Here is a 115343-nt window from a genome sequence, read left to right as displayed (position 1 = left end):
GCACCGCTATGACCCTGCGCCTGTACAACAGCCTCACCCGACGCGTCGAAGCCTTCGAGCCGCAGGATCCCGGCTGCCCGACGATGTACGTGTGCGGGCCCACCGTCTACAACTACGTGCATATCGGCAACGCGCGCGGTCCGGTGGTGTTCGGCGTGCTGGCGGATCTGTTGCGGCGCCGCTACGGCGGGTTGCGCTATGCGCGCAACATCACCGATGTCGACGACAAGATCAACGCGGCCGCGCGCGACCAGGGCGTGCCGATCTCGACGATCACCGACCGCTTCGCCGCCGCCTACCGCGAGGACATGGCCGCGCTGGGCGTCGCCCCGCCCGACCTCGAGCCCGAAGCGACCGCGCATATCCCCGAGATCGTGGCGATGATCGCGCAGCTCATCGACAGCGGGCATGCCTATTGCGCCGAGGGCCATGTGCTGTTCGCGGTCGAGAGCTTCGACGGTTACGGCAGGCTGTCGCGCCGCGATATCGAGGACATGCGCGCCGGCGCCCGTGTCGAGGTCGCGCCGTACAAGCGCGATCCCGGCGACTTCGTGCTGTGGAAGCCGTCCACCGACGACCTGCCCGGCTGGGACTCCCCCTGGGGCCGTGGTCGCCCGGGCTGGCACATCGAGTGCTCGGCGATGGCGGCGGCGCACCTCGGCCGGACCATCGACATCCATGCCGGCGGCGTCGACCTGCAGTTCCCGCACCACGAGAACGAGATCGCGCAGAGCGAGTGCGCCCACGGCGGCGCGCCGTTCGCCCGCTTCTGGCTGCACAACGGCATGCTGACGCTGTCGGGCGCGAAGATGTCGAAGTCGGTCGGCAATATCGAGAAGGTCCGCGACCTGCTTGCACAGCACCCGGCCGAGGCGCTGCGCTACGCGCTGCTGTCGGCGCACTACCGGCAGCCGCTGGACTGGTCGGACGCACTGGTCGAACAGTCGGCGCGCACGCTGGAGCGGCTGTACGCGACGTTGCGCGATCTCGCCGACGTGGAGGCGACGCCGCGCATTCCCGCTGCCATCGAGGCCGCGCTCGACGACGACCTCAACACCCCGCAGGCACTGGCGGAACTCGCCCGCCTCGGCGGCGAGGCACGCAGGGCCGAAGGCGAGGCGCGCGTGGACGCCAAGGCGCAGCTGGTCGGCGCCGGGCTCGCACTCGGCCTGCTGCAGCAGTCGCCGACCGACTGGTTCGGCCGTGGTGCCGCCGGTGACGACGATGCACGCATCCAGGCACTGGTCGACGAGCGCAGCGCCGCCAAGAAGGCGCGCGACTTCGCCCGTGCCGATGCCATCCGCGACCAGCTCGCCGCCGATGGCGTGCAGCTGGAGGACACACCGCAGGGCGTACGCTGGGTGCGCAGACGCGCCTGACCGCCCGCCTTGAACCGCGACGGCTCCCGGCAGCGGACGGCGAACAGGCCGACCGCACGTTCGCCGCGTGGCAATACCGAATCGACGAGCACAACGTGAACGACACCGTTTTCCCCCTCGAAGCAAGCGCCGCAGAGGCCCAGGCCGCGATCCGCGACGAGTTCGCGTTCTTCGGTGACTGGTCGGAGCGCTACCAGTACCTGATCGACCTCGGCCGCAAGCTGCCGCCGTTCCCCGACGAGCTCAAGACCGAGGACAACCGCCTGCTCGGCTGCCAGTCGATGGTCTGGATCGTGCCCTCAGGTGACGCGACGCGGATGGACTTCGCCGCCACCAGCGATTCCGCGATCGTGTCGGGGCTGATCTTCCTCGCCCTGCGCGTCTATGCCGGCCGCAGTGCGCAGGAGATCGTCGCCACCGAGCCCGACTACATCGCCGCGATCGGGCTGGCGAAGCACCTCTCGCCCACCCGCAGCAACGGGCTGGCGGCACTGCTGGCGGAGATCCGCGCCGCCGCGCAACGCGCACTGGCGTGAGCGCACCGGCGCAGGCTGCCGCGGACGACAGCAGCCGCGCCGCACCGCTGCGCAATGCCGGCTTCCGCCGGCTGCTGGCCTACCGCATCTGTTCGATCCTCTCCTACCAGGTGGTCGCGGTCACCGTCGGCTGGCAGGTCTACGAACTCACCCGCAACCCGTGGATGCTGGGCCTGATCGGGCTGGCCGAACTGCTGCCCTATTTCTGCGTGGCGCCGTTCGCCGGCTACCTGGTCGACAACCTGCCGCGTCGCCGGCTGGGCATGGCGGCGGGCCTGGGACTGGCGCTGACCCCGGTGCTGCTGGCTGCTCACGATCGGCGTGATCGATGCCGGCGTGTGGGCAATCTACGCCGCGGTGGTGCTCACCGGCATGGTGCGGGCCTTCCTCGGGCCGGTCTACAACGCCCTGTTTGCACGCGTGCTGCCGCGCGCGCAGTTCGTGCGCGGTGCAAGCCTGGGCAGCATCGTGTTCCAGTCGGCGCTGGTGCTGGGGCCGGCAATCGGCGGCGTGCTGGTGGGGTGGTCGGGCACCGTGTCGGCGTACATGGCCGCGGCGGTGCTGGCGCTGGGCGTGGTCGTCGCGCTTGCCGGCATGCAGGTCACCGAGCCGGCCCCGGTGCTGCAGCGTGCGCCGATCTTTTCCAGCATCGCCGAAGGGGCGCGCTTCGTGTTCGGCCACCAGATCCTGCTGGGTGCGCTGGCGCTGGACATGTTCGCGGTGCTGTTCGGCGGGGCGATCTCGCTGGCGCCGGCCTTCATCCACGACATCCTCGACTACGGCCCCGAAGGGCTGGGCATCCTGCGCGGTGCGCCGGCGCTGGGCGCGGTGGCGGTCGGCGTGTGGCTGGCGCGCAACCCGATCCAGCGCAATGCCGGGCGCATCCTGCTGGTGGCGGTGGCGTGTTTCGGGCTGTGCATCATCGGATTCGGACTGTCGCGGGTCTTCTGGCTGTCGGCGTTCTTCCTGCTGCTGTCGGGTGTCTGCGACGGCGTGTCGGTGGTGATGCGCTCCACGATCCTGCAGTTGGCGACCCCCGACGAGATGCGCGGCCGGGTGTCGTCGATCAACGGGCTGTTCGTGGGTTCGTCGAACGAGCTCGGCGCCTTCTATGCCGGCTCGATGGCGCGTTTGCTGGGGCTGGTGCCCGCGGTGGTGCTGGGTGGCTGCGTGACCATTTCGATCGCGCTCGCCGCGGCATGGCGGGCGCCGCGGCTGCGCCGGCTGGACCTGCGCGACCTGCAGGCCGGACCACTGGAAGCTGAACGCGGCCATTGAGCGCACACACGACACGCCACCGCCACTGCATATCATCCGCGTTCCCACCGCGTGCGCGCCCGGATGCCGACAGTCGCCTCCCCACTGCCACGAACCCGCATGGAACTGGGCCTGGCCCGCGTGGTGCGCCAGTGGCACCGCTGGCGGCCGGCCCCACTGGAAGCCTGCCCGCCACAGCACTTCACCTGCCACGACATTCCCGCCGCCACCGGCGATGGGCCAGCGCCGCCCACGGCTGCGGTCCCGCGCATCGTGTGGACGTACTGGGACGATGCCCGTCCGCCGTCGCTCGTGCGCGCCTGCCTCGAAAGCTGGCTCGAACACGCCGGCCGCTTCGAACTGCGGCTTCTCGACGATGGCAACCTCGGCGACTGGATCGACGCCCTGCCCCCCGGCCTCGAGCGCGACCCGATCCGCCGCTCCGACTGGATCCGCCTCGACCTGCTGCGTCGCCACGGCGGGATCTGGATCGATGCCAGCAGCATCGTCACCCGTCCGCTGGACTGGGTGCTGGAGGAGCAGCACGCGACGGGCGCGGATCTCGTCGGCTACTTCCTGCGCCGCTACACCACGGACGCGCGTTTCCCGGTGGTGGAGAACTGGTGCATGGCGGCTCCGCCCGGCAGCCGCTTCATCGCCGATCTGCATGACGAGTTCACCCACCACGTGCTCGCCGGCAGCAACGAGGACTACATCGACCGGCTTGTTGCCCTCGATCTCTACGGGCGGGTGCGGCAGAACATCGAGATTCCGCACTACCTGAGCATGCATCTCGCGGCACAGGTGGTGATGCAGACGCGTGGCGGCTACCGGATGGCCCTGGGTGCAGCCGAGGACGGGCCGTTCTTCTATCACCACGCCAGCCGCTGGAACCGCAATGCACTGCGCGCACGCCTGCTGCTGCGCAAGGCCGGCGACGCCGTCCCCGCGTTGATCAAGCTGCGCAAGCCGGACCGACGCCGACTCGATACCTACATCGATGCAGGCCTGTCGCTGCCGGGCAGCCTCGCGACGCGCTACCTGCACGCGAGCGACTGAACCCGCCGGATGCCGGAAACGGACAGGCCCCGCGATGCGGGGCCTGTCCGGATCACGCGTGAGGCGCGCGGGTCAGTCGCCCATCTGCTTCTGCAGATGCTCCCAGCGCTCCTGCTCGTCGATCGTGCGCTCGGCAGTCAGACGTGCCTCGAGGCGGTCCAGCCCGATCTCCTCGCCCGAGTCGACGCTGTAGCCGTACTCGCCCGAGTCGACACGCTTGAGCGTGCTGTCGATCTTGCCGATCAGCTTGCGGTAGCGGTCGCGGGTGCGCAGTTCGAGCGAGTTCTCGGTCTCGCGGGTGGCACGCTCGGCCTCGTCGCCGACGTCGCGCACTTCTTCCTTGAGGTTCTCGATGGTCTGTTTGGATTCCTCCACGAGGTCCGCACGCCACTGCATCAGGCGCTGGCGGAAATACTCGAGGTGGAGCGGGTTCATGTATTCCTCCTCGCGGGAGGGGCGATAACCGTTCGGCACGATCGGACGGCCGGTCTCGGGATCGGTTTTGTATTCCACTACCTTGTACTTCGTCCTGGGCGCCGGGGGAGCCGGGCGAGCGGCGACAGCCACTGCGACCTTGCCGGTCCGGCGCGGGTTCGCGGCCGCGTTGGCGGCCTGGGGAGCGCCAGTCGGCGCGGTGTTCCTGTTCGCGCCCTTCGGCGCGGTGGTCCTGGTGGTATCCGGTGCTTCCGCCTTGACCGCTGCGGCCGGGGCCAGCTTGCGGGCGACGTTGGCTGCCTTGGCGATCGGCTTCTTTGCAACCGCGGACTTGCTCGCCACGGCAGGCGTTGCGGCCTTCTTCACCACGGTCCTGCCGGCCGGCACCTTGGCGACCTTCTTCGCAGGTGCCCTGGAAACGGTCCTGGTCGTGGCTTTCTTCGCCGGCGCGGCCTTCTTGGCAGACGCCGCCTTCTTCACTGCAACGGCCTTCTTCGCGACTGCCGCCTTCTTTGCGGCCTTCGCGGGAGCCTTCTTCACCGGGGACCTGGCAGCGGTGGCCTTCTTTGCCGCAGCCTTCTTCGCCGGTGCCTTCACGGCCTTCTTCGCGGGCGCCTTCTTCGCCGCCGCGGTGGCGGACTTTTTCGCGGTTTTCTTCGCTGCCACGTCGCTCCGTCCTTTCGTTCCCTTGGATTGGGAAAGCGGGGTGTTATACCCTGCCCCGGCGGCAGCGGCAACCGAGCACGACCCCCCATCATCACGCCGCATGCATCCAGTGATCGACCGCTTCCTCATCCTCCTGCTGCGCCTGTACAAGCGCCTGTTGAGCCCGCTGCTCGGCCCGCGCTGCCGGTTCGTCCCCAGCTGCTCCGAATACGCGATGACCGCCATCGCGCGCTTCGGCGCGCTCAAGGGCGGATGGCTGGCCGTGCGCCGCCTGTCACGCTGCCATCCCCTGCACCCCGGCGGGCACGACCCCGTGCCGATGCCGCACACGGACTCCACCCAATGACCGACACCCTCATCATCAACGCGCGCCTGGTCAACGAAGGCGCGGTCACCGAGGCCGACCTGCGCATCAGCCACGGGCGCATCGCCGCGATCGCCAGCGGCCTGACGGCACGCAACGGCGAGCACGTGGTCGATGCCGACGGCCGTTGGCTGATGCCGGGGATGATCGACGACCAGGTGCACTTCCGCGAGCCGGGCCTTGAATACAAGGCCGACATCGCCAGCGAATCGGCGGCGGCGGTGGCGGGCGGGCTCACCAGTTTCATGGACATGCCCAACACCAGCCCGCCGACGCTCGACGCCGGCGCGCTGCAGGACAAGTACCTGCGCGCCGCGGGGCGTGCGCATGCCAATTTCGGCTTCTACCTGGGTGCCAGCAACGACAACCTCGACGCGGTGCGCAGCCTCGACCCGGCCACCGCGCCGGGGGTCAAGGTGTTCATGGGCGCGTCCACCGGCAACATGCTGGTCGACAATCCGGAAACGCTCGACGGCATCTTCCGCGAGACCCCGGTGCCGATCATCACCCATTGCGAGGACACGCCGACGATCGATGCGCTGCTGGCGAAGTTCCGCGCGGAGTACGGCGACGACATCCCGGCGGAGTGCCACCCCGACATCCGTTCGCGCGAAGCCTGCATCGCGTCCACCCGGCTGGCGCTCGAGCTTGCGCGCCGCCACGACACCCGCCTGCACGTGCTGCATATCTCGACGGCCGACGAGCTCGCGCTGTTCGAGCGCGGCCCGCTGGTGGATGCCGACGGACGCGTGCGCAAGCGCATCACCGCCGAGACCTGCGTGCACTTCCTGCACTTCGCACGGCCCGACTACGCGCGGCTCGGCCACCAGATCAAGTGCAACCCGGCCATCAAGGATGTCGTCGACCGCGATGCGCTGCGCCGCGCGATCGCCGACGACGTCATCGACGTGCTGGCCACCGACCACGCACCGCACACCTGGGAGGAGAAGCAGCAGACCTACCTGCGCGCGCCATCGGGGCTTCCGCTGGTGCAGTTCGCGCTGTCGGCGGCGCTCGAGCGCGTGCACGAGGGGCACTTCGACATCGCCACCGTGGTGCGCAAGTTCGCGCATGCGCCGGCGCAGCTGTTCGACGTGCGCGAGCGCGGCTTCCTGCGCGAGGGCTACTGGGCGGACCTGGTGATGGTGGAGGACACCCCGTTCCAGGTGCGGCGCGAGCAGGTGCTGTCGAAGTGCGGCTGGTCGCCATTCGAAGGCACCACCTTCCGCAGCCGGGTCGCCTCGACCTGGGTCAACGGCACGCTGGCCTGGGACGGCGAGCGCATCACCGGTGCGCCCGCCGGCCAGCGGCTGGAGTTCGCGCGTTGATGGCGGCATTGCGCCCGCTGGCACGGCGCTGGACCGCTGCGCTCCTGTGCGCCCTGGCGATTGCGCCGTTCGCCGTTGCGGCCGATGACCGCGTGGTGTTTCCCGACCGCGTGCAACAGGGCGCGATGGTGATCGGCAAGGTGCCGCCGGGCAGCGAGGTCACCCATGCCGGACGCACGCTGCGGGTCACCGGCTACGGAAGCGTGGTGTTCGGCGTCGGCCGCGACGAAAGCGGCCCGGTGCAGGTGTCGGTCACCCGCCCCGACGGCAGCCGGCAGCCGGTGGCGATCCAGGTCCTGGCCCGCGACTGGCCACTGCAGCGCGTGGACGGCGTGCCGCCGGCCACCGTCGATCCGCCACCGGCGATCGCCGAACGCATCCGCCGCGAGCAGGCGCAGGTGTCAGCGGCGCGGGTACGCGACGATGCCCGCGCGGATTTCGCCCAGCCCTTCATCCGTCCGGTCGAAGGCCGCATCAGCGGCCGCTTCGGCCGTGCCCGCGTCTACAACGGCAGGCCTGGGTCGCCGCATTCGGGCATGGACATCGCCGCGCCCACCGGCACGCCGATCCGCGCGCCTGCCGCAGGCATCGTCACCTTTGCCGCACCGGACCTCTATCTCACCGGCGGCACGGTGCTGCTCGATCACGGCCACGGGGTCAGCTCGAACTTCCTGCACATGTCGCGCATCGACGTGGCGGTGGGCGATCGCGTCGAGCAGGGTCAGGTGCTTGGCGCGGTCGGCGCCACGGGTCGTGCGACCGGGCCGCACCTGCACTGGGGCATGAGCTGGTTCGACGTGCGCATCGATCCACAGCTGGTGCTCGAACGCGCTCAGTGAGGGCACCCTGGGTATGCGCGGGTCACCCGATGGGTGACCACCAGGCACAGGCGTTGAAGCCACAGGGTCGCGGGGCAGAAGCGCTGCACGCGCCGCCCTGATCGGCTACCGGTCAGCGCGTAAGCGCGGAAATCCGTGCCCGGGCTCTACGGCCCGCTGACCCGCGCCACCGCGTCATGCGCGTGCAGGCTTTCGAAGTGCGACACCGTCGCCTCGAAGCGCGACACGTGCTCGTCGGCGGCAAGCGCGGCAGCGACGCGGCGCGCGGCATCCTCGCAGAACATCAGGTTCTCGGCGTTGAGGCGCGCGAAGGCCTGTTCGTCCTCGCGCTTCACCGCCGTCTGCACCGGCGTGCCGAGTGCGGCTTCCAGGGCATCGACCAGCGCCTCGACCGGCAGGCCGGCATCGAACGACGGCTGCAGCTCGACGCGCACGTCGGCGCGGCTGCGCTGTGCGTGCGGTGTGGCGGCAAGCCCGCGCTCCGACGCCAGCCATTCGCCGACCACCTGGGTCGACAGTGGGCGCGCCGCCGCGAAATCCCCGGTGAAGCGCGCCGCGTTGAGCTGGCGCGACAGCGCCGCCGAGGCCGGACAGGTGCTGGAATACTCGACCGAGAACGCCAGCACCGCACGGAAGCGGCCATCGGCCACCGTGGCTTCCAGCTGCACCGGGTAGCGCTTCCAGCCGGCGTTGTCGCTGGCCAGCGCGCGGCGACGCAGCAGGTGTTCGTAACGGATCACCACGCGCGCCGAGCCCGACAGGCCACGCTGCGAATCGACCAGGTCGTCGAGGATGCGGCGCAGGCCGGACAGTGTCAGGGGCTCCGCGGCAAACGCGTCCTGCAGGCGCAGGTACAGCCGCGACATGTGGATGCCGCGGGTATCCGGGCGCCGCAGGTCGACCGCGACGTCGACCTCCGCAGGCACCTGCATAGCCGCTCCACCCTCCATGGCCGGCAGCTGCAGAGGCAGCGCGATGCGGTCCATCCCCACCCAGTCGAGCGCGCGCGCGGACAGCGCGGCATCGTCGGCGACATCGGGCAGGACGGGGGCAAGGCGCTGGGTCACGGTTCACCGGGGACGACAGGGGGGCCGGCTAGTGTAACGGCGCAGGTCCGGCTGCCCGCGCAACGATGCGTTGTGGCGGGTGCCGCGGGCGATCGCGGCGATAGGCAGCGTCTGCCGTTTCAGCCGCGCGCCGCGCGCCATGCCAGTGGCAATGCCCGCCATGCCGCGAGCGATTGCGGGGCCTTGCCGTCGGCCAGCGCCAGCAGGCGCCGGCGCAGCAGTTCGGCCTGGATGCGGCGTCCGCGGCTGCCGGCACCGCGCCGGCCGGGCCACGCCGAAAGCACGCGCCGCGCCTCGTCGGCGTCGCCATGGCGCAGCGCACGCTCGCCCAGCAGCACCGCGACCAGCTGCGCGGCGTCATCGGCGCCCACCGTCTTCCCGGCAAGCTCGGCCTCTGCCCGGGCCAGCGCCTCGGCGAGCGGAGCCAGCGTCGTGCCGATGTTTTCGGGTGCACCCTCGCGCGTGGCCGGAAGCACGTTCAGCGCGTGTCCCAGCGTCGCCCAGTCGACCGGTTGTGCGCGCAGATGCTGCGCCAGCGGATGCCTGCGCGCGCCGCGTGACCAGCCCAGCAGTTCGTCCTGCCACCACGCCAGCTTGGCCAGCCCCGGCGCCGCCTGGCTGCCGCCCCAGGCGGCATCGGCGAATTCCTGCAGCAGCGCAAGCCAGGCCTCCAGCGCCTCGCGCTCGCCCGGGGAGATGAAGGCGATCGCCACGCCCCATTCCGGCCAGCGCTCCTGGAACTTGCCGATGAAGCTTTCCGGCGGCTCGCGGTTGTCGGTGGTGGCCATGCCCGGGCCCGCCTCAGCCACGCGTGGCGACGCGCGGCCAGCACGCCGGGTCCAGCAGCTCGCCGGGCTGGTCGACCATCACGTCGCCGCCCCAGTTGCGTGGCAGGTCGTCGCCGAGGCGATAGCCCCACAACGCCACGATCGACGGCATCCCGGCGGCGCGCGCGGCCTCGATGTCGCGCTCGTCATCGCCCACGTACACGCAGTCGGCCGGGTCCACGCCCAACGTCTGCGCGGCATGCAGCAGCGGCAGCGGATGCGGCTTGCGTTCGGCCAGCGAATCGCCGCCCACCAGCACCTTGCAGCGGAACTGCCACTCCAGTGCGCGCAGCACTTCGCTGGCGAGGTATTCCGGCTTGTTGGTCACCACGCCCCAGGTCACGCCATCGGCCTCGAGCGCGTCGAGCAGCGCGGGGATGTCGTCGAACGGCCCGCCGTGGCGGCCGAGCTCCTCGCGGTAGATCGACAGGAATTCCGGAACCATGTCCTGGCGTTCGGCAAGATCGGCATCCGGGAATGCGGCAGCGGACATCGCCCGCGCACCCTTGGACACATGCGGGCGCAATTCGCCCAGCGCCATCGGCGGCCGGTTGCGCTGCGCGCGCATGCGGTTGACGGTGGCAAGCATGTCCGGCGCGCTGTCGAGCAGCGTGCCGTCGAGGTCGAACAGCACCGTGCGCGGGAAGCGACCCGGGGCGTTCATGACGTCGCCGCCCTGCGTGCGCAGGCGAGGTAGTTGACCTCCGTCCGCGACACCAGCCGCGCGCGATTGCGCCACGGCTCGTACATCATGCCGCTGACGTCCTCCAGCTCGAGCCCGCAGTCGCGCAGCCAGGCGGCCAGTTCCGACGGACGGATGAAGTCCTCGTAGCGGTGGGTGCCGCGCGGCAGCAGGCGCGCCACGTATTCGGCGCCGACGATGGCCAGCGCAAAGGCTGCCGGCGTGCGGTTGAGGGTGGACACGAACAGCCGGCCACCGGGCCTGAGCAGCGTGGCGCACGCGCCGAGGATCGCGCCCGGATCGGGCACGTGCTCGAGCATCTCCATGCAGGTGACGGCATCGAAGCTGCCCGCTCCGGCCTCGGCGAGGCTTTCCACCGCCTGCTGCCGGTAGTCGATGTCCAGCCCGGACTCGCGCGCGTGCAGCTGCGCGACCCGCACCAGTTCCGGGGCGAGATCGATCGCGGTCACGTGCGCCCCGGCAGCGGCGAGTGCCTCGCTCAGCAGCCCGCCGCCACAACCCACATCCAGTACCCGGGCACCCGCCAGCGGTACGCGCCGGGCGACATACGCCAACCGCACCGGGTTGAGCGCATGCAGCGGCTTCTGCGGGCCGTCCGGGTCCCACCAGCGGCTGGCGAGCGCGGCGAACTTGTCGAGCTCGGACTGGCGGTAATTGCTTGCGGTTGCGGTCATTGCATGCTCCTGCGCTGCGTGTGCCTCAGCGCCCGAGGGCGGCGATGCGGGTGCGCCACTGGCGCGCGTTGGCGACCAGCGCCGCGGCGTCGATATCCACCAGTTCGCGGGAGCGCAGGCGCGCGCGGCCGCCGATCCACACATCGCTGACCTGGTGGCGGCCGGTAGCGTAGACCAGCTGCGAGTGCACGTGATGCAACGGTTGCGTCTCCAGCGCCGAGAGGTCCACGCAGACCAGGTCGGCCTGCTTGCCGGCCTCGATCGACCCGACCAGGTGGTCGAGCCCGATCGCCCGCGCGCCGCCCAGCGTGGCCGCGCGCAGCGCGGTGGCAGCATCGAGCGCGGAGGCGTCCTGCGCGACAGCCTTGGCGAGGATCGCCGCAGTGCGCGTTTCCCCGAACATGTCGAGGTCGTTGTTGCTGGCGCAGCCGTCGGTGCCGATGGCGAGGTTCACCCCGGCGCGCTCGAGCGCGCAGGCCGGGCAGAAACCCGATGCCAGCTTGAGGTTGGATTCCGGGCAATGCACCACGCTGACGCCGCGCTCGCGGCAGAGGTGGATCTCCGCGTCGGTCAGCTGGGTCATGTGCACGGCGATCAGCCGGTCGTTGAACAGGCCCAGGCGATCCAGGCGCGCAATCGGGCGTTGGCCGTGCTCGGCCAGCGACTGTTCCACTTCCTGCGCGGTCTCGTGCAGGTGCAGGTGCACCGGCACGTCGAGCTGGTCGGACAGCATCCGCACGCGTTCGAAGTTGGCGTCGCTCACCGTGTACGGCGCATGCGGCGCGAACGCGGTGCTGATCAGCGGATCATCGCGCCACTGGTCGTGCACCTCGCCGGCGCGCGCGAAGTATTCGTCGTCGCTCTTGGCCCAGGCGGTCGGGAAGTCGATCACCGGCAGGCCGACGCGGGCGCGGAAGCCATGGCGCTTGTAGACCGCCGCCTGCACGTCCGGGAAGAAGTAGTTCTCGTTGACGCAGGTGGTGCCACCGCGAAGCATCTCCGCGATCGCCAGGGTCACCCCGTCGGCGACGAACTCCGGGCCGATCACCGCGGCCTCGATCGGCCAGATGTGGTCCTGCAGCCAGGTCTTGAGCGGCAGGTCGTCGGCCACGCCGCGCAGCAGCGTCATCGGGTTGTGGGTATGGGCGTTGACGAAGCCGGGCATCAGCGCCGCGTCGGGGCGCGAGACCGTCTCCGCCGCCTCGAAGCGGGCACGCGCTTCGTCACGTGGCAGCAGCGCCACGATCGCGCCGTCGCGGACGGCGACCGCGTGGTCCTCGAGCACCACGCCATGCGGTTCCACCGGCACCACCCAGCCGGCTTCGATCAGGAGGTCGACGCGTTCCGGGGGCTGGCTCATTGCGTTCACCGCTTGCGGTCCGGCGGTGTCGCGACGGCGGCACCGATGGACGTGGACGTCGTCAGGCGGGAATCCGGGACCGGGGTCCGTGGATGACCCGCCGTACGGCTGTTTGGAACCCCGCCTCCGCGGGGATGGCTGATCCGCAGCGCGGGCGCTGCGGATCAGTCACTTCACCCGGCTGACGTAGTCGCCGGAGCGGGTGTCGACCTTGATCACCTCGTCCTGGCCGACGAACAGCGGCACGCGCACCACCGCGCCGGTCTCCAGGGTGGCCGGCTTGCCGCCGCCGCCGGAGGTGTCGCCGCGCACGCCGGGGTCGGTCTCGGTGATCTTCAGTTCGACGAAGTTCGGCGGCTGCACCGCGATCGGGGTGCCGTTCCACAGGGTGACCACGCAGTCCTCCTCGCCCTTGAGCCACTTCTCGGCGCCGCCCATGCCGGCCTTGTCGGCCTGCACCTGCTCGAAGTTGTCCGGGTCCATGAAGTGCCAGTACTCGCCGTCGGCGTAGAGATAGCGCATGTCGGTGTCGACGACGTCGGCGGCATCGACCGAGTCGGTGGCCTTCATGGTGACTTCCTGCACGCGGCCGGATTTGATCATCCGGTACTTCACGCGCGTAAAGGCCTGGCCCTTGCCCGGCTTCACGTACTCGGTGTCGGTGATGATCGCGGGCTCATTGTTGACCAGGATCTTCATCCCGTTCTTGACGTCGTTCATGCCGTAGCTGGCCATCTCTGCTCCTGCGGTCCCGCCTGCGCGGGAGATAGAATGTCGGTTTGCGCCCGGTGCCGTTGCGCCGCGCTGAGCCCGACATGATACCTGCAGCCTCCCTTTCCATGCAGCCGCGCCGATGGCAGCTGGCCTGGCGCGACGCGGTCCGCGATCCGCGCGAACTGCTCGGCCTGCTGGGCCTGGACGCGCTGGCCGCGCGCGTGCCGGAGGCCGCCTGCGCGCAGTTCCCGCTGCGCGTGCCGCGCAGCTTCGTCGCGCGCATGCGCCATGGCGATCCCGCCGACCCGCTGCTGCGCCAGGTGTTGCCGCTCGACGACGAGCTGCGCCCGGTGCCGGGATTCGACCTGGATGCCGTCGGTGACGCGGCCGCCCGCGCCGGCCGCGGCCTGATCCGCAAGTACCGCGGCCGGGCGCTGCTGGTGGCGACCGGCAGCTGCGCCGTGCACTGCCGCTACTGCTTCCGCCGCCACTTCCCCTATGCCGAGGAGACCGCGGCTGCCGGCGGCTGGCACGACGCCGTCGCGGCGATCGCGGCCGACTCCGGCATCGACGAGGTGATCCTGTCCGGCGGCGACCCGCTGTCGCTGGCCACCGCCAAACTCGGCGAACTCACCCGCGCGCTGGCGCCGCTGGCGCACGTGAAGCGCCTGCGCATCCACACCCGGCTGCCGATCGTGCTGCCCGAGCGCGTCGACGAGGAACTCGTCGGCTGGATCGCCACCCTGCCCTGGCCGGTGACGGTCGTGGTGCATGCCAACCACGGCAACGAATTCGATGCCGACGTCGATGCCGCGATGTTACGGCTGCGCGCGACGGGCGCGACGCTCCTCAACCAGGCGGTGCTGTTGCGCGGCGTCAACGACTCGCTCGACGCCCTGGCCGCGCTGAGCGAACGCGGCTTCGAGGCCGGCGTGCTGCCCTATTACCTGCACCAGCTCGACCGCGTGGCCGGGGCGGCCCATTTCGAGGTGGACGACGCGCGCGCACTGGCGCTGCATGCCGCCCTGCGCGACCACCTGCCCGGCTACCTCGTGCCGCGGCTGGTGCGCGAAGTGGCGGGTGACGGCTCCAAGCGGCCGCTCTGACCGTCATGCCGATGGACGCCGCAGCCCGGCGCATGGCATAAACCCCGGGCTTCCGGGGAGGGACGCATGGCAAGACAGGACAACGCGCTGCGCCTGGTGATCGTCGACGACAGCGTCGAGGACGCCGAGGCGATCGTCAGCGGTCTGCGCAACGCGGGTATCGCGGTACGGCCCCTGCGGCCGGCGACCCTCGAGGAACTCGACGCCGCACTCGGCGGCCAGCCGATCGATCTGGTGCTCGCCGCGCAGCGGCCCGGCGCGCTGCCGCTGGCCGAGGTCGCCCAGCGGGTGCTGGCCAGCGGCAAGGACATCCCGCTGATGGCGGTGGTCGAGAGCATCGACGAGGTCGGTTTCCTCGCCGCGCTTTCGCTCGGCGCGCGGCGGATCGTGCCGCGCCACAAGCCCGCGGTGCTGCTGTCCCTGGTGAAGAGCGAGTGGGCCGATCTCGAGGCCCGCCGCTCGCTGCGCCGGCTGGAGGCACGCGTGCGGGAGACCGAGCGACGCTGCGATGCGCTGATCGACTCATCGCGCGAACCGATCGCCTACATCCACGAAGGCATGCATATCCGCGCAAATACGGCGTACCTGGAGATGTTCGGGTACGAGGAATTCGAGGACGTCGAGGGCATGTCGCTGCTCGACATGGTCGGCCCGCAGCACGTCGACGACTTCAAGCAACTGCTCAAGAACCTGTCCAAGGGCGAGCCGCCGCCGCCGCACTACGAGCTGCAGGCGCGCGACATCGAGGGCAACGCCTTTCCCGCCACGATGGAGTTCACCCCGGCCCAGTACGAGGGCGAACCCTGCCTGCAGGTGATCTTCCGGCGTGCCGAGGTCGATCCGGAACTCGCCCGCCAGGTCGAGGAGCTGCGCAAGCGTGATCAGGTCACCGGCCTGCTCAACCGCCCGACCTTCCTGCGGTTGCTCGAGGATGCGGTATCGGCATCGGCGGCCGACAACCACCAGCACGGCCTGCTGCTGATCGAACCCGACCATTACCAGCGGCTGCTGCAGGAGATCGGCCTCGACTCCGCCGACGACATGCTGGCCGCGCTGGCCGAACGCGTGCGGGCGGTGATCGGCGACCAGGCGGTGGCGGCGCGCTACGCCGAGCACCGGCTGGCGGTGCTGCTGCGCGATGCCGATCACGCCCGCACGGTGGCGCTTGCGGAGAACATCCTCGCCGCGTTCACCGCCGACATGTTCCAGATCGGCAGCCATTCCAGCGTGGTCACCGCCAGTATCGGCGGCGTGCAGATCGGCGAGAAGATCGCCAGCATCAGCCAGGTGCTGGCCAAAGCCGACGCCGGCGTGGCCTCGTCGCTGGCGGTGGGCGGCAACCGCTACGAGATCTTCGACCCGGCGGCCGCCGACCGCGCGGAAGAGGAACATATGCAGGCGTGGGTCGAGCGCCTGCGCGACGCCCTGGACCGCGACAGCTTCGTGCTGCACTACCAGCCGGTGATCAACCTGCAGGGCGAGACCGGCGCCGTCTACGAGACGCTGCTGCGGCTGGACGCCGGCGACGGCGAGCTGGTGAAGCCGCTGACCTTCCTGCACATCGCCGAGGAACACGGGCTGCTGTGGGAGATCGACCACCACGTGGTCGGCCAGGCGATCGCGCGGATCGGCGAGCGCATGCGCGCCGGCAGGCCGACCACGCTGCTGGTGAAGATCAGCCAGGCCTCGCTGCACGACGACAGCCTGGTGCGCTATATCGGCGAACAGCTCGCCAAGCACGAGGTGCCCGGCGAGTACCTGGTGCTGGAGCTGCCGGAAGCCAAGGTGTTCACCCACCTCAAGGCGACGCGCGACTTCGCCACCGCGATCGGCCGCTACGACTGCCGCCTGGCCCTCGAGCATTTCGGCGTGGGCCTGGATTCCTTCCAGCTGCTCGCCCACCTGCAGCCGCACCTGCTCAAGCTCGACCGCAGCTTCACGGAAGAGCTCCCGCAGAATGCCGACAACCAGCGGCGCATCGGCGAGATCGCTGACAAGGCACGCGAACTCGGCATCCGTACGATCGCCGAATCGGTGCAGGACGCGTCGAGCATGTCGATCCTGTTCTCGGCCGGCATCGATTACGTGCAGGGCATGTTCCTTGCCGAGCCGGGGCCGCACATGAACTACGACTTCGAGTAGCCGCCTCCGCGCCACGAAAAAGCCCGCCATCCGGCGGGCTTTTTTGGTTGTCGATGACGGATCAGAACGCGCGCTGGCGGGCCCCGTCGCTTTCGCCGAGGTCGGCGTTGCGCAGGCTCTGGATGCGCTCCTCCAGCGGCGGGTGGCTCATCAGCAGGCGCTTCAGGCCATGGCCCAGCCCGCCGCTGATGCCGAATGCGGCGATCTGCTTGGGCAGCGTGTTGTGGCCATAGGTCTGCCCCAGCCGTTCCAGCGCGGCAAGCATCTTCTGCCGGCCGGCCAGCTGGGCCCCACCGACGTCGGCGCGGAATTCGCGGCGACGCGAGAACCACATCGCGATCATGCTCGCGAACAGGCCGAAGATCATGTCCAGCACGAACACGATGGCGAAGTAGGCAAGCCCGCCACCGCCGTTGTCGCGGCCGCCATTGAGGTAGCCGTCGACGGCGCGTCCGACCACGCGCGCCAGGAAGATCACGAAGGTATTGAGCACGCCCTGCAGCAGGGCCATCGTGACCATGTCGCCGTTGGCCACATGCGCGACCTCGTGGCCGAGCACGGCCTCGGCCTCGTCGCGGGTCATCGAGCGCAGCAGCCCGGTGGATACCGCCACCAGCGCGTTGTTGCGACTCGCGCCGGTCGCGAAGGCGTTGATTTCCGGCGCGTCGTAGATCGCGACCTCGGGCATGCCGATGCCTGCCTGCTGGGCCTGCCGGCGCACCGTCTCGACGAGCCAGCGCTCGCTCTCGTTGGCCGGCTGGGTGATCACGTGCGCGCCGGTGCTGCGTTTGGCGCTCCACTTCGACAGCGCCAGCGACACGAAGGCGCCACCGAAGCCGAACACGGCCGCGAACATCAGCAGCCCCGCACTGGTGGCGGGATCGATACCGAAGATGGCCATGACGATGCTGACGAGTGCCAGCACGGCAATGTTGGTGGCGAGGAAAAGGGCGATACGGCTGAACATCGGATTCGTTCCAGATAGGGGTTCGCGGACCATCGGCCGCGTTGCTGCCGACATAATGCCAGCCTACCGGAATTCAAGTGGTCCGGTCAGCCCCGGTTGCCCGCACAGCCCATGCCCCCCACTCCGACACCACCACGCGGACGCTTCGCGCCCTCGCCCACCGGCGCTCTGCACGCCGGTTCGCTGCTGGCCGCCCTCGGCAGCTGGCTGTTCGCCCGCCACGTGGGAGGCGAGTGGCATGTGCGCATCGAGGACATCGACCCGCCGCGGGAAGTGGCCGGCGCCGCGGATGCGCAGTTGCGTGCACTCGCCCGCCTCGGCCTGCAACCGGACGGTGCGGTCGTGCGGCAGAGCACGCGCGGTGCGCTCTATGCACAGGCGCTCGAGCGCCTGCTCGACCAGGGCGACGCCTTCGTCTGCCACTGCAGCCGCAGTGCGCTGGCCGCGCATGCCGGCGTCCATCGCCGCTGTGTGGGCGGCGCGCCCAGGCGTGACCCCTCGATCCGGCTGCGTGTTCCCCAAGGCACCCGTGTCGCCTTCGAGGATGCCATCCAGGGCCACGTCGCCGAGGACGTGCATGCGGTCACCGGCGACTTCGTGCTGCGACGCGCCGACGGCTACTGGGCCTACCAGCTGGCCGTGGTGGTCGACGATGCCGCGCAGGGCATGACCGGGATCGTGCGCGGCGCCGACCTGCTGGGATCGACCGCGCGCCAGATGGTCCTGCAGCAGCGCCTGGGCCTGCCGGTACCGCGGTACGCGCACCTGCCGCTGCTGCTGGATGCACGCGGCCACAAGCTCTCCAAGTCGCTGGATGCCCTGCCCTTCGATGGGACCGATCCCGTAGCCGCGCTTGCCGGTGCATGGCTGCTGCTGGGGCAGCAACCACTGGCTGCCACCACCACCGATCCTCGCGACTGGCTGGTGCTGGCCAGCGCCGCGTTCGAGCCCGGACGGATCCCGCGTGGACCGCTCGCCGCATCGCACAACACCGGTGACCGGGACCCACCCTAGAATCGGCGGCGCACCCACGCCCCGTGGCAAGGAGAAGGAAATGACGGCAAGAGTCGCCCTGGTGACCGGGGGAACCGGCGGGATCGGAACCGCCATCTGCAGGCGCCTGCACACGGCGGGATATCGCGTCGCCACCAATTACCGCGACGAAGGCCGCGCCCGCGAGTGGCAGGAGCGCATGCGCGCCGAGGGCTACGCGATCACGCTCGCACAGGGCGATGTGGCATCGGCGGAGCAGTCGGAGGCGATGGTGCGGCAGGTCGAGCGCGATCTCGGGCCGGTCGACATCCTGATCAACAATGCCGGCATCACCCGCGACACCACCTTCCACCGGATGCGCGCCGACCAGTGGCGCGAGGTCATCGACACCAACCTCAATTCGGTCTTCAACGTCACCCGTCCGGTGATCGAGGGCATGCGCGAGCGGCAATGGGGTCGCATCGTGCAGATCAGCTCGATCAACGGCCAGAAGGGCCAGTACGGCCAGGCCAACTACGCCGCCGCCAAGGCCGGCATGCATGGCTTCACCATCTCGCTGGCACAGGAAAATGCGCGCTTCGGCATTACCGTCAACACCGTTTCGCCGGGTTATATCGGCACCGACATGGTGATGGCCGTGCCCGAAGCGGTACGCGAGAAGATCGTCGCGCAGATCCCCACCGGCCGGCTCGGCACGCCGGACGAGATCGCCTACGCGGTGGCGTTCTTCCTGCCCGAGGAAGCCGCATGGATCACCGGCGCCAACCTCTCGGCCAATGGCGGCCAGTACATGGGCTGGTGATCGCGGCGCGCGCGCAACCGCCATCGCGCAGGCGCGTGGTGCGGTTGCGCGGGCCCACGCGCTGGGCCATGCTGCGTGGCAACACGGCCAGGCCACAGGGTCCCATGAGCGACCTCCGCATCATCAAGAAGTATCCGAACCGCCGGCTCTACGACACCGAGATTTCCAGCTACATCACGATCGAGGATGTCCGCCAGCTGATCATCGATGGCGAGAACTTCGAGGTCCGCGATGCCAAGAGCGGCCAGGACCTGACCCGGCAGGTGTTGCTGCAGATCATCTCCGAGCACGAACAGGAAGGTCAGCCGATCCTCTCCACCCAGCTGCTCGGCCAGATCATCCGCTTCTACGGTGACCCGCTGCAGGGGTTCATGGCGACCTACCTGGAACGCTCGATGCAGGTGTTCCTGGACCAGCAGACCCAGTTCCGCCAGCAGGTGAGCGGGCTTCTGGGGCAGACGCCCTGGACGATGATGAACAAGCTCACCGAACGCAATCTGGAAATGTGGCAGGACTTCCAGAAGAACCTGGTCGGGAGTGTCGGCCGCGCGCCCGGCACCGGCCCGGACAAGCCCGACGACAAGCGCGGCCGCTGAGTCGCGGACCGATCCGATACGGCGCGTTGCCGCCGCATCGCGCACAACGAGTTGATTGCATGAGTCCACAACGCGTGGCCGTCGTGACCGGCGGCCTGGGCGGCATCGGTACCGCCATCTGCAGGCATCTGGCGCAGGCCGGTTGCCGTGTCATCGCCGCCGACCTCGATGGCCCGCCCGAGCGCCGGGCCGCCTTCGGAGAGGCGATGCAGGGGCTGGATGCGGAAACGGCCGTGCTCGACGTGTCCGATTTCGACGCCTGCGCGCGCTTCGTCGCCAACGTCGAAGAGCGCCACGGCACGCTCGACATCGTCGTCAACAATGCCGGCATCACCCGCGACGCCACCCTGCGCAAAATGGAGCGCGTGCAGTGGGAGGCGGTGATCGACGTCAACCTGGGCAGCGTGTTCAACCTGTGCCGGCATGCCGTCGACGGCATGGTCACCCGCGGCTTCGGGCGCATCGTCAACCTCGCCTCGGTCAACGGGCAGACCGGCCAGTTCGGCAAGACCAACTACTCGGCCGCCAAGGCCGGCATGCATGGCTTCACGATGGCCCTGGCCCGCGAGGTTGCGCGCAAGGGCGTGACCGTCAATACGGTGTCGCCGGGTTACTGCGCCACCGCGCTGGTCGCCGCGATGCCGGACGCGATCCGCGAGGACATCGTCGACAGGGTGCCCGTGGGCCGGCTCGGCCAGCCCGACGAGATCGCACGCGCGGTGGCGTTCCTCGCCGCGGAGGAATCCGGCTTCATCACCGGCGCCAACCTGCCGGTCAACGGCGGGCTGTTCATGAGCTTCTGAGTCGCGACGCGCGAGCCGGCCGCCCGCGCATCGCCGCTACATCGGCTGTTCGCAGAAGCGTTCCCGGTATTCCAGCGCGCGCGGCATCATCGCCTGCAGGTTCTGGATGCGCGTGCCCGGGTTCGGGTGCGTCGACGAGAACTCCGGCTGTGCCTGCCGGCCCGATGCTTCGCCCATCCGCTCCCACAGCGGCACCGCCTCGCGCGGATCGAAACAGGCGGCGGCCGCCAGCATCAGCCCGACCTCGTCGGCCTCGGTCTCGTGCTTGCGCGCATACGGCAGCAGGTAGCCGTAGCCCATCGCCGCCATCACCATCTGCTGCTGCTGCGGGTCCATGCCGCTCATCGCACCGGCCATCTGCCCGACCTGGCTCAGCCGTTGCTGCGCCATGCGCTGCGCACCGTGGCGCAGCAGCGCGTGGGCGATCTCGTGGCCCATCACCACCGCCATCGCGTCCTCGTTCTGCGCCACCGGCACCAGCCCGGTATAGACCGCCATCTTGCCGCCGGGCAGGCAGAACGCGTTGGCCTGCTCGGACTCGATCACGTTGACCTCCCAGTCGAAGCTCTGCGAGAAGCGCGTCGGCTGCATGCCGTGCTCGGCAGCGAGCGCCGCCTCGACGACATCGACCTTGGCGATCAGGCGGTCGGCGATCGACTGCACCTCCCGGGCGATCGGCAGCGACGGATCCACCGGGCGTTCCTGCTGCAGGATCTGCTGGTAGGCCTCCAGCCCCAGCGCCTTCTCGTCGTCGGCCGACAGGTTGCGGTCGATCAGCACCTTCTGCCCGGTGACCGGGTCCTCGACCTGGTTGGAGAAGTAGTAGAAGACGCCGTACCCGGCGAACAGCAGCAGGATCCACAGGCGCAGGCCCCCGCCGCGGCGGTTGCGGCGTCGCGGGTCCGACTGTCGGGAAAACGGGTCCTGTCGCATCGTGGGTTCTCGTGCTGGCGCGGGGTGCGCGCCGATGTACCACGCCCGGCACGCAAGACGTGGTGAGGATGCCGCGGGGATCAGAGATCGCGGACCACGCGGAAGCCCAGGCGGGCGTTCGTGGTGTCGCGCTGCGCAGGCGTGCGCCATGCCGAACGCGCCTGGCCGGGCGCGCTGGCCCAGGATCCGCCGCGGATGACATGCGTGCGGCAGCCGGGATTCACCCACGGCGTGGCATCAGCCGGTGCGCGGCGGTAGTTGTCGTGCCAGCAGTCGGCGACCCACTCGCTGACATTACCGGCCAGGTCGTGCACTCCCCAGCGGTTGGCCACGAAGCTCGCCACGGGTGCCGGGCCCCAGTAGCCATCGCCATAGCCCGGGAAGGCATTGCTCCACTGCCTGCCCGAGGGCGAGCGGTCATTGCCGCCGGTCAGGTTGCCGACGCCGTCGGGAACCTCGCGGCCGTCGCCCCACGGAAAGGCGGTCCCGGTACCGGCGCGCAATGCGTATTCGAACTCCGCCTCGCTGGGCAGGCGGTAACGGTGGCCGCTCTGTTCCGACAGCCAGTCCGCGTAGGCGGCGGCATCCACCGCACTGGCGTGCAGCACCGGGGTGTTGTCGGCGGCGAGCGCCCCGATGTGGTCGTGGCGCCAGTCGACATTGCTGCGGCGGACGAAATTGCCGCTGCGCTCGTCGTAGACCATCGAAAAGCCGCGCCGCGCCGAACGGGTCTGGTAGCCGGTAGCGTTCACGAACCGCCGGTACTCGCCCACGGTGACCTCGGTGACCGCCATCGCGAAGCCGCGGTCGAAACGGATGTTGCGCTGTGGCCGCTCGGAATCGGTGGAGCCGGGCTCGTTCGCGGGCGCGCCCATGGTGAAGGCGCCATGCGGTATCACCACCATCCGCGGGCCACGGCCGCCACTGCCGAGCGCGTCCGTGAACACCTGTCCCGGGCGGAACAGGCCGTAGTGCACGGCGAGGTCGATGCGTTCGCGCAGGTCCACGGCCGCCGGATCGCCCGGCTCGGCGATGCTCAACAGTTCCGCGAGCCGCGCACGCGCCTGGGCGATGCCGTCCTCACCGGCCAGCGCCGCCACGCCCTGGTCGCGCAGGCGGGCGATGCGCAGGGTGCGCATGCGCGCGATGCGCTCGCGGGCGTCGGGCACGGTGGCGATCTCGGGACGCAGCACCGCGGCGTGCTCCAGCCACTGCCCGGCGCTGTCGAAGTCGCCGCTGGCGGCCGCGTTCTCGGCGCGGCGGATCAGCGCGCTCTCCACCGCTGCGAGGTTCTGCATCGCACGTGGCTGGCCGGGTGCGAGTTCCAGCGCCTCGCGCAACTTCGGCAGCGCGCCATCGCCCGATTCGCCGAGCCGGTCCTGCGCCAGGTCCGCCTCGGCGAGGCGGTTGAGTTCCCACAGATGGTCGGCGCGATCCACCCGCTGCAGATAGGCCTGGGTCTGTTTGTCCTGCGGCCAGACATCGCGCGCGACCGCCGCGACCCGGTGGGCATTGCGCAGGGCGTCGGGGTCGTCGCCGCTCTGCGCCAGCGCTTCGTCCCCGAGGGCGATCAACCGCGCGCGCGCCGCGTTCAGGCCGCGTCGCGCGTCACCGTCCTCCGGGTCGCGTTCGAGCAGCGCGAGGTACAGCGGGATCGCCGCGTCCTCGCCCTCGTAGAGATCTCCGCTGTCGAGCGCCTCGCCGGCACGCTCGCGTGCCTGCGCGACCTCGTCCCCGTCCTCTTCGTCCAGCGCCACCCGCGGGCGCTGCCAGCTCAGCGCCGCGGCGCCCGCCTCCTGGGCGCTGATGGTGACGCTGCCGGTCGCCGCGGCCGGCGACGCGTCCTCCGCCGCCGGCACGTCCGGGTCGCGCGCGCATGCCGCGCACACCAGCAGGACCAGCGGAATTACAAGGATGGGGCGAAGACGCAAGCGGGGCTCCAGATACCTGGCAGGGGTGTACGAACGGCGGACGGTAGGGGGCGCCCGCGGCGCGGTCAATCGCGTGGCGCGCAGCGCGCAGTATCTCCTGCGCATGCCCCGACCTTCGTGGAGACCGGCCCGAGGGCCTACACTGGCGCGATGCCCGAACCCCGAATCCAGTGGATCGCCGATCCACAGACCCTCGCCACCCGCCTTGCCCAGCTGCCCGCCCATGTCGGCCTGGACACCGAGTTCATCCGCGAACGCACCTACTGGCCGCAGCTGGCGCTGGTGCAGCTGGCGATCGACGACGACATCCTGCTGATCGACCCGCTGGTTCCCGGCATGACCGATGTCCTGCGGCCGCTGCTGCTCGATCCCGCGGTGCTCAAGGTGATGCACAGCGCCGGCGAGGACCTGATCGCCTTCAAGCACGCCTGCGACGCCGTGCCGACGCCGCTGTTCGACACCCAGGTTGCCGCGGCGATGGCCGGGATCGCCGCCGGCCTCGGGTACCAGAAGCTGGTGCAGGAGATCACCGGCGAAGTCCTGGCCAAGGGCGAAACGCGTTCGGACTGGATGCGCCGGCCATTGTCGGACTCGCAGCTCGCCTATGCCGCCGATGACGTGCGGCACCTGGCCGCCCTGCACCAGCACCTCGACGACCGCCTCGCCGCGCTCGGCCGCCGCGCGTGGCTCGACGCCGATTGCGCGCGCCAGGTGCGCCTGGCCGACAGCGACGAGACCGAGCGCTGGCCGCATCTGTCGCTACGCGCCGCCCAGCATCTCGATCCCGCCGCCCAGCACCGCCTGTTGCGCCTGCTGCGCTGGCGTGAGCAGTTCGCCCGCGAGCGCGATCGCCCGCGCAGCTGGGTGCTCGACAACGAGCTCGCCACCCTGCTCGCCCGTGACCCGCCAGCCGACGCCGCGGAGCTGCAGCGCGTGCTCGACCGGCACCCGAAGTCGCCGCGCAAGCTGGCGACACAGATCCAGCACGCACTGCAGACCCCGCTGTCCGACGAGTCCGATGCGCCGCCGCCGCGCACCGAGGAGGTCGATCGCAAGGCGCTCAAGCGCCTGCAGGACGCGGTCGCCGCGCGTTCGGCCGAGCTTGGCCTTCCCGACGGGGTACTGGCATCGCGGCGCTGGCTGGAGGCGCTGCTGGAGCGTGGCGAATGGCCGCAGGCGCTCTCGGGCTGGCGTCGCGCCGAGCTCGAGCCGGTACTTGCGCCGCTGCTGGGCGACGTCTTGCCGGCTGCCGGCCGCTCCGTATAATGGCCCGTCGCTGACGTTTCCGTGGGGCCATAGCTCAGCTGGGAGAGCGCGTCGTTCGCAATGACGAGGTCGGGAGTTCGATCCTCCCTGGCTCCACCACATAAACGGAAGGCCCGGTTCGCAGGAACCGGGCCTTCCTGTTTTCAGCGCTCCGTTCCGGATTCGCTCTCCTCGCCCGGCACCGAGGTTTCGGTATCCAGCAGTTCGCGCACGTAGAGCTTCTTGACCAGCACATAGACGAACACCGTCAGTGGCGCGGCCAGCAACAGGCCCGGCAGCCCGTACAGCGCGCCGAACCCGAACAGCGCGAACAGCAGCAGCGCCGGCGGCAGCTCGACCGCACGTTGCTGGATCAGCGGCTGGATGATGTTGCTCTCGATCTGTTGGATGACGATATAGACCACCAGCGTGGCCAGGCCGATCTTCGGGCTCACGGTGAAGCCGAGCAGGATGCCGGGCACCGCGGCCACGATCGGGCCGATGATCGGCACGAAGTCGAGCAGGAAGGCGATCAGCGCCAGTGCGAACGCGGCGGGCACGCCGAGCATCCACAGGGCGATGCCGGTCAGCGCGCCGACCAGCAGCATCGCGACCAGCTGCCCGCCCAGCCACATCTGCAGTGCGCGCCCGCTGGCGTCGAGCGCTTCGGCGGTGGTCAGGCGCACCGAGCGCGGCACCAGTTTCAGCGCGCCCTTGCGGTAGAGCTGCGGCTGCGCAGCCATGTAGATGCCGCCGACCAGCACCAGGAACAGTTCCAGCAGTCCGCTGGTCAGCGACATCGCCATGGCGCCGGCGGTGCCCATCAGGCGGTTGACGTTGCCGCGCAGCGCCTCGATCTGCTCGTGGATGACCGGGCCGAGCCGGGTGGTGTCGACCCAGTCCTGGAAGGATTGCGCCGCGGCGGGCATGGTCTCGACCAGGGTGGCGAGTTCGCTCGCCGCCTGCGCGCCGAACAGCGCCAGCAACGTCGACAGGCCACCGATCAGCAGCACCAGCACGACCGCCAGCGCGACACCGTGCGGCAACGGCACCACGCGCCGCAGCAGCCCGGTCAGCGTCAGCAGCACGGCCGCCAGCACCACGCCGCCGAACACCATCACCAGCACGTGCGAGAGTTTCGCGAGCACGAACGCAAGGCCGACGATGGCCACGAAGATGATCACCTTGCGGGTGTAGTCGAGCAGCTCGGTCGGCATCGGTGCGGTCGGAATCGGGGCACTGCAGGCAGCGGTGCGCTCCAAGTGCCCATATGCGGCGTGCAAACGCCGTGGACGCTGCGGCTTGGGCAATCGGCCCGGGCATGAGAAAATCACCGGTCTGCCCCCGTAGCTCAGCTGGATAGAGCGTCCCCCTCCTAAGGGGAAGGTCGTGCGTTCGAATCGCGCCGGGGGCGCCAGTTGCATCCACTTCGGCATCCTGCCGTCGCGCCGCCCGCCCGGCGCCCGTGTCCCCCATGTTCCGTTTCAGGAGTACTTCATGACCCATTCCGTCCTCAGCGCGCTCGGCCTCGGCGACAGCGAATCCGGCACCTTCCTCGGCGGCGGCGAATGGGCCACGGGCGACGGTGCAGGCACCCTCGAGCCGACCAATCCGACCACCGGTGAGGTGCTGGCACGGGTCAGCGCGACCACGCCCGAGCAGTACGAGGCCATCGTTGCGCGCGCGCAGGAGGCCTTCAAGGTCTGGCGCAGGACGCCGGCCCCGCGTCGTGGCGAGGCCATCCGCCTGTGCGCCGAGGCGCTGCGCACCCACAAGGACGCGCTGGGTTCGCTGGTCGCGCTGGAGATGGGCAAGTCGAAGCCGGAAGGCGATGGCGAAGTGCAGGAGATGATCGACATCGGCGAGTTCGCCGTGGGCCTGTCGCGCCAGCTCTACGGCCTGACCATGCACTCCGAGCGCCCGGGCCACCGCATGTACGAGCAGTGGCATCCGCTGGGCATCGTCGGGATCATCTCGGCGTTCAACTTCCCGGTCGCGGTGTGGGCATGGAATTCGTTCGTCGCCGCGGTCTGCGGTGACATCTCGATCTGGAAGCCCTCGGGCAAGACCCCGCTGTCGGCGATCGCCTCGATGCGCATCTGCAACGAGGCGCTCAAGGCCGGCGGCTTCCCCGACCTGTTCTTCCTGTTCAACGACACCGACAACGCGCTGGCCGAGCGCATGGTCGACGACAGGCGCGTGGCGATGATCAGCTTCACCGGCTCGACGAAGGTCGGCCGCCAGGTCGGCGAGCGCGTCGCGCGTCGCATGGGCCGTTCGCTGCTGGAGCTCGGCGGCAACAACGCGATGATCGTGGAGTCCTCCGCCGACCTGAAGCTGGCGATCCCGGCGATCGTGTTCGGCGCGGTCGGCACCGCCGGCCAGCGCTGCACCAGCACCCGCCGCGTCTTCATCCACGAGTCGATCTACGACGACGTGCTGGAGAAGCTGGTTTCGGCCTATGGCCAGGTGGAAAAGAAGATCGGCGACCCCACAGACCCGGCCAACCTGATGGGCCCGCTCAACAGCCCCGATGCGGTCAAGGCCTACCTCGACGCGATCGGGAAGGCCAGGGCGGCCGGCGGCACCGTCGCCACCGGGGGCAAGGCGCTGACCGAGCGCAAGGGCAACTTCGTGCTGCCGACGATCATTACTGGCCTCGCCAATGACGCCGAGGTGGTGCAGACCGAGACGTTCGCGCCGATCCTCTACGTGATGAAGTATTCGGATCTGGAAGAGGCGATCGAGATGCAGAACGACGTGCCGCAGGGTCTGTCGTCGGCGATCTTCACCACCGACCTGCGCTCGGCCGAGCAGTTCCTGTCGGCCTGGGGCTCGGACTGCGGCATCGCGAACGTCAATATCGGCACCTCGGGCGCGGAGATCGGTGGCGCCTTCGGTGGCGAGAAGGAAACCGGCGGTGGTCGCGAGTCGGGCTCCGACGCCTGGAAGGCCTATATGCGCCGCCAGACCAACACCATCAACTACTCCAACGACCTGCCGCTGGCACAGGGCATCAAGTTCGACCTCTGACCGCATCGCGGCGGCCGTGCGCGGGTGGTGAACCGCCACGCGTGGCCGCCGCGCGCCGAAGTACGATACGGCCACGGCGGCCCCTTCCCGGGCCGCCACACCCCGGGAGCCGGACATGGACGCAACGCCACGCCAGACCAGTGTGCTCGCCGTTCTGAGCCTCGTGTTCGGCATCCTCGGCTGGACGCTGCTGCCCGGCCTCGGCGCGATCGTGGCGGTGGTCACCGGCCATATCGCACGTGCGGAGATCCGCCGCGCGCCGCAGACGCTGGAAGGCGACGGGCTGGCGATCGCCGGCCTGGTGCTGGGATGGCTCGGCATCGTGCTGGGTATCGCGCTGGTGGCGCTGATGCTGGTGCTGTTCGGCGGCCTGGCATGGCTCTCGGCATGGGGCTGATCGTGCGGGATCCGGCCGCGTCGACCACCGCCGCCATCGCCATGTCCACGCGCGCGGAGTGCTGAGCCGCATGTATCCGCTCGGCCGCCGCCTGCTGTTCTCCCTCGACGCCGAACGCGCGCACGGGCTGGGCCTGTCGGCGCTCGACCTGGCGTACAGGACCGGCACCACCGGCCTGCTCGCGCGCAGGGTCAAGCCGTTGCCGACACCGGCCTTCGGGCTGCGCTTTCCGAACCCCGTCGGCCTTGCAGCCGGGCTCGACAAGAACGCCGAGCACATCGACGCGCTGTTCGCGCTGGGCTTCGGCTTCGTCGAGGTGGGCACGGTCACGCCGCGGCCACAGGCGGGCAACCCGAAGCCGCGCATGTTCCGGCTGCCCGGGCACAACGCGGTGATCAACCGGTTGGGCTTCAACAACGACGGCGTCGATGCACTGGTGGCCAACGTCGGCCGTGCGACGCGCAAGGGCGGGCTGCTCGGCATCAATATCGGCAAGAACAGGGACACCCCGAACGAATCCGCGGCCGACGACTACCTGTACTGCATGGAACGGGTGTATCCGCTGGCCGACTACATCACCGTCAACATTTCCTCGCCCAATACCGCTGGCCTGCGCGAGCTGCAGGAGGAGCAGTCGCTGCGGCGGCTGGTGGCGACGCTGCGCGAGGCGCAGGAACGCTTCGGCGCACAGCATGGCCGGCGCGTGCCGATGCTGGTGAAGGTGGCCCCGGACCTCTCGGACGACGACATCGACGCGGCCGCCCGCGTGCTGCGCGAGCTGCAGGTGGACGGCGTGATCGCCACCAACACCACGGTGTCGCGCATCGCCGTGCAGCAGCATGCGCTGGCCCGCGAGACCGGCGGCCTGTCCGGCGAGCCGCTGATGAACAAGGCCACCGCGGTACTGCGGATGCTGCGCACGCGGCTGCCGGAATCGATCCCGCTGGTAGGCGTGGGCGGCATCATGACCGGTGCCGATGCGGTCAAGAAGGTCGCAGCCGGCGCCTCGCTGGTGCAGCTCTATACCGGCCTCGTCTACCGCGGCCCCGCACTCGTGCACGAATGCGCCGCGGCGATCCGCCGGCGCAAGGAAGCACCGAGCATCGGCAACCTGCCCCCGGCCTGAGTACGATGACCCGGGGCTATCGCGTACTGCAGCGCGTGCCGCTGCGCAGTTCCAACACCTTCGGCATCGACGCCTGCGCCCCGCGCCTGGTCGAGGTGGACGAGGCCGATGCCCTGCCCGGCCTGCTGGCCGCAGGCCTGCTCGGCGATGCATCGGCACCGGCGATGGTGCTGGGCGGCGGCAGCAACCTGCTGTTCGCCCGGGACCCCGAGTGCACGCTGTTGCGGCTGTGCGGTGCGCGCATCGACATCATCGACGACCGTGATCCGGCGCATGTCGTGGTCCGCGCCGAGGCTGGCGTCGACTGGCACGCGCTGGTGATGTGGTCGCTGGCACAGGGTCTGGGCGGGCTGGAGAACCTGGCGCTGATTCCGGGCACCGTCGGCGCCGCGCCGATCCAGAACATCGGCGCCTATGGCGTGGAAGTGGGCGAGCGCATCGTCGCGGTGGAGGCATTCGATCGCGATCGCGGCGTTCGGGTACGGCTCGACCACGTTGCCTGTGCGTTCGCCTATCGCGACAGCCGCTTCAAGCGCACGCCGGATCGCGAGATCGTCACCGCGGTGGAATTCGCACTGTCGCGCCACTCGGCGCCGCGGCTGGGCTATGCCGGGCTGGGCGAGGAACTCGCCGCGATGGGGATCGTCATGCCCTCCCCCGCCGATGTCGGCGAAGCGGTGATCCGCCTGCGACGGCGCAAGCTGCCCGACCCCGCACGCATCGGCAATGCCGGCAGTTTCTTCAAGAACCCGCTGGTTCCGACCGCGCAGGCGCAGGCCCTGGTCGCCGAGCACCCGGACCTGCCGCTGTACCCGGCCGGCGACCCGGGCCGCCGCAAGCTCTCGGCCGCGTGGCTGATCGAGGCCTGTGGCTGGAAGGGGCATCGCGATGGCGACGCGGGTGTGGCGGCCGGACATGCGCTGGTGCTGGTCAACCACGGCAGCGCCAGCGGCCGCCAGTTGCTCGACCTCGCCGTGCGCATCCGCGACTCGGTGCACGCGCGCTTCGGGGTGGCCCTGGAACCCGAGCCGCGCATCGTCGGCGCCAGCTGGCCTGCATGAGGTCCCCGGCGCGCGCAGCCATTTCCACCCCGGCACGCGCCGCCCTGCTGATGCTGGGCAGCACCATGCTGTTTGCGCTGATGGTGATCGCGATCCGGCTGGCATCCGAAAGCCTGCACACGTTCGAGATCGCCTTCTTCCGCAACTTCTTCGGCCTGGTGGCGGCGTTGCCGCTGCTGCTGCGCCCCGGACGTGGGCTCGCCTTCCTGCGCACGACACAGCTGCCGCGCTACGTGGTGCGTTGCGTGATCGGGGTGGCCTCGATGTTCTGCGGGTTCTGGGCGATCGGCCACCTGCCGCTGGCGCAGGCGGTGTCGCTGTCGTACTCGACGCCGATCTTCGTCACCATCGCCGCGGTGCTGTTCCTGGGCGAAACCGTGCGCGCGCGGCGCTGGACGGCCGTGGCGCTCGGCTTCGTCGGCGTGCTGGTGATCCTGCGCCCGGGCACCGGGGAGTTCACCCCGGGCATGCTGGTCGCGGTGGCCGCGGCCGTGCTCAGCGGCATCGTCGCCATCCAGATCAAGGAGCTCTCGCGCACCGAGCCGGCCGACCGCATCGTGATCTGGACGACGCTGTTCTGGGTGCCGATGTCGTTCCTGCCCGCGCTGGTGGTGTGGGAGTGGCCGCAGGGCATCGTCTGGCTGTGGGTGATCGCCGCCGGCGTGCTCGGCACCGGCGGCCACATGCTGTGGACGCGCGCGCTCAAGATCGGCGAGGTGTCCGCGTTGACGCCGATCAGCTTCATGCAGCTGCCGGTGGTCGCGCTGTTCGGCTGGCTGCTGTTCGGCCAGACCGTCGACCGCTGGACCGCCATCGGCGCCGGCATCATCCTCGCCGCCAACGCCTACATCGCCCACCGTGAAGCGCGCCTGGCACGCCGCTCCGCCACCACCGCACCGGTCGAGGCTGCGAAGCCGGGTGAGTGATCCGCGGTGGAAAACCGTGCCGGCCGTACCGTTCACCCGCCTGCGCGCAGGTTCAACCGGCAGGTCCACCCTCCTTCAGGCGCATCGCGGCGCGCACTTCGCCACGGCCGTCGCCGATGACCTCCAGCGCTGCCGGTAGCGCTTCGTCGACCAGCGCCAGCGCTTCGTGGCGTGAGCCCGAAAGATCGAGTAGACCGGCATACTTCAGCGCGGTCAGAAGCGAAGAAGGGTGGCGGGCGCCCAACAGCCGCTGCTGGGTCTCGAGGACCTCCCTGGCCATCGGCAATGCAACGTCGAAGCGCTCGATGCGCGCCAGGACTTCCGCCACGCGCCAGCGTGACATCAACGTCTGCGGGTGCTCCGGGCCGAGCACGTTCTCCCGCAGTTCGAGCACCGCTTCGAGTTCAACAGGCGCTTCGTCATAGCGCCCGAGGTCACGGAGGTCCAGGGCCATGTTCGAGCGGGTGGCGAGCGTTTGCGGATGCCGCTCGCCCAGTTTGCGCATCCCCGCCTCGAGCAGCCTGCGGTTGTAGGACATGGCATTCCCGTAGTCACCGACATCCGACGACGATGCCGCGAGATTTCCGAGCGTCCGGAGCGTGTCCTCGTGCTCGGGACCATGCACGCGTTCGCTGATTGCCAGAAGCTCGGTGAATATGCCGCGCGCGACCTCGTGCTCCCCGAGCTTGGAATATGCGATGCCGAGGTTGTTGCGCACCCGGATCGTGGTCGGGTCCTCCTCGCCGCGGGTCATGGCGAGGCGCTCGTACAGGGACGCCTGCATGTCCCTGGCCGCGACAAGGTCGCCCATACCGGCGACGGCCTCGCTCCTGCTGAGTTCGAGCAGTGCACGCAACTCGCTCGCATCGTCGAGGTGACCTGCATTCCGCAACGCGGTCTCCACCACGGCCTTGGCCTCGGCCGGCCGCCCGTCGCGGATCATGCTTCTGGCCAGACCCTGTCGCGCCTCAAGTGTTGCGTCCGCATTCGCACCCAGCAGCCGTTCCCGCTCGGCGAGCACCCCTGACCAGTCATGGGCGGACTGACGGTACATCCCCAGCTCATGCCGCACGTGCGCGATGGAGGCACGCAGGTCCGCTGCAAGCACGGAGTCCGCACCGAAGTCGCGCTCGATCGCGGAGATCGCGCCGCCCAGGATGTTCCCGTCGACGAGTTGCCTGGCAATGTCGGCCCCGTTGAGGTGGGGCAGGACCTGCTGGAAGGCCTCCAGACGATCCTCCGCCCTGTCCTGCACCTGGGCCCGTAATGCATCCACCAGCCCGACACCCAGCCCCTCGATATCGATGCCCTCGAGCATCGACTGCTGGAACTCCGATACGGTTTGCAGCTGATGCGCCCCCTGCTCGGCCAGCGCATGTTGCGTCCGCGCCTGGTCGAGCCCGTAGAGGGAGAGCCCCAGCCCGGTCAGCAGCGCCAGTACGACGACACCGGCGACCGCCAGCCCGCTGCGATTGCGCCGAACGAATTTCCCCCAGCGATAACCGCGCTGGTCCGGGACCGCAAGCAGGGGCCTGCCCGCGAGAAAACGCCTGAGGTCTTCCACCAGCCCGGTGACCGATGCGTACCGCATCGCGGGGTTGCCCGCCGTGGCCCTGGCCACTGCCCAGTCCAGGTCACGTGCAAGCATTGCCCGATAGCCGGCGACGCCGACATCCAGCGCCCGCGCAAGCTCCCGCCTTCCGTCGGGCGACAGGGCCGTCAGCGTCCGCGAAGGCCGGAACGCGTGACCGGTACCCCGGTCCGCGACTTCGCGGCGGGCGGCACGGTTGCCGGGCCGGGGCAGGTGGAGGTGCGGATCCGCGGTGGCACGGCGCAGCTGCAGCCGGACAGCGCCAGCCTCGGCCAGATGGTCAAGCGGATCCAGGACACCCTCGCCGGCTGATCCGGACGTGCCGCACGACAGGCGCCGTCAGGCGGTGGTCGCGACGTCCTTGGCCGCGAACGACGACACCGCCATGTGCAGGCCCGACGACACCCCGTCGAACTGCTGCGATGTCCCGGCCAGGTGCTCGACCAGTGCGGTATTGCGCCTGGTGCCATCCTCCATTCCGGCCAGGGCGCGGTTGACCTGGTCGACGCGCTGGGTCTGTTCGCGGGTGGCGGCGGTGATGTCCGCCATCATGCCGCTGGTCAGCTCGATCATCCTGGCCAGCTCGCGTACGGCCTGACCCGCTTCCATCGCGCGCTCACTGCCGGTGGCGACGGCTTCGTCCGCGGTCTGCAGGCTCCGCCGGATGTCGCGCGCGGATGACGAGCAGCGCTGGGCGAGCGCGCGAACCTCGCCGGCCACCACGGCAAAGCCGCGCCCTGCCTCGCCCGCACGCGCAGCCTCGACCGCTGCATTGAGCGCGAGGATGCTGGTCTGGAAGGCGATCGAGTCGATGACGCCGGCAAGCCCTGCCACCCTGCGACTGCCTGCGGCGATGTCGTCCATCGCCGCCACCACGCGCTCGACCGCCTGCGCGCCGCCCTGCGCGGCCTGCGTCGCGCTTCCGGCAAGTCGCGACGCCTCGTCCGCGTGCCCGGCGGTCTGCGTGATCGCCCCGGCCAGCGCATGCATGTCGGCCGCGGTGCGCTCCAGCACGGTCTGCTGCTGCGCGGTGCGATGCGAAAGGTCGCCACTGCCCGTGGCGATCGCCAGTGCACCCTCCCGCAGCGACTCCGAGAATCCATGCACGCGCGCCAGCAGCGCTTCCAGCGCCGCGGCCTGCTCCACCTCGGCGGTGATGTCGGTGCAGTACTTGACCACCCGGTAGGGCCTGCCCGCCGCGTCGAGGATCGGGTTGTAGCTGGCCTGCAGCCAGAGGTCGCTCCCATCGCGCCGGATGCGCCGGTAACGCCCGGTGTCGGCCTCGCCCGTGGCGAGCCTGCTCCAGAAGCTGCGGTAGGCCTCGGAGGCGCGCTCGGCCGGATCGACGAACATCGAATGGTGGCGGCCGACGATCTCCGCGCCGTCATAGCCCGCCGCGCGCAGGAAGTTCGCATTGGCCGCGCGGATGGTGCCGTCGAGTTCGAACTCGATGACCGCCTGCACCTTGTGCAGCGCGGTGATCTGTCCTTCGTGGTCGGCCGTGCGGTTGCGTTGCGCGGTCACGTCCGTGGCGAACTTGACCACCTTGCGGGGCCTGCCCGCGGAATCGAGGATCGGGTTGTAGCTGGCTTCGATCCAGACATCACGGCCGTCGCGCGCGCGGCGCCGGAACAGCCCGGAACGGAACTCCCCCGCGTTGAGTGCCTCCCAGAACGCGCGGTACTCGGTACCGGCCGCGTGCTGGCGATCCACGAAGATGGCGTGGTGCCGGCCCACGACCTCTTCGGCGGCGTAACCCATCGTCGCCAGGAAATTCGCATTGGCGCGCAGGATGGTGCCGTCGAGCGCGAACTCGATGACAGCCATGGAGCGGTCCAGCGCCTGGTACTGGGCGGCCAGATCGAGCTCGCGGGACCTGCCTGCGGTGATGTCACGCACGAGTTCGATCACCCGCGGCGAACCACCGGCGTCGGCGGGCAACGCGATGAACGTGGACTCCAGCCACAGTTCGCGGCCGTCGATCGCGGCACGGTACGCCTGCCCCGACGCGGTGCCGGCGCGCGCCAGTGCGTCGCAGGGATCACCATCGGGCTGCTGGAAGCCGTGCGATGCGAGCACCTCGCAGCGCTTCCGGCCATGCACGTCAGCACTGTCGCAGCCGAGGAGTGCGCGATAGGCCGGGCTGGTACGCAACACGGTGCCATCGCCGGCCAGTTCGGCCACGGCGTGGCTGTGCTGCATGGCGTCGTAGAGCGTGGTGGCGACAGCCGGAACGTGCCGTCGCGGCAACCGCGACAGAAAAGGGACTGCAGGCATCCAGGGAAATCCGATGGCGTGGCATAGCGGGCCCCGGGGGGCGCCCCGGAGACGGCGCATACCCCGCCGTACCACCGCTATCGGCCGACCTCTCCGCTACTTGAGTGCCGATCCGCGAATCCGCTCACAGCTTCTCTGCACGATGCCGCCGCGGCGGCATGCGGATGCGCCGACTTTCGGCGCTCCGGTATCGCGGGCGGCTGGGCGCACGCGGACGTCCCGAAATGCGGACGCCCGGCGCGGGCCGGGCGTCCTTACACGTCACGGGAAGATCAGGGCGTGACCGTCAACACCACCGGTGCCGCCGCCTTCGGCGTGGCCGGGTCGTTGCTCTGCACGCAGTAGTTGGCGACGTGGCGCCCCGGCGTGAGCCCGCCGGTACTGACACTGATCCGCAGGGTCTGGCTGCGCCCCGGCGCGACGCTGCCGGATGCCGGTGCCGCCGCGCCCATCCACGGCGCACCGCATCCGACCATGCCGCCGATCCGCATCGACAGCCCCGGGAAGGCGCTCACCGGCGACCAGCTGCCGGTGCCGTCCGCTGCGACCACCAGCGCGGCGAAGCTGCCATCGCCTTCCGGCGCCGCGTACCACACCCAGCTGCTGGCGAACGGCGCACGTGCATACACCACCAGCCAGTAGCGGCCGGCAGGCAGCACCACGTCCTGCCCCGCGGCGGCAAGGTCGAGGGCGATGTTCGCCCCGGACAGCGTCACGCCCGCGCCGGTGGGCGCGCTGGTATGGCGCCAGATCGCGGCCTGCGGCGAGGTGGCCGGGTTGCCGGCGGGCAGCCCGTTGGCGTCCGGGAAGATCGCCCAGCCCAGCGCACTGGCGACATTGGGCAGGACCGCACCCCCGACCATGAAGCCCTCGGTCCACAGCGAGGTGATGCGCGTGTCCCCGGCAAGGATGAAGTCGTCGGCGGCGAACTGCGCCGCCGGTGAACCCGCATCCGTCCGCCAGGTGCCGCGATAGCCCGTGGTGAGGGTGCCACGCTGGCGATCGACCAGGGTCAGCGCCGCGGTGCCGGTGTTGGCCACCGAATACTGCAGCGTCGAACCACCGGCGTTGGCAACCGATCCCACCGCCACGCCACTGCGACCTCGCGCGAGGCTGAGCGCCACCGCATCCGGCAGATCGATGACCGGCGCCGGCACCGCGATCGCCACCGGCAGCCGCAACGTCGGCCGCGGCTGTCCGCCGACGGTGGCGTTGACCGGCTCCATCACCACTTCGCCGAAGTGCCAGCTGCCATCGGCCGGCAGGCTGCTGCTGTTGACCAGCACCCGCAGCGTGCGGGTCGCCCCGGCCGCCAGCGTCAGGCTGGCCGGCGTCACCCCGCCCGGCACGCCGTCCAGGCGCACGCGGTAGGTCTGCGTGGAGGCGGTGGGGTTGCGCAGCGTGCGCAGGAAGCTGCAGTTGCGGAAGCACTGTCCGCTGGCGATCGACGGCTGGTTGAGCGAGGACACGTCGCCACCGGTGGCCGGATTGGCGGCGAGGTAGTTCGCCGCGGTCTCGTGCATCACCAGCCCGGCATTGATCGCGCGGTCGACACGGATGCGCCCGCTGCCCTTGCCGAACGGCGTCGCCGGGGTGACCTCGTCCTCCAGATACACGAGCGGTTCGGCGGTCATCGCCAGTGCGGACTTGATCTCCGGCACGCTCCAGCCCGGCCGCGCCTGTCGCACCAGTCCCGCGGCGCCGGCATGGTGCGGCGAAGCCATCGAGGTGCCGTTCATCAGGCCGATCGCGTTCTCGAACCCGGTGATGGTGGTCCCGGCGATGGTGGCGAGGATGCTCACGCCGGGCGCGGTGACGTCGGGCTTCAGCAGGTCGAAGCGGCCGGCAGGCCCGCGCGAACTGAACGCCGCCAGCGCGTCGGCGGTGTTGGGCAGGGGCACCGGCGGAAACGCGATCGCCGCGGTGGCGTCGGCATGCGCGCGCGCGAAGTCACGCAGCGCGATGCCATCGGCCTGGTCGACGCCGAAGGCGCGGATGGTGGTGTCGGGCACCGACGGGATCAGCGCACCGGGGGCGTTGTTGGCGATGAGCACCGCGGTCGCGCCGCCTGCCGCCACCGCGTTGGTCTTCTCGGTGAACGAACAGCCGCCGCGGCGCACCAGCACGATGGCGCCCTGGTAGCTGCCCGCGGGCGCGGCGGTGCAGGCGTCGGTGTCGGTGTCGAAGGTCGGGCTCACCCGCAGCGGCGTGCTGCCCGGGATCGCGGAGGTGTGGGCCACACCGTTGCTGCCTTCGTTGAGCAGCACGGGGGTCAGCGGTTCCGGCACCGGCTGCGGCCCGGTGACCTGCAGGGTCACCGCGAACGCGCCGCGGCCGTGCTGCGCGGCGGCGGTGGACGCCACCCACGGTTCCAGATGCCCCATGGTGTTCGGGCCGGGCCCGCTGTTGCCGGCCGATGCGGCAACGTAGATGCCGGCATCGGTGGCGCCGAGGAACGCCAGCGACACCGCCTCGCTCCACGGCTGCGCGCCGCCGCCGATCGAATAGTTGATGACGTCGACGATGCCGTCGGCCACCGCCTGCTCGATCGCCGCGACCGCCGAAACGTTCGGGCACAGGCCCTGCCCGGTGGCCACGTTGGTGTAGCAGATGTCGAAGGCGACGATGTTGGCGCGCGGCGCGACGCCCGAGATGCGCCGCGGGTTGCCGCGGAAGTCGACATCGCGGCGGTTGCCGGCGGCGGTGGACGCCACGTGGCTGCCGTGGCTGTTGGTATCGCCGAACCCCGGCTCCTCGCGGATGTTGGGCTGGCCGCAGGTGTTGGCCGGCGCCCCGCAGACGAAGTTGTAGCCGCCGATCAGCTTGGCATTGCAGCGTCCCTGGTCGACGCCACCGGGCGCGCAGGTGCCGAGGTAGGTGCCGTCGCCCAGCGGGTTCGCGTGCACGTGGCCGTCGACCGGATCGACGGCGGCGAACGAGGGGCTGCCGAAGTTGATGCCGGAGTCGAGGATGCCGAACACCACCCCTTCGCCCTGGTAGGGCGCGGGCGCGCCGGGATTGGTGCCGCTCCAGACCGGGCCGGCGCCGATGTGCAGCGGGCCGGTGTCGGTATCGAGCACGTACTCGCGGTAGCCCTCGACCAGCATCACCTCGGGCATCGCCTCGACGGCCGCGACCTCGTCGGCCGACAGCGGGATCACCACGCCGTTGACCGCGTACTGCATGCGCTTCTCGGCCGCCACCGCGCGCCCGAGGCGCCGGGCAATCGCGCCTTCAAGTACCTGCTGGCGCTGGCGCAGGTGGGTCACGTAGGAGCGCGCATTCGTGCCACGGGCGTCGATGCGCTGCTTGCCGCGCGTGTCGCGACGCCGTTCCGGCGCGGCGAGGCCGGGGGTACCGCCCTCGTAGGCGGCGAGCGCGGGTTCGCGGAACACCACGATGTGCGGCTGCGGTGCATCCGGCTGGGCACCCGCTCCGCCGCCTCCACCCGTGCGCCCGGCGGCGGTCGCCGCGGTCACGGGGTCTGCGGATGCCGCACCTGCGGCGGTCGTGGCGACGGTGCCCGGCCCACTCCCGGAACCGGATGGAAAGCTGACGATTGCGGCAAAGGCCAGTCCCGAGAACAGGACGGCCAGACCGGTCATGCGGACAGGCGACATGATGGATTTCCCCGATGGCGTTCACGATCGGAACGACGACGGCGCCCGGAAGCGGCCATCGCCCCGTACCCGGCTCGCGTGCGCCACCCCCTGTCCGGCGGCGCGGCCTGTCGCCGGTTATACACCGGCCCGCGGCGATGCGCGCGGATCACCTCTGGGATTGGATCAGCGTGCGGCGGCGCCCCCGCGCATCAGCAGCAGCCAGCTCGCCACCACCCAGATGCTCGCCGCCATCCAGCCGGCAATGATGTCCGAGGGGTAATGCACACCGAGATACACCCGCGACAGCCCCACCATCGGCACGAACACCGCCATCGCCGCCAGCACCGGCCAGCGCCAGCGCGTGGGCCAGCACAGCAGCACCAGCACCAGTGCCAGCGACATCGAGCCCATGGCGTGGCCGCTGGGGAAACTGTAGGTGGTCTCGGGCGCGATCGATTCCCACAACGTCGGGCGCTCGCGCGCGAAGGTCAGCTTGGTGGCGACGTTCAGCAGCCCGGCGCCCCCCAGCGCCACCGCGGCGAACACCGCCGCGCGGAACCGCCGACGCCACAGCAGCACCAGCACCACGACGACGTCGGCCGGCACCACACCCCAGCTGTGGCCGATGGCGGAGAAGAACAGGAACAGCCGGTCGAAGCCGTCGCGCGCCATCGCCTGCGCGAACAGCAGCAACGGCTCGTCGAACGGAATGGCCTCGGCCTCGTGGACCTCGTCGGCGAGTTCGGCGAATACCCACATGGGCAGCAGCACGCCGGAAAACAGCAATGCGAGGGCGAATCCGTGCGTGCGCAGCACCGCGGACGCGGTGTCGCGCAGCCCGCGTCCACGCGCCGGTTCAGGCGATCGCGGGGTGCCGCCCATAACGCCGATCCACGTACTCGTCGATCAGCCCGATGAATTCCCGGGCGATGTTGTCGCCGCGCAGGGTCACGGCCTTCTCGCCATCCACGAACACCGGCGCCGACGGCGCCTCGCCGGTCCCCGGCAGCGAGATGCCGATATTGGCGTGGCGCGATTCGCCCGGGCCGTTGACCACGCAGCCCATCACCGCAAGCGTCATGGTCTCCGCACCCGGATGGGTGATCTTCCACTCCGGCATCTTTCCGCGCACGTGTTCCTGCACCACCTGCGCGAGCTCCTGGAAGAACTCCGACGTGGTGCGGCCACAGCCCGGGCAGGCGGTGACCATCGGCGTGAACGCGCGCAGGCCCATGGTCTGCAGCAGTTCCTGCGCGACCACCACTTCCTGGGTGCGCGACGCGCCCGGCTCGGGCGTCAGCGAAATGCGGATGGTGTCGCCGATGCCTTCCTGCAGCAGCACCGCGAGCGCGGCGCTGGAGCCGACGATGCCCTTGCTGCCGATACCGGCCTCGGTGAGCCCCAGATGCAGAGCGAAGTCCGAGCGGGTGGCGAGATCGCGATAGACCGCGATCAGCTCCTGCACGCCGCTGACCTTGGCCGACAGCACGATGCGCTCGCGCGGCAGCCCCAGTTCCACCGCGCGTTCGGCGGAATCGAGAGCGGAACGGATCAGTGCCTCGCGCAGCACGCGCCCCGCATCCCAGGGCTGCGCGCGGCGCGCGTTCTCGTCCATCAGCTGTGCGGCCAGCACCTGGTCGAGCGAACCCCAGTTGGCGCCGATGCGCACCGCCTTGCCGTGGCGCGCCGCAAGCTCGATCAGCTGCGCGAACTGCAGGTCCTTCTTCTTGCCGAAGCCGACGTTGCCCGGGTTGATGCGGTATTTCGCCAGCGCCTCGGCACAGGCCGGCTCGCGTTCGAGCAGCTGGTGGCCGTTGTAGTGGAAGTCGCCGATGATCGGCACCTCCACGCCCTGCATGGCCAGCCGCTCGACGATGCGCGGCACCGCGGCTGCCGATTCCGGGTTGTTGACGGTGATGCGTACCAGCTCCGAGCCGGCGCGCCAGAGTTCGGCGATCTGCTTCGCGGTGCCGGCGATGTCGGCGGTGTCGGTATTGGTCATCGACTGCACGACGACCGGGGCATCGCCGCCCACGGCAACCTGCCCGATCCGCACCTGGCGGGTCACGCGACGCGGCGCCGGACCGAAGCGATCGGTCACGGGAAGGGACGGCAGGGGCTGGGGTTGCGCGGACATGCGCGCATTTTAGCGGCACCCGCCGTCCGCGGGATGACGGTGCCCGCAACGGTGCGGGCACCGCTGCATGCGCTAGTGGCTGTCGCTTCCGTGGCCACCGCCGTGCGCACCCTGCCCGGTCGCCGAGCGCACGTCGAATTCCACCGGCACGCGGCCGGCACGTTCGAACACCAGCGCCGCGGGCACCCGGCTGCCGATGGCCAACTCCGCCTGCGGTTCCATCAGCATCAGGTGGTAGCCACCCGGCCTCAGCTCGACGTGGGCGCCGGGCGGCAACTCCAGCCCGGCTTCCAGCTGGCGCATGCGCATCATGCCGTCCTCCTCGCGCATCTCGTGGATCTCCACACGGGTGGCCGCATCGGTCTCCACCGCGAGCAGGCGGTCGGCCTCCGGCCCGCCGTTGCGGATGCCGAGATACCCGGCCGCGACCGCCGCGGGGGGCGGCGGCAGGCGGATCCACGGCGCCTGGATGGCGATCCCGGCCTGCGCGGCGTCGGCCGCCAGGGCCTCATCGGCAGCAGTCCCGATCCCGGGCGGCGGCGCGTCGACGGTTGCGGGCGGCGCCGCCTGGTTGCAGGCGGCCAGCGACAGCGCGGCCAGCGCCGGCAGGAATGCATCGCGGATGTTCAATTCAACCTCCAGGGGTTCCGGACCCGCTGGGCAAGCGGCGCAGGCAGGTCGTGACGGAATGGACGCGACAGTATCGCCGCTGCGTCGTTCTGCGTCGCCCCGCGCACCTCGCGCTGCGTGGGGGCCGGTATCCTGTCGCGCATGCATACGCCACCCGTCGCGGACGTCCTCACCCCGAGCCAGCTCAACACCCTCGCCCGCAGCCTGCTGGAGGACACGTTCCCGGCAGTGCTGGTGGAAGGCGAACTCGGCAACGTCTCCCGCCCGGCCTCGGGCCATCTGTACTTCACGCTCAAGGATGCGCGCGCGCAGGTGCGTTGCGCGATGTTCAAGCCCAAGAGCCAGTGGCTGCGCTTCCAGCCCCGCGAGGGCATGCAGGTGCTGGCGCGCGGGCGGCTGACGCTGTACGAGGCGCGCGGCGACTACCAGCTGATCCTCGACAGCCTCGAGGAGGCCGGCGAAGGCGCGCTGCGGCGTGCATTCGACGAGCTCAAGGCGAAGCTGCAGGCCGAAGGCCTGTTCGACGCCGCGCGCAAGCGGCCGCTGCCGGCGTGGATCGGGCGCCTGGGCGTCATCACCTCGCCGGGCGGCGCGGCGGTGCGCGACGTGCTGAGCGTGCTGGGCCGCCGCTTCCCGCTGCTCGAGGTCGAGATCCTGCCGGTGCTGGTACAGGGCAGCGGTGCGGCGCCGCAGATCGTCGAGATGCTGCAGCGTGCCGGCGCCAGCGCACGCTATGACGCCCTGCTGCTGACCCGCGGTGGTGGCTCGCTGGAAGACCTGTGGGCCTTCAACGAGGAACCGGTGGTGCGTGCGGTCGCGGCGTCGCCGGTGCCGGTGGTGGCGGCGATCGGCCACGAGACCGACTCCAGCCTGGCGGAATTCGCCGCCGACTTGCGCGCACCCACGCCGTCGGCCGCCGCCGAACTGCTGGCGCCGGACCGCATCGACCTGGAGGCGCGGCTGCGCGTGTTGCAGCGCCGCCACGCCGGCATGATCGAACACCGCCTGCGCCAGGCCGCGCAACGTGCCGACCGCGCGTTCCTGCGCCTGCACGCGCTGCGCCCGCAGGCACGCATCCAGGCGCTGGCGGCGCGCCGCGACGAGGCGCTGCGGCGGCTGCATACCGCCTGGGCGATCTGCCTGGAACGCCGCCAGGCGCGCGTTCGGCATGCGCAGGCGGACCTGCGCCGGCACCATCCGCAACAGCGCCTGGCCGCGTTGCAGGCACGCCTCGCCGCCACCCGGCCGCGCCTGCAGGCCGCGCTGCCGCGCCGCCTTCGCCACGACCGTGCGCGCCTGCAGGCCCTGGTGCGTGCACTGTCGGCGGTGAGCCCGCTGGCCACCGTCGCCCGCGGCTACGCGATCCTGCAGCACGGCAACGGTCGCGTGGTGCGCGGCGTCGACGATGCACGGCCGGGCGATGCACTGCGCGCACGCGTGGCCGACGGCGAGTTGCAGGTACGCGTGGAGCCCGACGCCAACGCCGATTGATCACCGGCGCCGCGGTCGCCCGCCGATCACGCCGCCGGCGGTACACTGGCCGTGTCCCGTACCGGATCATCTGCATGACCAAGGCATCGGATCTTTTCGTCGCCGCGCTCGAGTCGCATGGCGTCGAGTACGTGTTCGGCATCCCCGGCGAGGAGAACCTCGACCTGCTGGAATCACTGCGCAAGTCCGGTATCCGGCTGGTGCTCACCCGCCACGAGCAGGCCGCGGGCTTCATGGCCGCCACTGTCGGGCGCCTCACCGGCCGCGCCGGCGCGTGCCTGGCGACACTCGGCCCGGGCGCGACCAACCTGGTCACGGCGGCGGCCTACGCACAGCTGGGCGCGATGCCGATGTTCATGGTGACCGGGCAGAAACCCATCCGCAGCAGCAAGCAGGGGCATTTCCAGATCGTCGACGTGGTCGACATGATGCGTCCGCTGACCAAGTACACGCGGCAGATCGTCTCCGCCGACAGCATTCCCGCCCAGGTGCGCGAGGCGCTGCGCTGCGCCGAACAGGAACGCCCCGGCGCGGTGCACCTCGAGCTGCCGCAGGACATTGCAGCCGACGACAGCGATGCGCGGCTGATCCCGGAGAGCCATTCGCGGCGGCCGGTCGCCGAGGAGAAGGCGATCCACCGCGCCGCGGATGCCATCGCCGGCGCGAAGCACCCGTTGCTGATGGTTGGCGCCGGCGCCAACCGCAAGACCACCGCGCGCATGCTGCGGCGTTTCATCGACCGGCTCGGCATCCCGTTCTTCAGCACGCAGATGGGCAAGGGCGTCATCGACGAGACCCACCCGTTGTGGCTGGGCACCGCCGCGCTGTCGGACGGCGACTTCGTGCACCGTGCCATCGATGCCTCCGACTGCATCATCAACATCGGCCACGACGTCATCGAGAAGCCGCCGTTCTTCATGCGCGAAGGCCGGCGCACCGTCATCCATGTCAACCACTCCGGCGCGGTGGTGGACCCGGTCTACTTCCCGCAGGTGGAGGTGGTCGGCGACATCGCCAACAGCGTGTGGCAGCTGGCCGAGGCGATCGAACCACAGCCGCACTGGGACTTCGGCTTCTTCGACCGCGTGCGCGAGGCGCTGCACGCACAGCTGCGCGATCGTGCCGACGACGACCGCTTCCCCATGGCCAGCCAGCGGCTGGTGGCCGAGGTGGCCGCGGCGATGGGGCCCGAGGACATCACCTGCCTCGACAACGGCCTCTACAAGCTGTGGTTCGCCCGGAACTTCCGCTGCCGCACGCCGAATACGCTGCTGCTCGACAACGCACTTGCTTCGATGGGCGCCGGGCTGCCGAGTGCGATTGCCGCAAGGATGGTGCATCCGCAACGGCGCGTGCTGGCGGTGGCCGGCGACGGCGGCTTCATGATGAACTCGCAGGAACTCGAGACCGCGGTGCGGCTCGGCGTGGACCTCACCGTGCTGGTCCTGCGCGACGACGCCTACGGCATGATCCGCTGGAAGCAGGCGCACGAGAAATACCCCGAATACGGCATGGCGCTGGGTAATCCGGATTTCGTGAAGTACGCGGAATCCTATGGTGCCCGTGGTCACCGGCCGGCGTCGGCCGCGGAGTTCGCGCCGATGCTCCGGCAGGCGCTCGATACGCCGGGTGTGGACGTGATCGAGGTCGCCATCGACTACACCGACGACGACCGCATCCTCAACGAGGACATCCCGCGTGAGAGCGCGGCGGTCGCCTGACCGCCACCGATACGGAGGACACCGCATGGCCAGCCCCAGGAAAACCGCCTCGCGTCGCACCACGCGCGGCCTCGCCCGCAGCTACCCGTACTGGCTTGCCGGCGAGGCGGTCGCGGCCAATACCGATCTCGAGGTGCGTGACAAGTACAGCGGCAGGGTGGCCACCCGCGTGGCGTTCGCCGATGCCGAGGCCGTGGACCGTGCGATCGAAGCTGCATCCAACGCGCGCGGCGCGATGGCCGCCTTCGCACCCGACCAGCGCCGTGACGTGCTCGAGCACTGCATGCGCCGTTTCGAGGAACGCTTCGAGGAACTCGCGCTCGCGCTGTGCATCGAGGCCGGCAAGCCGATCGGCGATGCCCGTGGCGAAGTGACGCGGCTGATCGACACGTTCCGCATCGCCGCCGGCGAAGCCACCCGCGTGGAAGGTGAAACGGTGGAGCTGCAGATCTCCGAACGCACCCGCGGCACCCGCGGCATGGTGCGGCGCGTGCCGATCGGGGTGTGCAGCTTCATCACCCCGTTCAACTTCCCGCTCAACCTGGTCGCGCACAAGGTGGCACCCGCGATCGCCGCCGGCTGCCCGTTCGTGCTCAAGCCCGCGCCGAAGACCCCGGTGGGTGCGCTGATCATTGGCGAGATCCTTGCCGAGACCGATCTGCCCAGGGGGGCGTTCTCGATCCTGCCGTGCAGCAACGACGATGCCGCCGCGTTGACCGGGGACGAGCGCATCGCGCTCTTGAGCTTCACCGGCGGAATGATCGGCTGGGACCTCAAGGCACGTGCCGGGCGCAAGAAGGTCACCCTCGAACTCGGCGGCAACGCCGCGTGCATCGTCGATGCCGACCCCGGGGCCAGCCTCGACCATGTCGTCGACCGCCTGGTCTTCGGCGCGTACTACCAGTCCGGCCAGAGCTGCATCAGCGTGCAGCACATCCTCGTCCATCGCGATCTCTACCAGCCGCTCAAACGCAGGCTCAAAGCGCGGGTGGCGAAGCTGGTGATGGGCGACCCGCGCGACGAGGACACCTTCATCGGACCGGTCATCGACGAGGACGCCGCCAGGCGCATCGAGTCGTGGATCGACGATGCACGAAAGGCCGGCGCGAAACGGGTGGCCGGCAGCGCGCGCACCGGCACGATGGTGCCTGCCACGCTGATGGAGGACGTACCGCGCGACTGCGACCTCTACCGCCAGGAGGTCTTCGGCCCGGTGGCCTGCCTGCAGGCCTTCGATGACTTCGACGAGGTGCTGGAAACCGTCAACGCCGGCGAATTCGGGCTGCAGACCGGCGTGTTCACCGCCCGTCTCGACCACGCCATGCGGGCCTGGGACCGGCTCGAGGTCGGCGGTGTCATCGTCGGCGACGTACCGAGCTTCCGCGTCGACAACATGCCCTACGGCGGGGTCAAGGGCTCCGGCCTCGGCCGCGAAGGCGTGCGCTATGCGATCGAGGACATGACCGAACCGCGCCTGCTGGTGATCAGGGACACACCCTGACGACAGCGAGGGGGCTACGTGCCGCGCACCGGCCCGCGTGCGAACGTGTGCCAAACGCCGCGCGGCGTGCGACCGCGCATTGCACGTCGCGCATGCGCTAGGCTTGGCCAGCTGCACGGATGCGGTTGGTAGAGGGCGGCGTCGACGTCCGGACATCGTAGTCACGTCGACCCCGTTGGCCATCGCAGGACGTTGGCAGCTGCCACCGACTGGAGAGTGCCGATGCGCGTGCCTGCCCTGCTTGTCTGTTGCCTTGCCCTTGCCGCCTGCCAGGGGCCACAGCGTGCCGAGACACGCGCCGTCGCGGAGGCATCTTCGCGGGACGACCGGCGCGAGGCCGAGCCACCGGTGGTGTTCGACAGCCCCTCCGCGATCAACATCCATGCACCGCCGCCGTCGCCCCCTGCGCCGCCCGCGCCCGTCGCCGACGGTTTCTTCCCGATGGCAGGCAGCGAGCGCTACGCACCGCGAACGGACAACCCGGTGCAGCGCACGGCCGAGGCGCCGGTCTCGACGTTCTCGGTCGATGTCGACACCGGCAGTTACAGCAACGTGCGGCGGATGCTGCGCCAGGGCGTGCGGCCGCCCGCGGATGCCGTGCGCGCCGAGGAGTTCATCAACTACTTCCGCTACGACCACCCGGCGCCGGCGGGCCGGGATGTGCCGTTCCGGATCACCACCGAACTCGCGCCTTCGCCGTGGGCGCGTGGACGCCAGTTGTTGATGATCGGCCTGCGCGGCTACGACGTGCCGCGCACCACGCTGCCGGCGGCCAACCTCGTGTTCCTCATCGACACTTCCGGCTCGATGGGCGCGCCGGACAAGCTGCCACTGCTGCAGAAGGCATTCGCCGAACTGGTGCAGCAGCTGCGCCCGCAGGATCGGGTGAGCCTGGTCGCCTACGCCGGCTCGGCCGGCCTGGTGCTCCCCCCCACGCCCGGCGACCGCAAGGCCGAGATCCTCTCGGCACTGGGCAACCTGCAGGCGGGCGGCAGCACCCATGGCAGTGCCGGGCTGCAGCTGGCCTACGAGACCGCACGCCAGGCCCACGTGCAGGGCGGGATCAACCGCGTGATCCTGGCGACGGACGGGGACTTCAACGTGGGCCTCGTCGACCGTGCGGCACTGGAGACCTATGTCGCCGACCAGCGCCGCAGCGGCATCGCACTCAGCACGCTCGGGTTCGGCCGGGGCAACTACCACGACGCGATGGCGGAGCGGCTGGCCGATGTCGGCGACGGGCAGCACGCCTATATCGACACCCTGCAGGAGGCGCGCAAGGTGCTGGTGGAGGAACTGTCGTCCACGCTGCTGACCATCGCCAACGACGTCAAGGTGCAGGTGGAGTTCGATCCTGCCCGCGTGGCCGAATACCGCCTGATCGGCTACGAGAACCGCCTGCTTCGCGAGGAGGATTTCGCCAACGACCGCGTCGATGCCGGCGACATCGGCGCCGGCCACGAGGTCACCGCGCTGTACGAGATCGTGCCGGTCGGCTCCGCCGATGCGTGGCTGTCGCCGCGGCGCTACGGCGCGCCCGCGCCATCGACCGCACCCGCGACCGCCGGCGAAATCGCCCGCGTCAGCCTGCGTTACAGGCTGCCGGGCGAGACGCGCAGCCGGCTGGTGGACACCGTGGTGCGCAGCGCCGATCTCCGGCCCCAGGCCGGCGAATCACTGCGCTTCGCAGCGGCGGTCGCCGCCTATGCCGATGCACTGCGCGGGGGTACCCATCTGGGCGACTGGGGCTGGGACGACATCCGGCGCGAGGTCGCCGCTACGCGCGGCGATGATCCGTGGGGTCTGCGTGGCGAACTGCTGGGGCTGGTCGACCTGGCTCGTGCCCATGCCGACATCGCGCCCACCGCACCCGCCGTGACCGCTCAGCCTTCCGGTGCAGGCCGGCCGAACAGGTAGCCCTGCCCGAAGTTGCAGCCGAGCTGTGCGAGCAGTTCGCGCTGCTCCTCGCGCTCGATGCCCTCGCCGATGGTCTCGATCCCCAGCGTGCCGGCCAGTGCCAGGATCGCGCGCACCAGCGCCAGGCTCTCGGCGCGCGAGGCACCCACCAGCCCGGCGACGAAGCTCTGGTCGATCTTGATCGACTGGATCGGGAACCGGTGCAGGTACGACAGTGCCGAGAAGCCGGTGCCGAAATCGTCCAGCAGCGCCAGCACGCCGCGGTCGCGCAGCGCGTTGAGCGTGCGCAGCGCGCGCGGGGAGTCGTCGAGCAGCGCGACCTCGGTGATCTCGATGCGCAACCGCCGCGGGTCGGCGCCGGCATCGTCGAGCAGCTGCAGCAGCCGCTCGGCGAAGTCGTCGGAGACGAAATGGCGCGGCGACACATTGATGGAAACATAACCGTGCGCCTGCCGGCTCAGCCAGCGCACCACGTGCCGGTACATCAACCAGTCGACCTGGGCGATCAGGCCGGTGTCCTCGCCGACGCCGATGAACTGTGGCGGGGCCAGCAGCCCGCGCTGTTCGTGATGCCAGCGCAGCAGCGCCTCGTGGCCGACCACCGCGCCATCGGACAGCCGCACGATCGGCTGGAAGTACGGCTCGAAATCGTCCGACAGGATGGCGCGGCGCAGGTCCGCCTCGAGGTCGAGCAGGCGCATCGCCTCGGCGCGCATCTCCTCGTCGAAGAGTTCGCTGCGGTCGCGCCCACGCGCCTTGGCGCGGTACATGGCGGCGTCGGCGTCGCGCAGCATCTCCTCGCCGTGGCGGTAGCGCGGTTGCCAGAACGCGATGCCGATGCTGGCCGACGGGAACAGCTCGCGCCCGGCCACCCACATCGGCCTGCCGATCTCGGCCAGCAGCCGTGAGGCCACGCGCTGCGCGGTCTCCGCGGCCGGCACGTCCTGCAGCAGCACCGCGAACTCGCCGCCGCCCAGGCGCGCCACGGTGTCGGCGCTCGACAGCGCGCGGCGCACGCGGCGGCCGACCTCGACCAGCAGGTCATCGCCGGCGGCGTGGCCGATGCTGTCGTTGACCAGCTTGAAGCGGTCGAGATCGAAGAACAGCACCCCGAACGCCCGCGCGCTGCGGGCCTGCACCGCGGCGATCGCGGCGTCCAGGCGCTCCAGCAGGTGTTCGCGGTTGGGCAGCCCGGTGAGCTGGTCATGGCGTGCCTGGTGGATCAGCCGCTGCTCGGCGCGGGTACGTTCGCCGACCAGCGCCTGCAGCTCGCGGTTGGCTTCCTGCAGTTCGCGGGTACGCGCCTGCACCCGCGATTCGAGCTCGGCATGCGCGGCCTTGAGCGATTCCTGCGCGCGCTTGCGCGACAGCGCGCTGCCGATATGGCGGGCAACGAAGGTCAGCAGTTCCTGGTCGCGCTCGTCGAACAGGATGTGCGGCGAGTAGCTCTGCACCGCGATCGCGCCGATCACGGTCTCGTCGCGCGACAGCGGCACGCCCAGCCAGCAGTGCGCGCGCGTGCCCTGGCTGAGCACGTCGCCGCTGGCCTGCAAGCGGTCGATGGTGGCGCGGTCGGCCAGCATCGGCTGGCCGGAGCGGATCACGAACTCGGTCAGGCCGTTGGAGAGCCGGCGCGGCGGGCGCACCGGGTCGCGCTCGTCCACCGAGTACGGGAACTCGATGCGCTCGCCGTCGCCCACCAGCATCGCGATATAGAAGTTCTCCGCATACACCAGGCCGTTGACCACCTCGTGCACGTCGGCATAGAAGCGCAGCAGGCTGCCGGCACTGACCGACATCTCGCTGATGCGGAACAGCGCGCGCTGCAGGCGCTCGGCGCGCTGGCGTTCCACGATCTCGTCCTGCAGCACCGCATTGGCCCGCTGCAATTCCACGGTGCGCTGGCGCACGCGGCGCTCGAGTTCGCGCTGTGCATGCTTGCGGTCGAGCGCGGTCAGGATGTGCTGGGCCACGTATTCCAGCAGCGCGCGGTCCTCGTGGGTGTAGCTGTCGGGGCGGTTGTAGCTCTGCACCACGATGGCGCCGGCCACCCGCGCCTCGCGCCGGACCGGCACGCCCAGCCAGTCGGCGCTTTCCGGGCCCTGGTTGCCGTCGCGCGGCACGTCGAGCTGGGCGCGGATGGTGTCGGACGGCCCCATCACCGGCTGGCCATGTCGCAGCAGTGCCGCGGTCAGGCTGTTGGGCATCTCCGAAAGCGGGATGTCGTCGTCCGGATCCGGCCGCCAGGGGTCGTTCTGGTCGGCGAAGTACAGGAACCGCATCGTCGCGTGCACATCGTCGTAGAGCGCGATGTAGAAGTTCTCGGCCGACATCAACGACGCCACCAGCACGTGGATGCGGCTGAGCATGTCGCGCATTTCCAGCGTGGAGCTGGCGAGGTCGGCGATCTCGTACAGCGCCTGCTGCAGACGCTCGGACTTGCGCAGCGTGCGGATCTGCACGCTGGCAAGTTCCGCGCGGGTGACCAGTGCGAGCGCTGCGCGCGCCGGCGCCACCCAGCGCTGCAGGTCGCCGGGATCGGCACGCCGCGGTGGATCCACCGCCACCGCCACCCGCGTGCCGGCGTCTTCCCAGAGGATGTCGAACGGGTGGCGATCGGGGTCGGGATGCACGCCTGCCAGCGCCACCGAGGCACGCATGTGCAGGTGGTCGGCGGCACCGCGCGTGGCGACCTGCCCGCTCTGCAGGCGCGGGTCGCACCAGTGCACGGCCATGTCCGCGCCCGCCGGCAACAGGGCCATCAGCAGTTCACGCAGCAGCGCCGGACCACGGGCCGCGGGTGCGGCCGCGGTGACCGTCTCCAAGTTCTCGATGTCCTGCACGCCTGGCCGTCCCCCTGATCGCCGACAGCATACCGGCCCGTGCCTACCGCAGGCACCGCGCACGTGCCCGGCATCACCCCATCGGCCGCCGCCGCGCGTTCTGTAGCGCCATGCCCATCACCCCGACATCGGCCGCGGCACTCGTGCCGGCGATGACCGGCTTCTCCTGCGACGCGGGAATGCTTAACCTGCGCGCGGTGAGCGAAGCCGCGGCCCACCCCTCCGGAACCCGAGAAACCAGCGACGAAACGCTGATGCTGGCCTATGCCGCCGGCGACGTCGCCGCGTTCGAGCAGCTCTACGCCCGCCACCGGCAGCGCCTCTACCGTTTCCTGCTGCGTGAACTGCGCGAGCCGGCGCTCGCCGACGAGATCTACCAGGACATCTGGCATCGTGTGATCGCCGCGCGCGCCAGCTGGCAGCCGGACGCCACGTTCGCCACCTGGCTGTACCGGATCGCGCGCAACCGGCTGGCCGATCACTGGCGCGCGGCCCGGCACCGCCCGCCGGCGCCGCATGATGCCGATGCGCGCCTGGCACGTGTACCCGACGACGACACCCCGGAGCGTAGGCTGGTCGCGGAACAACGCACGACCGGCCTGCAGCGCGCACTCGACGCCCTGCCTCCGGAGCAGCGCGAGGTGGTGCTGCTGCGGCTGGAACAGGAACTCACCCTGGAGGAGATCGGCGCGGTGACCGGTGCGGGGCGCGAAACCGTGAAGTCGCGCCTGCGCTATGCGATGGACAGGCTGCGGGCTGCGATGACCCCATGATGACCCGCGATCCCTCCCTTCTCGACGCCGACGAGCGCACGATCGCCGCGCAGCTGGCGCGCCATGCCCCTTCGGGCGCGCCGGCGCCGGCGCTGGATGCGGCGGTACTGGCCGCGGCGCGTGCAGCAACCGCTGGCGATGCCCCGGCGCGGCCGCAGCGCACCCCATCGCGCGCCGGGTGGTCGCGTCGTCGCCGCTGGCCCGCGATCACCGGCGTGGCCGCGTCGCTGGCGCTGGCTGCCGGCATTGCCTGGCAGTTGCGCCCGATGCCCGCCGCCGCCCCGGTGCAGGACGAAGGCCCCGCGCCGGCCGCCACGGCATTTCGCGCGACCCGCGACGTCCCGCCTGCGCCCGGGCTGGCCGGAGCGCCCGCGGCCGCTCCGGCAACAACGGCCGTGCCCGGGGAGAATCCAGCGCAGGTGGCAGCGACGGCGCCCTCCAGCGGCGCATCCGCCCCGCCGCCCGCGACGATGCAGATGGAAGCCGTGCCGCAGGGGACACCCGAAACCCATGCCGGGGACAACGACGCCGGGCGCCCCCCGCTGCCGCCGATGGCTCCGGCACCGGCCGCCGAGCCATCCTCGCCTGCGACGTCGGCGCCGGTCGACCGCGCACCGGCAACCGCGACATCCGCTCCGCCAACGCCGGTGGGCAGGGCGACCGGTGCGACCGCGGTCGGCCGCCAGGCGCTGCGCGGGGCTCCCGTTCCGTCGCGCACCGCGGTGGCTGCGTCCGATGCCGGCAGCGCGATGCACACGGATGACGGGCACGCAGGTTTCAGCGACGGAGAACTCGACGACTCGCCGCCGGCGACCGTGGACTCGCCCGAGGTGCACCAGGCCTGGCTGCAGCGCATCCGCGAACTGCGCGACAGCGGACGCAGCGAAGCCGCCCGCGAGAGCCTCGCCGAACTGCAGCGACGCTTCCCGGACCTGCCCGTTCCCGACGACCTGGCCGCGCTCGCCGAACCCCTGCAGTGAGCCTGGACACCCTTGCCGCCGCGGCCGGGCACACGCTCGAGGTCAAGCACAGCCGCTTCCTGGCCCGCGCCGCTCCGGTCGAGTCCGCGGACGCCGCGCAGGCGTGGATCCGCGCGGTGTCGGTGGCCGATGCGACCCACAACTGCTGGGCCTGGCGGGTCGGCGACGACTACCGCTCGAGCGACGACGGCGAGCCTGCCGGCACCGCCGGACGGCCGATCCTCGCCGCCATCGATGGCCAGGGCTACGACCGAGTCGCGGTGGTGGTCACCCGCTGGTACGGCGGCATCAAGCTGGGCGCCGGCGGCCTGGTGCGTGCGTATGGCGGCGCCGCCGCGGAATGCCTGCGGCTGGCGCCGCGCGAGCCGCTCGTGGAATACGCCGATGTGGTCGTGCATGCGGGCTTCGAGGACCTCGGCTGCGTACACCAGGCCATCGAAGCACGTGGAGCGATCAAACAGGACGAGGCCTACGCCGCCGACGGCGTGCGCTTCGTGCTGCGATTGCCGGCGGCCGACGTCGACGCATTGCGGCTGCTGCTGCGCGACGCCAGCCGTGACCGCGTGCGGGTCGAGACGGCCGGTTGAGCACCGCGCAGGGTTCGCGGGACCGATCGGCACGGGCCCCGACAATGCACCGCTTACACTTCCCGGCCCGCACCGCGAACACCCCGATTCGATGACCGATCTTCCCCCCGACGACGCCGGCAGCGCCCCGAAGGCGCGCGTGCCGCTCGGCATCCTGCGCACGCTGTGGCCGTTCCTCGCGCGCCAGCGCGGGCTGCTGGTGGCCTGGCTGCTGGCGCTCGCGGCGTCCTCGACGGCTACGCTGAGCCTGCCGCTGGCGGTGCGCTACATGATCGACCACGGCTTCGGCAGCGGCAGCGATATCGATGCCGCGTTCGCGCTGCTGTTCGCGGTCGCGGTCGCGCTGGCCATCGCCACCGCGGCGCGCTTCTACCTGGTGTCGCTGCTGGGCGAACGCGTCATCGCCGACCTGCGCACGCGGCTGTACGCGCACCTCATGGGCCTCGACCAGGCGTTCTACGAGCGCAGCCGCAGCGGTGAACTGGTCTCGCGGCTGTCGGCCGATACCGAACTGCTGCGTGGCGTGGTCGGCTCCGGCATGTCGGTGGCGTTGCGCAGCGTGGTGATGGTGGTCGGCAGCCTCACCATGCTGGTGGTCACCAGCCCGCGGCTTGCGGCGTGGACGCTGGTCGGCATTCCACTGTTCGTGCTGCCGATCGTGCTGGGCGGGCGGCGGCTGCAGAAGATCTCGCGGCAGGCGCAGGACCGCGTGGCCGACGCCAACATGCTGGCCGCGGAAACCCTGGGCGCGATCCGCACCGTGCAGGCGCATGCGCGCGAGGCGTTCGAACGCGGGCGCTTCAGCGAAGCCGTGGCGCTGTCAGTGGCCACCGCGCGCCGACGCATCGGCACCCAGGCGGTGGTGACCGCAGTGGCGATCACCGCCATCTTCGGTGCGATCACCGTGGTGCTGTGGTCGGGCGCGCACGACGTGGCGGCCGGGCGCCTGAGCCCGGGCACGCTCGGGCAGTTCGTGCTGTATGCACTGATGGGCGGCGGTTCGGTGGGCGCGCTGGCCGAAGTCTGGAACGAGCTGCAGCGCGCGGCCGGCGGCATGGGCCGGATCAACGACCTGCTGGTGGAGCAGCCGACGCTGCTTGCGCCGGTATCGCCGCAGAAGCTGCCTGACCGCGTGACCGGCGCGATCGACATGGACGGCGTGACCTTCCACTACCCCGGCCGCGACGACATTCCCGCGCTTGCGGACTTCAGCCTGCATGTGCGGCCCGGCGAGACGGTGGCGCTCGTGGGCCCGTCGGGTGCCGGCAAGAGCACCGTGTTCGGGTTGCTGCTGCGCTTCCACGATCCGCAGCAGGGCACGCTGCGGTTGGACGGCCTGGACCTGCGCCAGCTGGATCCGGTCGACCTGCGCGAGCGCATGGCGCTGGTGCCGCAGCAGCCGACCATCTTCGCCGCTTCCGCCCGCGACAACATCCGTTACGGCCGGCTGGACGCGTCCGATGCCGAGGTCGAGGCCGCCGCGCGCTCCGCCGAGGCCGACGAGTTCATCCGCGCACTGCCAGCCGGTTACGACGAACAGCTGGGCGAGCGCGGCGCACGCCTGTCGGGTGGCCAGCAGCAGCGCGTGGTCATCGCCCGGGCGCTGCTGCGCGATGCACCCGTGCTGCTGCTGGACGAGGCGACCTCGGCGCTCGATGCGCAGAGCGAACGCGCCGTGCAGCACGCGCTCGAGCACCTGATGCAGGGCCGCACCACGCTGGTGATCGCGCATCGCCTGGCCACCGTGCTCAAGGCCGACCGCATCGTGGTGATGGACCAGGGCCGCATCGTCGCCGAAGGCACCCACGACGAACTGCTCGCGCAGAACGGCCTGTACGCGGAACTGGCACGGCTGCAGTTCCTGCACTGAGACCCGGTTGCCGCCCGGACGGACGCGGATCGACGCGGATCAAGCGTGCGGCGGTGGATCGCAGCGGCACCGGACCGCCCCGGCCACACGCGACGTACCCGGGTCGCCGGGGCAGGTGCGGACCCGCAAGCGCCCTGGCGCCCTGTCCGGGCGACAGCCGCCGCTCTGATCGGCGCTTGTCAGCCTGATCTCAGGCGATCTCGACCACCGGGATGCCGGCGATCTTCGACTTCCACTTGCGCGGGCCTGTCTCGTGCACGGATTCGCCGGTGGAATCGACCGCCACCGTCACCGGCATGTCGCGCACCTCGAACTCGTAGATCGCTTCCATGCCGAGGTCCTCGAACGCGACCACGCGGCTGGCCCTGATCGCCTTCGACACCAGGTAGGCGGAGCCGCCGACCGCCATCAGGTACACGGCCTTGTTGTCACGGATCGCCTCGATCGCCGCCGGTCCGCGCTCGGCCTTGCCGACCATGCCGACCAGGCCGGTCTGTTCGAGCATCTGCCGGGTGAACTTGTCCATGCGGGTGGCGGTGGTCGGGCCGGCCGGGCCCACCGCCTCGTCGCGCACCGCGTCGACCGGGCCGACGTAGTAGATGAAACGGTTGGTGAAATCGACCGGCAGGGTCTCGCCGCGGTTCAACATGTCGACCATGCGCTTGTGCGCGGCGTCGCGGCCGGTCAGCAGGCGGCCGTTGAGCAGCAGCACCTCGCCCGGCTTGAACGTGGCCACCTCGTCGCGGGTGATCGTGTCCAGGTCCACCCGGCGTGCGTTGGCCGGGTTGTAGGTGAGCTTCGGCCAGTCCTCCAGCGACGGCGGGTCGAGCATCACCGGGCCGCTGCCATCGAGGGTGAAATGTGCGTGCCGGGTGGCGGCGCAGTTGGGGATCATCGCCACCGGCAGGTTGGCGGCGTGGGTCGGATAATCCCTGATCTTGATGTCGAGCACGGTGGTCAGCCCGCCCAGGCCCTGCGCGCCGATACCCAGCGCGTTGACCTTCTCGTACAGCTCCAGGCGCATTTCCTCCAGCCGGTTGGCCGGGCCGCGCGCCTTGAGGTCGACGATGTCGATCGGCTCCATCAGCGACTCCTTGGCCAGCAGCATCGCCTTCTCGGCGGTGCCGCCGATGCCGATGCCGAGCATGCCCGGCGGGCACCAGCCGGCACCCATCGTCGGCACGGTCTTCAGCACCCAGTCGACCACCGAATCCGACGGATTGAGCATCGCGAACTTGCTCTTGGCCTCCGAGCCGCCGCCCTTGGCCGCGACGATCACGTCGACCCGGTTGCCCGGCACGATCTTCACGTTGACCACGGCCGGCGTGTTGTCGCGGGTGTTGACGCGCTTGCCGGCAGGGTCGGCCAGCACCGAGGCGCGCAACTTGTTGTCGGGGTGCGCGTAGGCGCGGCGCACGCCCTCGTTGACCATGTCCTCGACGCCCATGGTGGCGTCGTCCCAGCGCACCTGCATGCCGATCTCGAGGAACACGGTGACGATGCCGGTGTCCTGGCAGATCGGGCGGTGGCCTTCGGCGCACATGCGCGAATTGATCAGGATCTGCGCCATCGCGTCCTTGGCCGCGGGCGATTCCTCGCGCTCGTACGCGGCGGCCAGGTTCCGGATGTAGTCGACCGGGTGGTAGTAGCTGATGTACTGCAGCGCGTCGGCGACGGACTGGATCAGGTCGTCCTGGCGGATCGACACGGGTTCGGAGGCAATCGCGGGGGTGTTGTGGGTCACGGCGGCGGTCGGCTGGCGGAAAACCCGCCCATTCTACCGGCCGCGCGCCCGGCCTTCCGGGACGCAGCGTTGCGCTACGTCCTGCAGCGGTCCGGTGCAGCGGGCCGCCCTGCCCCCGCCGCGCGGGCCGCTGGCCCCGGCGCTGTTCAGCCGGCCAGACGCAGCCCGGATTCCGCATCGAAGAGATGCAGGTGCCGGGTGTCCAGCCGCAGCGGCAGCGCGCTGCCGGGTTCGGGCAGGTCGCCGGGTGGAAGGCGCGCCACCAGTGCCTGCGCGCCGCGGCGCAGGTTGACGAACACGTCGCTGCCGACCGGCTCCACCACCTCGACGAGCGGTGCGAAGCCGCCGCCGTCGCCACGTTGCAGGTGCTCCGGGCGGATGCCGAGCGCGACCTCGCGGCCGTCCATCTCCGGCTCCAGTTCGGCGTCGCCCAGCGCCAGGCCGCTGCCATCGTCGAGCATCAGCGCCCAACCGTCCGCACGCCCCAGCCTGCCGCGCAGCACGTTCATCGCCGGGCTGCCGAGGAAGGTCGCCACGAACAGATTCGCAGGACGTTCGTACAGGTTCATCGGCGTGTCGATCTGCTGGATCTCGCCGCGGTCGAGCACCACGATGCGCTGCCCCAGCGTCATCGCTTCGATCTGGTCGTGGGTGACGTAGACCATCGTCGCGCCGAGCTGGCGGTGCAGCCGGGCGATCTCCACGCGCATCGACATGCGCAGCTTGGCGTCGAGGTTGGACAGCGGTTCGTCGAGCAGGAACACCTGCGGGTTGCGCACCAGCGCACGCCCGAGCGCCACCCGCTGGCGCTGCCCGCCCGAGAGCTGGCCTGGCTTGCGGTCGAGCAGCGCGTCGAGCTCCAGGGTCTTCGCCGCCTCGCGCACGCGGGCGTCCACGCTGGCGCGGTCGTGGCCACGCAGCTTCAGCCCGAAGGCGAGGTTGTCGGCCACGCTCATGTGCGGATACAGCGCGTAGGACTGGAACACCATGGCGATGTCGCGGTCGCGCGGCGCGATGTCGTTGACGACCCGGTCGCCGATGCGCAGGGTGCCGGCGGAGATCGACTCCAGCCCGGCGATCATCCGCAGCAGTGTCGACTTGCCGCAGCCCGAGGGCCCGACCAGCACCAGCAGCTCGCCATCGGCGACTTCGAACGTCGCGCCGGCCACGCCGACGTGCCCGTTCGGATAGACCTTGCGTACCCCGTCCAGCTCGACCCTGGCCATCCACGCTCCCGGATATGTCTGCATGCGTCCGCACGCGGCGGTGTCCGCCGATTGTGGCGTACGTCGTCGCTCCTGCAGCGGCCGCCGCAGGCGCTGGACATTCTGGCATGTAATCGCTTACATACGATGGCGCCTGCGGGGGGCCTGCAATGCGTCAGGGACCCCGTCAGGGCCGCACCGGCCGCGCGGGGAACGCATGGCCACCCGACGTCACCTGTTATCGTCCCTCCGGATGCACGACGCAGCGGCCAGTCGCGGACTGGCGGACGCGTCGGCCGGCCGGAGTTTCCTGCGGAGCTGCGATGCACGACACCCTGTTGCTGTTCGGTGCCACCGGCGACCTCGCCTCCCGCTACCTGTTCCCCTCGCTCGTCCATCTGCTGCGCGACCGACTGCTGCCCGAGAGTTTCCGCGTGATCGCAGTCGGCCGCACGCCGCATGACGACGCCGGGTTCCGCGCCTGGCTGCGCGAACGCCTCGACGACGGCGACGGCCGCAACAATGCCGCGCTCGACGACCTGCTCGGCCGCACCCGCTACCACGCGCTCGACCTGCAGGACGCCGACGCCATCGCGGCGGAACTGTCGCAGTACGGCGATCGCCCCGCGGTGAGCTATCTCTCCACCCCGCCGAACCTGTTCGCACCCGCCTGCCGCGGCCTGAAGGCCGCCGGCCTGCTCGAGGAGCCGTCGCGGCTGGTGCTGGAGAAGCCGCTCGGCCACGACCTCGCCTCCGCGCGCGAGATCAACGCCACCCTGCGCGAGAGCCTCGACGAGTCACGGATCTTCCGCATCGACCATTACCTCGGCAAGGCACCGGTGCAGAACCTGCTGGCGCTGCGCTTCGGCAACACGCTGCTGGAGGCGGTATGGGAGCGGCGCTGGATCGAGTCGGTCGACATCGTGGTGGCCGAGACCGCCGGCGTCGACGGCCGCGAGGGCTACTACGCCGACTACGGCGCGCTGCGCGACATGGTGCAGAACCACATGCTGCAGCTGCTTGCATTGATTGCAATGGAGCCGCCGGCCTCGCTGGACGCCGACAGCGTGCGCGACGAGAAGCGCAAGGTGCTGCGTGCGCTGCGGCCGATGAGCGCCGCCGACGCCGCGCGCGACAGCGTGCGAGGCCGCTACGGCGATGGCGTGGTCGAAGGCCATGCGGCCAAGGGCTTCCGCCACGAGCGCGAGGTCGAGACCTTCGTCGCCCTGCGCGCCTATATCGACAACTGGCGCTGGGCGGGGGTGCCGTTCCGGCTGGTCACCGGCAAGCGCATGCCGTCGCGGGCCACCGAGATCGTGGTGTCGTTCCGGCCGGTCTCGCACTGGCTGTACGAGCGGCCCTCGCGCGAGCGCGCCCAGCCCAACCGCCTGCATGTGTGCCTGCAGCCGGAGGAGGCGATCGACCTCACCCTGATGGGCAGCCTCGCCGCACCGGAATGGGGTGCCACCGAGCTGCAGCCGCTGTCGCTGGATCTGGAGATGTCGCCCGCGCCGAAGCGGCGCATCGCCTACGAGCGCCTGCTGGTCGATGCCCTCAAGGGCGACCAGACGCTGTTCGTGCGCGACGACGAGGTCGAGGCGGCGTGGCACTGGATCGACAGCGTCAGTGCCGCCTGGCAGGAGGCCGGCACGCCGGTCGAGGAATATCCGGCAGGCTCGTGGGGGCCGGCGTCGGCAGCCCCGTTCCTGCCCACGGTGACCGGCAGCAACGGGAAGCGCCGCCCATGAGCGGTACCCGCCCCGTCCTGCTGGCCGACATCGGCGGCACCAATGCGCGCTTCGCGCTGGCATGGCCCGATGCGCCGATGCCGCTGCGCGTCGACACCGTCGAGCGTTACCCGGTGGTGGAGTTCCCCTCGCTTGCCGACGCGGCGCGGCATTACCTCTCGCAGGCCGGGGTCTCGGTAGGCAACGGCGTGTTCGCGGTCGCCGGCCGCGTCGACGGCGACCATGCACGCATCACCAACCATCCGTGGGTGATCTCGCGGCCGCGACTGTGCGCGCAGCTGGGGCTCGACGACGCCATGCTCGCCAACGACTTCGCCGCACAGTCGATGGCGATCACCCTGCTCGGCCCCGACGACGTCGCCACCGTCGGTGGCACCAGCTGGCGTCCCGACCCGCCCGGCGTGCACCGGAACCGCACCTACGCGGTGATCGGCCCCGGCACCGGGCTCGGCGTCGGCGGGCTGCTGGTGCGCGACGGCCGCTGCTATCCGCTCGAGACCGAAGGCGGCCACGTCAGCTTCCCGCCCGGCACCCCGGAGGAACTGCGCATCCTCGACGTGCTGTCGCGTCAGTTCGGCCGCGTGTCGAACGAGCGCCTGGTCTGCGGGCCGGGCCTGGTCAACATCCACCACGCGCTGGCCGAGATCGCCGGCGAGGATCCCGGCCCGCTGCAGCCGCGCGATGTCACCGCGCGCGCCGCCGCAGGCGATCCGCGCGCCACCCGCGCAGTCGACATCTTCTGCGCGGTGTTCGGCGCCATCGCCGGCGACGTGGTGCTGACGCTCGGCGCCTGGGACGGCGTGTTCCTGACCGGCGGGCTGGTGCCACGCATGCTCGACGCACTGCGCCACTCCGGCTTCCGCCAGCGCTTCGAGCACAAGGGCCGGTTCTCGTCGAACATGGCGCAGGTGCCGTCGATGGCGGTGATGCACCCGCAGGCCGGACTGCTCGGTGCCGCGGCGCTTGCACGGCAGCGCTACGGCCAGGTGCCCGCATCATGGTGATGCCGCCCGCCTCGCCGCAGGCCGCCGGCGACCTGCCGGTGCAGCTGTACACCTACGACTCCGCCACCCAGTGGGTATGGGGCGCGGCAGTGGCGCTCTCGGCGGCGCTCACCCGCACGCTGGAAGAGAAGCCGCGTGCGCGCCTGCTGCTGTCGGGCGGCAACACGCCGGAGCCGGTCTACAGCGCGCTGGCCAAGGCGCCGCTGGCGTGGTCGCTGGTCGACGTGGCGCTGGTCGACGAACGCTGGCTGATGCCTGACGACCCCGACAGCAACGCGCGCCTGGTGCGGCAGACGCTGCTGCAACGCAACGCCGCCGGCGCTCGCTTCGAGACGCTCACCCGCGCCGGCCGGCCGCTGGCCGAGGCCGTGTCCACCGCCAACATGCACGCGCGCAACCCCGCCGACGTGGTGGTGCTGGGCATGGGCGAGGACGGCCATACCGCGTCGCTGTTTCCCGGCATGCGCGATCTCGGCGCCGCGCTGGCGTCGCCGCAACCGTATGTCGCGGTGGATGCCAGCGGATGCCCCGGCGCCGGGCCCTGGCCGACACGGATCAGCCTGACGCCCACCGGGCTGGCACCCGCGCATACCCGCCTGCTGCTGATCCGCGGCCAGCGCAAGCGCGAGTTGCTGGACCGCGTGCTGGCCGGCGACGACCCGTTCGAATACCCGACGCGGATCGCCTTCACCACGCCGGGCGCGCCGCTGCACGTGCACTGGTGCCCCTGAGCCACGGCGACCGGCCACGCATGCCCGCGATCCGACCTGCGCGAGATCGCTCCAAGATCGATGGTGACCCGCAATGAGCCTGCACCCCGTACTCCATGACGTCACCGAGCGCATCCGCGAGCGCAGCCGGGGTTCGCGCGCCGCGTATCTTGCCGGCATCGATGCGATGCGTGATGCCGGCCCGCTGCGCGGTCGCCTGAGCTGCGCCAACCTTGCCCACGGATTCGCCGCCTGCGGGCCGGTCGACAAGGGCCGCCTGCGCGAGGGGTCGACGCCGAACCTCGGCATCGTCACCGCCTACAACGACATGCTCTCGGCGCACCATCCCTACGAGCACTACCCGGAGCGCATCCGCGAGGTGGCGCGGCGGTTGGGCGCCACCGCCCAGGTGGCCGGCGGGGTGCCGGCAATGTGCGACGGGGTGACCCAGGGCCGCGCCGGCATGGACCTGTCGCTGTTCTCGCGCGACGTCATCGCCCAATCCACCGCCATCGCACTGTCGCACGACATGTTCGACAGCACGGTGTACCTGGGCATCTGCGACAAGATCGTGCCCGGGCTGCTGATCGGTGCACTGGCCTTCGGGCACCTCCCGGCGGTGTTCGTGCCGGGCGGGCCGATGCCCAGCGGCATCCCCAACCGGGAAAAGGCCGAGGTACGCGAACGCTACGCCGCCGGCGAGGCAACCCGCGAGGAGCTGCTCGACGCCGAGGCGGGCTCCTACCACTCGCCGGGCACCTGCACCTTCTACGGCACCGCCAATTCCAACCAGGTCATGCTCGAGGCGATGGGCGTGCAGCTGCCGGCGTCGTCGTTCGTCAACCCGGGCACGCCGCTGCGCGACGCACTCACCGACGCCGCGGTGGAGCGTGCACTCGCCACCACCGCACTCGGTGACGACTACCGCCCGCTCGGTCATCTCATCGACGAGCGCGCCATCGTCAACGCGGTGGTGGCATTGATGGCCACCGGCGGCTCCACCAACCACACCATCCACTGGATCGCGGTGGCGCGCGCGGCCGGCATCGTGCTGACCTGGGACGATTTCGACCTGCTTTCGTCGATCGTGCCGCTGCTGGCGCGCGTGTATCCCAATGGCGAGGCCGACGTGAACCGCTTCCAGGCCGCGGGCGGCACCGCCTTCGTGTTCCGCGAGCTGCTCGATGCAGGCCTCATGCATGCGGATCCGCCGACCCTGCTCGACGGCGGCATGCGTGCCTGGTGCGAGGAGCCGCGGCTGGACGCTGGCACCCTGCGCTGGTTTCCGACCATTGCAGCCAGTGGCGACACCGGGGTCGTACGCGGTGCGGCGGAACCGTTCGAAGCCCAGGGCGGCCTGCGCCTGCTGCGCGGCAATCTCGGCCGTTCGCTGATCAAGACCTCGGCGGTGAAACCGGAATACCGTCGCATCGATGCACCTGCGGTAGTCGTCGACACGCCGCAGGCGCTCAACCGCCTGCACCGTTCCGGCGCGCTGCCGCACGACTTCGTCGCCGTGGTCCGCTTCCAGGGGCCGCGTGCCAACGGCATGCCGGAGCTGCATTCGCTGGCGCCGCTGCTGGGCATGCTGCAGAACCAGGGCCGCCGCGTGGCGCTGGTCACCGACGGCAGGCTGTCGGGCGCGTCCGGCAAGTTCCCTGCCGCCATCCACGTCACTCCGGAGGCCGCGCGTGGCGGCCCGCTGGCGCGCCTTCGCGACGGCGACCGCATCCTGCTCGACGGCGAAACCGGCACGCTCGAGGCGATCGTGGATCCTGCAGAGTGGTCCGCACGCGAGCTCGCGATCGACACCGCGCCGGCGGGTTCCGACCTCGGCCGCAATCTGTTCGCCTTCAACCGCCGCAACGTGGGGCCCGCGGACCAGGGCGCGCTGTCGATCTCGTGCGGACCGCCCGCCGCCGATGGCGGCCCGTGGAACTACGACGCCGAATACGACTTCGGCCACGACCCGGCGGCGATCACCTCGCCGCACGCCTCCAAGGACGCCTGACGTCCCTCCAGCCAAGGACCACACCCGATGTCGATCGTGCAGCACCAGGACACCGCCGAACGCCTTCTGCGCGAGGCCGGCCTGCTTCCCGTCATCACCGTGGACAGCGTCGACCAGGCGCGCCGCATCGCCGATGCGCTGCTGGAAGGTGGCCTGCGCACGCTCGAACTCACCCTGCGCACGCCCTGCGCGCTCGACGCGCTGGCCACACTCAAGCGCGAGTTGCCGGACATCGTGATCGGCGCCGGCACCATCACCGCGGTGGCGCATATCGGCCAGGCGATCGATGCCGGCGCCGACTTCCTGGTCACGCCCGGCACGCCCCCTGCCCTCGCCGCAGCGCTGGCCGCGGCCCCGCTGCCGGTGGTTCCCGGCGGTGCCACCCCGACGGAATTCATGGCGCTGATGGCGCATGGCTTCCGCGTGTGCAAGCTGTTCCCGGCCAACGCGGTCGGCGGGCTGGCGATGCTGAAGGGGCTGGCCGGCCCGCTGGCCGACCTGCGCGTATGCCCGACCGGCGGGATCACCGAAGCCAACGCCGCCGACTTTCTTGCCCAGCCCAACGTGGTCTGCATCGGCGGGTCGTGGATGGTGACCAGGGCCTGGATCGACGCCGGCGACTGGCAGCACGTGCGCGACACCGCGGCGCAGGCGGCGGCACTGGTGCGCAGCGCACGCGCAGCCTGAGCACGGCGTGCGTCGCGCCAGGCTATGCGGCGCGCAACCGGTAACCCACGCGCTTCCACAGCCACGCGTGGACGAGGAACCAGGTCACCAGGCCGAGACCCAGCCACCACTCCAGTGCGTTTTCGAAGTGGTCCTGGAAGGGACTGCCGCCGGCGACCGCCAGCGCGATCACATGGACCACGCCCAGCAGCAGCATCAGTGCGCAGATCGCGCGCAACGCCTGCCGGATCCGCGGCGCCGCCTGCAGCCCGGAGTCACCCGCGCGCAGAAACGCCACCTGTGCCAGGAAACTGGCCCCGAAGAACACCACCACGCCATAGCGGCGCAGGAAACGGTAGACCTCGCCCTCGGTGCCGAGGAACGTCACGTACACCGCCAGCGCCACCGCGGCCACCAGCCCCGCGCCGAGCACCGTGCGTCCGCGCGCGCCGGTGGCGGACAGCCAGCGCGCGGCCAGCCACCAGTGCAGGCCGATCGCCAGCGCGTTGGGCAGCATCAGCAGGCGGAACAGATGGTTGCCGAGCCCCTCGCGGGCAGCGCGGCTGATCGAGTTGCAGCCTTCGAGGTACGGAATGCACCCCGGGACGATGCCGGCATGCACCGACAGCGCCCAGGCCGCATGGGTGCCGAGCAGGAAGACCAGCGCGACTGTGAGCGGCAACAGCCACAGTGGAATGTCGTGTCGCGCCATGCGGACCTCCTTCGGCACCCGTACCTGGATCCTGCACCGGAGGCCGTGTATGCCTTGCGGAGCAGTGCCGACGACCGACGCCTGACGTCGCCCGCCCCTTTCCCTCCCCGGGGACGGGCTTACGGCGCCGGGGCGCCCGGCACGGCGACCCGCACGCCTGCACCCGGATGCGTGATCCGCAGCTCGTTGCCGTCCCAGCGGGCCGGCTTGCCGTCGATGGTCGTCGTGCCCGGCACATTGGGATACGGCCATTGCAGCACCAGCCCGCCGGGCGGCAGGCCGGCATCGGCGGCGACATCGAGCCGCAGGACATCGCCGTCCCGCCGCAGCCGGTAGCCGAGGCGTCCATGCGGGGTGCGCATGCCACGCAGGGCGACGCCTTCTTCCAGCCAGTCCGCGGGCACGCCGGCCGCAAGCACGATGCTGTCGTCGATCTCGCGCACGTAGGCGAACATGTCCAGCGCCGCACGCACGAAATCCGAGCCCACCCATGCGTGTGGCAGGTCGCCAACGAAGAACGGCGTGCGCGGCGTCGGCGTGACCACCTCGCCCCACTGGTTCCAGGCCTGCGGCACGCGGTGGCCGAAGAACCATTCGCGCGCCTCGTTGGCCCGCTCGCGCCAGCCCAGGCGCACGAAGGCGGCGACGTTGCGCCATTCGTACGGGGTGTAGTCCTTCCACGGTTCCAGGCCGTCGCGGCGGGCGACGAACTTCTGCCAGTAGCGCTCGAAGGTATTGGTCAGCAGTGGCTCCGGCAGCCGGCCCTGCTCGCCACCGGGTGCCAGCGCGATCGTGGTCGAGGTGGCATCGAAATCGCCCAGCTCCGCCGCGCCGGGCAGGTAGTCGATGCCGTGGATGCGTGCGGCCGCCCGCAGCGAGGCGTCGAGGTCGGCGCGGAACTCATCGCGCGCGGCGGCCATCCGCTGCGCATCGTCGGCCCGGCCCAGCGCTTCGGCCACCTCCACCGCGTCCTTGTAGCCGCGCAGCGCCCAGAAGTTGTCCCAGTACGAATGCATCGGCTTGGCCGAATAGCCCTCGTGGCTGATCGAAGCCGGCATCATTCCGTAGAAGGCCTCGTTGAGCTGGCGGTTGGCCTCGGTGCGTTCGCTTGCGCGCAGCACTTCCATGTAATCGAACGCGCCCTGGACGTGTGGCCACATCGCCTCGAGGAACGCGCGGTCACCGGTGTAGCGCCAGTACTCGGCGATATTGAAGATCAGCTCGCCATGGCTGTCGTTCTCCGGCACCGGGTCGCTGCCGCGGTCGTCGACGCAGCACGGCACCATGCCGTTGTCGAACTGGTACGGCGCATACCACTCGACGTAGTCCTTCACCACTTCCGGCCGACCCATCCGCAGCAGGCCTTCGGAGATCATCGCGCCGTCGCGGATCCAGCTGCGCGCGTATGATCGCGTGCCCGGTTGCAGGCGCGGGCCGATGCGCGAGATCAGCATGTGCGCAAGCGAGGTGCGCAGCGTGTCGGCCAGCGGTTTGCCCGCCGCCGGTACGTCGAAGCCGACCTCGCCCAGCTTGCCGCGCCACTCGTCCGCGACCGTGTCCTGCCAGGCCTGCGGGTCCCACGTCGCCGGACGCGACATGTCGCCGTCCATCGGGATCAGCAGGTCGACCTCGCGCGATTCGCCAGGCGCCAGGCGCATGCGCCAGACCAGCGCGCCGGATGCGAGGGCCTGCGCATCGTCGACCGCGGTGGTCTCCGGCAGCGCGCCGGCGGCGATGTGCTCGATGGCCATGCCGCCATCGAAGCTGCTGGCGAACGCGGCATCCGCGGACTGGCGCACATGCACGCGCGGCATGCCGTCGACGCTGACCGTATCGGCAGACACCGCCAGCGCGCGCAGCGGGCTCACGCCACCGGTGATGTTGAGGAACTGGGTGGGCGGGTTGACCTGCAGCGGCCGCACCGCGAGCGCCAGCGTGTAGTCGCGCGCGCGATCGCCGGGGTTGTGCAGGCGGTAGCGGGCGACCAGCTGCGACGACTCCGGTTCCCCACGCGCGAATGCTTCCACGCGCAGCGCCGCCGACGCCTGCGTCCATTCGACGGCGGGCATCGGCAGGTAGTCGTCGAGCAGCGACTGGCGCGCCTCCACGTCGGCCCAGGTCAGCAGGGCGTCGTCGACGCGCAGGAAGGGCTCGATCGAAAAGCCGCCCGCGGCCACCTCGATCGCGCCGTCCTCGCCGATCAGGCCCTGCTGGTAGCCGCCATCCAGGCCGAGGATGGTCCAGTACGCCTGTTCGCCGCTGAACCCGCGCGGGAACCAGCCGCGTGGATGGTCGGCCGCCACGGCTTCGACGAAGTCGTTGAGGTGATTGCCGAGCTCGACCGGTTGCAGCGTGGCCGCGGCGAGCGCAAACCCCTGGCCAGGGCCTTCCAGCAGATCGATCGCGACATGCCGCGCCTCGGACTCGGGCAACCACAGCCAGTCGACGCCACCGTTGCCGGCATCCACCGTGCGCAGCGCGCGCCAGGTCACGCCATCGTCGGAACCCGACACGGTGTAGCGCTGCGCATGCCGGCCCGGCAGCCACTGCAGCCGCAGGCCACCGAATTCCCGCGGCTTGCCGAGATCGAGCAGCAGCCGCTGCGGTGCGGCCGCGGTGTTCCAGGCGGTGCGGGCATCGCCGTCGACGGCATTGGCGGCGCCGTCCGGGGTGGTCGGCGAGTGCGCGGTGGCGACCAGCGGGGACGGATCATCCGCCGGCAGCGCTTCGAGTGTCAGCGAGTCGAAGCACACGGTGCCCTTGCCGCCGGCGTTGTTGTAGATGGTGAACTCGACCTTCTCGCTCGCGCGCAGGGTGCGGTCCGGATCCGGCCCCCAGGCCTTGTCGATATGCCGCTTGCGGTAGCGTACGGGCGTCCATTCGCGCGGATATTCGTACTTCGGCCGGTTCACCCACCAGACGTTGTCGCCGCTGGCATCAATGACCTTGAACTGCAGGTCGTTGGCCGGCGAGTCGCCGCGCAGCTGGAAGCCGAAGCGGTAGTTGTCGTGATACGCGAGCGACAGGTCGCGCTGGATACCGACGTAGCCGGAGACGCCGTTGTAGTCGTAATCCAGGCACAACGCACGCCCGTCGACGCCATCCACGGCACGCAGCGCGCCGCTGACCTGGTTGGAGGTGACCACGCGCCAGGCCGAGGGATCCTCGAAGTCGTCAAGGACACGTGCCTGGGCCTGCAGCTGCGGAGCGACGAGGAAGCCGAGCACGCAGCCGACTACGCAGGTGGAAAGCCCTTTCCGTGAGTGCGCACGCAGGTCTGGAAGGACCGGTGCGATCCGCCAGGCCGGGACCGTTGGCGCCATGGATGGCGCCATCGAGCCCCCATGGATGGGTTCACGGCGTGTCCCGGCCTGGCGGATCGCGCCGGTCCCACCGCGGATCCACCGGACTGCCAGCGAAACGAAACCTTCAGACATAGCGCACACCTCACCCCTTGACGCTTCCCAGCAGCAGACCCTGGATGTAGTAACGCTGCAGCAGCAGGAACAGCAGCAGCACCGGCAGCACGGTGACCACCGCACCGGCCATCATCATCTCCACTTCCTGCACGTGTTCGCGCGACAGCGCCGCGATCGCCACCGGTAGCGTGTAGTTGTCCTGGTCGGTCAGCACGATCAACGGCCACATGAAGTCGTTCCACGCCGCCATGAAGGTGAAGATGGCCAGCGTCACCAGCACCGGCTTCAACATCGGCAGCACGATCTGGAAGAAGATCCGCAGCTCTCCGGCGCCGTCGATACGCGCGGCTTCCAGCAGTTCCTCGGGGATCGAACGCGCGTACTGGCGCACCAGGAAGATGCCGAACACCGTCGCCAGTGCAGGGATGATCACCGCGCCGAAGGTGTTGACCAGCCCCAGCCCCTTCATCATCAGGAACAGCGGCAGCATCGCCACCTGGGCGGGGATCACCAGCGCCGCCAGCAGCACCTGGAACAGGCGGTCGCGGCCGCGGAAGCGCAGCTTGGCGAACGCATAGCCGGCCATGGTGTTGACCAGCAGCGCGCCCACGGTGATCGCGATCGACACGATCAGGCTGTTGACGAAATAGCGGCCCATGCCGGCACGCGCGAACAGCTCGCGGTAGGCATCCAGGCTCGGCGCCGCCGGCAGCAGCGGTGGCGGGAACGCACTGGCCTCGCCCTTCTGCATGAACGACACCGCGACCATCCACAGCAGCGGCGCCAGTGCGATCAGCGCCAGCACCACCAGACCGGCGTTGACCAGCAACGCGTGCAGTCGGCTGTCGCCGACATCGGCCGATGTACGGCTCACAGCGCCCCCTTGCGGCGGCCGATGCGCAGCAGCACCGTGGTGACGGCGAGGATGATCAGGAACAGCAGGAACGCCACCGCGGACGCGCGGCCGAGGTTCCACCACATGAAGCCTTCCTCGTACATGAAGTACAGCACGCTGACCGTGCTCTGCAGCGGATCGCCACGGGTCATCACGTACGGCTCGGCGAACAGCTGGAAGTAGCCGGAGACCGTGATCACCCCGACCACCAGCAGCACGGGGCCGAGCATCGGCAGGGTGATGTGCAGGAACTGCTGCCAGCGCGAAGCGCCATCGATGCGTGCGGCCTCGTAGAGGTCCTGCGGAATCGCCTGCAGCCCCGCCAGCAGGATCACCATGTTGTAGCCGAAGTTCTTCCACACCGCGAACAGGATGATGGTTGGCATCGCCCAGCGCGGGTCGCCCAGCCAGTCCACCGGCGCAATGCCCACGTGCGCGAGCGCCCAATTCACCAGGCCGTAGCTGGCGTGGAAGAGGTAGCGCCAGATCACCGCCACCGCCACCAGGGTGGTCACCACCGGTGCGAACAGCGCGGTGCGGAACAGTGGCTTGAAGCGGGCGACCTTCGCATCGAGCAGCATCGCCGCGCCCAGGGACACCAGGATCGACAGCGGCACGCCGACCACGACGAAATACGCGGTGTTGCCCAGCGCCTTCCAGAACAGCGGCGTGCGCAGCAGTTCGAGGTAGTTGTCGAAGGCGACGAAGCGCAGGTTGTCGATGTCGGCCAGCGCGTAGAGGTCGAAGTCGGTCAGGCTCAGCAGCAGCGCCGATGCCACCGGCACCACGAAGAACAGCCCGAGCACCAGCAGCGCCGGTCCCGCGAACAGCCACCCGGCGGTACTAGCGCGCATCGGAGCCCTCCCCGCCCTGCTGGCCGCGTACCCAACGGCGCTTGGCCAGGATGTCGTCGACGCGCGCATCGAGTTGCGCGACCGCGGCGTCCTGGGCCAGGCCGCCGCGCACCACGCGTTCGCTCATCAGCCGCATCTCCTGGGCGATGCGCTCCCATTCCAGGACCTGCGGCGTCGGCTTCACCCGCTCGAGCTGGTCGCGGAAGGCCCGCGCATGTGGATCGGCCTGCAGCTGCGGCAGTTCCCAGGTACTGCGGCGCGGCGGCAGGTTGCCGATCATCGCGTGGAAGCGCTGCTGGATATCCGGCCGCGACAGGAACTCGACCAGCTTCCAGCTCGCATCCTGCACCTCGGAGCCGCGGAACAGCACCAGGCTGGTACCGCCGGCGATCCCGGCACCGGGGCCTTCTGGCCCGGGCAGCGGTGCGGTCGCCCAGTCATCCTGCAGGTCGGCTGGCAGCCGGTTGCGGAACTCGCGGATGTTCCACGGGCCGGAGATGTAGAAGCTGAAGAAGCCGCGCCCGAACTCGTCCCAGACGTTGGAGATCTGCGATTCCGACATCGGCGGCGCCCAGCCGTTGTCGAACATGCCCGCATAGAACCCGAGCGCGCGACGGAACCCGGGACTGGAGAAATTGCCGCGGGTGCCGCCATCGCGCAGCAGCGGATCATCCTGCTGCAGGGCGAACGACAGCAGCTGCTCGAACTCGTTGAGCGGCACCATGATCGCGTAACGGTCCGCACCGACGTGCGCCCTGACGTCGGCCATCGCCTGCGCCCATTCCGCCCAGTCGCGCGGCGGTGCGTCCCAGCCGGCGGCGGCGAGGATGTCGCGGCGGTAGAACAGCAGCCGCGTGTCCACGTACCACGGCACGCCGAGCAGCTGGTTGTCGATGACATTGGTGGCCCAGATGCCCGGGAAATAGTCGTCCGGATCGATGACATCCGAAGCGGCGACGCGCGCGTTCAGCGGCTCCAGCGCGCCCAGCGTTGCAAATTCCGGCACCCAGGTATTGCCGAGCTGGCACAGGTCCGGCAGCGCGTCGGCGGCGTAGGCGGTCAGCAGCTTCTCGTGCGCGGAGGTCCACGGGATCTGCTGGATGCGCACGCGGATGCCGGGATTGTCACGCTCGAATTCGTGCACCAGCTCGCCGACCACTTCCGCTTCGCGGCCCATCGCCCAGAACCGGATGACGGTGTCGTCGCCCTGGGGACGGCAACCGGCCAGCAGACCGACGATGCCGACGAGCAGCCAGGTCCACAGCGCACGACCCCCACGCCATTGCGCATGGGATCGATGCACGCGGACCTGGCCCTGCCCCATGCCGTCGTCTTACTGCGCCGGCGCCGGGCGGGCCGGCGTGCCGCCTGCAGCCGCTGCGTCCTTCCGCGCCGGTGCGGCCGCGCCGGTGTCCGTGTCGGCGCCATCGGCAGCGCCCGGCCCGGCCTCGCCGCCCTCGGCTGCTTCCTCGCCGGCGCCCGCCTCCTGCGCCGCCAGCTCGTCGAGCCAGCCACCGCTGAAGCCGGCGCGCCGCAGGCCCTCCTGGATATACGGGCTCCTGCGCATCAGGTTCCAGACGAAGCCGTTGCGGTAGTTGGCGATCATCGCAAGGATCGGGCCCTGGTCGATGCCGATGTAGTCGCTGGCCACCCAGCCCAGCCCCGGCACGATGCGCCCGGTCTTGAGCGGCACGTCGTACTGGAAGCTCGGGTTGAAGGAATCCAGGAACCCGTAGCTTGAATACAGGTGCTCGCCGAAGCGGCGGTGCAGTTCCTCGGTGGCCGGGATGACGATCTCCGGGGCGAACGCGATCGACGCCACCGCCGCGGTGGGCGCAATGGTGCCGTCGTCGAACGCGACCGCGAGACCCGCGCCACGTGCACTGTAATGGCGGAACTCGCGCATCTGCCTGTTGTATTCCTGATCCGTGCGCTGGGCGCCGTCACTGGCGGTCAGGCCCCACACGTTCTCGCCGTACTCGCGCCAGCCCATCGGGTTCTCGATCGCGTACTGGCGCTGGGCATAGGTCGCGCGGCGGCTGTTCTCGAAATAGTCGATCCCGCGGCCGCGCATGTACTCGTCGCGGATGCCACGGAAGTCCACCCAGGTGTGGGTGTACTGGTGGCCGAAGTGCGGTGCGAAGCTCAGGTATTCCTGGCCCATGAAGGTGCCCCAGACCTCGGTGTCGTAGGTGCGCGTCCACCCTTCCCAGGCCTCCGGACCCACCGGATGCGTGGGCGAGCCCAGCGCGAGGATGTAGACCAACATCGCTTCGTCATAGCCGGTCCAGTCGTGCTCGATGAAGCCGGTCTCCGGATACCAGCCCATCGAGATCAGCGGAGGGCGCACCTGCAGCCAGGTCCACTCGACGTTGCGGTAGAGCTCGTCGGCGATCTCGCGGATTTCCTGCTCGCGGGCATCGTCGCGGTCGTAGTACTGCTGGGCGAACAGCACGCCCATCATCAGCAGGCCGGTGTCCACGCTCGACAGCTCAACCCACGGCTCGTAGCGGTGGCCGTTCTGCATGTCGATGAAGTGGTAGAAGAAGCCCTTGTGACCGATCGTCCCGGTTTCCTGCGGCCCCTGCTTCGCGTCGCGGAAGAAGCGCAGCGTGGTCAGCGTGCGGTCGACCGCCTGGGTGCGGCTGACCCAGCCGTTCTCGATGCCGATGGGATACGCGGTCAGCGCGAAGCCCACCGAGGCGATGCTTGAAAACGGTCGCGACGGATAGCGGTCGGGGGTCAGCCCGTTGACCTCGTTGGTGGTGTCCCAGAAGAACTGGAAGGTGCGCTTCTCGATGTCGCGGAACAGCGGCGGCAGCTCCGGCGGGCCGGCCGGCTTTACCGGTTCGGGCTCTTCCACGACGGCCTCCGGGATCGGGCCGGGCCGCGGCGGTTCCACTTCCGGGGCCTCGCGGCTGCAACCGGCCACCAGGGCCAGCAACAGCAGGGGCAGCAGCAGCGTCGGCAGCAGGGATGGGGCGCGATACCGGCCTGTTCGCATCTGTGATGTCGCCTTCTGTAACCGTTTACAGACCCAAGTATAAGAGAGGCCGCCCGCCTGAACGGGCGGCCCCGGTGTTTACCAGTCGACGCCGAAGGAGAGCTTGAAGTAGCGCGTCGGCCCGCGGATCGCCAGACCGGTCTGTTCGCCGGCGAAGCTGTAGTCGTTCCAGTTCTCCCAGTTGAAGACGTTGAAGACGTCGCCACGGATGCGGAAGCTCAGGTCGGTGCCGGTGTTCCAGACCTTCTGCAGTGCCAGGTCGAGCTGCTTGTACTCGATCGTGCGGTCGCCGTAGTAGCTGTCGAAGTACCCGCTGAGCGGGCTGGTGAACACGGTGACGTCGCGCGCGACCGGGCTTTCCAGCGTGAGCTTGCCCGACAGCGTCATCCCGCCCCAGATGTCGGCGATTCCGGTTGCCACCACGCGGTGCCGCGGGATGCCGACCGAGTCGATGAACGGCGCGCCATTGAGGTTGGGCAGGTCGAACAGGTAGTGCTCGTCGTTCTGCGCCGCATTGCCGCGGTTCTCCTCGGCATCGCTGTAGGTGTAGGCGAAGGTCATCCCCCAACCCGAATCGGCCGTATAGGCCTTGTCCACCGACAGCAGGATCGAGTTGAGACGCGTCTCGACGCCGTTGTCGGCAATGATCAGCGTGCCGTACCCGGGGATGCGGAAGTCCCAGGGCGCGTTTCCGAAATCGGCGCCCGGCGGGAAGAAGCTGCCGTCCGGACGACGGTTGCCCAGGGTGAAGAGGATGCCGTCGTAGCTGCGCACGTGCGACAGCGTCACCGAGGTCATCCATTCGTGCTCGCCCAGCGTCAGCGCGTTGCGCATGCCCAGGCTGAACTGGTCGGAGTACGGCACATCGAGGTCATTGTTCATCAGGTTGACCTCGGCGCCGAGGTCGGGATTCGCCGCGACCAGCGCATAGAGGTTGTTGATGTCGAGATACGCCGGGTCCCACGGAATGCAGGTCGCACCCGGTGTGCAGGCCGCGCCCGGCACGCCGGTGAAGTCGAACGTGTAGGTCGGGAACGTGCTCTTCGACTGTTCGAGGGCGATGTAGTCGAACAGGTTGCGGTCATAGGCGCGGCCCGCGCCGCCGAAAATGACGTGGCGCTCGTCGGCGTTGATGTCGTAGGAGAAGCCCAGCCGTGGCTGCCACGCACCCTTGAACGCACTGCGGTTGTTGCCGCTGCTGATGTAGTCCTCGATGTCGTAGTCGGCGTTGTCGAGGTTGCTCCAGGTCCGCAGCGCGTTGGCCAGCCCGGCCGGCGTCACGTAGTTCTCGTACCCTTCGGTCTTCTCGTAATCCCAACGGACGCCGAGGTTGAGGGTCAGGTGCTCGTTGACCTCCCAGTCGTCCTGGATATAGATGCCGAACTGCCGGTTCGGCGAATTGACCGTGCGGTCCTCGAAGCCCGGCAGCGGCGCGCCGAAGCGCACCCGGTTGGGCAGGAACGACGCCAGCGTGGTATTGCCGGCGGCAAGATTGGCCAGATAGTCGATCTCGAGCTGCTGGTTGTAGGGCTGCTGCTCGAGCGAATCGAGTTCGACGTCCTTGTACTTGATGCCCATCTTGACGGTGTGGCCTTCCCAGCCGAAGAACGTCAGGTCGTTCTGGAACGACCACCCCTTCTGGCCCTTGTTCTGGAAGTCTTCGCCGCCGCCGTAGTTGACCAGCGTCCCGCGGCCGATGGCCTCCGGAAGGTGCAGGCGGTAACCCGGGCCGATGGTGATGGCACGCGGGTTCCAGTAGGCGTCCTCGTAGGTGATGTGGGCATCGTTGAGCCAGTTCTCGGTACTGAACTGGTGCCGCAGGTCGAGGCGCGTCTCCTCGTTGTCCTTGGCACTGCCGAACGACGGCGTGTTCGGGCCGTCGCCGATCCCGGTGATCTCGGTCTCGTTACGGCGCTTTGCGGTCAGCTCCAGCAGCTGTTCGTCGTTGATCTGCCAGCTGAGCTTGCCGAAGTACAGGTCGCTGTCGAACGGGCGGTTGGCGGTGCCGAGCAGGCTCTGCACTTCCGGGGTCAGCGGCACCGGCACGTTGCTGATCGTGCCCAGGCGCACCTCGCGCGGGTCGACGATCTCCTTGGCCTCGTAGGTCACGAAGAAGTGCAGGCGATCGCGCAGGATTGGCCCGCCGAGTGCCACCCCGTACTGCTCCGAGCGCGATGGGATCTTCTCGCCACGCTCCAGCTCGGAGGGGGTCGACGCGCGCCAGTCGTCACCGGTGCGGTCCCAGAAGAAGCTGCCTTCGAACTCGTTGGTGCCGGAACGTGTCACGGCGGTAACCGCCGCGCTGCTGATCTGGTCGTACTCGGCCTTGTAGTTCGAGGTGATGACCTTGTACTCGCCGATCGCCAGCTGCGGGAAGGGATTGCCGCGGGTCGAATCCTGGCTGCTCACACCACCCTTGGTGACGTAGTTCTTCTGGCCGACGCCGTCGATGTAGACGTTGACGCCATTCGCCGACTGCGCGCCGCTGCGCAGCTGCGTCGAACCGTCGGCACGCTCGACGAAGGTCATGCCGGGCACGGTGTCGGCGAAGGCCAGGAAATTGCGCGAGCCCTGCGGCAGCATCTCGATCTGGCGCGGCGAGACATAGGTGGCCACTTCGGACGTGCGGGTTTCCGCCATCCGCGTCCCGGTCACCACCACGGTGTCCATGTCGGTCGCCTGCTGCGGCCCGGTTTCGGCCACCCCGCCCACGGTGAGGTCGAGGTTGGCGGTCTGCCCGACCCGCAGGGTTACCGTTTCCGACGTGGTCTGGCCATTGGCGGTCACGTCGACGCGGTAGGTGCCCGGCGGCAGCCCGGCCAGGTTGTAGCTGCCGCTCGCGCCGGACTGCACGCGCCGCGTCAGGCCGGTGGCGGTGTTGGTCGCGGTCACCTCCGCCTGCGCCGCGGGCGCCGAGTCGGCCAGGACCTGGCCGCGCAGAGTGGCGCCGGTGGACTGGGCGAATGCCATGGGCATGGAGAGCATCAGTGCGCTGCCCAGCGCGCAGCTGAGCAGGGTGCGTTGCAGACGGAGCGACGCGGGGCGCTTCTTCATCGGGGGATCCTCGTGACCAGCGGTCGGATTGCTAAGGCTTCGTGAACGTTCAGCTCGGTGAAAGAGAACACCGGCGATGTGCATGGCGCGTCTAGGCGACGGCAGGTGATCCGCAGGACTGGCGCACGACCAGTTCCACTTCCAGCCGCTCGGCGCGGGCGGGCGTCTCCGGATCGGCCAGATGCGCAATCAGCGTGCGCAGCGCGCGGGCCCCAAGCGCGGCGATATCCACGCGCATGGTGGTCAGCCCGGGATGCACGTAGCGGGCCAGCGGGATGTCGTCGAAACCCGCCAGTGCGATGTCCTCCGGCACCCGCACGCCGGCCTGGTTGAAGGCGAACAGGCAACCCAGCGCCATCATGTCGTTGGCGGCGAACACCGCATCGGGGTGCTCGCCAGAGGCGACCAGCTCGCGCCCGGCCGCATGCCCGGAGGCCTCGTCGAAATCGCCCGGGAGGATCCACGGCTCCGCGCCGCCACCGGCGGCGAGGGCGTCCCGGTAGCCACGCAGGCGCTCGTGGGCGTCGAAGTTGTCGGCGGGCCCGGCGATGAAGGCGATGCGCCTGTGCCCCGCCGCGAGCAGATGCCGCGTCATCGCGCGCGCGCCCTGGTAGCTGTCGACGTCGAGCGCGGGCAGCCCTGCACGTGCACCACTGTTGAGCAGCACGGCCGGCATCCCCAGCGCCTGCCCCGCGAGCGGATCGGCATCGGCGACGAAGGGCGACATCAGCAGCAGGCCGTCGACGCGCCCGCGCATGGCCCGCAGCGCGGCGCCCTGCTCGTCCGGATTGCCGTGGTAGCTCGACACCAGCAGGTGGCGGCCGGCCTCGCGGGCGACCGCATCGATGCCCCGCATCAGCTCGGAAAAGAACTCGCCGTACAGGTCGGGCAGCACCACGCCGATGGTCTGGGTGCGCCGGCTGCTGAGGCTGCGCGCGGCATGGTGCGGGCTGTACTGCAGCCGGTCGGCGACCTCCAGCACGCGCTGGCGCACATCCGGGGCCACGTTCTCGTGGCCGTTGAGCGCGCGCGACACGGTGGCCACGGACACGTTGGCCTCGCGCGCGACGTCTTTGATGGTGATGCTCACCCGCCCTCCGAAGCTGGGTGCACAGGGCGCGGACTGTAAGCGCTTGCAGACATCTCTGCAAAAGTGTCGCAATACCGCCGTGCACCGCTGTGCGACGCGGCTGCGCCGGCCATGGTGCACGTCGTCATCCGTCTCGCCAATGCCGTGACCTCAGGGCAGCACGCGCCGGAACGGCCGCACCTCGACGCGGTCATAGACCCCCGCGGCGACATACGGATCGGCGTCGGCCCAGGCGCGGGCAGCGTCGAGCGAGTCGAATTCGGCCACCACCAGGCTGCCGCTGAAACCGGCCGGTCCCGGGTCCTCGGCATCGATCCGCGGGCACGGGCCGGCGAGCAGCAGGCGGCCGGCGTCGCGCAGTGCGACCAGCCGTTCCACGTGTGCCGGGCGCGCTTCGAGCCGCTGCGCGAGCACATCGTCACCGTCGTAACCTTCGATCGCATACCACATGGCGCGGGGCATCCTGGCTGTCGGGGCGCGGTAGTGTACGGATGCGGCCCGCGGCTGGCACCGGTGCGGCACGGTCCTGCATGCCCGCGCGTGGATAAACCCGCGACGGGCGCATGCTGGACAGCCGCGCGGGGAGCCCGTAGGCTAGCCCGGAGCTTCGAGACCCGACCGCAGCGGCCGTCGCAACTGGACGTCCGATCCGCTGCCCGTCACGGTCCCGCCCGACGCCCTTTCCGCCATCGCACCGCCCACCGACCGGGTGATGTGGCCAGTGGCGTCCGGCCGCCAAGTCCAGTCGTCATCGGCCCTGCCCCACAGCGGCCAGCCGGCCGGGTGCGCATATTGGCAGCCGCACATTCGGACACCTGGCCGGCCCGGAGGGGGCCGCATCGCGAATGACACAACCCGGCCTACCCGCCGCCGCTGCCGCGGAATCCAACCCGAATGCGCCTCCGCAACAGCAGGAGATGCCGCTCGCGGTGGTGCATGGCCAGCCGGTGCTGCAGATTCCGCAGGACCTGTACATCCCGCCGGATGCACTCGAGGTCATCCTCGACGCGTTCGAAGGGCCGCTGGACCTGCTGCTGTACCTGATCCGCCGGCAGAACCTCGACATCCTCGACATCCCGGTCGCGGAGATCACCCGGCAGTACGTCGCCTACATCAACGTCATGCAGGACCTGCGGTTCGAACTGGCCGCCGAGTACCTGGTGATGGCCGCCATCCTCGCCGAGATCAAGTCGCGCATGCTGTTGCCGCGGCCGCCCAGCGAGGAAGGCGAGGAAGACGATCCGCGTGCGGAACTGGTGCGCCGACTGCAGGAGTACGAACGTTTCAAGCAGGCCGCCGAGGACATCGACCGCCTGCCGCGCATGGAGCGCGACACCGCGACGGTGTCGGTCGACATCCCCGACCGCGCCACGGTGCGCCTGCCGCCGCCGGTGGACCTGCCGGAGCTGCTGCTGGCCCTGCACGACGTGCTCAAGCGTGCGGAGCTGTTCACCGGCCATGCGATCCGGCGTGATGCCCTCAGTGTCCGCCAGCGCATGGGCGAAGTGCTGAGCCGACTCGAGGACGGCGCGTTCCACCGCTTCGAATCGTTGTTCGACGCGCACGAAGGCAAGCTCGGGGTGGTCGTCACCCTGCTCTCGCTGCTCGAGCTCACCAAGGAGCGCCTGCTCGAACTGGTGCAGGACGCGCCGCTCGCGCCGATCTACGTGAAGTCGCTGGCCACCCGCGACGGCAAGGCACCCGTCAGCCTGGTCAGCGAGTTCGACGAGGACATCGAGGACGCATCCGATTCCGGCGCATGAGCTGCGCGGTCCGGATCGCCCCTCGCGACACACACCGCGGCCAATCGCCGCATCACGATCGATGACATGGACCAGACACTGATCAACCGCATCGTCGAGGCCGCCCTGCTGGCCGCGAACCAGCCGCTGGGCGTGGCCCAGCTGCGGGGACTGTTCACCGTCGACGAGCCGGCACCCGAAGGTGCCGTCGAGCAGGCACTGCACGATCTGCAGGCCGCCTGCACCGGGCGCGGCGTGGAACTGGTGGAGGTCGCCTCCGGGTGGCGCTACCAGGTGAAAGCCGACGTCCATGCCTGGGTTGCGCGGCTGTGGACCGAGCGCCAGACCCGCTACACCCGCGCCACCCTGGAAACGCTGGCACTGATCGCCTATCGCCAGCCGATCACCCGCGGCGAGATCGAACAGGTCCGCGGCGTGGCCACCAGCAGCAACATGATCAAGGCGCTCGAAGAACGCGAATGGATCCGCGTGGTCGGCCACCGCGACATCCCCGGCCGGCCCGAACTGCTCGGCACCACCCGGGCGTTTCTCGACTACTTCGGCCTGAAGCGACTGGACGACCTGCCGCCGCTGTCGGAGCTCAAGGATTTCGGCGAGCTCGAACCGCAGCTCGACCTCGGCGATCGCACCCCGTCGCCTGACGGCGCGATGCCGCTCGGCGACACTCCGCTCGAGGCCGAAGCAGTGGACGCCGACGGCGGCGACACCGGTGCCGATCGCCGCGACGACACCCCCACCACGGCGCCGGACGCGGATACGCGGCCCGACGACGACCCCGACGCGGCATCCACGATGCCCGGCGTCACTTCCGATTCCCTGGACGGGAGCGCCGATACCGGCGCGTCCGACCCGGAACCCACCGAAACGAATACCGCCCTCGCCGAAGACGGCGACAGCACCCGGAGTCAATAGATGAACGACAACACCCCCGCCCAGGACAAGGGCACCCGCAAGCTTTCCCTCAAGCGCGACGCCGACACCACGCCCGCGCCGCGGCTGGAGGAGCGCCTGCACAAGGTGCTCGCGCAGGCGGGCCTCGGCTCACGCCGCGCGCTCGAGCAGCGCATCGCCGAAGGCATGGTCAAGGTCAACGGCGAGCCGGCGCAGACCGGCATGAGCGTGGGCAGCGGCGACCGCATCGAGATCGATGGCCGCAGCTTCGTCGCCAGCGCGCTGACGGAACCGGCCCGCGTGCTGATCTACAACAAGCCCGAGGGCGAGGTCACCACCCGCGAGGACCCCGAAGGCCGTCCGACCATCTTCGACGCGCTGCCGGTGCTCAAGGGCGCGCGCTGGATCGCCATCGGCCGCCTCGACATCAACACCACCGGCCTGCTGCTGCTCACCACCGACGGCGAGCTGGCCAACGCGATGATGCACCCGTCCTACGAGGTCGAGCGCGAGTACGTCTGCCGCGTGCGCGCCCCCGAGGGCGAGGACGTGGTGTCGGACAAGATCGTCGACCGCCTCAAGCGCGGCGTGGCACTGGACGACGGCCCGGCGAAGTTCGACGAGATCGAGCGCATCGGTGGCACCGATTCGCACGACTGGTTCCGCGTGGTGGTCAAGGAAGGCCGCAACCGCGAGGTGCGCCGCCTGTGGGAATCGCAGGGCTGCCAGGTCAGCCGCCTCAAGCGCACCCGCTACGGGCGCATCGCCCTGCCGCAGCCGTTGCTGCGCGGACAGTCGCAGGAGCTTGCCGCCACCCAGGTGGAGGAGCTGCGTCGCGAGCTGAAGCTCGAGGAAGGCCCGCCGCCGGCGCTGACGCTGCAGCAGGTGATCGGCCAGCGCCGTGCCAGCAAGGCGACCGTGCACATTCCGCGCGAGGCGCGCGGCACCGGCAATGCCTACGTCAACGGCCACACCACCGCCGACGAAGGGCGCGAGCTGCGCCGCTTCGACCACGTGCGCGAGGACCGCGGCCGCGGCGGCAACCGCAGGCCGCACGGCGGGCTGACGGTGAGTGGCGAAGCCGCCGCCAAGCAGTCGCAGAAGCCGTTCAAGCAGCGCGCCGACAAGCACAACCGCGCGCTGCCGGAAGGCAACCCCGCCGCATTCCGCAGCTGGTATGTGCCCGATGGCGTGGACACCGGCCCGGCCGGTCACCGCAATGCCGACGGCCGCGGGCCGAAGAAGCCCTATGGCAACAAGAAGCGTCCGGGCGGTGGCGGTGCTGGCGGTGGTGGCGGCTATGGCGCCGCGCCGGGCGCCGGGCAGAAGCGCGCGCCGCGTGCCTCGCGTCCCTACGGCCACCCGGACAGTGCGCCGGTGTTCCCGTCCGACCATGGAAACCCCGGCGGCCATGCGGGTGACCGCGGCCGCAACCCGTATCCGCGCGCCGGCTCAGGCCCCGCCCGCGGACCGGCGGGTGGCAATCGTGGCCCCGGCGGCGGCAAGGGCCCGGGCGGCAATCGCGGGCCCGGTGCCGGGCGTGGGCCGGGCGGCGGTCCGGCGGCGGCCCGTGGGCCAGGCGGTGGCAACCGCGGACCATCGGGCGGCAACCGTGGCCCCGGCGGTGGTGGCCGTGGCCCAGGTGGCGGCGCCGGTCGCCCGGCTCCGCGGGGTCCGCGTGGCGGCAACCGCTGATTGCTGAAGACCCGGGAGGTCGCGCCGGGTCGGCGGGATGACACGCCGTACGGCGTGTCGTGAGCCCCGTCGCCGCGACTGACGGCGAGAGTGCACGTCCAGGCGGCGGTGTGCGTTTTGCGCGCGCCCGCACCGTGATGACCTGCGCAGCTCAGCGACGGACGGCGTCAGTCCTCGCGGCGCAGGATGGTGTGCTGGTCGGGTTCCAGCCGGCGCACCCGCCGGATGCTGGCCAGCGGGATGAAATGCGGCTTCTCGGGCTCGAGGGCATCGTCGAGGCGCAGCACGCCGTTCGTGCCCTCGTTGCCCTGTGGGTCATGGAACATCTGCAGCGTGGGCTTGATCGCGACCGCGCCGGTCAGCACGCGCCCGTCATCGAGCTCCACTTCCACCCGCGCCTCCTCGTCGAGCACGAGGATCATCGCCTTGATCCGTTCGATCTCCGCCTGATCGGTCACCACACGCTCGGCGAACTGGGCCATGACGGTCTCCTGCTGGGAAAGACCGTCACTACACCCCGCCGGCCGTCAATGCCGCGGCAACGCCCTACTCCGCCCGCGCAGGCAGGCCGTCCATCTCGAAGCGATCGGCATCCAGCATCGCCGGGAAGTGTTCGCGGTAGGCGCGCAACGTCGCCGCCTGCAGGGTGGTGGTGCTGACCACCTCGAAATCGGTGGCCTCGGCAAGCGGGGTGCCGGCGAAATCCAGCACCACGCTGTCGCCGTCGTAGGCAAGCCCGTTGCCGTCCTCGCCGACGCGGTTCACGCCCACCACGAAGCACAGGTTCTCGATCGCGCGCGCGCGCAACAGCGTGCGCCACGCGTACGCGCGTGCGGCTGGCCAGTTGGCCACGAAGATCTGCACGTCGAAATCCAGTTGCCCCGGGCGCTCGACGTCGTAGCGGTTGCGGCAGAACACCGGGAAGCGCAGGTCGTAGCAGACCTGCGGGTTGATCCGCCAGCCGCGCCAGTCCACGGTGAGCCGTTCGCGACCGGCGGCGTAACGCCTGTGTTCCCCGGCGTAACGGAACAGGTGGCGCTTGTCGTAGTGCGCGAGCCCGCCATCGGGGGTTGCCCACAGCATGCGGTTGAACACGCCATCGCCAGTGCGCAGCTGCACGCTGCCGGTCACCGCCGCATCCAGCAGCTGCGCCTGTTCGCGCACCCAGGCGACCGTCGGGCCGTCCATGTCCTCGGCGCGGTCCATCGCGTCGTTGCTGAAACCGCTGGTGAAGGTTTCCGGCAGCACCACCACGTCGGTGATGCCACGCAGCGAGCGCATGAAGTCGCCGTAGTACTCGCGGTTCGCTTCCGGGTCGTGCCAGCGTGTCTCGCCCTGGACGATGGACACGCGCAGATCGTTGCTGGGTTTCACGTGGTGGTCCTGCCTGTATCAGTCTGCCGTTACAGCGCGCGCAGGCGCTCGATGGCGGCATCGAGCGTCGCTTCGTTCTTGGCGAAGCACAGCCTCGCCAGGCGCTGGCCTGGCGGCGGCTGCGCATAGAACGGCGACAGCGGGATGGCGGCCACGCCGTGCTCGATGGTCAGCCAACGGCAGAACGCGGCATCGTCGAGATCGCTCACCGCGGCATAGTCCACCAGCTGGAAATAACCGCCCGCCACCGGCAACGGCTGCAGCCGTGTCGACGAGAGCTGCTCGCGGAAACGATCGCGCTTGCCCTGGTAGAAGGCGCCCAGCTGCTCGTAGTGTCCGGGCTCGGCGTCCAGCATCGCCGCGAAGGCATACTGGGCGGGTGCGAATGTGCAGAACACGTTGTACTGGTGGACCTTGCGGAACTCCGCCGACAGCGCCGGCGGGGCGATGCAGTAGCCGAGCTTCCAGCCGGTGCAGTGGTAGGTCTTGCCGAAGCTCGACACCACGAAGGCGCGCTCGCGCAGGCGCGGATGGCGCAGTGCCGACTCGTGGCGTGCGCCGTCGAACACGATGTGTTCGTAGACCTCGTCGGACAGCAACCACATCCGGGGGTGTTCGTCGAGCAGCGCCTGCAGCGCCTCGATGTCGCCGGCCGAGAACATCGCCCCGGACGGGTTGTGCGGGGTGTTGACGATCAGCATGCGCGTGCGCGGAGTGACCGCAGCGCGTACCGCGGCCCAGTCCACCGCGAAGCTGCGCGGGTCGAGCGCCACGTGCACCGCCTGCGCACCGGCCAGCTCGATCGCCGGCTCGTAGCTGTCGTAGGCCGGGTCGAGCACGATCACCTCGTCGCCGGCGCGCACCACCGCGTGGATGGCGTTGAACAGCGCCTCGGTCGCCCCGCTGGTAACGGTCACCCCGGCGTCGGCATCCGGCCGGTAGCCGTACACGCGCTCCGTCTTGCCGGCGATTGCCGCGCGCAGTGCCGGGATCCCGGTCATCGGCGCGTACTGGTTGTGCCCTGCGCGCATGGCGCGCTCGAGTTCATCGACCAGCCGTGCCGGCACCTCGAAATCCGGGAAGCCCTGGCCGAGGTTGACCGCGCCGTGCTCGGCCGCGAGCTGCGACATCGTGCTGAAGATGGTGGTGCCGACCTTCGGCAGCTTGCTGTCGGTTGCGATCGCCACGGTGCGCCTGTCCAACAACGGGGGCAACGCAGTGTACCTGCCGCTGCAAGGGATGTCCGTGCCGCGCGGAGCGCCTAGAATGGGCGGTCACTTCCGACCGTTGCCTGCGCGGCGCCGATGCCCGACTCCGCTCCATCCATGCCGCTCCTGAGCGCGCAGGGCCTCACTTTCAGCCGCAACGATCGTCCCGTGTTCGGTCCGCTCGACTTCGCCGTGGATGCCGGCGAGGCATTGCTGGTGCGCGGCGGCAATGGCGCCGGCAAGACCACCCTGCTGCGGGTGCTGGCCGGCCTGCTGCGTGCCGATGCCGGCCTGGTCGAGATCGACGGGCGTGCCGCGAAGACAGCCTTGCGCGCACAGGCGATGGCCTATCTGGGGCACCTGCCCGGGCTCAAGGCGGACCTCAGCGCGCTGGAAAACCTGCGCTTCCTGGTCGGCCTGCACGGGCTGCGCCGCGGGCAGCTGGTGGAACAGGCGCTGGGCATCGTCGGCCTGGCCGGCTACGAGGACACCGCCCTGCGCGAGCTCTCGGCCGGGCAGAAGAAGCGGCTGTCGCTGGCGCGCCTGTGGCTGTCGCCGGCGCCGCTGTGGCTGCTCGACGAGCCCTACGCCAACCTCGACCTCGATGGCATCGAACTGGTGAACCGCATGGTGCAGGCGCAGTTGCGTTCCGGCGGCGCCGCGCTGGTGACCACCCACGGCGCCTACGCCGCGCCGCCGGTGCGTACGCGTGAACTGGTGCTCGGTGGCAGCACCGGGGACGACGCCGTGGTGGAGGTGCTGGCGTGAGGCGCCCGACCCTGCGCACCGCTGCCGCGGCCCTCGTCGCCCGCGACCTGCGTCTGCTGTGGCGCCGCCGCGGCGACGCCCTGCAGCCGGCCCTGTTCGCACTGATGGTGGTGGTGCTGTTCGGCCTCGCCCTGGGCGGTGACGCCGCGACATTGGCCGGCGTGGCACCCGGCGTGCTGTGGGTGGCGGTGCTGCTGGCCGGCCTGCTGGCGCTGGACACCCTGTTCCGCGGCGATGCCGAGGACGGCTCGCTGGAACAGTGGATGCTGTCCCCGCTGCCGCTGGCCTGGCTGGTGCTCGTGCGCACCGCGCTGCACTGGGCGACCACCGCACTGCCACTGCTGGTCGCCGCGCCGGTGCTGGCGGAACTGATGCAGCTGCCGCGCGCCCAGCTGGCCGTGCTGATGGCCGCACTCGCGCTGGGCACTCCGCTGCTGAGCCTGATCGGTGCGGTGGTGGCGGCATTAACCGTCGGCATGCGCCGCTCGGGTATCCTCCTGTCCCTGCTGGCACTGCCCCTGTACGTGCCCGTGCTGGTGTTCGGGGTCGGCTGCGTCACCCAGGCCGGTCAGGGCCAGGACCCCACCGGAGGCCTGCTGCTGCTGGCGGCGGGCCTGGTGCTGGCACTGGTGCTGGCACCGGTGGCCGCTGCCGCCGCCATCCGCATCGCCCTCACTTGACCACCGCCCACGCGGTGGCCGCTGGAAACGCATGAACCCCGTCGTCCGCTGGTTCCATCAACTCGGTTCACCCCCCACCTTCGACCGCTTCGCCGCGCGCTGGGCGCCGTGGTGCTACGGGCTGGGGGTGCTGCTGATGGGCTGGGGCCTGTACGGCGCGCTGTTCCAGGTGCCGGCCGACTACCAGCAGGGCGACAGCTTCCGGATCCTCTACATCCATGTACCGAGTGCCTGGATGAGCCTTGCGGTCTACGGCCTGATGGCGGTGTACGCCGCGATCGCGCTGATCTGGCGGATCAAGCTGTGCGAGATCCTGGCGATGGCCTGCGCGCCGATCGGCGCCGCCTTCACCGTGATCACGCTGGCCACCGGCAGCATCTGGGGCCGTCCGATGTGGGGCACCTGGTGGGACTGGGACCCGCGCCTGACCAGCGAGCTGATCCTGCTGTTCATGTACCTCGGCGTGATCGGCCTCTACCACGCCATCGACGACCGCCGCGCCGCCGCGCGCGCGGCCTCCCTGCTGGCGATCGTCGGCGTGGCGTTGCTGCCGGTGATCCGCTATTCGGTGGTGTGGTGGAACTCGCTGCACCAGGGGCAGACGATCCGCGTGTTCGGCGAATCCTCGATGGACCCGAGCATGCTGCCGCCACTGATCTGGCTGGTGGTGGGTACCAAGTTCTGGTTCGCCGGCTCGCTGCTGGCACGTGCCCGCGCCGACAACCTCTATCGCGAGGGCGGCAAGGACTGGGTGCGCAGGCTGGCCGAGCGGATGCCGACCAGGTCCGGGCCCGCATGATCAGGATCAAGACCATCCGCGGCGCCTGCTGCGACACTGGGGCATGGCTGCAATGACCTACGCCGGTTACGTACTCGCCGCCTATCTGGTGTTCGTCGCGGTGCTGCTGTGGGACTTCGTGGTGCCGCATATCCGCATCCGCCGGCTGCTGCGCGGCGTCCGGCTGCTGGCCGCGCGCCGCGCCGCCAACCTGAAACGGGGAGACCTCGACCGATGAACCCGACCCGACGCCGCCGCCTGTGGTTCGTGCTGGCGCTGGTGCTGGCCGCCGGCGTGTCCACCACGCTGGTCGCGATGGCCCTGCAGCGCAACATCGCCTACCTCTACACGCCCGCGGAAATCCTCGATGGCCGCGCCGGTGCGCCGGTGGCATCGGGCGAGGCCCGCTTCCGCCTGGGCGGCATGGTGGCCGAGGGCTCGTTCGAGCGGCCTTCGGGTTCGCTGGAGTCGCGCTTCCTGGTGTCGGATGGCGATGCCGTACTGCCGGTGCTCTATACCGGCCTGTTGCCCGATCTGTTCCGCGAGAACCAGGCGGTGGTCGCCACCGGGCGTATGCGCGATGGGGTGTTCATGGCCGAGGAAGTGCTGGCGAAGCACGACGAGACCTACATGCCCAAGGAACTCGCCGACAAGATGGGCGTGGCCCACCAGAAGCACGGCATCGATGACGCGGCCGATGGCGCCCGTCAGGACATGCCGCGCTGATGCCCGTGTCCTGGGTCTTCCTTCCGACCGCAAGCGGATCGCGCGATGCTGCCTGAACTCGGCCAGATCGCGCTGCTGCTGGCGCTGATCGCATCGCTGATGCAGGCCACGCTGCCGCTGTTCGGTGCGCAGCGTGGCATTCCCGCGTGGATGCGCACCGCACGCCCGGCCGCACACGTGCAGCTGGCGCTGGTGTTCATTGCCTATCTGGTGCTGACCTGGGCCTTCGTGGCGCAGGACTTCTCGGTGCGCTACGTCGCCGAGAATTCGAACACCCTGCTGCCGTTGGTCTACCGGATCACCGCGGTGTGGGGCAACCACGAAGGCTCGCTGCTGTTCTGGGTGCTGATCATCGCGCTGTGGAATGGCGCGGTCGCGCTGTGGTCGCGCAACCTGCCGCCGGTGGTGATCGCACGCGTACTGGCGGTGATGGGCGCGGTGTCGTTCGGCTTCCTCGCCTTCCTGGTGTTCACCAGCAATCCGTTCGAGCGCCTGTTGCCGGCGGCGATGGAAGGCCGCGACCTCAACCCGCTGCTGCAGGACCCGGGGATGATCGTGCATCCGCCGCTGCTGTACGTGGGCTATGCCGGCTTCGTGGTGCCGTTCGCGTTCGCGATTGCCGCACTGCTGGATGGACGCGTGGATGCCCGCTGGCTGCGCTGGACGCGGCCCTGGACCAACATCGCGTGGGCGTTCCTCACCGTCGGCATCGCGCTCGGCAGCTGGTGGGCGTACTACGAGCTCGGCTGGGGTGGCTGGTGGTTCTGGGATCCGGTCGAGAACGCCAGCTTCATGCCGTGGCTGGCCGGCGCCGCGCTGATCCATTCGCAGGCGGTCACCGAAAAGCGCGGCAGCTTCCGCGGCTGGACGCTGCTGCTGGCCATCGCCACCTTCTCGCTGTCGCTGCTGGGCGCGTTCCTGGTGCGCTCGGGCGTGCTGACCAGCGTGCACAGCTTCGCCGCCGATCCGGCGCGCGGGCTGTTCATCCTGGTGTTCCTCGGCATCGTCGTGGGTGGCTCGCTGCTGCTGTACGCGCTGCGCGCACCCGACGTGGAGGACGGCAAGCCCTTCGCCGGCACCTCGCGCGAAACGCTGCTGCTACTCAACAACCTGCTGCTGGTGGCGGCCTGCGCGATGGTGCTGCTGGGCACGCTGTATCCGCTGCTGGCCGACGCGCTCGACCTCGGCAAGATTTCCGTCGGCCCGCCCTACTTCGGGCTGCTGTTCCTGTTGCTGATGGCGCCGCTGGTACTGCTGCTGCCGTTCGGGCCTCTGACGCGCTGGCAGCGCGACGACACGCCGCGGCTGCTGAAGATCGCGCGGCCGTGGCTGGTGCTGGCGCTGGTGGCGGGTGCATTCGGTTATTTCATGGCGCCGCAGGGGCCGTGGAAGGTCGCCATTGGCGTGGCGGGCGCGCTGTGGGTTGGCGCCGGCACGGCGTACTTCGCGTGGACGCGGATCCGCGGCAACGGCCGCTTCACCCCGGAACTGGTCGGCATGCTGCTCGGCCATGCCGGCGTCGCGGTGTTCCTGGTCGGCGCGCTGCTGGTGGAGGCGATGAACCTGCAGCGCGAGGTGGCGCTGCGCCCGGGCCAGACGCTGGAGATGGGCCGCGACAGCTTCCGCTTCGAAGGCGTGGAGCGGGTGCGCGGGCCCAACTACATGGCCGACCGCGGCCGCGTGGTGATGCTGCGCAACGACCGCGCAACGGTGATGCATCCCGAGAAGCGCCATTACGCCAGCGGCGGCCAGGTGATGACGGAAGCCGCGATCCGGCCCGGCGTGCTCGGTGACGTCTACGTGGCACTGGGCGAACCGCTGGGCGACGACGCCTGGGCGGTGCGGGTACACGTCAAACCCTTCGTGCGCTGGATCTGGACAGGCGCCGCGCTGATGGCGCTGGGCGGGCTGGTGACGGCTTTCGACCGCCGCTTCCGCGTCGCGCCGCGTCGTCCTGCCACCGGCGCCACGCCAAAGGTCGGCGCACCATGAAGCTGCAGCGCTGGCTACCGCTCGCGGTATTCGGCCTGATCGCGGCGCTGCTGGCGGCCGGCGTGTGGCTGAGCCGCGACCCCGACCGCGACGCCCTGCCCTCGCCGCTGATCGGCAAGCAGGCGCCGGCATTCCGCCTGCCGGCACTGCACGAGGCCGGGCGGCTGGTGACCGATGCGGAGCTGCGCGGCGCGCCCTACCTGCTCAATGTCTGGGGCAGCTGGTGCCCCGGCTGTCGCGAGGAGCACGGCGTGCTGACCCGCTTCGCCGAGACCCGTCGCGTGCGCGTGGTCGGCTACAACTGGAAGGACGAGCGCGCCGATGCGCTGCGCTGGCTGGAACAGTTCGGCAATCCCTACTGGGTGGTGCTGGTGGATTACGAGGGTCACAACGCGATCGAATGGGGCATCTACGGCGCACCCGAGACCTTCCTGGTGGATGCGGAAGGGATCGTGCGCTGGAAGCATGTCGGCCCGATGACCGACGACACCGTGCGCGAGCGCCTGCTGCCGGCGCTGGAGGCGATCGGCGGATGAGGACCGTGCTGCTTGCATTGCTGGGCATCCTGCTGGCGGCCCTGCCGCTCTCGGCCGTGCAGGCACAGGCGGCGCAGGATCCGGCACCGCTGGAGTTCGCCGACGCGGTGGAGGAGAAGCGCTTCCGCAGCCTGATCGCCGAACTGCGCTGCGTGATGTGCCAGAACCAGTCGCTGGCCGATTCCAACGCGCAGATCGCGCACGACCTGCGTCGCGAGGTACTGACGTTGATGCGGCGCGGCATGGGTGATGCCGAGATCCGCCAGTACCTGGTCGACCGCTATGGCGAGTTCGTGCTGTACCGGCCGCGCGTGGGTGCCGCCACCTACGTGCTGTGGTTCGGCCCGGCCCTGTTGTTGCTGGGTGGCGGCGTGCTGGTCTGGCGCATCGTGCGCCGCCGCAGCCGCGATGGCGCGGTTCCGCACGACGACACGCAGGAGTGGTGATGGCCCCGTATTTCGTGCTCGCGACGTTGCTGGCGCTGGTTGCCGCCGTGGTGCTGGCATGGCCGCTGCGCGGCTCGCGCCCGCTGTTCGCGGGCCTCGTGATCGCGATACCGATGATGGCCTTGAGCCTCTACCAACTGGTCGGCACGCCCGCCGGCCTGGACCCTGCGCAGCGCCGCGCGCCCGAAACCCTCGAGCAGGCCATCACCCAGTTGCAGGCGGACCTCGAGCGCGATCCGCGCCAGGTCGAAGGCTGGCGGCTGCTTGGTCGCGCGTTGCAGCAGCAGGAGCGCTACGCAGAGGCGCGCGATGCGTTTGCACGCGCTGCGCGCCTGGATCCGGAGGACCTTGGCCTGCAGACCGAATACGCCGAGTCGCGCTCCCGCGCCGATGCGCAGCGCCGCTTCGACGACGAGGCGATCGGCATCCTCGAACGCGTGCTGCAACTCGACACCGCCCAGCATCGTGCGCGGCTGTTCCTCGGCATCGGCTATCGCCAGCACGGCCGCAGCGCCGAAGCGGCCGCCACCTGGGAGCCACTGCTGCCGACCCTGGGCGGCGAGGCGGCGGCAGGCCTGCGCCTGCAGATCAACGAGGCACGCGTGCATGCCGGCCTTGATCCGCTGCCCGAGCCCGACCCCGTGGACACCGCTGCCGGCGAAGGCCTGCGCGTGCGCGTCGTGCTGGATCCGGACTTCGCCGCCCGCGTGCGGCTCGACCCGGCCGCGGTGGTGTTCGTGATCGCACGTGCACCGGACGGCCCGCCGATGCCGGTCGCGGCGCAACGCCATACGGTCGCCGACCTCCCACTGGACATCGTGCTTGGCGATGCCGACAGCCCGATGCCCACCCAGCCGCTGTCGGCGCTGCAGGAGGTCGAGGTGCTTGCACGGATTTCGTCGAGCGGCTCGGCCACCCCGCAGGATGGCGACCTGTCGAGTGCTCCGGTGCGCGTGCGGCTACCGGCGGCCGACACCGTCGAGCTGGTGGTCGGCGGCGAGACTCCCGACCCCCTTTAGCGCCGAAGGCGATCACCTCGCAGGCGACGGACTAACCCGCCCAGGGCCGCACGACGAGCACCGCCCCCACCGCGACCAGCGCTGCGCCCACGACCCGCGTGGCGTCGATAGGCCGCACGTCCGCCAGCACGCCGTAGTGATCGAGCAGCAGCGAACCAACCAGCTGGCCGAGCACGATCAGGCAGATCAGTGAAGCCGCGCCGATCCGTGGCACCAGCACCGTCGCGCTCAGCACATAGACCGCCCCGATCACACCGCCGAGCCAGATCCAGCCCGGCTGCACGACGACGGTCGCGATCGACGGCCAGCGCGCGCGGGTAGCGATCAATGCCCCTGCCAGCACCAGCGTGCCGACCAGGAAGGACACGAACGAGGCGAACAGCGCCCCGCCGGTCACCTGGCCGAGCCGCGCATTGACCAGCGCCTGCAGCGGCAGCACCGCGCCGATCACGATCGCAACCGCGCCGCCGGCGAGCAGCCAGGGATTCACACAGGACCCCGCCGCATGCGTGCCGGCTCGTGCGCACGCAGACGCCATGACCGGTCACCCGGGCGCCTTGACTGGCTCATGTCCATGCTGCCGCGTGCTCACGGTCGGGCGCGACGGTGAAATCGATCTCCGGCCCCGCTGGCACCACGCCGGTGGGATTGATGTGTCGATGACTGCAGTAGTAGTGGCGCTTGATATGGTCCAAATCGACCGTCGGCGCCACTGCCGGATGCGCGTACAGCTCGCGCGTGTACGACCACAGCGCCGGATAGTCCACCAGTCGGCGGACATTGCACTTGAAGTGCCCGTGGTACACGGAATCGAAACGCAGCAGCGTGGTGAACAGCCGCCAGTCCGCCTCGGTCAGCCGGTCGCCGCACAGGAACATCTGTCGCGACAGCAGGTGCTCGAGCCAGTCGAGCGTTTCGAATACCTCGGCAACCGCAACGTCGTACGCCTCCTGGCTACGGGCGAACCCGGCGCGGTAGACACCGTTGTTGAGACCGGCGTAGATCCGTTCGTTGAGGCCGTCGATCTCCGCGACCAGTGCGGTGGGTGCGTAGTCTCCATCCAACGCGCCCACGGCATCGAATGCACTGTTGAACATGCGGATGATGTCGGCGGACTCGTTGCTGACGATCCGCGACGTCTGCCTGTCCCAGAGCACCGGTACGGTGACACGACCGCTATAAGCGGATTCGGAGCGCGCATAGAGCTGCCACAGGGCTTCGGCACCGTGGAGCGGATCCTGGATGACGCCCGGCGCCGGATCGAAGGTCCAGCCGTCGTCGCCCATCAACCAGTGGGTGACCGACAGGCCGATCTGCTCCTGCAGCCCCTTCAGTTCACGGAACAGGGTCGCACGATGCGCCCACGGGCAGGCCCACGCGACGTACAGGTGATAGCGCCCGGATTCGGCCTTGAAGCCACCCTCGCCAGTCGGCCCCGGAGCGCCATCGACGGTCACCCAGTTGCGAAACACCGACGAAGGGCGTTGCAACGCGCCCGACGCATCGACCAGCCTGTCGACATCGGACCGCCACTTGCCTTCCACCATCATGCCCATCGCGCTACACCATGTTGCCCGCCCGACCGCATCATCGGCCGACCGGCGTCAACGCGGTGTACGTCGGATGGAGATGCGCCCACGAGGGGAGCCGCAAGGAGGTAGTGTTTCGCCTCCGGCAGACCCTCCCCACGCTCAGCCGTCGCACCTCACGATACCCCTGCAGGAACCGGACGCGGGCCAAACGCCGACATGCTCTCCGTTCCGCAATCGCCGCAGGAGCGCGAACTCCCGCGGCGCAGCAGCGCAACGTCAGGGCTGGTAGCACTCGCCAGAGGGATCCACGTCGATCTGGATCAGGTCACCACCCGCGGCGCCCCTGCGACTCCACCTCGCGCACTTCCCGGTCCTGCGCCGAGGCCACGCCCGCCATCGCCAGCGCACAACCCAGGACCGCCCCCCGCATCCAAGACTTCTTTTCCATACCTTCCCCTTGTTTTCCCCACCGCCTGGATGACGGCAGTCTAATTATAGACAACAGCACGCAGCGTATCCCTCTCCCACTCCGCTATCGCGTCAGATGCGGTACGCGCGTCGAATGGCGGATCACGAAGTCGACTTTCCCCGGCGACTCCAACGCAACTCCGGAGGATTGATGCGCGCATCAATGCAATACCGATCATCAGCAGCAACCTTGTTAACGGACTCAATCTCTTCGGGCCAACGGGGCATCTTGCACGTACGCATGATCACCCAGCGGACCAGAGCCTGAAGAAAAAGAATCGGCCAAAGCAATGCCGTCGTGACCTTGGCAACCGGATTGGGGTGTCGATAATTCGACATGATCACTTCATAACCCGACCGGAAGGACTCTCGTTTTCCATCGACCGGCATCGCGGACTTCACGAAACGTGCGACTGCATCCGGCCCCTCGGCCATGTACCTGCGGAAGAACTCCCAGTGGGCGTGCAGAATAGCCAGCCCGCCTGCATCAACACCCTCGCTAGTTCCGAGAACGAACGTTTCGAGAACCGTTTCCCGATCTTCGGCGAGGACATGGGCATGAATCTCCCAAAAGCGGAAATAGCTGAAATCGTAGTCCAAGGTGAAATAAAGTTCGGCCCAGGGAACGCTCAGAACGCTGCCGTCTTTTCGAAAAACATGCACCATCTGGGTCTCACGATTAAGCCGGATAGGATAGTGACTGTATCCGATCCACTCATGCCGCGAAAAATATAGGAACCCTGCTGCTGCTGTTAGCAGCATGACGATTGCTCCAACCCCGACGGCAACACCCTCTGCAGGATAAGATTCGCCGGACATTTGACTGGCAAGAACAGTCCACGTCAAGACCGAAAACCAAATAAATACGACTACAGACGTAGCGACAAATAATGAAAGAAACCCCTTGCCTTGGAAAAACTTGTCGACCACTTCCAGGAAAGTGGAGTTCATTCGAATTACCGTCAAGTCGGGATACGGCTCGATATCCAGGCTCTTATTCTGATCCAGATGGTACTTTTTGTCCTGCGCTGTTAGTGGCCGGTTTATGGGGAAACTTTTCAACAGCCCTTTGTAGCCCGACATTACATCGCCCTCATGGCGGCCTGATATTCCTCTATTTCGACTGGATTGTTTGGATACTTCTGATCTTGCAGCCTGCCCCACAAACAGCGCTCAAGCCAATCATGCCCCGCAGTATCCGACCGCCACAAGATAAAAACCGAGGCGAGCATCAATACAATAAACGCAATCACCGCGACGAGAACCGCGCTAGCAAGAAGCGCAAATGCCAAAACAGTGCCTGCCACTCCTGATATAAGGTATGCACCAGCTACCGCGAAATTCTTTTCTCGATACTCAGACACAAACCTCAGGAAATCAAAGATCGCCGTAAAGACACTCGCCAATACACCGGCAACCTTACCGCCTATTCGCATATAGCGCCATAGCCGGACATGCTTCGCATACCGGGAGCTGATCTCCGCAAAACTTTCCAAAGCTATTCCGGATGCCTCGACCGCTGCTGCAACAGTACCGGTAGCAGCCACACCAAACCGGGTCCACGACTCCATCCGCTGATGGCGCATCCCGGTCGTGGCGTCTTTGTAGAGCTGGAAAAGCGCCAGAGACGTCAACAGGCTTGCACCAACGCCTGTACGTACGCTGGTATCCATCGCGGACCGCCAGTTGACCAGCTTTCCGTTCAGGAAGTCGCTGCGCCGCGCGTTCAACGTCTCGCGGGTGGTCAGCGTGCCATCCCGTCTCAGACCGACGAACCCCGTGTTGATCCGCTGGAAGCGGTTGACCCCGTAGATCTGCAGGCGGCGGAGCTCCGAGCGAACCGTACTGCTTCCCTGCCGGAAACCAAGTTCCCGCTGAAACGCCACCATTACGCCCCGTACGATTTCGTCGCTGGTGCCACTCACGGGAACCCAGTGCAATGGCTGGTTTGAGGCCATTCCCCAGGCGGCCAATCCATACAGCTTGGGCGCACTGTCAACCACCTTTGAAATGACCTTACCTGCCGGACCCAGGGTCTGCTTGACCAGAACGGCCATGAATGCGTTCAAGCTATCCGATCCGACGTGTTTCCCGGCCTCGTTATACAAGGCGAACAGCTTGTCCCACGGAAGGGTCGCCAGTTTCAGGTCGGTGGTCGACTCTGCTGCCTGCGCCAGTTGTTCGGCAATTCTCTCCTGGTTGAGCGCGAATGCCCGGAGCAGGAGGTTGTCCCGCTGGCAGGGGCTGCTTTCGAACCATTCCTGATACAGCGCTGCCTGCGGTTGCTTGTCGGCCGTGCCGGCGATGCATGAAAGCACAGCGCCCAGGTAACCGGCGCCACTTTGCATGTCCTCAGGATCGTAGTTGCACTGCAGATGTACCTGTAACGTGCTGCCCTTCAGCAAAGCGACGTGGGCATCCGCCAATGGCTTGATGACGTGTCGGTCCAAGGCCTGCAACTCGGCTTCATGCTGACGCTGCCAATTGCTCCGGCCGGATTCGTCGTACTTCTCCAGATAGCGGCCGGTTTCCCATGCGTTGGCTCGCACGCCGATCAGATCTTCTGGGGTCAGCTCCAGTTGTTGACCCGCCACCGTGCCTGTCCGCTGGGCGACATACGGATCGGTATGCGTCACGTTGTAGAACTCGACATCTTCGATTGCCTGCAACTGCGCCTGATGCTCCACATCTCCCCGCAGCTTCTGGATTGCAGCACTCGCTGCCAGTGGCCGGATGCGATCAGATTCATGCATGAACTCTTCCAGCCGCCAATCCATCAGTGCGGCCAACTCCGAGGTCACCCCTACCGGATCGTCCAGGGCCACCATCATTGGGGGTGGGTCCACCGGCGCCGGGTCGTCCGGATGGTTGCCCCAGAGAACCCCGGTAAATTCCCTGCGCGATCCTTTGCCAACGGAGTACGGCGAAAACTGGAACGCGGGGTGGACGACAACGCGAATCGACGCCAGCGTAGGGGTACCTGCCGTCACCAAGTTGCCCGCCCTTTGCGTGCTGTCCTGGAACACGGGGACGTCCTGGCAGACGACATACTCCGACACGCGCTCGATAGCGTCGACCAACTTACTGGTGTGGCTCTGTGAAGATTCGCCTTTGCTTTTAACCCAAGCAGATACATCGACGCACCGCATGTGTCTAGCGCGATAGTCGCTTGCCTCATGCTCCTTCTTGACCGCGGCCGTCCAGCGGGTATCGCTGAATGCCATCCAGACCCGGGTGGCGCGGTCCGCGTTGCGGATCTGGATGCACCTCGCCAACGACAATGGCGCAGTCCGGCTGCACATTGCCGGCATCGCCGGGCTCTCGCCAGCCAGAGGCCCGTCATCAATATCGAACCGGTGCAGCTGGGCCGCTTCGTCAACCTCGTACGCCGACCACTCGTTGTGGGCCTCGTCGTACACGTACAGATATCCGCCGCGTAGTCGGCGAAGGGTGTACGACGCCTTATTGGTTCCAAGCACCGGATACGCCGTCGCGCTGAACGTCTCTACGAGATCCGGCGCCCGCTCGGTGTCGGGCACGTCATCGCCAGACCACGCGACGGCGTAACGCACCGGCATGACTGGCAATCCGACCACAGTACAGACCGGGCAGCGGTGCGATGCACTGGCCCCTGATTGGGTTGATGATGTTGTCATGCGTGCTCCTCCATGTGCCCAGCGGCCGCGCTAATCCACCGCTCGATTCCGGAATCACCAAGATCTTTTAATCCCTCTGCCAACGTTCGACTTCGTTCAATGGCTGTCCGCAGCGCATCTGCGGCCACCGGATGTCTGATCCAGGCTTCGCCATGTCGCTCTGTCCTGGCGGCAAACAATGACAGGTCGGCATCCTCAGTCAGGCCACTGGATATCGCGCGGCAGAGGTGTTCATCGATCCGCTCTACAAGGCTCCGCAGCGGCTCCTCGAATGGTGGACGAATATCCAACGCCTTCAAGCTGCGATTGACCAGCGGCTGGCGGTCGAGTCGGGCCCATTGCTCTGCCGACAGCTTCAAGCGCTGCTCTCTAGGTTCAGATCGTCGGTCCAGCTGGTGCCACCGGGCGTCCCGGGGTTCATACCAGGCCCATACCCGGATGTGCCCCAAAAGACAAGCGACCTGTTCTGCATCCAACCACCAGGACAGGGCACTGAATATCCTCGGATCGTGGAAGCGCAGCCACACGTTCCGCCCATCAGGGATGGCAAGCACCATCCGGGATCCCAGTCTGGCAGCCAGTGCCTCGCTTTGCTCATCGCTGGCCAACAGCGCGCAGAACAAGGGTTGGCCGGTCTCCTTGATTTGCTCGTCGTTGCGTTCCAGCAACCGCACGATCCCATCATCGTCCGTCCGTGCAAGCGGGAGCAGTAGGGGACACAGATGGAGTTGTGCTTTGAACGCGGAATTCGACAGCGGCACGGTCCGCAAACCGGATGCACGGGCATCGGGTACCCGCAGCGGGTTGATCAATGCGAAGTCGAAGCCCCGGAGTTCGCGGTGCCCCAGATCATCGAGTCGTTCCAGCGTCATGAGCGACCCATGGGAACCGTCGCCGCACCTTCCATCTCGGCCTGCCTGGCGGTGTAGTCGCAGAACCTCGGCTCAGCCTCCCCGAACTGCGGCCCCTGCCCACTCACCCCCTGCGGACCCGTCAGCTCCTTTTTTGTTGCTTTGAACTCCACCACTCCGGGCGCACCCAGCTCGATGTTGCCGCCTTCGATCTTCAGGTACGCGCCCTGCGCGGTCATCAGGACGTGTTTGTTCGGTGCTGCAATCTCCACGTCGGCCTGGGTGCTCGCGATGGTGACCGTCATCTTCGCGGCCGCCTTGGCTTCGTTCTTGTGCGCACGCGCGCTGACCTTGCCCTGCGCGGCATGCAGAGTGACCCCGGTTTCCCGGTTGGGCTTGCCGGCCGGGGCGTCACTTCCCTGGGTGAATAGCGCGATGCCGCCGGCGACGGCAGTGACGTGGCTGGCCTGGCTCATCCAGCCGAGGTCGGTAGCGGCGACCATGGCGGTCTGCGTGCCTGAGACCCATGTCTGGTCGGAGGGTGTGAGGGCGGCTATGCCATCGGCACCGGCCACGAGCAGATGCGGCGCGCTCCAACCCGGTGCTTCGCCCTCGCCGCCGCCGATTGCTCCGGCTTCCCCGGTTGCAGGCGCACCGCCGTGCTGGGTGGCCGTGAGGTTGTCATGCAGGGTTTGCTGACGTTGCTGCACGGGAAGGTCTGGCGGGGCGTCAGGCAGGCCCGCCTGCTGGCCCACCGACGTCTCGACCAGCGTTGACGTGAGTTCCGCGTTGTCAGCCAGTTGCCCCAGCGCCTGTCGGGCCGTGAGCTGCTGGTGACCGGGTTCGCTGGTCAACAGCAGGCCGCTGCCGGCGCGCACCGCGCCACCGGCCTGCGTCGACAGTTCCGCGCCAAACCCGCGCTCGTGTTCGCGCACGTTGTCCTCGCCGCCCTTGAGGTGGCCAAGCGTCAACGCGGTCGCGTGCTGGGTGGTGGCGGCCTGTGTGCGTCCCTGCCCCGGTGTGTCGTCGAAACGCAGCTGCTGGTAGCCGCCGGTGCCGCCCTGACTGTCGGCCAGCGCCTGGGATTTGAACCCGGCGTAGACCGCGGCGTGCGCATTGCCCTCGAACCAGGCCGCCGCATTGGCGGTGGCGCCGCCGGCACCTGCGCCAGCCTGGTTGTGCGGTGCATCCGGCTGGCCACGGCCGTTGTACACGCTGCCTACGACTACCGGCCGATCGATGTCACCCTCGATGAACGCGACCAGCACTTCCTGGCCCTGCCGCGGCACTACCACTCCACCCCAGTTGTCGCCCGCCCAGGGCGTGGCGACGCGCACCCATGCCCATGCACCGTCGTCGCCCGGGGCGTTGTCGTCGCCGCCGGGATGGGCCAGGCGCGTGCTGGAGCTGCCACCGCGCTGCCACGGAAACTGCACCTTGATGCGGTGGTCGCGATCGGTGGTCAGCGGCGCGCCATCGCTGACGACGATGGCCACCTGCGTGCCATGGACCGTCGGCTTGGGATGCATGCGTTCGCCGCGTCCGTCAGACATGCGTGTCCGATAGGCGACGTCCGCCGGCTGCATGGAAAACGTGTTGCGATAGAAGTCGTTGGGCTCGACGGCAGTTGCACCTGCTGGCGACGCTGACCTCTCCAGGGGCGTCCCATTCGCGCTACCGCGCTGCGCCGGAACGGAGAGCAGTTCAAGCGCCACTGCATCCGCTTCACCGCCGCCCCCGAGTGGCTCGGGAAGCGGAATTCCCGGCAGCGCCACCGCACCCAGCGCCTGTTCAAGCGCATCGAATACCTCGGCGCCGAGATTGTTCCGCGCATCGTGCGTCACGCCGACACACAGATACGCTTCGTCGCCCACCTGCGGATGCTGGCTGACTGAGAAGCGACCGCCGGGTGCCATCCGGCGCCACGTCCCGGTGCCGGCACCGGCGCACGCGGCCGCGTGCATCGCCTCGAGCCGTCGGCTGGCGAGCCGCTGGCCGTGCGGGGCGTCGCACCATGCATAGGGTGCGGTGACATCCGCGTCTTCGATCACCACATCGGCATGCACCGTGTCGGCCATTGCGGACGCAGGCCGCAATCCCACGCTGCGGTAGTCCCAGCTGGCCCGCGCCAGCCGCGTCGGGTGCAGGCGTCGCGCCGGTGACCAGCGCTGCAGGCTGTCGGCCCGCTCGGTGGCATCGGCGCGGTGATAACGCACCGTGCCCAGTTCGGCGCAGGCCTCGTTGTGGTCGGCGATCACCATTACATGGCGGCCGAGGGTGTCGTCGCCCGGCGCACCTTCGTGTTCGAACCAGTAGAACAGTCCCTCGTCGGCGAGCAGCCGCTCGACGAACGCGAAGTCGCTCTCCTGGTATTGCGTCGTCAGGCTGCGCACCGGGTACACCGCGGCGTCCTGCAGATCCCACCGCCATGCGGGGGTGAGGGCTCCGGCCTCGGCGTAATCGGCAAAGACGTCCTCGAGGACCTGTACCAGCGTCCGGCCCTGGAACACGTAGCTGTCGACGCGCTGACGCAGGAAGGCAAGCCACGGCTCCACCCGCAGGCGATAGCGCGCCAGTCCGCCATTGCTGCCGAGCTGTTCGAACGCCGTCACATGGCCGTGGAACGGGCGCCGCACGGGTGAGTCCGCGCACAGCAGTTCGAGCAGGACCGGCTTGCCGAGCAAGGCATCCAGGTCCAGATGCGCGTCCACCGAAAGTGCGGTGATCTCGAAGCGGAACCCGCCCCCGCCAAGACGCTCCTCGCCGCGGAACGCTTCAGCCACCAGCACATCCGGGCCGAACGGTGTATGCAGGCGAAGCAGCCGGTCATGCTGCCCGGGAGCGGCGAGAAGCGCGGTTGTCAGCGTGGCGACGGCATCCATGTCGGTCTCCTGCCGGAAGGCATCCTGGCCGTCCGGTCCGCAGCGTGCGGGTGAATCAGGCGCTGATGCGTTCGAGCTTCAGCGACGGGGTCTCAGTGCAATGCAGGCGCCAGGTGCGGCTGGCCACCGACACCTCGATCTCGCGCACGTTGTTGACCAGTCGCGCGCCACCCTGGGCGGCTGGCTGGTTGCGGATGCGCCACGGCATCCGCGCGATCAATGCCGAAAGATCACGGGCATCGGCACGGGCCTCTGGAGCCGCGCGGTCGAGCAGGTCGACGACGTGCTCGGGGCGTACACGGTTCCAGCTGCAGATCGCGGAGGTCTCGCGGCCGGCACGGCCAAGCGAAAGGCTGTCGCAATGCGCCATCGCGGCGGCGCGGTCGAATCCGTAGAAATCCATCTCCATCTCCTTGTGGTCGTTCGTCCGTGTATCAGGCCACCCTGTATCTGAAATCGCCGTTGCGCCCGGCAGTGACCCTGATGCGGCTGATCTTACCGCCTTCGGCCATGCTTGCCAGTACCGTGTCCGCGATTTCGGGCAACAGGGTCCCATTGAGGATGTGGTCGACGTTGCGGGCCCCGGAGTCCACCTCGGTGCAACGCTGCAACACCGCATCCACCAGCCCATCATCCCAATCGAAGCTCGACTTGTGGTTGGCCAGCACGCGGTCGCGGATGCGCTGCAGCTTGAGGGCGATGATCGAGGCGAGCACGTCGTCGCTGATCGGGTAGTACGGCACCACCTTGAGCCTGCCCAGGAAGGCGGGCTTGAAGTGCTTCATCAGCACCGGACGCAGGGACTCCGCCAGCGCGTCGGCTGCCGGTATCTCTTCCGGAGGCTTGTTGAGGCAGGCCTGCATGATCTGCGGCGATCCGACGTTCGAGGTCAGGATGATCAGCGTGTTGCGGAAATCGATCTCGCGGCCTTCCGCATCGTCCATCGCGCCCTTGTCGAACACCTGGAAGAACATCTCCAGCACATCCGGGTGCGCCTTCTCCACCTCGTCGAGCAGTACCACGCTGTACGGATTGCGGCGCACCGCTTCTGTGAGTACCCCGCCCTCGCCATAGCCGACATAACCCGGCGGCGAGCCCTTGAGCCCGGAGACGCTGTGGGCCTCCTGGTACTCGCTCATGTTGATGGTGACCAGCTTCTTTTCGCCGCCGTAGAGGATGTCGGCCAGCGCCAGCGCGGTCTCGGTCTTGCCGACGCCGGAAGGGCCGACGAACAGGAACACGCCGCGAGGCTTGTCCGGATCCTCGAGGCGTGCGGTCGCGGTGCGCACGCGCTGGGCGATGGCATCGAGCGCATGATCCTGGCCGATCACCCGCTCGGCCAGCAGCGGTTTGAGGTTGCGCACGGTACGGATCTCGTCCTTGACCATGCGCCCGAGCGGAATCCCCGTCCATGCGGAGACGATCTCGGCCACCACGGTACCGTCCACCTGCAGCGGCACCATCGGCGACTCGCCCTGGAGTTCTCGCAGCTGCACGAGCAGGGTCTCGAGCTCGCTGGGGGGCTCCGCAGCGACGGTTTTCGACTTGCCGCGCCCTGCTTTGCGTCGCGTTGCAACGGCGACCCCGGCCTCCGCCTCCGCCACGTCGGGCTGCCTGACGTCGCCGACGTTCGTCTGTCCCTGGCGGGATTCGAGCCCGGCGCGCAGCACCTGGATCCGCCCGGCCAGTTCCTGCTCTTTCGTCAGGCGCGTCTCGAGTGTCCCGAGCTGTGTCCTCGCCTGTGACTGCGCGAGTTCGATCGCGGCGATGCGCTCGGCGTGCTCCCTGGCACCGCCTGCGGCTTCGCGCGACAGCGCGGTGAGTTCCGCATCCATGCGCTCGAGTTGACGCCGGGTGTCCTCGATGGCGGCCGGCGTCGCGCTCTGCCCCAGCGCCACCTTCGCGCATGCGGTATCGAGCACACCCACCGCCTTGTCCGGCAACTGCCGTCCGCTGATATAACGATGCGACAGCCGCACGGCTTCGGTCACCGCTTCGTCGAGCACGCGGATCCCGAAGTGCCGTTCCATCAGCGGCACGATCCCGCGCAGCATCGCCGCCGCGATCGGCTCGCTCGGTTCATCCACCTTGACCACCTGGAAGCGGCGCGCGAGTGCCGCGTCCTTCTCGAAGTACTTCTTGTATTCACTCCAGGTCGTCGCGGCGATGGTCCGCAATTCACCACGCGCCAGCGCCGGCTTGAGCAGGTTGGCGGCGTCGTTCTGCCCGGCGGCGCCCCCGGCGCCGATCATGGTGTGCGCCTCGTCGATGAACAGGATGATCGGGTGCGGGCTCTTCCGGACCTCATCGATCACGTTCTTCAGGCGGTTCTCGAACTCGCCCTTGACGCTGGCGCCGGCCTGCAGCAGGCCCATGTCGAGCACGTGCAGCTCCACGCCTTGCAGCACGGCCGGCACGTCGGCATCGGCGATGCGCAGTGCCAGGCCCTCGACCACGGCGGTCTTGCCGACGCCGGCCTCGCCGGTGAGGATGGGGTTGTTCTGCCTGCGCCGCAGCAGGATGTCCACCAGCTGGCGGATCTCGCCGTCGCGACCGATGACCGGGTCGATATGGCCATCGCGTGCGCGTTGGGTGAGGTTGGTGGTGAACTGGTCCAGCGCTGGCGTCTTCGACAGGCCACCATCCGCCGGTGGCGGCTCGCCTGCAGCGGCGTCGCCACCCGCATCCGTCGCGCCGGCAAAGCGCACGCCCTCGCCCGCCTCCTGCGAACCTTCGGTCAATGCTGCGAAGTTGTGCTTGAGTTCGTCCCGCTTGAAGCGCGCGAATTCCTTCGATCCGCGCATCGCGAGCTGCGACAGGCCCGGCTCGGTCAGCAGCGCCAGCAGCAGGTGTCCGCTGCGGATACGCGTGGTGCCTGAATCCAGCGACGCGATCAGCCACGCGTGCTCGAACAGCGTCGGCAGGTGCTGCGAGAACACCGGTGTACGGGTATTGCCGCTGCGGAACCGGCCGATCTCCGCCTCGAGATCGCGCTGCAGCGTATCCGGCGAGATCCCGCTGCCCCGGGCGATCAGTACGAAGTCGCACTGCGGGTGCTCGAGCAACGCGAGGAACAGATGTTCGAGATCGACTTCGTAATGTCCGCGCGCCATGCACAGGTTGGCGGCGCGTTCGGCGGCCTGCCGGCAGGTGGTGTCGAGTTTGCCGATCAGGGTCTTGAGGCTGATGCTCATGGGTGTGCGGTCCTTGCGCGACGCGTTCCGTGTCGTGAATGAAGTGGCTAGTGGACGGTATGGAGTTCGTAGCGGGTGTCATCCCGCGGTGCAGGCGCCGGCCGCGTGCACAGATAGCTGTCCCACCCCAGGCGCGTACCGTCGCCACCAAGACTCGTGCCGCGCACATCCTCGGCACGCAGCAGCAGGCAGACTTCGTACTCGAGCGCGGAGCCAAGCAGCAGCGTGAGCCACTTCGCCAGCGCAGCCGCGGCCGCGCCACCCGGCAGGAAGGCATCGAAGCGGCTGCGGTCCAATGGACCCAGGTGCACGCGCATGCGCAGGTCCCGCTGCCAGACGCGGTCGCCGGCGAGCGCCGTGGATCCGAGCCGGGCATTGCCCGACCCGAGCAGGGTGCGCTGCGCTGCCGGCACCCGGTACCAGGCACCGACGAACTGCTCCACGCGCACGGGTATCGCGAAGTAGTCGGCCAGGATCCTCTGCACGGTAACCGCCGACACCGGCCGCTGGCGGATCGCGCCGGCGTGATAGGCCACTGCCTGATCGAAGACGTCGCCTTCGCCGTCCACCATCCGTTCGCGCAACCCGGGAAGGCCGAGCCCCGCCAGCGACAGGACAAGCGGCAGGAAACGCTCGCGGCGGTCCAACTCGTATTGGAGTGCAAGCCGGTACTTCTTCCAGGCGCCGTAATGCAGCGCCACCATGCGGGTGGTGAAGATGTCCAGGAACGCGCGGGCAGCGCGGTCGCGCCGGTAGAGTTCGCGATCGGCCAGTGTTTCGGTGTAGTGCAGCGGCAGCGCCCCGGTGCTGCCGAGCAGGCCCATGAAGGCAGGCGTGAGATGGACCTGTCCAACCCTCGATCCGGCCAGTGCCTCGTCGACGGCTTCGCCGTCCTGAAGCTCGAGGCCCTCAAGGTCGTACACGGTCACGTCGCCAAGCTCGCTGGCCGGAAACCCCAATGACAGCGAGTTGCGGAAGCGCACCCTGAGGGGCAGCGCATCGCCCGCCCGGATCCCCTGGCGGTGGAACAGCTGTTCGAGGAGCCGCATCGCCTGGAAGAATCCGAAGCGGTGCGGATGCTCCGCCAGCTGCTGGATCAGACCAGCGTCGATTCGCCGCTGCGCGCGTCGCATCGCACCAGCTCCTCCCCGTTGCGGGCCGACAGCAGCACCAGGCGGGTGAAGCTGTTGGCGTGGACATACAGACCGAAGAAACGGTCCAGGACCTGGGCGAAGCCGGCGATGCCGCTGCCGACGAAGTCGTTCTCCTCGATGGTCAGCCGGATCTCGATACCACGTACCACCGACGCGAAATGGCGCCCCGGCATCCACTCGGTGGCGGCGACATGTTCGATGGCGACGATGCCATCGATCTGCCGCCGCGACACGTCGGTCGATGCGAGGTCATACAGCCGCAGCATCTCCTTGAGCGCAGGCAGGCCCGCCTGGGTCAGCGACAGATGGTTCAGCGACAGATGCGAAATCAGCCGCCATTGCGCACCCCGTCCACGGCGGAACCGCAACGGAGGCGATGGTTTTCGCAGCATCGCGATGCTGCGCACCGGCGCGCCGCCTTCCATGCTGAGATCTCCCCCGGTGACGCCGAACGTGAGCTGCGTGGGAAGGTCGCGATTGCTGCAGGTCAGTTCCACGCTGACCACGTCGGTTCGTGGCACGACCGGGTTGAAATCGAGATCGACGAAGGACAACTCGGTCTCGTAACCCGGGCTCACACGCTCGACGTCCTCATTGCGCTGCGACACCCAGTAGTGCCCGCTGCGCTCCGGGTCCTCGCCATGGTGGAGCGAGTAGAACGGCCGGAATTCCTGTATCTGTTCGCCCTGGGGCGTCTGCCTGATGCGGACCACCGATTCGATGGCGTGGACGTCATAGGCGAACGCACGCCGCGCGTCGGCGAGTACGGGGTAACTGTCGACACGCTGGGTGACGCGGATCGGTTCGCCACGTTGCCGGAACAGGTTGACGACCGGGGTGCAGCCGGCGAGCAGGTGATCGGACGAGAGACCTTCCAGCACGCGCGACGCGGCATGCTCGGGTCCCGCACCGCGCAACACCAGATGCACGGTGAAACGCCGGCTGGCTCCGGCGGTGACGTCGCGCAATGGCAGGTCGAAGAACCCGAATTTGTCCGGGAACGCGAAGAACTCGGTCAGCAGGCGGTACGCCGGGTGCGAACGCGCGGGAAAGTCAATCAGCGCGTCGCTCTCGTTGAAGCCTGTCGGCTGCAACGGGCTGTTCTCCAGTCGCCGCCAGCGTCCGTCGCCATCGGCTTCGACGTACGCACCCAGCACCTGCAGGGCGAGCGCATCGCGCAGCGCCGCGCGCAGTGACGGCTCGCCGTCGGCGAACAGACGCAGAATGGCGCCATCCAACTCGGCGAATGACACCTGCGCCGATGCGAGCTCGAAGCCCAGTGAAATCTGCGCGCCGCTTCCCTGCGGCAGGGTTACCGCCAGCGGCGCGTCCGCCACGCTGCGATAGCGTGCCGACACCAGCGACAACGGCAGCAGCTCGGCATCGAATGCGGTGCGGAACCTGCAGGGAACCCCGCGCACCGACCGCGACTGCAGCATGGTGCCGCGTGGAATGCGTACCGGGCCGCTGAGACGCGCCGCCCCCGGCCCGGCGTCGAATCGGGCGATCGAACACGACGGAAAGCTGCGCAGGTAATGCGGGTACATCACCTCCAGCAACGCGTCGGTGAATTCCGGATAGTCGTCGTCGATCTTCTTGGAGACGCGCGCACTCAGCAGCGCGAACGACTCGATCAGGCGCTCGACATGCGGGTCTTCGCTGCCCTCGGCGGACAACAGCAGGCGATTGGCGATCTTGGGATAGCGCTCGGCGAACTCCCGGCCATACCGGCGCAGGTAGCCGAGTTCGCGCTCGTAGAAGGGCAGCAGGTCCTGCACGGGTGTGCCCTCAGGCGGCCTGCCGACGCAGGCGGCTCACCGAATACTGCAGCGTGGTTGGCTGCAGCATGGCGTCGAAGCTCACCGGCTCGCGCGCCGGTTGCACGTCCAGCAGCGCGTGGATGGAGAAGTGCAGCCCGGTGCCGGCGCGGTTGCCGCTGTCGAGTTGCACCTGCACGTGATGGAGTCGACGCTCATGGCGGGCGATCGCCTGCTCGAGCGAACGGCAGATCGCAGCGCGGTCATAGGCGTTGGCGAGGCTCTTCGCCGCGAAGTCGCACAGCCCGTAGGTCATCAGCGAACGCTGGCATTCCGGAAACGCTGCCAGCGCATCTTCATCGAAGGCACAGCGGCTGTTGAGCAGACCTTCGAGATCGCGTGCGACCGATTCCTTGTACTGCTCGAGCGAGACTGGACGAACCACGCTTGCGACCGCGCTGCCGCGCGGCGAATCGTCAAAGAGCTTTTCCAGCAGGCTCGGCTCGAGTCCCTTCATGTTCCTGGCGTCCTGGCGCGGCAGTGCTGCGCGTATAACGGCCGTCGGCAGGCGACGGAGCGGGCGGGCGCATCCGTGGCCCGCGTGCAAATGCGGTGGCACCTTGCGGCGCCACCGCAAAACCACCGCGGGTTACGCGGTGTAGTTGGGCACGTTCTTGATGGCGCTCCACTGCGCCACCGTCTTGCCGCCAACCCCGCCTTCCGGCTTCTGCTGGTTGTAGGTCCAACGGATGGCACCGTAGCTCAACTGCACCACTTCCTGCGGCATGCCTTCGTCATCGACCGTGGTGGTCACGCGATGGACGAGGACGTTGAGCAGTTCGACGGCGTAGTAGTTGATGGCATTGCCATCCTTGTCGGCGCGCATGAACTCGATGCGGGCCTTGGGGAAGGTGGTGCCGTTGGCGCACGCCTGGTTGAGTGCGGTCGTGGAGAGGTCGATCGACTTGACGACTTCGATCGGCGACAGGTTGACGCGGGCGGCAGTGGAACCACCGGACGTCGATGCCGTGGCCGAACGCGGCTGGAGGAGGTCCTGTGAGAAGGACTTGATCTCGATCCAGTCGCGGTGCTTGTCGTCGCGGGACTCGCCCTTGATCGTGTCGATGCTGAGGAACGCGTGCTGCATACCTGGTTTCCTTTTTCCGTTCTTCCGTGAGTAGGACGCCGGGCGCGGGCCCGGCGCGTGGCTGGCCGCCGTCCATGGGCAGACGGCGACCAAGCTTCGGATCGGGATCTCCGTCCCTTGGCGCTAGAGACCGCTACGACTTCTTGGCGCTGGCCGGCAGTTCGGCCACCAGCCGCAGCGAAACCGACAGCTCGTCGAGCTGGAAATGCGGCCTGATGAAGGCCACCGCGCGGTAGACACCGGGCTTGCCCGGCACTTCCGAAACCTGGATGGATGCCTCGCGCAACGGATACTGTGCTTTGGCTTCCTGGCTCGCGTTGTCGTCCAGAAGCACGTACTGCGCGATCCAGCGGTTGAGGAACTCCTCGACATTGCCGACCGACGCGAAGCTGCCGATCTTCTCGCGCATCATCGCCTTGAGGTAATGGGCGATGCGCGAGACCGCGAAGATGTACTGCAGCTGCGCGGACAGGATCGCGTTGGCGTTGGCGGCGTCGGTGTTGTACTTCTTGGCCTTCTGCACGGACTGCGCACCGAAGAACGCCGCGTAGTCGGTGTTCTTGCAGTGCACCAGCGGGATGAAGCCAAGGTCGCTGAGCTCCTTCTCGCGGCGGTCCGTAATGGCGATCTCGGTCGGGCACTTCAACGCAACCTCGCCGTCGTCGGTACGGAAGGTGTGCGTCGGCAGGTCCTCGACCAGGCCGCCGCCTTCAACGCCGCGGATCGCCGCGCACCAGCCGTAATCCTCGAACGCGCGTGTCAGCCGTGCACCCATTGCATAGGCGGTGTTGCACCACAGGTACTTGCTGTGGTCGCTGGCCTCGACTTCCTCGACGAAGTTGAAGCCCTCGACGGTGGTGCCGTCCTTCGGGTTGTACGGCAGCCGGCCAAGGAAGCGTGGCAGTGTCAGGCCGACGTAGCGGCTGTCCTCGGCATCGCGGAAGGACTTCCACTTGGCGTATTCGACGGTGTCGAAGATCTTCGCGAGGTCGCGCGGCTTGCCGAGGTCGGTGAAGCTTTCCAGCCCGAACATGTCTTCCGACGCCGAGCTGATGAACGGCGCGTGCGCCGCGGCGGCGACGTGGGACATCTGCTCGATGAAGTACATGTCCTCCGGCTGCCGGCCGATCGCGTAGTCGCCGATCAGCGCGCCGAACGGCGCGCCACCGAAGGTGCCGAATTCCTCTTCGTAGACCTTCTTGAACAGCGCGCTCTGGTCGAAGTCGATCGCCGACTTGAAGTCGCGAACGATGTCCTTCTTCGGTGCATTGAGCACCTTGACCTTGATCATCGGGCCGGTGGACGTCTGCTGGCACAGGTAGTGCAGGCCGCGCCAGGTGCTCTCCAGCTGCTGGAATTCCGGCGCATGCATCACCGCCGACAGCTGCTCGGAGATCATGCGATCAAGCTCGGCGACGCGCGCATCCAGGGTCAGGCTGAGGTTCTCGGACACCACCACGGTGCCGTCCATGACCTCGCGCGCGAGTTCCGAGATGATGTCCTTGGCCCGCCGGTGTTCGACGTCGGTCCTGGCGACCTTGCTCTGCTCGACGATCTGGTCAAGCAGCCCGGCGGCCTCGGTGGCGGGCGCCACGGACGCGGCCAGTGCCTCTGCGTTCATGCGTCCTGCTCCTGCGGGTTCTCGGCACCCAGACGGGCCAGCTGCTCGGTGTTGTTGAGCACGTCGGTAAGGATGTCCTCGAGCTTCTCGTTGCCGGCCAGCTTGTTGCGCAGGTCGGCGAGCTTGGAGCGCGATTCGAGCAGCCGGCGCAACGGTTCGACCTGCTGTACCACGGCTTCGGGCCGGAAATCATCGATCGATTTGAAGGTCAGCTCGACGGCAAACTCGCCGCCCTCGTCGCTGATGCGGTTCTGAACCCGGTAGGTCGCGCGCGGCGCCACCCCCTCCATCACCTCGTCGAAGTTGTCGAGGTCGACGTTGACGAACTTGCGATCCTTCAATCGCGGCAGCGGCTGTTCGGGATTGCCGCTGAAATCGCCCAGCACGCCGACCACGAACGGCAGTTCCTTCTGCTCGATGGCGTCGCCCTTCTCGACGTCGTAGGTGAGCTGGACACGCGGGGGCCGGATCTTCTGCAGCCGCTTCTGGACACTATCCTTCTTGGACATGATTCGTCTCCTGACGATGTGATGAGGCGGTGGCTGCGGTCAGTTTCCGCCGATGTTCTTGAACGGGTCGGCGCCGCTGCGCGGTGCCGGTGCGGGCGTCGCGGGTGCGCGTTCCTCCTGCGCCGGCGCGCTCGCGGCAGGCTGGCTTCGCGGCGTACGTGCGGTGCGGCGCGATGCCCGCGCAGGCTCCGGCTCGGCGAGGATCGCCGGACCCATGGTTTCGCGCAGCGTATTGGCGAGGGTTTCGGCTTCGCGACGCGCGGTTTCCGACGCCAGTGCACCGCGGCCCTGCAGCCGCTGCAGGGAATGGTTGGCGATACGGAAGCCGCTTACGGTGAGGATGCCGTCGGCAACGATGTCGTCCGGATCACGCTGCATCGCCTCTTCGGCAGCAACAATCGCACGTGCGTAATGGGTGCGATCGAACTCGAGCTGCGCGATGCGCACCCAGGGTTCCTTCTGCGTGGGATCCGCGCCCGCGGCATCGCGGAACGCGATCAGTGCGCTGTCGACCTGCCCCGCCCGCACCGAATTCTCGGCCTGGTCGATCAGGACCGCATAGTCGGGAGTGTTCCTGTTTGCCGGGGTCGAGGCACAGGCGCCAAGCAGCGCCGCCAGCACGACCACGGACAGGCCGCGCACGGCCCGGTTACCGTTCCATCTCGTCATCATGACCGTCCCAAATCAATCCTGATTCTTTCCTTGTGCACGCACGTCCCGTGCGCCACGTGGTGCCAGCCGTTGCCCGGCCCGCTCCTTCTCCCCACCCGGGGAGCCGGTATAGTAGCCCGCAGACCGCGCGTCAATGCAAGCACAGATTTCGCTCGATAGACGCCGCCGACACGCCCCGGGGCGGCTGGACGGGACCCGACAACGGATGACGGAACCTCGTATGGATACGAACCCGCGCGCACGGCTTGCGCCCTCTCCCCATTCATCGCCACGGCTGCGCACGGCGCTGGCTGCGCTGCTGATCGTGTGCGGAATCCCGGCCTGCAGCAGCGGTGGCGGCATCGTCGATCGCACCCTGCAGACGGTGGGACTGCGCGATGCCGCGCCGGAGGCCCCGCAGGTGGTCGCCGTCGAGCTGATGGCCGGCAACAACCTCAACGCCGGCACTGGAACGCGCGGCCTCGCCCTGGTGGTGAAGACCTACCAGCTCCGTGATGGGCGCCGTTTCGAGCAGGCGCCATTCGAGGCCTTCCTCGACGAAAGCCGTGAGCGCGCCGCGCTCGGCGACGACATGGTGGCGGTGAACGAGGTGGTGCTTGCGCCCGGGCAGCGACAGGTCGTGCAGGAGCGCCTGGGCGACGGGGCCACGGTGCTCGGCGTGGTCGCACTGTTCCAGGCGCCAGCCGCCAACCGCTGGCGGCTGGCCTTCAGCCCCCGCGATCCGGCGGCGCGTGACGGTGGCATCCGCATCGGCCTGCACGCCTGCGCCATGACCACGTCGAGCACGGCTCTCTCGACCCGGTTGCCGGGTGACGCCTCCAGCCTCGCGTCGGTGCGCTGCCAGCCGGCGGGACGCTGACCGGGATTGCCGGCCCTCCACGGGCTCGCTACTCTGCAACCGGCGCCGAGCGCGCCACCATGCATGCGTCCGGCATGCCGCACCGAAGGAACGGCGCGAAGACGCATGGAGTTTCACCCCGCCAAAGGATTGCCGCGTGTCGCATGTCAGCCGGATGTCGAAGGTGTTCTGGGGCGAGGGCCTGTTCCTTCGGCCACAGCATTTCCAGCGCCAGGACGCCTATCACGAAGCCCGCATCCACGATCTCGCGCGCAGCCTGCATCCGTATCCATGGGGTGTGCGCCGGCTGAAGTTCGATGCACAGAGCCTCGCCAACGGCAGCGTGCGCGCGCTCGAACTCTCGGCGATCTTCGCCGACGGTGAAACCTATGACGCGCCTGCGCACGACCAGCTGCCCGATGCACTGTCGCTCTCGGGGCTGCCGGCCGGCGTGCAATCGACGACCGTCCATCTCGCGCTGCCGCTGCTGCGCGATCACGGTGGCAACTGCGGCAATGGTCAGGACGACGCCACGGCACGCTCACCGCGCTACCGGCAGGCGGACCTTGCCACCCCGGACCTCTACACCGACGCCGCCTCCGCCGAACTTGCCTATCTGCACAAAGCGGTGCGCCTGTTGACGGATGACCAGCCACGAGACGCCTACACCACGCTGCCGGTGGCCCGCGTCCGGCGCACGGCGACCGGTGGTTTCGAATTCGACGACGCCTTCATGCCTTCCGCGCTGCACGTACAGGCGTGCGCGCCGCTCAACCTGCAACTCCGGCAGCTGCTGGATGCGCTGCAGGCTAAGGTGGACGCGCTGTATGGCCTGCATCGCGAACCGTCGCAGAACATCATCGAGTTCCGGTCGGGTGACATCGCGTCCTTCTGGCTGCTGCATACGGCGTCGTCGGCGTACGCCGCGCTCTCGCACCTGTTCCGCAACGGCGACTTCCATCCGGAACGCCTGCACCAGGAGCTGCTGCGCCTCGCCGGTGCGTTGCTGACGTTCACCAAGGCCTACGGGCTGGCCGACCTGCCCCATTACGACCATGCTCATCCCGAAGACGGCTTCGAGCGCCTGTTCGGGATCATCCGTGAGCTGCTCGACACGGTGATCTCGGCGCGCTACTTCCAGATCGCGCTGTCGGAAGTGAAGCCATCGTTCCACCTGGGCCGCATCGACTCCCAACGCATCGATGACCATTCCGCGTTCTATCTCGGCGTGGGTGCCGATATGCCCGGCCAGGAACTCGTGCAGACGGTACCGGTACGCTTCAAGGTGGGCGCACCGGACGACGTCGAGAAGTGCGTGCTGTCCGCGCTGCCCGGCGTGAGGCTGGTGCACGCTGCGCAGGTGCCGGCGGCAATCCCGGTCAGGCCCGGCAGCCACTACTTCAGCGTGGAGGCACGGGGCCCGCTGTATGAGCGGATGCTCAAGGCGCAGTCGATGATGATCTATGTGCCTGCCGGCATCCAGGACCTCAAGCTCGAACTGATCGCGGTGGCGCCATGAGCACGCTTCCTCCTGTTCCCGGCGCGATGCCTTCGCTGACGCCGCAGCATGCGGCGCCCCCGACCACGGCCGCGGCAACGCCACGCAGCCTGCTCGACCTGATGTCGGACGGTTTCTACCTGCTGGTGCTGCTCAAGCGTGGGCAGCTGCCGCATGACACCGAGGCCTTCGTGCAGTCGATCCAGCGCTTCCTCGCCCAGGTGGAACGCGGCGCGGCCCGGCTTGGCATCGCCTCGGAAGATATCTATGCCGCCAAGTACGCGTTCTGCGCCGCGATCGATGAGGCGGTGCTGTCGCAGGCGTCGGCATTGCGCGACACCTGGGAACTCAATCCCCTGCAGTTGCGGCTCTTCGGCGAGCACCTGGCGGGCGAGCACTTCTTCGACCGGCTGGACGAACTGCGCGCGCAGGGCGCGCCGCGGCTTCCGTCGCTGGAGGTCTACCACTACTGCCTGCTGCTCGGCTTCGAGGGCAAGTACCGGCTGGAAGGCCCGGAGAAACTGGGCTACCTCACCGCGCGGCTCGGCGACGAGATCGTCTACCTCAAGGGCAAGCGCACCGGCTTCGCGCCGCACTGGCCGCCGCCGGACAACGTACGCCATGCGCTGCGTCGTGTGGTCCCGCTCTGGGCGCCGGCGGTGGTCGTCGCCTGTTTCGGTCTGATCGGCTACTTCGGGCTGCACGCATGGACCGGCCAGCAGACCGAAGAGCGCCTTGCCGCATACAACCAGGTCGTGCAGATGCCCGAACGCACGGCCCATATCACCATCACCCTGCCGTGAGCCCCATATGGACATGCCCGCTCTGGCCCGGAACGCGCTTGCCGCGCTCTCGGTACCTTCGCAACGCGCCCGCCTGATCCAGCTGGGTGCGTCCCGGCCGGGCGTGCCGGTCGACGGCCTGGTTGTCGAGCGCTTCCATGGATCGGAAGCCGTATGCGCGCCATTCCGCTTCGAGGTCGACGTGCTGTCGACCTCGGCGTTCGTCGACTCCGGCCAACTGCTCGGGGAGACACTTTCGCTGCATCTGCGACGCGCCGACGGAGGCATGCGCGACTGGCATGGCCTGTGTGCGGAGGTCGCGCCGCTGGGCGGCGACGGTGGCCTGGCACGATACCGGCTGACCCTCGCACCGTGGACGGAGTGGCTGCGCCATCGCCGCGATGCGCGCATTTTCCAGGACATGGATGTACGCGGGGTGGTCGAGACCATGCTCGGTGACGTCGGGCGCGCAACGTGGCGCTTTGATGTCACCCGCAGGCTTCCGGTGCATGCGATCACGACGCAGTACCGTGAGACCGACTGGGATTTCCTCACCCGCCTGCTCGCGGAGTCCGGCCTCGCCTGGCGCTACGAACACACGCAGCGCGGCGTCGGGGCGGGCGCGGACGATAGTGACCCCGGGCATACGCTGGTGATCTTCGATGCCGATGCGGAGCTGCCGTCGCCGGTGCGGCTGCGCTTCCATCGTGCGGATGCGAGCGAAGCCGAGGATTCGATCACGGCGTTGGGCGAACGGCGCGAACTGGTGCCCAACCGCAGCGTGGCCAGCAGCTGGCACAGCGAACGCGTGGAGGCAGTCAATGGGGAGGCTTCTGCCACCCATAACGACGCGATCCCCGCACTCGAGGTCTTCGTGCAACCCCGCGCCGGCCGCTTCAACGACCCGGCGCATGCCAGCGATGAGGCGACATTCCGCCTCGACGCCGCGCGCCTGCGTGGCTGGCGGCTGGACGGGGCCGGCACCGCGCGAGCACTCGCGGCCGGCCATCCGATCACGATTGCCCAGCATCCGCGACACGAAGGCGCCACGCTGATACCGCTGGCAGTCGAGCATGTCGGCACCAACAACCTCGGTGCGGGCATCACCGCCCTGCTCGCGCAGCCCGATCTCGAACAGGGAAGCTACCGCAACCGTTTCGTCGCCGCGCCGATGGAGGTGCCCTTGGCCCCGCTGCCGGCTGACCAGCCGCGTGTCCATGGTCCGCAGACCGCACGGGTAGTCGGTCTGCCCGATGCCGCAGTGACCCCGAATCGCGACCACCAGGTGCGCATCCAGTTCGCCTGGCAACGCGGCGAACGCCCAAACCCCGGGGGCCTGTCCGCAGCGTCACACGCCCCCGGTGACCACACTTCGGGAACCTGGGTGCCCGTGGCTGAATGGCTGGCCGGCCCCAACTGGGGCAGCCATTTCCTCCCGCGTGTCGGTGCCGAAGTGCTGGTGGAGTTCCTGCACGGCGACATCGACCAGCCGCGCATCACCGGCCAGCTCTACAACGGCGATGTCGCACCACCGTTTGCAGCCGGCATCGATGGCGGGGCCAACCATCCGGGCACACTGAGCGGCCTGCATACGCGGGGTC

General features: G+C 69.2%; 93 protein-coding genes, 2 tRNA genes and 3 pseudogenes. 51 read left to right on the top strand and 47 right to left on the bottom strand.

What is annotated here, in order from left to right; genetic code table 11:
• Positions 1-8 precede the first annotated feature (8 nt).
• The 4 genes and pseudogenes from cysS to LDO11_RS07565 all read left to right on the top strand — a co-directional run bounded on the left by cysS (position 9) and on the right by LDO11_RS07565 (position 4231).
• Positions 9-1379 (top strand): cysteine--tRNA ligase, encoded by a 1371-nt coding sequence (gene cysS, locus LDO11_RS07580; protein ID WP_232140992.1) that lies wholly within the window; start codon positions 9-11, stop codon positions 1377-1379.
• 95 nt (positions 1380-1474) lie between these two features.
• Positions 1475-1915 carry a SufE family protein gene (locus LDO11_RS07575; RefSeq protein WP_232140991.1) on the top strand — a complete coding sequence of 147 codons (441 nt, stop codon included), beginning with the start codon at positions 1475-1477 and terminating at the stop codon, positions 1913-1915.
• Positions 1912-3193, top strand: a pseudogene (locus tag LDO11_RS07570) (MFS transporter). Before LDO11_RS07575 ends, LDO11_RS07570 begins: the two are co-directional and overlap by 4 nt.
• A gap of 99 nt (positions 3194-3292) precedes the next feature.
• Complete coding sequence (locus tag LDO11_RS07565) at positions 3293-4231, top strand: glycosyltransferase family 32 protein (protein ID WP_232140990.1); 939 nt, start codon at positions 3293-3295, stop codon at positions 4229-4231.
• 72 nt (positions 4232-4303) lie between these two features.
• Here LDO11_RS07565 and dksA read toward each other — a convergent pair whose 3' ends face one another.
• A complete protein-coding gene (gene dksA / locus LDO11_RS07560) occupies positions 4304-5332 on the bottom strand; it encodes an RNA polymerase-binding protein DksA (RefSeq protein WP_232141091.1) in 1029 nt (342 codons plus the stop codon).
• A 100-nt stretch (positions 5333-5432) separates the two neighbouring features.
• On the opposite strand from dksA, the gene yidD reads away from it, so the two are divergent.
• From yidD to LDO11_RS07545, 3 genes are read left to right on the top strand one after another with little or no spacing between them, the layout of a single operon-like run.
• A complete protein-coding gene (gene yidD / locus LDO11_RS07555; protein WP_129136036.1) occupies positions 5433-5678 on the top strand; it encodes a membrane protein insertion efficiency factor YidD in 246 nt (81 codons plus the stop codon).
• Entirely contained in the window at positions 5675-7024 is a 1350-nt protein-coding gene (locus LDO11_RS07550; RefSeq protein ID WP_232140989.1) for a dihydroorotase, read from the top strand. The genes yidD and LDO11_RS07550 overlap by 4 nt, the downstream gene beginning before the upstream one ends.
• The gene (locus LDO11_RS07545) at positions 7024-7863 is read left to right on the top strand and encodes a M23 family metallopeptidase (protein WP_129136038.1); all 840 of its coding nucleotides are present in this window, start codon (positions 7024-7026) and stop codon (positions 7861-7863) included. The genes LDO11_RS07550 and LDO11_RS07545 overlap by 1 nt, the downstream gene beginning before the upstream one ends.
• Positions 7864-8009: 146 nt before the next feature.
• On the opposite strand, the gene folE2 is transcribed toward LDO11_RS07545, so the two are convergent.
• The 6 genes from folE2 to efp form a co-directional block, all read right to left on the bottom strand.
• Positions 8010-8930, bottom strand: a complete 921-nt coding sequence (gene folE2 / locus LDO11_RS07540) for a GTP cyclohydrolase FolE2 (RefSeq protein ID WP_129136039.1) — start codon at positions 8928-8930, stop codon at positions 8010-8012.
• 119 nt (positions 8931-9049) lie between these two features.
• Entirely contained in the window at positions 9050-9718 is a 669-nt protein-coding gene (locus tag LDO11_RS07535; protein ID WP_232140988.1) for a hypothetical protein, read from the bottom strand.
• Positions 9719-9731: 13 nt separating this feature from the next.
• Entirely contained in the window at positions 9732-10421 is a 690-nt protein-coding gene (gene gph, locus LDO11_RS07530) for a phosphoglycolate phosphatase (protein ID WP_232140987.1), read from the bottom strand.
• Complete coding sequence (gene ubiG, locus LDO11_RS07525; RefSeq protein WP_232140986.1) at positions 10418-11134, bottom strand: bifunctional 2-polyprenyl-6-hydroxyphenol methylase/3-demethylubiquinol 3-O-methyltransferase UbiG; 717 nt, start codon at positions 11132-11134, stop codon at positions 10418-10420. The genes gph and ubiG overlap by 4 nt, the downstream gene beginning before the upstream one ends.
• 25 nt (positions 11135-11159) lie before the next feature.
• The gene (locus tag LDO11_RS07520) at positions 11160-12494 is read right to left on the bottom strand and encodes a TRZ/ATZ family hydrolase (protein ID WP_129136043.1); all 1335 of its coding nucleotides are present in this window, start codon (positions 12492-12494) and stop codon (positions 11160-11162) included.
• Between the two features lie 168 nt (positions 12495-12662).
• Positions 12663-13229: an elongation factor P gene (gene efp / locus LDO11_RS07515; RefSeq protein ID WP_232140985.1), complete on the bottom strand. Its 567-nt coding sequence runs from the start codon at positions 13227-13229 to the stop codon at positions 12663-12665.
• An 80-nt stretch (positions 13230-13309) separates the two neighbouring features.
• Here efp and epmB point away from each other — a divergent pair, with 80 nt between their 5' ends.
• Together epmB and LDO11_RS07505 are read left to right on the top strand one after the other, a co-directional pair.
• Positions 13310-14314, top strand: coding sequence for an EF-P beta-lysylation protein EpmB (gene epmB, locus LDO11_RS07510; RefSeq protein WP_232140984.1), 1005 nt, complete (start codon positions 13310-13312; stop codon positions 14312-14314).
• Positions 14315-14380: 66 nt separating this feature from the next.
• Complete coding sequence (locus LDO11_RS07505; protein ID WP_232140983.1) at positions 14381-16456, top strand: GGDEF/EAL domain-containing response regulator; 2076 nt, start codon at positions 14381-14383, stop codon at positions 16454-16456.
• A gap of 61 nt (positions 16457-16517) precedes the next feature.
• On the opposite strand, the gene htpX is transcribed toward LDO11_RS07505, so the two are convergent.
• Entirely contained in the window at positions 16518-17423 is a 906-nt protein-coding gene (gene htpX / locus LDO11_RS07500; protein ID WP_232140982.1) for a protease HtpX, read from the bottom strand.
• A 111-nt stretch (positions 17424-17534) separates the two neighbouring features.
• Between htpX and gluQRS the strand changes: the two genes are divergently transcribed.
• The 4 genes from gluQRS (at position 17535) to phbB (LDO11_RS07480) (ending at position 20617) form a co-directional block, all read left to right on the top strand.
• Complete coding sequence (gene gluQRS / locus LDO11_RS07495; RefSeq protein WP_232140981.1) at positions 17535-18437, top strand: tRNA glutamyl-Q(34) synthetase GluQRS; 903 nt, start codon at positions 17535-17537, stop codon at positions 18435-18437.
• Positions 18438-18477: 40 nt separating this feature from the next.
• Positions 18478-19218 (top strand): acetoacetyl-CoA reductase, encoded by a 741-nt coding sequence (gene phbB / locus LDO11_RS07490; protein WP_232140980.1) that lies wholly within the window; start codon positions 18478-18480, stop codon positions 19216-19218.
• A gap of 104 nt (positions 19219-19322) precedes the next feature.
• Positions 19323-19814 (top strand): polyhydroxyalkanoate synthesis repressor PhaR, encoded by a 492-nt coding sequence (gene phaR / locus LDO11_RS07485; protein ID WP_232140979.1) that lies wholly within the window; start codon positions 19323-19325, stop codon positions 19812-19814.
• A 59-nt stretch (positions 19815-19873) separates the two neighbouring features.
• Positions 19874-20617 carry an acetoacetyl-CoA reductase gene (phbB, locus tag LDO11_RS07480; RefSeq protein ID WP_232140978.1) on the top strand — a complete coding sequence of 248 codons (744 nt, stop codon included), beginning with the start codon at positions 19874-19876 and terminating at the stop codon, positions 20615-20617.
• A gap of 36 nt (positions 20618-20653) precedes the next feature.
• Here the strand turns inward: phbB (LDO11_RS07480) and LDO11_RS07475 are convergent, their stop codons facing one another.
• On the bottom strand, positions 20654-21550 hold the full coding sequence (locus tag LDO11_RS07475; RefSeq protein ID WP_232140977.1) for a M48 family metallopeptidase: 897 nt from the start codon (positions 21548-21550) through the stop codon (positions 20654-20656).
• Between the two features lie 80 nt (positions 21551-21630).
• Positions 21631-23586, bottom strand: a complete 1956-nt coding sequence (locus LDO11_RS07470; RefSeq protein ID WP_435574620.1) for a formylglycine-generating enzyme family protein — start codon at positions 23584-23586, stop codon at positions 21631-21633.
• A 45-nt stretch (positions 23587-23631) separates the two neighbouring features.
• On the opposite strand from LDO11_RS07470, the gene rnd reads away from it, so the two are divergent.
• Positions 23632-24747 (top strand): ribonuclease D, encoded by a 1116-nt coding sequence (gene rnd / locus LDO11_RS07465; RefSeq protein ID WP_232140975.1) that lies wholly within the window; start codon positions 23632-23634, stop codon positions 24745-24747.
• A gap of 23 nt (positions 24748-24770) precedes the next feature.
• Positions 24771-24846 (top strand) — tRNA-Ala (locus LDO11_RS07460).
• A gap of 44 nt (positions 24847-24890) precedes the next feature.
• On the opposite strand, the gene LDO11_RS07455 is transcribed toward LDO11_RS07460, so the two are convergent.
• A complete protein-coding gene (locus tag LDO11_RS07455) occupies positions 24891-25943 on the bottom strand; it encodes an AI-2E family transporter (RefSeq protein ID WP_232140974.1) in 1053 nt (350 codons plus the stop codon).
• A 123-nt stretch (positions 25944-26066) separates the two neighbouring features.
• On the opposite strand from LDO11_RS07455, the gene LDO11_RS07450 reads away from it, so the two are divergent.
• The 6 genes from LDO11_RS07450 to LDO11_RS07425 all read left to right on the top strand — a co-directional run bounded on the left by LDO11_RS07450 (position 26067) and on the right by LDO11_RS07425 (position 31269).
• Positions 26067-26143, top strand: a tRNA-Arg gene (locus tag LDO11_RS07450).
• 80 nt (positions 26144-26223) lie between these two features.
• Positions 26224-27759: an L-piperidine-6-carboxylate dehydrogenase gene (amaB, locus tag LDO11_RS07445; RefSeq protein WP_129136055.1), complete on the top strand. Its 1536-nt coding sequence runs from the start codon at positions 26224-26226 to the stop codon at positions 27757-27759.
• 115 nt (positions 27760-27874) lie between these two features.
• The gene (locus tag LDO11_RS07440; RefSeq protein WP_129136056.1) at positions 27875-28156 is read left to right on the top strand and encodes a DUF4190 domain-containing protein; all 282 of its coding nucleotides are present in this window, start codon (positions 27875-27877) and stop codon (positions 28154-28156) included.
• Between the two features lie 70 nt (positions 28157-28226).
• A complete protein-coding gene (locus tag LDO11_RS07435; protein WP_232140973.1) occupies positions 28227-29282 on the top strand; it encodes a quinone-dependent dihydroorotate dehydrogenase in 1056 nt (351 codons plus the stop codon).
• 5 nt (positions 29283-29287) lie between these two features.
• Positions 29288-30343 (top strand): UDP-N-acetylmuramate dehydrogenase, encoded by a 1056-nt coding sequence (gene murB, locus LDO11_RS07430; protein WP_232140972.1) that lies wholly within the window; start codon positions 29288-29290, stop codon positions 30341-30343.
• Positions 30340-31269, top strand: coding sequence for a DMT family transporter (locus LDO11_RS07425; protein ID WP_232140971.1), 930 nt, complete (start codon positions 30340-30342; stop codon positions 31267-31269). The genes murB and LDO11_RS07425 overlap by 4 nt, the downstream gene beginning before the upstream one ends.
• A gap of 52 nt (positions 31270-31321) precedes the next feature.
• Here the strand turns inward: LDO11_RS07425 and LDO11_RS07420 are convergent, their stop codons facing one another.
• Entirely contained in the window at positions 31322-32917 is a 1596-nt protein-coding gene (locus LDO11_RS07420; protein ID WP_232140970.1) for a tetratricopeptide repeat protein, read from the bottom strand.
• 96 nt (positions 32918-33013) lie between these two features.
• Between LDO11_RS07420 and LDO11_RS07415 the strand changes: the two genes are divergently transcribed.
• Positions 33014-33172, top strand: coding sequence for a hypothetical protein (locus LDO11_RS07415; RefSeq protein WP_164972157.1), 159 nt, complete (start codon positions 33014-33016; stop codon positions 33170-33172).
• A 27-nt stretch (positions 33173-33199) separates the two neighbouring features.
• Here the strand turns inward: LDO11_RS07415 and LDO11_RS07410 are convergent, their stop codons facing one another.
• The 5 genes from LDO11_RS07410 to LDO11_RS07390 form a co-directional block, all read right to left on the bottom strand.
• Positions 33200-35137: a methyl-accepting chemotaxis protein gene (locus LDO11_RS07410; RefSeq protein ID WP_232140969.1), complete on the bottom strand. Its 1938-nt coding sequence runs from the start codon at positions 35135-35137 to the stop codon at positions 33200-33202.
• 272 nt (positions 35138-35409) lie between these two features.
• A complete protein-coding gene (locus LDO11_RS07405) occupies positions 35410-38757 on the bottom strand; it encodes a S8 family serine peptidase (protein ID WP_232140968.1) in 3348 nt (1115 codons plus the stop codon).
• A 165-nt stretch (positions 38758-38922) separates the two neighbouring features.
• A complete protein-coding gene (locus tag LDO11_RS07400) occupies positions 38923-39621 on the bottom strand; it encodes a phosphatase PAP2 family protein (RefSeq protein ID WP_232140967.1) in 699 nt (232 codons plus the stop codon).
• Positions 39596-40876: a flavodoxin-dependent (E)-4-hydroxy-3-methylbut-2-enyl-diphosphate synthase gene (gene ispG / locus LDO11_RS07395; protein WP_129136065.1), complete on the bottom strand. Its 1281-nt coding sequence runs from the start codon at positions 40874-40876 to the stop codon at positions 39596-39598. Before ispG ends, LDO11_RS07400 begins: the two co-directional genes overlap by 26 nt.
• 72 nt (positions 40877-40948) lie before the next feature.
• A complete protein-coding gene (locus LDO11_RS07390) occupies positions 40949-41506 on the bottom strand; it encodes a copper chaperone PCu(A)C (protein WP_232140966.1) in 558 nt (185 codons plus the stop codon).
• Between the two features lie 141 nt (positions 41507-41647).
• Here LDO11_RS07390 and xseA point away from each other — a divergent pair, with 141 nt between their 5' ends.
• The 4 genes from xseA (at position 41648) to LDO11_RS07370 (ending at position 48136) form a co-directional block, all read left to right on the top strand.
• A complete protein-coding gene (gene xseA, locus LDO11_RS07385) occupies positions 41648-42997 on the top strand; it encodes an exodeoxyribonuclease VII large subunit (RefSeq protein WP_232140965.1) in 1350 nt (449 codons plus the stop codon).
• Positions 42998-43071: 74 nt separating this feature from the next.
• Positions 43072-44718: an acetolactate synthase large subunit gene (locus tag LDO11_RS07380; RefSeq protein WP_232140964.1), complete on the top strand. Its 1647-nt coding sequence runs from the start codon at positions 43072-43074 to the stop codon at positions 44716-44718.
• Positions 44719-44743: 25 nt separating this feature from the next.
• Positions 44744-46219, top strand: a complete 1476-nt coding sequence (locus LDO11_RS07375) for an aldehyde dehydrogenase family protein (protein WP_232140963.1) — start codon at positions 44744-44746, stop codon at positions 46217-46219.
• A gap of 222 nt (positions 46220-46441) precedes the next feature.
• On the top strand, positions 46442-48136 hold the full coding sequence (locus tag LDO11_RS07370; RefSeq protein ID WP_435574619.1) for a vWA domain-containing protein: 1695 nt from the start codon (positions 46442-46444) through the stop codon (positions 48134-48136).
• Here LDO11_RS07370 and LDO11_RS07365 read toward each other — a convergent pair.
• On the bottom strand, positions 48103-50961 hold the full coding sequence (locus LDO11_RS07365) for an EAL domain-containing protein (protein ID WP_343226110.1): 2859 nt from the start codon (positions 50959-50961) through the stop codon (positions 48103-48105). The two genes, LDO11_RS07370 and LDO11_RS07365, sit on opposite strands and share 34 nt — an antisense overlap.
• Positions 50962-51158: 197 nt before the next feature.
• Between LDO11_RS07365 and LDO11_RS07360 the strand changes: the two genes are divergently transcribed.
• The 4 genes from LDO11_RS07360 (at position 51159) to LDO11_RS07345 (ending at position 55189) form a co-directional block, all read left to right on the top strand.
• Positions 51159-51752, top strand: a complete 594-nt coding sequence (locus LDO11_RS07360; protein WP_255683351.1) for an RNA polymerase sigma factor — start codon at positions 51159-51161, stop codon at positions 51750-51752.
• Positions 51752-52732, top strand: a complete 981-nt coding sequence (locus tag LDO11_RS07355) for a hypothetical protein (RefSeq protein ID WP_232140962.1) — start codon at positions 51752-51754, stop codon at positions 52730-52732. The genes LDO11_RS07360 and LDO11_RS07355 overlap by 1 nt, the downstream gene beginning before the upstream one ends.
• Positions 52729-53319: an IMPACT family protein gene (locus LDO11_RS07350; protein WP_232140961.1), complete on the top strand. Its 591-nt coding sequence runs from the start codon at positions 52729-52731 to the stop codon at positions 53317-53319. Before LDO11_RS07355 ends, LDO11_RS07350 begins: the two co-directional genes overlap by 4 nt.
• A gap of 91 nt (positions 53320-53410) precedes the next feature.
• The gene (locus LDO11_RS07345; protein WP_232140960.1) at positions 53411-55189 is read left to right on the top strand and encodes an ABC transporter transmembrane domain-containing protein; all 1779 of its coding nucleotides are present in this window, start codon (positions 53411-53413) and stop codon (positions 55187-55189) included.
• 190 nt (positions 55190-55379) lie between these two features.
• Here LDO11_RS07345 and LDO11_RS07340 read toward each other — a convergent pair whose 3' ends face one another.
• Together LDO11_RS07340 and LDO11_RS07335 are read right to left on the bottom strand one after the other, a co-directional pair.
• A complete protein-coding gene (locus LDO11_RS07340) occupies positions 55380-56897 on the bottom strand; it encodes a fumarate hydratase (RefSeq protein WP_232141087.1) in 1518 nt (505 codons plus the stop codon).
• Between the two features lie 182 nt (positions 56898-57079).
• On the bottom strand, positions 57080-58159 hold the full coding sequence (locus tag LDO11_RS07335; RefSeq protein ID WP_232140959.1) for an ABC transporter ATP-binding protein: 1080 nt from the start codon (positions 58157-58159) through the stop codon (positions 57080-57082).
• Between the two features lie 302 nt (positions 58160-58461).
• Here LDO11_RS07335 and zwf point away from each other — a divergent pair, with 302 nt between their 5' ends.
• From zwf to eda, 5 genes are all read left to right on the top strand, one after another.
• Positions 58462-59886, top strand: coding sequence for a glucose-6-phosphate dehydrogenase (gene zwf / locus LDO11_RS07330; RefSeq protein ID WP_232140958.1), 1425 nt, complete (start codon positions 58462-58464; stop codon positions 59884-59886).
• Positions 59883-60890 carry a glucokinase gene (glk, locus tag LDO11_RS07325; protein WP_232140957.1) on the top strand — a complete coding sequence of 336 codons (1008 nt, stop codon included), beginning with the start codon at positions 59883-59885 and terminating at the stop codon, positions 60888-60890. Before zwf ends, glk begins: the two co-directional genes overlap by 4 nt.
• On the top strand, positions 60890-61621 hold the full coding sequence (gene pgl, locus LDO11_RS07320) for a 6-phosphogluconolactonase (RefSeq protein ID WP_435574623.1): 732 nt from the start codon (positions 60890-60892) through the stop codon (positions 61619-61621). Before glk ends, pgl begins: the two co-directional genes overlap by 1 nt.
• Positions 61622-61694: 73 nt before the next feature.
• Positions 61695-63611, top strand: coding sequence for a phosphogluconate dehydratase (gene edd / locus LDO11_RS07315; protein ID WP_232140955.1), 1917 nt, complete (start codon positions 61695-61697; stop codon positions 63609-63611).
• A 27-nt stretch (positions 63612-63638) separates the two neighbouring features.
• On the top strand, positions 63639-64298 hold the full coding sequence (gene eda, locus LDO11_RS07310; RefSeq protein ID WP_129136077.1) for a bifunctional 4-hydroxy-2-oxoglutarate aldolase/2-dehydro-3-deoxy-phosphogluconate aldolase: 660 nt from the start codon (positions 63639-63641) through the stop codon (positions 64296-64298).
• 22 nt (positions 64299-64320) lie between these two features.
• Here eda and LDO11_RS07305 read toward each other — a convergent pair whose 3' ends face one another.
• The 9 genes and pseudogenes from LDO11_RS07305 to LDO11_RS07265 form a co-directional block, all read right to left on the bottom strand.
• Entirely contained in the window at positions 64321-64989 is a 669-nt protein-coding gene (locus LDO11_RS07305; protein WP_232140954.1) for a hypothetical protein, read from the bottom strand.
• A 119-nt stretch (positions 64990-65108) separates the two neighbouring features.
• Positions 65109-68216: a discoidin domain-containing protein gene (locus LDO11_RS07300; protein ID WP_435574622.1), complete on the bottom strand. Its 3108-nt coding sequence runs from the start codon at positions 68214-68216 to the stop codon at positions 65109-65111.
• A 220-nt stretch (positions 68217-68436) separates the two neighbouring features.
• On the bottom strand, positions 68437-69282 hold the full coding sequence (locus LDO11_RS07295) for a carbohydrate ABC transporter permease (protein WP_129136080.1): 846 nt from the start codon (positions 69280-69282) through the stop codon (positions 68437-68439).
• Complete coding sequence (locus LDO11_RS07290) at positions 69279-70157, bottom strand: carbohydrate ABC transporter permease (RefSeq protein WP_232140952.1); 879 nt, start codon at positions 70155-70157, stop codon at positions 69279-69281. The genes LDO11_RS07295 and LDO11_RS07290 overlap by 4 nt, the downstream gene beginning before the upstream one ends.
• Positions 70147-71460: a sugar ABC transporter substrate-binding protein gene (locus tag LDO11_RS07285; protein WP_435574618.1), complete on the bottom strand. Its 1314-nt coding sequence runs from the start codon at positions 71458-71460 to the stop codon at positions 70147-70149. Before LDO11_RS07285 ends, LDO11_RS07290 begins: the two co-directional genes overlap by 11 nt.
• Positions 71461-71531: 71 nt before the next feature.
• Positions 71532-73161, bottom strand: a pseudogene (locus LDO11_RS07280) (glucoamylase family protein); the annotation flags it as partial.
• A 78-nt stretch (positions 73162-73239) separates the two neighbouring features.
• Positions 73240-76215, bottom strand: coding sequence for a TonB-dependent receptor (locus LDO11_RS07275; protein WP_232140950.1), 2976 nt, complete (start codon positions 76213-76215; stop codon positions 73240-73242).
• A gap of 91 nt (positions 76216-76306) precedes the next feature.
• A complete protein-coding gene (locus tag LDO11_RS07270) occupies positions 76307-77305 on the bottom strand; it encodes a LacI family DNA-binding transcriptional regulator (RefSeq protein WP_232140949.1) in 999 nt (332 codons plus the stop codon).
• A gap of 150 nt (positions 77306-77455) precedes the next feature.
• Entirely contained in the window at positions 77456-77755 is a 300-nt protein-coding gene (locus tag LDO11_RS07265; RefSeq protein ID WP_232140948.1) for a YciI family protein, read from the bottom strand.
• A gap of 395 nt (positions 77756-78150) precedes the next feature.
• Between LDO11_RS07265 and LDO11_RS07260 the strand changes: the two genes are divergently transcribed.
• The 3 genes and pseudogenes from LDO11_RS07260 to LDO11_RS07250 all read left to right on the top strand — a co-directional run bounded on the left by LDO11_RS07260 (position 78151) and on the right by LDO11_RS07250 (position 81654).
• Entirely contained in the window at positions 78151-79068 is a 918-nt protein-coding gene (locus tag LDO11_RS07260; RefSeq protein ID WP_129136085.1) for a segregation and condensation protein A, read from the top strand.
• A 66-nt stretch (positions 79069-79134) separates the two neighbouring features.
• Positions 79135-79965, top strand: a pseudogene (scpB, locus tag LDO11_RS07255) (SMC-Scp complex subunit ScpB); the annotation flags it as partial.
• A gap of 15 nt (positions 79966-79980) precedes the next feature.
• Positions 79981-81654, top strand: coding sequence for a pseudouridine synthase (locus LDO11_RS07250; protein WP_232140947.1), 1674 nt, complete (start codon positions 79981-79983; stop codon positions 81652-81654).
• A gap of 167 nt (positions 81655-81821) precedes the next feature.
• Here the strand turns inward: LDO11_RS07250 and LDO11_RS07245 are convergent, their stop codons facing one another.
• From LDO11_RS07245 to LDO11_RS07235, 3 genes are all read right to left on the bottom strand, one after another.
• The gene (locus tag LDO11_RS07245; RefSeq protein ID WP_232140946.1) at positions 81822-82136 is read right to left on the bottom strand and encodes a DUF3247 family protein; all 315 of its coding nucleotides are present in this window, start codon (positions 82134-82136) and stop codon (positions 81822-81824) included.
• A 64-nt stretch (positions 82137-82200) separates the two neighbouring features.
• Positions 82201-83028, bottom strand: a complete 828-nt coding sequence (locus LDO11_RS07240; protein WP_129136089.1) for an amidohydrolase — start codon at positions 83026-83028, stop codon at positions 82201-82203.
• 29 nt (positions 83029-83057) lie between these two features.
• Positions 83058-84209 carry a pyridoxal phosphate-dependent aminotransferase gene (locus LDO11_RS07235; RefSeq protein ID WP_232141085.1) on the bottom strand — a complete coding sequence of 384 codons (1152 nt, stop codon included), beginning with the start codon at positions 84207-84209 and terminating at the stop codon, positions 83058-83060.
• 123 nt (positions 84210-84332) lie between these two features.
• On the opposite strand from LDO11_RS07235, the gene ccmA reads away from it, so the two are divergent.
• Genes ccmA through LDO11_RS07190 form a run of 9 tightly spaced genes read left to right on the top strand, consistent with a single transcriptional unit; the run spans position 84333 to position 91181 of the window.
• Positions 84333-85004 (top strand): heme ABC exporter ATP-binding protein CcmA, encoded by a 672-nt coding sequence (gene ccmA, locus LDO11_RS07230; protein ID WP_129136090.1) that lies wholly within the window; start codon positions 84333-84335, stop codon positions 85002-85004.
• The gene (gene ccmB, locus LDO11_RS07225) at positions 85001-85684 is read left to right on the top strand and encodes a heme exporter protein CcmB (RefSeq protein WP_232140945.1); all 684 of its coding nucleotides are present in this window, start codon (positions 85001-85003) and stop codon (positions 85682-85684) included. Before ccmA ends, ccmB begins: the two co-directional genes overlap by 4 nt.
• Positions 85685-85715: 31 nt before the next feature.
• A complete protein-coding gene (gene ccmC, locus LDO11_RS07220) occupies positions 85716-86483 on the top strand; it encodes a heme ABC transporter permease CcmC (protein WP_232140944.1) in 768 nt (255 codons plus the stop codon).
• Positions 86484-86526: 43 nt separating this feature from the next.
• Positions 86527-86700 carry a heme exporter protein CcmD gene (gene ccmD / locus LDO11_RS07215; RefSeq protein ID WP_232140943.1) on the top strand — a complete coding sequence of 58 codons (174 nt, stop codon included), beginning with the start codon at positions 86527-86529 and terminating at the stop codon, positions 86698-86700.
• Complete coding sequence (gene ccmE, locus LDO11_RS07210; RefSeq protein WP_232140942.1) at positions 86697-87188, top strand: cytochrome c maturation protein CcmE; 492 nt, start codon at positions 86697-86699, stop codon at positions 87186-87188. The genes ccmD and ccmE overlap by 4 nt, the downstream gene beginning before the upstream one ends.
• A 45-nt stretch (positions 87189-87233) precedes the next feature.
• Entirely contained in the window at positions 87234-89180 is a 1947-nt protein-coding gene (locus tag LDO11_RS07205; RefSeq protein ID WP_232140941.1) for a heme lyase CcmF/NrfE family subunit, read from the top strand.
• A complete protein-coding gene (locus LDO11_RS07200) occupies positions 89177-89716 on the top strand; it encodes a DsbE family thiol:disulfide interchange protein (protein WP_232140940.1) in 540 nt (179 codons plus the stop codon). The genes LDO11_RS07205 and LDO11_RS07200 overlap by 4 nt, the downstream gene beginning before the upstream one ends.
• A complete protein-coding gene (locus tag LDO11_RS07195; RefSeq protein WP_232140939.1) occupies positions 89713-90162 on the top strand; it encodes a cytochrome c-type biogenesis protein in 450 nt (149 codons plus the stop codon). Before LDO11_RS07200 ends, LDO11_RS07195 begins: the two co-directional genes overlap by 4 nt.
• On the top strand, positions 90162-91181 hold the full coding sequence (locus tag LDO11_RS07190) for a tetratricopeptide repeat protein (protein WP_232140938.1): 1020 nt from the start codon (positions 90162-90164) through the stop codon (positions 91179-91181). Before LDO11_RS07195 ends, LDO11_RS07190 begins: the two co-directional genes overlap by 1 nt.
• A 31-nt stretch (positions 91182-91212) precedes the next feature.
• Here LDO11_RS07190 and LDO11_RS07185 read toward each other — a convergent pair whose 3' ends face one another.
• From LDO11_RS07185 to LDO11_RS07115, 15 genes are all read right to left on the bottom strand, one after another.
• Complete coding sequence (locus LDO11_RS07185) at positions 91213-91671, bottom strand: DMT family transporter (RefSeq protein WP_232140937.1); 459 nt, start codon at positions 91669-91671, stop codon at positions 91213-91215.
• A 76-nt stretch (positions 91672-91747) separates the two neighbouring features.
• Positions 91748-92737 carry a glutathione S-transferase family protein gene (locus tag LDO11_RS07180; RefSeq protein ID WP_232140936.1) on the bottom strand — a complete coding sequence of 330 codons (990 nt, stop codon included), beginning with the start codon at positions 92735-92737 and terminating at the stop codon, positions 91748-91750.
• 546 nt (positions 92738-93283) lie between these two features.
• Positions 93284-94264: a DUF6708 domain-containing protein gene (locus LDO11_RS07175; protein ID WP_232140935.1), complete on the bottom strand. Its 981-nt coding sequence runs from the start codon at positions 94262-94264 to the stop codon at positions 93284-93286.
• Positions 94264-96837: a T6SS effector BTH_I2691 family protein gene (locus tag LDO11_RS07170; RefSeq protein WP_232140934.1), complete on the bottom strand. Its 2574-nt coding sequence runs from the start codon at positions 96835-96837 to the stop codon at positions 94264-94266. The genes LDO11_RS07175 and LDO11_RS07170 overlap by 1 nt, the downstream gene beginning before the upstream one ends.
• Entirely contained in the window at positions 96834-97709 is an 876-nt protein-coding gene (locus LDO11_RS07165; RefSeq protein WP_232140933.1) for a DUF4123 domain-containing protein, read from the bottom strand. Before LDO11_RS07165 ends, LDO11_RS07170 begins: the two co-directional genes overlap by 4 nt.
• A complete protein-coding gene (locus tag LDO11_RS07160; RefSeq protein ID WP_232140932.1) occupies positions 97706-100570 on the bottom strand; it encodes a type VI secretion system Vgr family protein in 2865 nt (954 codons plus the stop codon). The genes LDO11_RS07165 and LDO11_RS07160 overlap by 4 nt, the downstream gene beginning before the upstream one ends.
• Before the next feature lie 55 nt (positions 100571-100625).
• A complete protein-coding gene (locus tag LDO11_RS07155) occupies positions 100626-100973 on the bottom strand; it encodes a hypothetical protein (RefSeq protein WP_129136105.1) in 348 nt (115 codons plus the stop codon).
• A 31-nt stretch (positions 100974-101004) separates the two neighbouring features.
• Positions 101005-103764, bottom strand: coding sequence for a type VI secretion system ATPase TssH (tssH, locus tag LDO11_RS07150; protein ID WP_232140931.1), 2760 nt, complete (start codon positions 103762-103764; stop codon positions 101005-101007).
• Positions 103765-103811: 47 nt separating this feature from the next.
• Positions 103812-104897: a type VI secretion system baseplate subunit TssG gene (gene tssG, locus LDO11_RS07145; protein WP_232140930.1), complete on the bottom strand. Its 1086-nt coding sequence runs from the start codon at positions 104895-104897 to the stop codon at positions 103812-103814.
• Positions 104861-106696: a type VI secretion system baseplate subunit TssF gene (gene tssF / locus LDO11_RS07140; protein ID WP_232140929.1), complete on the bottom strand. Its 1836-nt coding sequence runs from the start codon at positions 106694-106696 to the stop codon at positions 104861-104863. The genes tssG and tssF overlap by 37 nt, the downstream gene beginning before the upstream one ends.
• A gap of 10 nt (positions 106697-106706) precedes the next feature.
• On the bottom strand, positions 106707-107192 hold the full coding sequence (gene tssE / locus LDO11_RS07135) for a type VI secretion system baseplate subunit TssE (protein ID WP_232140928.1): 486 nt from the start codon (positions 107190-107192) through the stop codon (positions 106707-106709).
• 132 nt (positions 107193-107324) lie between these two features.
• A complete protein-coding gene (locus LDO11_RS07130) occupies positions 107325-107822 on the bottom strand; it encodes an Hcp family type VI secretion system effector (protein WP_100322450.1) in 498 nt (165 codons plus the stop codon).
• A gap of 133 nt (positions 107823-107955) precedes the next feature.
• Positions 107956-109443, bottom strand: a complete 1488-nt coding sequence (tssC, locus tag LDO11_RS07125) for a type VI secretion system contractile sheath large subunit (RefSeq protein ID WP_232140927.1) — start codon at positions 109441-109443, stop codon at positions 107956-107958.
• A complete protein-coding gene (gene tssB, locus LDO11_RS07120) occupies positions 109440-109952 on the bottom strand; it encodes a type VI secretion system contractile sheath small subunit (RefSeq protein ID WP_232140926.1) in 513 nt (170 codons plus the stop codon). The genes tssC and tssB overlap by 4 nt, the downstream gene beginning before the upstream one ends.
• Positions 109953-109991: 39 nt before the next feature.
• A complete protein-coding gene (locus tag LDO11_RS07115; protein WP_232140925.1) occupies positions 109992-110594 on the bottom strand; it encodes a tetratricopeptide repeat protein in 603 nt (200 codons plus the stop codon).
• 250 nt (positions 110595-110844) lie between these two features.
• Between LDO11_RS07115 and tssJ the strand changes: the two genes are divergently transcribed.
• The 4 genes from tssJ to LDO11_RS07095 form a co-directional block, all read left to right on the top strand.
• Positions 110845-111483, top strand: coding sequence for a type VI secretion system lipoprotein TssJ (gene tssJ / locus LDO11_RS07110; RefSeq protein WP_129136113.1), 639 nt, complete (start codon positions 110845-110847; stop codon positions 111481-111483).
• Positions 111484-111637: 154 nt separating this feature from the next.
• Positions 111638-112981, top strand: coding sequence for a type VI secretion system baseplate subunit TssK (gene tssK, locus LDO11_RS07105; protein ID WP_129137290.1), 1344 nt, complete (start codon positions 111638-111640; stop codon positions 112979-112981).
• Positions 112978-113763: a type IVB secretion system protein IcmH/DotU gene (gene icmH / locus LDO11_RS07100; RefSeq protein WP_129136114.1), complete on the top strand. Its 786-nt coding sequence runs from the start codon at positions 112978-112980 to the stop codon at positions 113761-113763. The genes tssK and icmH overlap by 4 nt, the downstream gene beginning before the upstream one ends.
• A gap of 7 nt (positions 113764-113770) precedes the next feature.
• Positions 113771-115343 (top strand): type VI secretion system Vgr family protein (locus tag LDO11_RS07095; RefSeq protein WP_232140923.1); only part of this gene is annotated, 1573 nt, incomplete at its 3' end.

The sequence above is a fragment of the Alterluteimonas muca genome, from assembly GCF_021191595.1.
Taxonomy (GTDB): Bacteria; Pseudomonadota; Gammaproteobacteria; order Xanthomonadales; family Xanthomonadaceae; genus Luteimonas; species Luteimonas muca.
Note: the sequence above shows the minus strand (reverse complement) of the source record. Positions and strands in the feature narration are given on the sequence as shown.

Bases quoted from the DNA above. Each gene is read 5' to 3' on its own strand.
- cysS (WP_232140992.1), top strand. From the start codon at position 9: ATGACCCTGCGCCTGTACAACAGCCTCACCCGACGCGTCGAAGCCTTC.
- LDO11_RS07565 (WP_232140990.1), top strand. From the start codon at position 3,293: ATGGAACTGGGCCTGGCCCGCGTGGTGCGCCAGTGGCACCGCTGGCGG.
- yidD (WP_129136036.1), top strand. From the start codon at position 5,433: ATGCATCCAGTGATCGACCGCTTCCTCATCCTCCTGCTGCGCCTGTAC.
- LDO11_RS07550 (WP_232140989.1), top strand. From the start codon at position 5,675: ATGACCGACACCCTCATCATCAACGCGCGCCTGGTCAACGAAGGCGCG.
- LDO11_RS07545 (WP_129136038.1), top strand. From the start codon at position 7,024: ATGGCGGCATTGCGCCCGCTGGCACGGCGCTGGACCGCTGCGCTCCTG.
- LDO11_RS07535 (WP_232140988.1), bottom strand. From the start codon at position 9,718: ATGGCCACCACCGACAACCGCGAGCCGCCGGAAAGCTTCATCGGCAAG.
- gph (WP_232140987.1), bottom strand. From the start codon at position 10,421: ATGAACGCCCCGGGTCGCTTCCCGCGCACGGTGCTGTTCGACCTCGAC.
- ubiG (WP_232140986.1), bottom strand. From the start codon at position 11,134: ATGACCGCAACCGCAAGCAATTACCGCCAGTCCGAGCTCGACAAGTTC.
- LDO11_RS07520 (WP_129136043.1), bottom strand. From the start codon at position 12,494: ATGAGCCAGCCCCCGGAACGCGTCGACCTCCTGATCGAAGCCGGCTGG.
- efp (WP_232140985.1), bottom strand. From the start codon at position 13,229: ATGGCCAGCTACGGCATGAACGACGTCAAGAACGGGATGAAGATCCTG.
- epmB (WP_232140984.1), top strand. From the start codon at position 13,310: ATGATACCTGCAGCCTCCCTTTCCATGCAGCCGCGCCGATGGCAGCTG.
- LDO11_RS07505 (WP_232140983.1), top strand. From the start codon at position 14,381: ATGGCAAGACAGGACAACGCGCTGCGCCTGGTGATCGTCGACGACAGC.
- htpX (WP_232140982.1), bottom strand. From the start codon at position 17,423: ATGTTCAGCCGTATCGCCCTTTTCCTCGCCACCAACATTGCCGTGCTG.
- gluQRS (WP_232140981.1), top strand. From the start codon at position 17,535: ATGCCCCCCACTCCGACACCACCACGCGGACGCTTCGCGCCCTCGCCC.
- phbB (WP_232140980.1), top strand. From the start codon at position 18,478: ATGACGGCAAGAGTCGCCCTGGTGACCGGGGGAACCGGCGGGATCGGA.
- phaR (WP_232140979.1), top strand. From the start codon at position 19,323: ATGAGCGACCTCCGCATCATCAAGAAGTATCCGAACCGCCGGCTCTAC.
- phbB (WP_232140978.1), top strand. From the start codon at position 19,874: ATGAGTCCACAACGCGTGGCCGTCGTGACCGGCGGCCTGGGCGGCATC.
- LDO11_RS07475 (WP_232140977.1), bottom strand. From the start codon at position 21,550: ATGCGACAGGACCCGTTTTCCCGACAGTCGGACCCGCGACGCCGCAAC.
- LDO11_RS07470 (WP_435574620.1), bottom strand. From the start codon at position 23,586: ATGCGCAGGAGATACTGCGCGCTGCGCGCCACGCGATTGACCGCGCCG.
- rnd (WP_232140975.1), top strand. From the start codon at position 23,632: ATGCCCGAACCCCGAATCCAGTGGATCGCCGATCCACAGACCCTCGCC.
- LDO11_RS07455 (WP_232140974.1), bottom strand. From the start codon at position 25,943: ATGCCGACCGAGCTGCTCGACTACACCCGCAAGGTGATCATCTTCGTG.
- amaB (WP_129136055.1), top strand. From the start codon at position 26,224: ATGACCCATTCCGTCCTCAGCGCGCTCGGCCTCGGCGACAGCGAATCC.
- LDO11_RS07440 (WP_129136056.1), top strand. From the start codon at position 27,875: ATGGACGCAACGCCACGCCAGACCAGTGTGCTCGCCGTTCTGAGCCTC.
- LDO11_RS07435 (WP_232140973.1), top strand. From the start codon at position 28,227: ATGTATCCGCTCGGCCGCCGCCTGCTGTTCTCCCTCGACGCCGAACGC.
- murB (WP_232140972.1), top strand. From the start codon at position 29,288: ATGACCCGGGGCTATCGCGTACTGCAGCGCGTGCCGCTGCGCAGTTCC.
- LDO11_RS07425 (WP_232140971.1), top strand. From the start codon at position 30,340: ATGAGGTCCCCGGCGCGCGCAGCCATTTCCACCCCGGCACGCGCCGCC.
- LDO11_RS07420 (WP_232140970.1), bottom strand. From the start codon at position 32,917: ATGCTTGCACGTGACCTGGACTGGGCAGTGGCCAGGGCCACGGCGGGC.
- LDO11_RS07410 (WP_232140969.1), bottom strand. From the start codon at position 35,137: ATGCCTGCAGTCCCTTTTCTGTCGCGGTTGCCGCGACGGCACGTTCCG.
- LDO11_RS07405 (WP_232140968.1), bottom strand. From the start codon at position 38,757: ATGTCGCCTGTCCGCATGACCGGTCTGGCCGTCCTGTTCTCGGGACTG.
- LDO11_RS07400 (WP_232140967.1), bottom strand. From the start codon at position 39,621: ATGGGCGGCACCCCGCGATCGCCTGAACCGGCGCGTGGACGCGGGCTG.
- ispG (WP_129136065.1), bottom strand. From the start codon at position 40,876: ATGTCCGCGCAACCCCAGCCCCTGCCGTCCCTTCCCGTGACCGATCGC.
- xseA (WP_232140965.1), top strand. From the start codon at position 41,648: ATGCATACGCCACCCGTCGCGGACGTCCTCACCCCGAGCCAGCTCAAC.
- LDO11_RS07380 (WP_232140964.1), top strand. From the start codon at position 43,072: ATGACCAAGGCATCGGATCTTTTCGTCGCCGCGCTCGAGTCGCATGGC.
- LDO11_RS07375 (WP_232140963.1), top strand. From the start codon at position 44,744: ATGGCCAGCCCCAGGAAAACCGCCTCGCGTCGCACCACGCGCGGCCTC.
- LDO11_RS07370 (WP_435574619.1), top strand. From the start codon at position 46,442: ATGCGCGTGCCTGCCCTGCTTGTCTGTTGCCTTGCCCTTGCCGCCTGC.
- LDO11_RS07360 (WP_255683351.1), top strand. From the start codon at position 51,159: ATGCTTAACCTGCGCGCGGTGAGCGAAGCCGCGGCCCACCCCTCCGGA.
- LDO11_RS07355 (WP_232140962.1), top strand. From the start codon at position 51,752: ATGACCCGCGATCCCTCCCTTCTCGACGCCGACGAGCGCACGATCGCC.
- LDO11_RS07345 (WP_232140960.1), top strand. From the start codon at position 53,411: ATGACCGATCTTCCCCCCGACGACGCCGGCAGCGCCCCGAAGGCGCGC.
- LDO11_RS07335 (WP_232140959.1), bottom strand. From the start codon at position 58,159: ATGGCCAGGGTCGAGCTGGACGGGGTACGCAAGGTCTATCCGAACGGG.
- zwf (WP_232140958.1), top strand. From the start codon at position 58,462: ATGCACGACACCCTGTTGCTGTTCGGTGCCACCGGCGACCTCGCCTCC.
- glk (WP_232140957.1), top strand. From the start codon at position 59,883: ATGAGCGGTACCCGCCCCGTCCTGCTGGCCGACATCGGCGGCACCAAT.
- pgl (WP_435574623.1), top strand. From the start codon at position 60,890: ATGCCGCCCGCCTCGCCGCAGGCCGCCGGCGACCTGCCGGTGCAGCTG.
- edd (WP_232140955.1), top strand. From the start codon at position 61,695: ATGAGCCTGCACCCCGTACTCCATGACGTCACCGAGCGCATCCGCGAG.
- eda (WP_129136077.1), top strand. From the start codon at position 63,639: ATGTCGATCGTGCAGCACCAGGACACCGCCGAACGCCTTCTGCGCGAG.
- LDO11_RS07305 (WP_232140954.1), bottom strand. From the start codon at position 64,989: ATGGCGCGACACGACATTCCACTGTGGCTGTTGCCGCTCACAGTCGCG.
- LDO11_RS07290 (WP_232140952.1), bottom strand. From the start codon at position 70,157: ATGCGCGCTAGTACCGCCGGGTGGCTGTTCGCGGGACCGGCGCTGCTG.
- LDO11_RS07275 (WP_232140950.1), bottom strand. From the start codon at position 76,215: ATGAAGAAGCGCCCCGCGTCGCTCCGTCTGCAACGCACCCTGCTCAGC.
- LDO11_RS07265 (WP_232140948.1), bottom strand. From the start codon at position 77,755: ATGTGGTATGCGATCGAAGGTTACGACGGTGACGATGTGCTCGCGCAG.
- LDO11_RS07260 (WP_129136085.1), top strand. From the start codon at position 78,151: ATGACACAACCCGGCCTACCCGCCGCCGCTGCCGCGGAATCCAACCCG.
- LDO11_RS07250 (WP_232140947.1), top strand. From the start codon at position 79,981: ATGAACGACAACACCCCCGCCCAGGACAAGGGCACCCGCAAGCTTTCC.
- LDO11_RS07245 (WP_232140946.1), bottom strand. From the start codon at position 82,136: ATGGCCCAGTTCGCCGAGCGTGTGGTGACCGATCAGGCGGAGATCGAA.
- ccmA (WP_129136090.1), top strand. From the start codon at position 84,333: ATGCCCGACTCCGCTCCATCCATGCCGCTCCTGAGCGCGCAGGGCCTC.
- ccmC (WP_232140944.1), top strand. From the start codon at position 85,716: ATGAACCCCGTCGTCCGCTGGTTCCATCAACTCGGTTCACCCCCCACC.
- ccmD (WP_232140943.1), top strand. From the start codon at position 86,527: ATGGCTGCAATGACCTACGCCGGTTACGTACTCGCCGCCTATCTGGTG.
- ccmE (WP_232140942.1), top strand. From the start codon at position 86,697: ATGAACCCGACCCGACGCCGCCGCCTGTGGTTCGTGCTGGCGCTGGTG.
- LDO11_RS07205 (WP_232140941.1), top strand. From the start codon at position 87,234: ATGCTGCCTGAACTCGGCCAGATCGCGCTGCTGCTGGCGCTGATCGCA.
- LDO11_RS07200 (WP_232140940.1), top strand. From the start codon at position 89,177: ATGAAGCTGCAGCGCTGGCTACCGCTCGCGGTATTCGGCCTGATCGCG.
- LDO11_RS07195 (WP_232140939.1), top strand. From the start codon at position 89,713: ATGAGGACCGTGCTGCTTGCATTGCTGGGCATCCTGCTGGCGGCCCTG.
- LDO11_RS07190 (WP_232140938.1), top strand. From the start codon at position 90,162: ATGGCCCCGTATTTCGTGCTCGCGACGTTGCTGGCGCTGGTTGCCGCC.
- LDO11_RS07180 (WP_232140936.1), bottom strand. From the start codon at position 92,737: ATGGGCATGATGGTGGAAGGCAAGTGGCGGTCCGATGTCGACAGGCTG.
- LDO11_RS07175 (WP_232140935.1), bottom strand. From the start codon at position 94,264: ATGTCGGGCTACAAAGGGCTGTTGAAAAGTTTCCCCATAAACCGGCCA.
- LDO11_RS07170 (WP_232140934.1), bottom strand. From the start codon at position 96,837: ATGACAACATCATCAACCCAATCAGGGGCCAGTGCATCGCACCGCTGC.
- LDO11_RS07165 (WP_232140933.1), bottom strand. From the start codon at position 97,709: ATGACGCTGGAACGACTCGATGATCTGGGGCACCGCGAACTCCGGGGC.
- LDO11_RS07160 (WP_232140932.1), bottom strand. From the start codon at position 100,570: ATGGATGCCGTCGCCACGCTGACAACCGCGCTTCTCGCCGCTCCCGGG.
- LDO11_RS07155 (WP_129136105.1), bottom strand. From the start codon at position 100,973: ATGGATTTCTACGGATTCGACCGCGCCGCCGCGATGGCGCATTGCGAC.
- tssH (WP_232140931.1), bottom strand. From the start codon at position 103,764: ATGAGCATCAGCCTCAAGACCCTGATCGGCAAACTCGACACCACCTGC.
- tssG (WP_232140930.1), bottom strand. From the start codon at position 104,897: ATGCGACGCGCGCAGCGGCGAATCGACGCTGGTCTGATCCAGCAGCTG.
- tssE (WP_232140928.1), bottom strand. From the start codon at position 107,192: ATGAAGGGACTCGAGCCGAGCCTGCTGGAAAAGCTCTTTGACGATTCG.
- LDO11_RS07130 (WP_100322450.1), bottom strand. From the start codon at position 107,822: ATGCAGCACGCGTTCCTCAGCATCGACACGATCAAGGGCGAGTCCCGC.
- tssC (WP_232140927.1), bottom strand. From the start codon at position 109,443: ATGAACGCAGAGGCACTGGCCGCGTCCGTGGCGCCCGCCACCGAGGCC.
- tssB (WP_232140926.1), bottom strand. From the start codon at position 109,952: ATGTCCAAGAAGGATAGTGTCCAGAAGCGGCTGCAGAAGATCCGGCCC.
- tssJ (WP_129136113.1), top strand. From the start codon at position 110,845: ATGGATACGAACCCGCGCGCACGGCTTGCGCCCTCTCCCCATTCATCG.
- tssK (WP_129137290.1), top strand. From the start codon at position 111,638: ATGTCGAAGGTGTTCTGGGGCGAGGGCCTGTTCCTTCGGCCACAGCAT.
- icmH (WP_129136114.1), top strand. From the start codon at position 112,978: ATGAGCACGCTTCCTCCTGTTCCCGGCGCGATGCCTTCGCTGACGCCG.